This is a genomic window from Kitasatospora sp. NPDC091276 (assembly GCF_040684355.1).
Classification (GTDB): domain Bacteria; phylum Actinomycetota; class Actinomycetes; order Streptomycetales; family Streptomycetaceae; genus Kitasatospora.
Map to the genome: position 1 here is coordinate 115,344 of NZ_JBFBFU010000012.1, position 112,441 is coordinate 227,784.

General features: G+C 72.8%; 107 protein-coding genes and 3 tRNA genes (1 of these 110 running past the window's edge). 63 read left to right on the forward strand and 47 right to left on the reverse strand.

Going from position 1 to position 112,441, the window contains the following annotated elements:
• Both AB0O19_RS17170 and AB0O19_RS17175 read right to left on the reverse strand, forming a co-directional pair.
• On the reverse strand, positions 1-405 hold the beginning of the coding sequence (locus tag AB0O19_RS17170; protein WP_363620422.1) for an ABC transporter ATP-binding protein. It extends 1,494 nt beyond the left edge of the window; only the first 405 of its 1,899 coding nucleotides appear in the window; its start codon is at positions 403-405; its stop codon lies beyond the left edge, outside the window.
• 194 nt (positions 406-599) lie between these two features.
• Positions 600-2,333 carry an ABC transporter ATP-binding protein gene (locus AB0O19_RS17175; protein ID WP_363620273.1) on the reverse strand — a complete coding sequence of 578 codons (1,734 nt, stop codon included), beginning with the start codon at positions 2,331-2,333 and terminating at the stop codon, positions 600-602.
• Between the two features lie 358 nt (positions 2,334-2,691).
• On the opposite strand from AB0O19_RS17175, the gene AB0O19_RS17180 reads away from it, so the two are divergent.
• The 3 genes from AB0O19_RS17180 to AB0O19_RS17190 are packed head-to-tail and all read left to right on the forward strand — an operon-like array spanning position 2,692 to position 6,558.
• The gene (locus tag AB0O19_RS17180) at positions 2,692-4,671 is read left to right on the forward strand and encodes a long-chain fatty acid--CoA ligase (protein WP_363620276.1); all 1,980 of its coding nucleotides are present in this window, start codon (positions 2,692-2,694) and stop codon (positions 4,669-4,671) included.
• A 58-nt stretch (positions 4,672-4,729) separates the two neighbouring features.
• Positions 4,730-5,959: a radical SAM family heme chaperone HemW gene (hemW, locus tag AB0O19_RS17185; RefSeq protein ID WP_363620278.1), complete on the forward strand. Its 1,230-nt coding sequence runs from the start codon at positions 4,730-4,732 to the stop codon at positions 5,957-5,959.
• 41 nt (positions 5,960-6,000) lie between these two features.
• The gene (locus tag AB0O19_RS17190) at positions 6,001-6,558 is read left to right on the forward strand and encodes a Uma2 family endonuclease (protein ID WP_363620280.1); all 558 of its coding nucleotides are present in this window, start codon (positions 6,001-6,003) and stop codon (positions 6,556-6,558) included.
• A 6-nt stretch (positions 6,559-6,564) separates the two neighbouring features.
• On the opposite strand, the gene AB0O19_RS17195 is transcribed toward AB0O19_RS17190, so the two are convergent.
• From AB0O19_RS17195 to htpX, 3 genes are read right to left on the reverse strand one after another with little or no spacing between them, the layout of a single operon-like run.
• On the reverse strand, positions 6,565-7,392 hold the full coding sequence (locus tag AB0O19_RS17195) for a DUF3097 domain-containing protein (protein WP_363620282.1): 828 nt from the start codon (positions 7,390-7,392) through the stop codon (positions 6,565-6,567).
• A 24-nt stretch (positions 7,393-7,416) separates the two neighbouring features.
• Entirely contained in the window at positions 7,417-8,001 is a 585-nt protein-coding gene (locus tag AB0O19_RS17200; protein WP_350878220.1) for a hypothetical protein, read from the reverse strand.
• 50 nt (positions 8,002-8,051) lie between these two features.
• Positions 8,052-8,972 carry a zinc metalloprotease HtpX gene (gene htpX / locus AB0O19_RS17205; RefSeq protein WP_363588254.1) on the reverse strand — a complete coding sequence of 307 codons (921 nt, stop codon included), beginning with the start codon at positions 8,970-8,972 and terminating at the stop codon, positions 8,052-8,054.
• A 263-nt stretch (positions 8,973-9,235) separates the two neighbouring features.
• Here htpX and hrcA point away from each other — a divergent pair, with 263 nt between their 5' ends.
• The 14 genes from hrcA to era all read left to right on the forward strand — a co-directional run bounded on the left by hrcA (position 9,236) and on the right by era (position 22,734).
• On the forward strand, positions 9,236-10,270 hold the full coding sequence (gene hrcA, locus AB0O19_RS17210) for a heat-inducible transcriptional repressor HrcA (protein WP_063347523.1): 1,035 nt from the start codon (positions 9,236-9,238) through the stop codon (positions 10,268-10,270).
• Positions 10,271-10,346: 76 nt separating this feature from the next.
• Entirely contained in the window at positions 10,347-11,486 is a 1,140-nt protein-coding gene (gene dnaJ / locus AB0O19_RS17215) for a molecular chaperone DnaJ (protein ID WP_350878218.1), read from the forward strand.
• A gap of 94 nt (positions 11,487-11,580) precedes the next feature.
• On the forward strand, positions 11,581-12,330 hold the full coding sequence (locus tag AB0O19_RS17220) for a 16S rRNA (uracil(1498)-N(3))-methyltransferase (protein ID WP_363620285.1): 750 nt from the start codon (positions 11,581-11,583) through the stop codon (positions 12,328-12,330).
• A 72-nt stretch (positions 12,331-12,402) separates the two neighbouring features.
• Positions 12,403-15,639 carry a PDZ domain-containing protein gene (locus AB0O19_RS17225; RefSeq protein WP_363620287.1) on the forward strand — a complete coding sequence of 1,079 codons (3,237 nt, stop codon included), beginning with the start codon at positions 12,403-12,405 and terminating at the stop codon, positions 15,637-15,639.
• A gap of 119 nt (positions 15,640-15,758) precedes the next feature.
• Positions 15,759-16,112, forward strand: coding sequence for a histidine triad nucleotide-binding protein (locus tag AB0O19_RS17230; protein WP_363620289.1), 354 nt, complete (start codon positions 15,759-15,761; stop codon positions 16,110-16,112).
• Positions 16,113-16,117: 5 nt separating this feature from the next.
• Positions 16,118-17,041, forward strand: a complete 924-nt coding sequence (locus AB0O19_RS17235) for a ribonuclease Z (protein WP_363620291.1) — start codon at positions 16,118-16,120, stop codon at positions 17,039-17,041.
• A 278-nt stretch (positions 17,042-17,319) separates the two neighbouring features.
• Positions 17,320-18,336: a PhoH family protein gene (locus tag AB0O19_RS17240; protein WP_363588278.1), complete on the forward strand. Its 1,017-nt coding sequence runs from the start codon at positions 17,320-17,322 to the stop codon at positions 18,334-18,336.
• Between the two features lie 14 nt (positions 18,337-18,350).
• Positions 18,351-18,845, forward strand: a complete 495-nt coding sequence (ybeY, locus tag AB0O19_RS17245; RefSeq protein WP_063347517.1) for an rRNA maturation RNase YbeY — start codon at positions 18,351-18,353, stop codon at positions 18,843-18,845.
• 19 nt (positions 18,846-18,864) lie between these two features.
• A complete protein-coding gene (locus tag AB0O19_RS17250) occupies positions 18,865-20,190 on the forward strand; it encodes a hemolysin family protein (RefSeq protein ID WP_063347516.1) in 1,326 nt (441 codons plus the stop codon).
• 33 nt (positions 20,191-20,223) lie between these two features.
• Positions 20,224-20,460, forward strand: coding sequence for a hypothetical protein (locus AB0O19_RS17255; protein ID WP_063351092.1), 237 nt, complete (start codon positions 20,224-20,226; stop codon positions 20,458-20,460).
• A gap of 44 nt (positions 20,461-20,504) precedes the next feature.
• A complete protein-coding gene (locus AB0O19_RS17260) occupies positions 20,505-21,050 on the forward strand; it encodes a DUF4383 domain-containing protein (protein WP_363620293.1) in 546 nt (181 codons plus the stop codon).
• Between the two features lie 31 nt (positions 21,051-21,081).
• Positions 21,082-21,435 (forward strand): hypothetical protein, encoded by a 354-nt coding sequence (locus AB0O19_RS17265; protein ID WP_063351091.1) that lies wholly within the window; start codon positions 21,082-21,084, stop codon positions 21,433-21,435.
• A 151-nt stretch (positions 21,436-21,586) separates the two neighbouring features.
• Positions 21,587-21,745 (forward strand): hypothetical protein, encoded by a 159-nt coding sequence (locus AB0O19_RS17270; protein ID WP_159398424.1) that lies wholly within the window; start codon positions 21,587-21,589, stop codon positions 21,743-21,745.
• A gap of 59 nt (positions 21,746-21,804) precedes the next feature.
• A complete protein-coding gene (era, locus tag AB0O19_RS17275; protein WP_363588241.1) occupies positions 21,805-22,734 on the forward strand; it encodes a GTPase Era in 930 nt (309 codons plus the stop codon).
• Between the two features lie 75 nt (positions 22,735-22,809).
• On the opposite strand, the gene AB0O19_RS17280 is transcribed toward era, so the two are convergent.
• Positions 22,810-23,076, reverse strand: a complete 267-nt coding sequence (locus tag AB0O19_RS17280) for a protealysin inhibitor emfourin (protein ID WP_063351090.1) — start codon at positions 23,074-23,076, stop codon at positions 22,810-22,812.
• 157 nt (positions 23,077-23,233) lie between these two features.
• Positions 23,234-24,256, reverse strand: coding sequence for a M4 family metallopeptidase (locus tag AB0O19_RS17285; protein WP_363620295.1), 1,023 nt, complete (start codon positions 24,254-24,256; stop codon positions 23,234-23,236).
• A gap of 330 nt (positions 24,257-24,586) precedes the next feature.
• On the opposite strand from AB0O19_RS17285, the gene leuA reads away from it, so the two are divergent.
• The 4 genes from leuA to AB0O19_RS17305 all read left to right on the forward strand — a co-directional run bounded on the left by leuA (position 24,587) and on the right by AB0O19_RS17305 (position 29,100).
• On the forward strand, positions 24,587-26,383 hold the full coding sequence (gene leuA, locus AB0O19_RS17290; protein WP_363620297.1) for a 2-isopropylmalate synthase: 1,797 nt from the start codon (positions 24,587-24,589) through the stop codon (positions 26,381-26,383).
• Between the two features lie 360 nt (positions 26,384-26,743).
• Positions 26,744-27,286 carry a TerB family tellurite resistance protein gene (locus tag AB0O19_RS17295; RefSeq protein WP_350878207.1) on the forward strand — a complete coding sequence of 181 codons (543 nt, stop codon included), beginning with the start codon at positions 26,744-26,746 and terminating at the stop codon, positions 27,284-27,286.
• Between the two features lie 223 nt (positions 27,287-27,509).
• Entirely contained in the window at positions 27,510-28,256 is a 747-nt protein-coding gene (gene recO, locus AB0O19_RS17300; RefSeq protein ID WP_063347510.1) for a DNA repair protein RecO, read from the forward strand.
• 4 nt (positions 28,257-28,260) lie between these two features.
• On the forward strand, positions 28,261-29,100 hold the full coding sequence (locus AB0O19_RS17305; RefSeq protein ID WP_363369948.1) for an isoprenyl transferase: 840 nt from the start codon (positions 28,261-28,263) through the stop codon (positions 29,098-29,100).
• 78 nt (positions 29,101-29,178) lie between these two features.
• Here AB0O19_RS17305 and AB0O19_RS17310 read toward each other — a convergent pair whose 3' ends face one another.
• Genes AB0O19_RS17310 through AB0O19_RS17325 form a run of 4 tightly spaced genes read right to left on the reverse strand, consistent with a single transcriptional unit; the run spans position 29,179 to position 32,389 of the window.
• Positions 29,179-29,589 carry a Fur family transcriptional regulator gene (locus AB0O19_RS17310; RefSeq protein ID WP_350878206.1) on the reverse strand — a complete coding sequence of 137 codons (411 nt, stop codon included), beginning with the start codon at positions 29,587-29,589 and terminating at the stop codon, positions 29,179-29,181.
• Positions 29,590-29,624: 35 nt separating this feature from the next.
• Positions 29,625-30,620 (reverse strand): metal ABC transporter permease, encoded by a 996-nt coding sequence (locus tag AB0O19_RS17315; RefSeq protein ID WP_363620299.1) that lies wholly within the window; start codon positions 30,618-30,620, stop codon positions 29,625-29,627.
• The gene (locus AB0O19_RS17320) at positions 30,617-31,381 is read right to left on the reverse strand and encodes a metal ABC transporter ATP-binding protein (protein WP_350878204.1); all 765 of its coding nucleotides are present in this window, start codon (positions 31,379-31,381) and stop codon (positions 30,617-30,619) included. The genes AB0O19_RS17315 and AB0O19_RS17320 overlap by 4 nt, the downstream gene beginning before the upstream one ends.
• Before the next feature lie 15 nt (positions 31,382-31,396).
• Complete coding sequence (locus AB0O19_RS17325; RefSeq protein ID WP_363586345.1) at positions 31,397-32,389, reverse strand: metal ABC transporter substrate-binding protein; 993 nt, start codon at positions 32,387-32,389, stop codon at positions 31,397-31,399.
• Positions 32,390-32,580: 191 nt separating this feature from the next.
• Between AB0O19_RS17325 and AB0O19_RS17330 the strand changes: the two genes are divergently transcribed.
• A complete protein-coding gene (locus AB0O19_RS17330; RefSeq protein ID WP_030233601.1) occupies positions 32,581-33,963 on the forward strand; it encodes a glycine--tRNA ligase in 1,383 nt (460 codons plus the stop codon).
• Between the two features lie 104 nt (positions 33,964-34,067).
• Here AB0O19_RS17330 and AB0O19_RS17335 read toward each other — a convergent pair whose 3' ends face one another.
• From AB0O19_RS17335 to AB0O19_RS17360, 6 genes are all read right to left on the reverse strand, one after another.
• The gene (locus AB0O19_RS17335) at positions 34,068-35,156 is read right to left on the reverse strand and encodes a hypothetical protein (RefSeq protein ID WP_363620301.1); all 1,089 of its coding nucleotides are present in this window, start codon (positions 35,154-35,156) and stop codon (positions 34,068-34,070) included.
• A 172-nt stretch (positions 35,157-35,328) separates the two neighbouring features.
• Complete coding sequence (locus AB0O19_RS17340; RefSeq protein WP_363620424.1) at positions 35,329-35,898, reverse strand: NADAR family protein; 570 nt, start codon at positions 35,896-35,898, stop codon at positions 35,329-35,331.
• A 68-nt stretch (positions 35,899-35,966) separates the two neighbouring features.
• Positions 35,967-36,668 (reverse strand): hypothetical protein, encoded by a 702-nt coding sequence (locus AB0O19_RS17345; RefSeq protein ID WP_363620303.1) that lies wholly within the window; start codon positions 36,666-36,668, stop codon positions 35,967-35,969.
• 107 nt (positions 36,669-36,775) lie between these two features.
• Entirely contained in the window at positions 36,776-37,846 is a 1,071-nt protein-coding gene (locus AB0O19_RS17350) for a methyltransferase (protein WP_363620305.1), read from the reverse strand.
• Positions 37,843-38,076, reverse strand: a complete 234-nt coding sequence (locus tag AB0O19_RS17355; protein ID WP_363620306.1) for a hypothetical protein — start codon at positions 38,074-38,076, stop codon at positions 37,843-37,845. Before AB0O19_RS17355 ends, AB0O19_RS17350 begins: the two co-directional genes overlap by 4 nt.
• Before the next feature lie 172 nt (positions 38,077-38,248).
• Entirely contained in the window at positions 38,249-38,626 is a 378-nt protein-coding gene (locus tag AB0O19_RS17360; RefSeq protein ID WP_363620308.1) for a hypothetical protein, read from the reverse strand.
• Positions 38,627-38,687: 61 nt separating this feature from the next.
• On the opposite strand from AB0O19_RS17360, the gene AB0O19_RS17365 reads away from it, so the two are divergent.
• Complete coding sequence (locus tag AB0O19_RS17365; protein ID WP_363620310.1) at positions 38,688-39,206, forward strand: DUF5919 domain-containing protein; 519 nt, start codon at positions 38,688-38,690, stop codon at positions 39,204-39,206.
• Positions 39,193-39,660, forward strand: coding sequence for an NUDIX domain-containing protein (locus AB0O19_RS17370; protein WP_363620312.1), 468 nt, complete (start codon positions 39,193-39,195; stop codon positions 39,658-39,660). Before AB0O19_RS17365 ends, AB0O19_RS17370 begins: the two co-directional genes overlap by 14 nt.
• A gap of 3 nt (positions 39,661-39,663) precedes the next feature.
• Here AB0O19_RS17370 and AB0O19_RS17375 read toward each other — a convergent pair whose 3' ends face one another.
• Positions 39,664-39,897: a hypothetical protein gene (locus tag AB0O19_RS17375; protein ID WP_363620314.1), complete on the reverse strand. Its 234-nt coding sequence runs from the start codon at positions 39,895-39,897 to the stop codon at positions 39,664-39,666.
• A gap of 206 nt (positions 39,898-40,103) precedes the next feature.
• On the opposite strand from AB0O19_RS17375, the gene AB0O19_RS17380 reads away from it, so the two are divergent.
• Both AB0O19_RS17380 and AB0O19_RS17385 read left to right on the forward strand, forming a co-directional pair.
• Positions 40,104-41,051: a phosphatidylinositol-specific phospholipase C gene (locus AB0O19_RS17380; RefSeq protein WP_363620316.1), complete on the forward strand. Its 948-nt coding sequence runs from the start codon at positions 40,104-40,106 to the stop codon at positions 41,049-41,051.
• Between the two features lie 38 nt (positions 41,052-41,089).
• Entirely contained in the window at positions 41,090-41,680 is a 591-nt protein-coding gene (locus AB0O19_RS17385) for an alpha/beta hydrolase (protein ID WP_363586340.1), read from the forward strand.
• Between the two features lie 220 nt (positions 41,681-41,900).
• Here AB0O19_RS17385 and AB0O19_RS17390 read toward each other — a convergent pair whose 3' ends face one another.
• Positions 41,901-43,259, reverse strand: coding sequence for an MFS transporter (locus AB0O19_RS17390; RefSeq protein WP_363620426.1), 1,359 nt, complete (start codon positions 43,257-43,259; stop codon positions 41,901-41,903).
• A 213-nt stretch (positions 43,260-43,472) separates the two neighbouring features.
• Here AB0O19_RS17390 and AB0O19_RS17395 point away from each other — a divergent pair, with 213 nt between their 5' ends.
• Positions 43,473-44,384, forward strand: coding sequence for a helix-turn-helix transcriptional regulator (locus AB0O19_RS17395; protein WP_363620318.1), 912 nt, complete (start codon positions 43,473-43,475; stop codon positions 44,382-44,384).
• A 16-nt stretch (positions 44,385-44,400) separates the two neighbouring features.
• On the opposite strand, the gene AB0O19_RS17400 is transcribed toward AB0O19_RS17395, so the two are convergent.
• Both AB0O19_RS17400 and AB0O19_RS17405 read right to left on the reverse strand, forming a co-directional pair.
• Positions 44,401-44,787, reverse strand: a complete 387-nt coding sequence (locus AB0O19_RS17400) for a hypothetical protein (RefSeq protein WP_363620320.1) — start codon at positions 44,785-44,787, stop codon at positions 44,401-44,403.
• Entirely contained in the window at positions 44,784-45,428 is a 645-nt protein-coding gene (locus AB0O19_RS17405; RefSeq protein WP_363620322.1) for a hypothetical protein, read from the reverse strand. The genes AB0O19_RS17400 and AB0O19_RS17405 overlap by 4 nt, the downstream gene beginning before the upstream one ends.
• Before the next feature lie 135 nt (positions 45,429-45,563).
• Here AB0O19_RS17405 and AB0O19_RS17410 point away from each other — a divergent pair, with 135 nt between their 5' ends.
• The 6 genes from AB0O19_RS17410 to AB0O19_RS17435 all read left to right on the forward strand — a co-directional run bounded on the left by AB0O19_RS17410 (position 45,564) and on the right by AB0O19_RS17435 (position 53,560).
• A complete protein-coding gene (locus AB0O19_RS17410) occupies positions 45,564-46,790 on the forward strand; it encodes a sensor histidine kinase (RefSeq protein ID WP_363620324.1) in 1,227 nt (408 codons plus the stop codon).
• Positions 46,778-47,422, forward strand: a complete 645-nt coding sequence (locus tag AB0O19_RS17415) for a response regulator transcription factor (RefSeq protein ID WP_363620326.1) — start codon at positions 46,778-46,780, stop codon at positions 47,420-47,422. Before AB0O19_RS17410 ends, AB0O19_RS17415 begins: the two co-directional genes overlap by 13 nt.
• Positions 47,423-47,424: 2 nt before the next feature.
• Positions 47,425-48,213 (forward strand): DUF4097 family beta strand repeat-containing protein, encoded by a 789-nt coding sequence (locus AB0O19_RS17420; RefSeq protein ID WP_363620328.1) that lies wholly within the window; start codon positions 47,425-47,427, stop codon positions 48,211-48,213.
• Positions 48,214-48,330: 117 nt separating this feature from the next.
• Entirely contained in the window at positions 48,331-49,500 is a 1,170-nt protein-coding gene (gene dusB / locus AB0O19_RS17425) for a tRNA dihydrouridine synthase DusB (protein ID WP_363586333.1), read from the forward strand.
• Between the two features lie 564 nt (positions 49,501-50,064).
• Complete coding sequence (ppdK, locus tag AB0O19_RS17430) at positions 50,065-52,773, forward strand: pyruvate, phosphate dikinase (protein WP_363586332.1); 2,709 nt, start codon at positions 50,065-50,067, stop codon at positions 52,771-52,773.
• A 271-nt stretch (positions 52,774-53,044) separates the two neighbouring features.
• The gene (locus AB0O19_RS17435) at positions 53,045-53,560 is read left to right on the forward strand and encodes a ribonuclease (protein WP_363586331.1); all 516 of its coding nucleotides are present in this window, start codon (positions 53,045-53,047) and stop codon (positions 53,558-53,560) included.
• A gap of 30 nt (positions 53,561-53,590) precedes the next feature.
• On the opposite strand, the gene AB0O19_RS17440 is transcribed toward AB0O19_RS17435, so the two are convergent.
• Entirely contained in the window at positions 53,591-54,607 is a 1,017-nt protein-coding gene (locus AB0O19_RS17440) for a hypothetical protein (RefSeq protein WP_363620330.1), read from the reverse strand.
• Positions 54,608-54,697: 90 nt separating this feature from the next.
• Between AB0O19_RS17440 and AB0O19_RS17445 the strand changes: the two genes are divergently transcribed.
• A complete protein-coding gene (locus AB0O19_RS17445; RefSeq protein ID WP_363620332.1) occupies positions 54,698-55,957 on the forward strand; it encodes an ADP-ribosylglycohydrolase family protein in 1,260 nt (419 codons plus the stop codon).
• 16 nt (positions 55,958-55,973) lie between these two features.
• On the opposite strand, the gene AB0O19_RS17450 is transcribed toward AB0O19_RS17445, so the two are convergent.
• The gene (locus AB0O19_RS17450; RefSeq protein ID WP_363586328.1) at positions 55,974-56,702 is read right to left on the reverse strand and encodes a GNAT family protein; all 729 of its coding nucleotides are present in this window, start codon (positions 56,700-56,702) and stop codon (positions 55,974-55,976) included.
• A gap of 645 nt (positions 56,703-57,347) precedes the next feature.
• On the opposite strand from AB0O19_RS17450, the gene AB0O19_RS17455 reads away from it, so the two are divergent.
• From AB0O19_RS17455 to AB0O19_RS17475, 5 genes are all read left to right on the forward strand, one after another.
• Positions 57,348-58,292, forward strand: a complete 945-nt coding sequence (locus AB0O19_RS17455) for a PAC2 family protein (protein WP_363586327.1) — start codon at positions 57,348-57,350, stop codon at positions 58,290-58,292.
• A 207-nt stretch (positions 58,293-58,499) separates the two neighbouring features.
• A complete protein-coding gene (locus AB0O19_RS17460; protein ID WP_363620333.1) occupies positions 58,500-59,465 on the forward strand; it encodes an SGNH/GDSL hydrolase family protein in 966 nt (321 codons plus the stop codon).
• Positions 59,466-59,640: 175 nt separating this feature from the next.
• Positions 59,641-60,954, forward strand: coding sequence for a deoxyguanosinetriphosphate triphosphohydrolase (locus AB0O19_RS17465; RefSeq protein WP_363620334.1), 1,314 nt, complete (start codon positions 59,641-59,643; stop codon positions 60,952-60,954).
• A 131-nt stretch (positions 60,955-61,085) separates the two neighbouring features.
• Positions 61,086-62,990 carry a DNA primase gene (gene dnaG, locus AB0O19_RS17470; RefSeq protein ID WP_350878164.1) on the forward strand — a complete coding sequence of 635 codons (1,905 nt, stop codon included), beginning with the start codon at positions 61,086-61,088 and terminating at the stop codon, positions 62,988-62,990.
• A 142-nt stretch (positions 62,991-63,132) separates the two neighbouring features.
• Positions 63,133-64,305 carry a sigma-70 family RNA polymerase sigma factor gene (locus tag AB0O19_RS17475; RefSeq protein ID WP_363620335.1) on the forward strand — a complete coding sequence of 391 codons (1,173 nt, stop codon included), beginning with the start codon at positions 63,133-63,135 and terminating at the stop codon, positions 64,303-64,305.
• Between the two features lie 18 nt (positions 64,306-64,323).
• On the opposite strand, the gene AB0O19_RS17480 is transcribed toward AB0O19_RS17475, so the two are convergent.
• The 4 genes from AB0O19_RS17480 to AB0O19_RS17495 all read right to left on the reverse strand — a co-directional run bounded on the left by AB0O19_RS17480 (position 64,324) and on the right by AB0O19_RS17495 (position 69,300).
• The gene (locus tag AB0O19_RS17480; protein WP_363620337.1) at positions 64,324-65,484 is read right to left on the reverse strand and encodes a DUF2690 domain-containing protein; all 1,161 of its coding nucleotides are present in this window, start codon (positions 65,482-65,484) and stop codon (positions 64,324-64,326) included.
• A gap of 435 nt (positions 65,485-65,919) precedes the next feature.
• Positions 65,920-67,323 (reverse strand): glutamate decarboxylase, encoded by a 1,404-nt coding sequence (locus AB0O19_RS17485; protein ID WP_363586323.1) that lies wholly within the window; start codon positions 67,321-67,323, stop codon positions 65,920-65,922.
• A 130-nt stretch (positions 67,324-67,453) separates the two neighbouring features.
• Positions 67,454-68,887, reverse strand: coding sequence for an FGGY family carbohydrate kinase (locus AB0O19_RS17490; RefSeq protein ID WP_363586322.1), 1,434 nt, complete (start codon positions 68,885-68,887; stop codon positions 67,454-67,456).
• Positions 68,888-68,994: 107 nt separating this feature from the next.
• A complete protein-coding gene (locus AB0O19_RS17495) occupies positions 68,995-69,300 on the reverse strand; it encodes a hypothetical protein (RefSeq protein WP_350878155.1) in 306 nt (101 codons plus the stop codon).
• A gap of 246 nt (positions 69,301-69,546) precedes the next feature.
• Here AB0O19_RS17495 and AB0O19_RS17500 point away from each other — a divergent pair.
• Both AB0O19_RS17500 and AB0O19_RS17505 read left to right on the forward strand, forming a co-directional pair.
• A tRNA-Asn gene (locus AB0O19_RS17500) sits at positions 69,547-69,619 on the forward strand.
• A 61-nt stretch (positions 69,620-69,680) separates the two neighbouring features.
• Positions 69,681-69,753 (forward strand) — tRNA-Asn (locus AB0O19_RS17505).
• 163 nt (positions 69,754-69,916) lie between these two features.
• Here the strand turns inward: AB0O19_RS17505 and AB0O19_RS17510 are convergent.
• Together AB0O19_RS17510 and AB0O19_RS17515 are read right to left on the reverse strand one after the other, a co-directional pair.
• Entirely contained in the window at positions 69,917-70,669 is a 753-nt protein-coding gene (locus AB0O19_RS17510; protein WP_363620338.1) for a trypsin-like peptidase domain-containing protein, read from the reverse strand.
• 107 nt (positions 70,670-70,776) lie between these two features.
• Complete coding sequence (locus AB0O19_RS17515) at positions 70,777-71,655, reverse strand: hypothetical protein (protein WP_363620340.1); 879 nt, start codon at positions 71,653-71,655, stop codon at positions 70,777-70,779.
• Positions 71,656-71,844: 189 nt separating this feature from the next.
• Between AB0O19_RS17515 and AB0O19_RS17520 the strand changes: the two genes are divergently transcribed.
• The 9 genes from AB0O19_RS17520 to AB0O19_RS17560 all read left to right on the forward strand — a co-directional run bounded on the left by AB0O19_RS17520 (position 71,845) and on the right by AB0O19_RS17560 (position 78,960).
• A tRNA-Ile gene (locus AB0O19_RS17520) sits at positions 71,845-71,918 on the forward strand.
• Positions 71,919-72,200: 282 nt separating this feature from the next.
• Positions 72,201-73,154 (forward strand): SPFH domain-containing protein, encoded by a 954-nt coding sequence (locus tag AB0O19_RS17525; RefSeq protein ID WP_363620342.1) that lies wholly within the window; start codon positions 72,201-72,203, stop codon positions 73,152-73,154.
• A 9-nt stretch (positions 73,155-73,163) separates the two neighbouring features.
• Positions 73,164-73,391, forward strand: a complete 228-nt coding sequence (locus AB0O19_RS17530) for a hypothetical protein (protein ID WP_363586309.1) — start codon at positions 73,164-73,166, stop codon at positions 73,389-73,391.
• Positions 73,392-73,428: 37 nt separating this feature from the next.
• Positions 73,429-74,073, forward strand: a complete 645-nt coding sequence (locus AB0O19_RS17535; protein WP_363620344.1) for a GPP34 family phosphoprotein — start codon at positions 73,429-73,431, stop codon at positions 74,071-74,073.
• 239 nt (positions 74,074-74,312) lie between these two features.
• Positions 74,313-75,215 (forward strand): ABC transporter ATP-binding protein, encoded by a 903-nt coding sequence (locus tag AB0O19_RS17540; protein ID WP_363620346.1) that lies wholly within the window; start codon positions 74,313-74,315, stop codon positions 75,213-75,215.
• A gap of 118 nt (positions 75,216-75,333) precedes the next feature.
• On the forward strand, positions 75,334-76,107 hold the full coding sequence (locus AB0O19_RS17545) for an ABC transporter permease (protein ID WP_363620348.1): 774 nt from the start codon (positions 75,334-75,336) through the stop codon (positions 76,105-76,107).
• A complete protein-coding gene (locus AB0O19_RS17550) occupies positions 76,104-77,387 on the forward strand; it encodes a sensor histidine kinase (protein WP_363620428.1) in 1,284 nt (427 codons plus the stop codon). Before AB0O19_RS17545 ends, AB0O19_RS17550 begins: the two co-directional genes overlap by 4 nt.
• 4 nt (positions 77,388-77,391) lie before the next feature.
• A complete protein-coding gene (locus AB0O19_RS17555; RefSeq protein WP_363586305.1) occupies positions 77,392-78,042 on the forward strand; it encodes a response regulator transcription factor in 651 nt (216 codons plus the stop codon).
• Positions 78,043-78,051: 9 nt separating this feature from the next.
• On the forward strand, positions 78,052-78,960 hold the full coding sequence (locus tag AB0O19_RS17560) for a pyridoxal-phosphate dependent enzyme (RefSeq protein WP_363620350.1): 909 nt from the start codon (positions 78,052-78,054) through the stop codon (positions 78,958-78,960).
• Between the two features lie 51 nt (positions 78,961-79,011).
• Here the strand turns inward: AB0O19_RS17560 and AB0O19_RS17565 are convergent, their stop codons facing one another.
• Entirely contained in the window at positions 79,012-80,553 is a 1,542-nt protein-coding gene (locus AB0O19_RS17565) for an LCP family protein (RefSeq protein WP_363620352.1), read from the reverse strand.
• 120 nt (positions 80,554-80,673) lie between these two features.
• A complete protein-coding gene (locus AB0O19_RS17570) occupies positions 80,674-81,138 on the reverse strand; it encodes a MarR family transcriptional regulator (protein ID WP_363620354.1) in 465 nt (154 codons plus the stop codon).
• A gap of 105 nt (positions 81,139-81,243) precedes the next feature.
• Here AB0O19_RS17570 and AB0O19_RS17575 point away from each other — a divergent pair, with 105 nt between their 5' ends.
• Complete coding sequence (locus tag AB0O19_RS17575) at positions 81,244-82,269, forward strand: NADP-dependent oxidoreductase (RefSeq protein WP_363586301.1); 1,026 nt, start codon at positions 81,244-81,246, stop codon at positions 82,267-82,269.
• A gap of 352 nt (positions 82,270-82,621) precedes the next feature.
• Positions 82,622-83,116: a DUF3145 domain-containing protein gene (locus AB0O19_RS17580; RefSeq protein WP_063347462.1), complete on the forward strand. Its 495-nt coding sequence runs from the start codon at positions 82,622-82,624 to the stop codon at positions 83,114-83,116.
• Between the two features lie 97 nt (positions 83,117-83,213).
• On the opposite strand, the gene fabF is transcribed toward AB0O19_RS17580, so the two are convergent.
• The 5 genes from fabF to AB0O19_RS17605 form a co-directional block, all read right to left on the reverse strand.
• Positions 83,214-84,479 (reverse strand): beta-ketoacyl-ACP synthase II, encoded by a 1,266-nt coding sequence (gene fabF / locus AB0O19_RS17585; RefSeq protein WP_363586300.1) that lies wholly within the window; start codon positions 84,477-84,479, stop codon positions 83,214-83,216.
• 180 nt (positions 84,480-84,659) lie between these two features.
• Positions 84,660-84,911: an acyl carrier protein gene (locus tag AB0O19_RS17590; protein WP_363620356.1), complete on the reverse strand. Its 252-nt coding sequence runs from the start codon at positions 84,909-84,911 to the stop codon at positions 84,660-84,662.
• An 82-nt stretch (positions 84,912-84,993) separates the two neighbouring features.
• Positions 84,994-86,025 carry a beta-ketoacyl-ACP synthase III gene (locus AB0O19_RS17595; protein ID WP_363586298.1) on the reverse strand — a complete coding sequence of 344 codons (1,032 nt, stop codon included), beginning with the start codon at positions 86,023-86,025 and terminating at the stop codon, positions 84,994-84,996.
• Positions 86,022-86,972: an ACP S-malonyltransferase gene (locus tag AB0O19_RS17600; protein ID WP_063347458.1), complete on the reverse strand. Its 951-nt coding sequence runs from the start codon at positions 86,970-86,972 to the stop codon at positions 86,022-86,024. The genes AB0O19_RS17595 and AB0O19_RS17600 overlap by 4 nt, the downstream gene beginning before the upstream one ends.
• Positions 86,973-87,062: 90 nt before the next feature.
• On the reverse strand, positions 87,063-88,193 hold the full coding sequence (locus AB0O19_RS17605; protein WP_363620430.1) for a helix-turn-helix domain-containing protein: 1,131 nt from the start codon (positions 88,191-88,193) through the stop codon (positions 87,063-87,065).
• A gap of 273 nt (positions 88,194-88,466) precedes the next feature.
• Between AB0O19_RS17605 and AB0O19_RS17610 the strand changes: the two genes are divergently transcribed.
• Positions 88,467-89,243: a pirin family protein gene (locus AB0O19_RS17610; RefSeq protein WP_363620358.1), complete on the forward strand. Its 777-nt coding sequence runs from the start codon at positions 88,467-88,469 to the stop codon at positions 89,241-89,243.
• A 27-nt stretch (positions 89,244-89,270) separates the two neighbouring features.
• Here the strand turns inward: AB0O19_RS17610 and AB0O19_RS17615 are convergent, their stop codons facing one another.
• Complete coding sequence (locus AB0O19_RS17615) at positions 89,271-90,104, reverse strand: serine hydrolase domain-containing protein (protein ID WP_363620360.1); 834 nt, start codon at positions 90,102-90,104, stop codon at positions 89,271-89,273.
• A gap of 122 nt (positions 90,105-90,226) precedes the next feature.
• On the opposite strand from AB0O19_RS17615, the gene AB0O19_RS17620 reads away from it, so the two are divergent.
• Both AB0O19_RS17620 and AB0O19_RS17625 read left to right on the forward strand, forming a co-directional pair.
• Positions 90,227-90,703 carry a MerR family transcriptional regulator gene (locus AB0O19_RS17620; protein WP_363620362.1) on the forward strand — a complete coding sequence of 159 codons (477 nt, stop codon included), beginning with the start codon at positions 90,227-90,229 and terminating at the stop codon, positions 90,701-90,703.
• Between the two features lie 71 nt (positions 90,704-90,774).
• Positions 90,775-91,788 (forward strand): aldo/keto reductase, encoded by a 1,014-nt coding sequence (locus tag AB0O19_RS17625; RefSeq protein ID WP_363586294.1) that lies wholly within the window; start codon positions 90,775-90,777, stop codon positions 91,786-91,788.
• Positions 91,789-91,843: 55 nt separating this feature from the next.
• On the opposite strand, the gene AB0O19_RS17630 is transcribed toward AB0O19_RS17625, so the two are convergent.
• Entirely contained in the window at positions 91,844-92,422 is a 579-nt protein-coding gene (locus AB0O19_RS17630) for a TIGR03086 family metal-binding protein (RefSeq protein WP_363620364.1), read from the reverse strand.
• Positions 92,423-92,523: 101 nt separating this feature from the next.
• On the opposite strand from AB0O19_RS17630, the gene AB0O19_RS17635 reads away from it, so the two are divergent.
• Complete coding sequence (locus AB0O19_RS17635) at positions 92,524-93,507, forward strand: WYL domain-containing protein (RefSeq protein WP_363620366.1); 984 nt, start codon at positions 92,524-92,526, stop codon at positions 93,505-93,507.
• A 14-nt stretch (positions 93,508-93,521) separates the two neighbouring features.
• On the opposite strand, the gene AB0O19_RS17640 is transcribed toward AB0O19_RS17635, so the two are convergent.
• The 7 genes from AB0O19_RS17640 to AB0O19_RS17670 form a co-directional block, all read right to left on the reverse strand.
• Positions 93,522-94,736 carry an alpha/beta hydrolase gene (locus tag AB0O19_RS17640; RefSeq protein ID WP_363620367.1) on the reverse strand — a complete coding sequence of 405 codons (1,215 nt, stop codon included), beginning with the start codon at positions 94,734-94,736 and terminating at the stop codon, positions 93,522-93,524.
• 160 nt (positions 94,737-94,896) lie between these two features.
• Positions 94,897-95,244 carry an MmcQ/YjbR family DNA-binding protein gene (locus AB0O19_RS17645; RefSeq protein ID WP_363620369.1) on the reverse strand — a complete coding sequence of 116 codons (348 nt, stop codon included), beginning with the start codon at positions 95,242-95,244 and terminating at the stop codon, positions 94,897-94,899.
• Between the two features lie 110 nt (positions 95,245-95,354).
• Positions 95,355-96,584 carry an acyltransferase gene (locus AB0O19_RS17650; protein WP_363620371.1) on the reverse strand — a complete coding sequence of 410 codons (1,230 nt, stop codon included), beginning with the start codon at positions 96,582-96,584 and terminating at the stop codon, positions 95,355-95,357.
• A 25-nt stretch (positions 96,585-96,609) separates the two neighbouring features.
• Positions 96,610-97,692 (reverse strand): alpha/beta hydrolase, encoded by a 1,083-nt coding sequence (locus AB0O19_RS17655; RefSeq protein ID WP_363620432.1) that lies wholly within the window; start codon positions 97,690-97,692, stop codon positions 96,610-96,612.
• A gap of 230 nt (positions 97,693-97,922) precedes the next feature.
• Positions 97,923-98,597 carry a response regulator transcription factor gene (locus AB0O19_RS17660; RefSeq protein ID WP_063347446.1) on the reverse strand — a complete coding sequence of 225 codons (675 nt, stop codon included), beginning with the start codon at positions 98,595-98,597 and terminating at the stop codon, positions 97,923-97,925.
• A complete protein-coding gene (locus AB0O19_RS17665; RefSeq protein ID WP_363580684.1) occupies positions 98,594-99,898 on the reverse strand; it encodes a sensor histidine kinase in 1,305 nt (434 codons plus the stop codon). The genes AB0O19_RS17660 and AB0O19_RS17665 overlap by 4 nt, the downstream gene beginning before the upstream one ends.
• A 171-nt stretch (positions 99,899-100,069) precedes the next feature.
• Positions 100,070-100,759 (reverse strand): TetR family transcriptional regulator, encoded by a 690-nt coding sequence (locus tag AB0O19_RS17670; RefSeq protein WP_363620373.1) that lies wholly within the window; start codon positions 100,757-100,759, stop codon positions 100,070-100,072.
• A gap of 215 nt (positions 100,760-100,974) precedes the next feature.
• On the opposite strand from AB0O19_RS17670, the gene AB0O19_RS17675 reads away from it, so the two are divergent.
• A complete protein-coding gene (locus tag AB0O19_RS17675; protein WP_363580688.1) occupies positions 100,975-102,579 on the forward strand; it encodes an MFS transporter in 1,605 nt (534 codons plus the stop codon).
• A 184-nt stretch (positions 102,580-102,763) separates the two neighbouring features.
• On the opposite strand, the gene aceE is transcribed toward AB0O19_RS17675, so the two are convergent.
• Positions 102,764-105,514: a pyruvate dehydrogenase (acetyl-transferring), homodimeric type gene (gene aceE, locus AB0O19_RS17680; protein ID WP_363620375.1), complete on the reverse strand. Its 2,751-nt coding sequence runs from the start codon at positions 105,512-105,514 to the stop codon at positions 102,764-102,766.
• 517 nt (positions 105,515-106,031) lie between these two features.
• Here aceE and AB0O19_RS17685 point away from each other — a divergent pair.
• The 5 genes from AB0O19_RS17685 to AB0O19_RS17705 all read left to right on the forward strand — a co-directional run bounded on the left by AB0O19_RS17685 (position 106,032) and on the right by AB0O19_RS17705 (position 110,086).
• Complete coding sequence (locus AB0O19_RS17685; RefSeq protein ID WP_363580692.1) at positions 106,032-106,472, forward strand: DUF3052 domain-containing protein; 441 nt, start codon at positions 106,032-106,034, stop codon at positions 106,470-106,472.
• A 289-nt stretch (positions 106,473-106,761) separates the two neighbouring features.
• The gene (locus tag AB0O19_RS17690) at positions 106,762-107,220 is read left to right on the forward strand and encodes a peroxiredoxin (RefSeq protein ID WP_363580694.1); all 459 of its coding nucleotides are present in this window, start codon (positions 106,762-106,764) and stop codon (positions 107,218-107,220) included.
• 208 nt (positions 107,221-107,428) lie between these two features.
• Complete coding sequence (locus AB0O19_RS17695) at positions 107,429-108,004, forward strand: TerD family protein (RefSeq protein ID WP_363620377.1); 576 nt, start codon at positions 107,429-107,431, stop codon at positions 108,002-108,004.
• Positions 108,005-108,246: 242 nt separating this feature from the next.
• Complete coding sequence (locus AB0O19_RS17700; protein WP_363580697.1) at positions 108,247-108,825, forward strand: TerD family protein; 579 nt, start codon at positions 108,247-108,249, stop codon at positions 108,823-108,825.
• A gap of 157 nt (positions 108,826-108,982) precedes the next feature.
• Complete coding sequence (locus AB0O19_RS17705) at positions 108,983-110,086, forward strand: DUF475 domain-containing protein (protein WP_363620379.1); 1,104 nt, start codon at positions 108,983-108,985, stop codon at positions 110,084-110,086.
• Between the two features lie 70 nt (positions 110,087-110,156).
• Here AB0O19_RS17705 and AB0O19_RS17710 read toward each other — a convergent pair whose 3' ends face one another.
• The gene (locus tag AB0O19_RS17710) at positions 110,157-111,320 is read right to left on the reverse strand and encodes a DUF2637 domain-containing protein (RefSeq protein WP_363620381.1); all 1,164 of its coding nucleotides are present in this window, start codon (positions 111,318-111,320) and stop codon (positions 110,157-110,159) included.
• Between the two features lie 373 nt (positions 111,321-111,693).
• On the opposite strand from AB0O19_RS17710, the gene AB0O19_RS17715 reads away from it, so the two are divergent.
• Positions 111,694-112,440 carry a Tellurium resistance gene (locus AB0O19_RS17715; RefSeq protein ID WP_350878113.1) on the forward strand — a complete coding sequence of 249 codons (747 nt, stop codon included), beginning with the start codon at positions 111,694-111,696 and terminating at the stop codon, positions 112,438-112,440.
• Position 112,441 lies beyond the last annotated feature (1 nt).

Genomic DNA, 112,441 nt, shown 5'->3' on the forward strand with positions numbered 1-112,441 from the left:
CGCGGTGGCCAGCCGGCCCTGGACGATGCCGAACAGGGCGGAGGCGAGGTAGATGACCAGCACCCAGAGCAGCACGGTGCCGATGGCGCCGAAGTCCATGCCCTGGCCGGGGGTGAAGTCCACCGAGGAGAGCAGGCCGGCGACGCCGCCCTCGCCGTGGGCGCGCAGCCCCTCGACGATCTGCGTCTTGGAGGTGCCGGGTTCGAAGCGGGCGCCGACGACGCCGGCGAAGATCAGGTCGGTGGCGTTGCCGAGGACCTTGGGGCCGGTGACGGCGCAGCCGATGCTGAGCACGCCGAGGGCCAGCACGCCGGAGATCAGGTTGCGTTCGGGGCGCAGCAGGGCGAGCAGTCGCTTGCCGGAGCCCTTGAAGTCCATGGACTTCTCGGTGCCCTGGCCGCCCATGAAGCGGCCAGGTCCGGCGGGGCCGCGGCGGGCGGCGGCGGCCTGCGAGTCGCTGGGCAGTTCGTCGGCGGGGTCCGCGGCCTTGGTGTCCGGGTCGGGCTTTGCGGGGTCAGCGGCCTCGGGGTCCACGGTTCTGGTGTCCGTGGTCTCGGTGTCCGCGGTCCTGGTGTCCGCGTCGGGCTTGCCGGGGGTGGTCACGCCGCCTCCTGCTCGGTGAGCTGGGAGAGCACGATCTCCCGGTATGTCGGGTTGTCGGCCATCAGTTCGTGGTGGGTGCCGGTGCCGACGACCGCGCCTTCGTCGAGGACGATGATCCGGTCGGCGTCGCGGATGGTGGAGACGCGCTGGGCGACGATCAGCACGGTGGCGTCGGAGGTCTCGCGGGCGAGGGCCTTGCGCAGCCTGGCGTCGGTGGCGTAGTCGAGCGCCGAGAAGGAGTCGTCGAACAGGTAGACGTCGGGCTGGCGGACCAGGGCCCGGGCGATGGCCAGGCGCTGGCGCTGGCCGCCGGAGACGTTGCCGCCGCCCTGGGCGATCGGGGCGTCCAGGCCTTCGGGCAGTTCCGCGACGAAGTCCTTGGCCTGGGCGATCTCCAGGGCGTGCCAGAGTTCCTCGTCGGTGGCGTCGGGCCGGCCGTAGCGGAGGTTGCTGGCGACGGTGCCGGAGAACAGGTAGGGCTTCTGCGGGACGAGGCCGACGCTCTCGGCGATCGCCTCGGGGGCGAGTTCGCGCACGTCGACGCCGTCGAGCAGGACCTGGCCGGAGGTGGCGTCGAACAGCCGGGGTACGAGCCCGAGCAGGGTGGACTTGCCGCTGCCGGTGGAGCCGATGACGGCGGTGGTCTCGCCGGGGCGGGCGGTGATGGCGATGCCGCGCAGCACCGAGGCCTCGGCGCCGGGGTAGCGGAAGTCGACGTCGCGCAGTTCCAGGTTGCCGCGGCGCAGCACCTCGGTGATCGGCGCGGCGGGCGGGACGACGCTGGAGGAGGTGCCGAGGACCTCCTCGATGCGCTCGGCGCAGACCTCGGCGCGCGGCACCATCATGAACATGAAGGTGGCCATCATGACGCTCATGAGGATCTGCATCAGGTAGGAGAGGAAGGCGGTGAGCGCGCCGATCTGCATGCCGCCGTTGTCGATCCGGTGGGCGCCGAACCAGAGCACGGCGACGCTGGAGACGTTCACGACCAGCATCACGGCCGGGAACATGAACGACATCAGCCGGCCGACCTGGAGGGCGGTGTCGGTGAGGTCCCCGTTGGCCTTGGCGAAGCGGGCCTGCTCGTGGTCGTCCTTGACGAAGGCGCGGATGACCCGGATGCCGGTGATCTGCTCGCGCAGGACCCGGTTCACCGTGTCGATCCGGGTCTGCATGCTGCGGAACTTGGGGCGCAGCGAGCGGACGAGGAGGACGACGACGGCGCCGAGCAGCGGGATGACCGCGAGCAGCAGGCCGGACAGCGGCACGTCCTGGTTGAGGGCCATGATGATGCCGCCGACGCACATGATGGGGGCGGCCACCATGAGCGTGAAGCTCATCAGGGCCAGCATCTGGACCTGTTGGACGTCGTTGGTGGTGCGGGTGATCAGCGAGGGGGCGCCGAACTGGCCGACCTCGCGGGCGGAGAAGCTCTGCACCCGGTCGAAGACGGCGGCGCGGACGTCCCGGCCGAAGGCCATGGCGGTCTTGGAGCCGTAGTAGACGGCGCCGATCGAGCAGAGCGCCTGGACCAGGGTGATGCCGATCATCACCCCGCCCACCTGCAGGATGTAGCCGGTGTCGCCCTTGACCACGCCGTCGTCGATGATGTCGGCGTTGAGCGTCGGCAGGTAGAGCGCCGCCAGGGTGGACACCAGTTGGAGCCCCACGAGCAGCGCGATCGGTCGGGAGTACGGGCGCAGGTACGCCCTGAGAAGTCTGATCAGCACTGGCACACTCTTGTCGTCGACGGGTGGATTCGCATCCCGATTCTCGTTCTTTGGTGGACTCGTACAGGCGATTCACGAGTTGTGGATCGTAGGTTTGCCCAGTCCTTTGCCGAACCGTACGGCGGGCCCGATTGCACGGGTTCACCGGGGCGCGGGCGGAGTCGTCGTCGGGCACCGGCGGCGCGGCGGTGTGCCGGCCGGGCCCCGCCCTCTTACGGAATGACCGGTTTCCCCCTAGGCTGCTGATTGCCCCCTTGTTACTCGCCGGTATCGCCCGGGTTGACGGGGGGCCCGGCGGCCGCCCCCCACGGGCGCCGAAACCATCCCTCAGACGGCCACCCGCCCCCGGAGGTCCTCGTTGAGTTCCGCGCAGTCCCTGATCGACTCCGGCAGTGCCGACTTGGTCGCCGGGCGTCCCGCCTCCGTCGCCCACCTCTTCCTGGAGCGGGTCGCCGCCACCCCGAACGCCGAGGCCTACCGCTACCCGGCCCCGGTCGACGAGCACGCCGCGGACAGCGCCCCCGGCGCCGAGCAGTGGCGCTCGCTCACCTGGGCGCAGACCGCGGCCCGGGTCAAGGCGGTGGCCGCCGGCCTGATGGCGCTCGGCATCCAGCCGGAGGACCGGGTGGCGCTCGCCTCCTCCACCCGGCTCGAATGGATCATCGCCGACCTCGGGAACATGTGCGCGGGTGCCGCCACGACGACCGTCTATCCCAGCACCAACGCCGATGAGACCGCGTTCATCCTCTCCAACTCCGGTTCCAGGGCGCTGTTCGCGGAGAACTCCGCCCAACTCGCCAAGGCCGTCGGACAGCTCGGACAGCTGCCCGAGCTGCGGACCGTCATCCTCTTCGACGCCCCCGAGGTCGACGTCCCCGAGGCCGATACCCCCGAGGCCGACGCCCCACAGGCCAGTACCCCCGGGGCCGACGGCCTGAACGCCCTCACGGTGCTCACCCTCGCCGAGCTGGAGCAGCGCGGCGCCGAGTACCTGGAGCAGCACCCGGACGCGGTCGAGAAGGCCGTCGCCGCGCTCGACAAGGAACAGCTGGCCACCCTCATCTACACCTCCGGCACCACCGGCCGCCCCAAGGGCGTGCGCCTGGTGCACGACTGCTGGGCGTACGAGGCCCGGGCCCAGGAGGCCAGCGGACTGCTGCGCTCCGACGACGTCCAGTTCATGTGGCTGCCGCTGTCGCACGTGTTCGGCAAGACGCTGATCTCCGGCCAGATCGCCACCGGCCACGTGATGGCCGTGGACGGCCGGGTCGACCGGATCATCCACAACCTGCCGGTCATCCGGCCGACCGTGATGGCCTCGGCGCCGCGCATCTTCGAGAAGGTCTACAACGGCATCGCCGGCCGGGCCCGGGCCGAGGGCGGCGCCAAGTACAAGATCTTCCGGTGGGCCGCCAAGGTCGCCCGCGAGCACGCCCGCGCCGTCCAGGAGAGCCGGATCGCCACCGGCGCCGGCACCGCCCCGCTGGGCCTCAGGCTCCAGCACGGCCTGGCCGACAAGCTGGTCTACGCCAAGATCCGCGCGGCCTTCGGCGGCCGGCTGCGCGGCGCCGTCTCCGGCAGCGCCGCGCTCGCGCCCGAGATCGGCTACTTCTTCCTCGGCGCAGGCGTGCCGATCCTGGAGGGCTACGGCCTCAGCGAGACCAGCGCCGGCTCCTGCGTCAACCGTGAGGAGGACGTCCGGATCGGCACCGTGGGCCGCCCGCTGCCCGGCACCGAGGTCCGGATCGCCGAGGACGGCGAGATCCTGCTGCGCGGCCCCGGCGTCATGCGCGGCTACCACGACCTGCCCGAGAAGACCGCCGAGGTGCTGGAGGCCGACGGCTGGTTCCACACCGAGGACATCGGCGAGCTCGGCCCCGACGGCTTCCTGCGGATCACCGACCGCAAGAAGGACCTGTTCAAGACCTCCGGCGGCAAGTACGTCGCGCCCAGCGAGGTCGAGGGCAGGTTCAAGGCGGTCTGCCCGTTCGTCAGCAACATCCTCGTGATCGGCAACGGCCGCAACTTCTGCACCGCGCTGATCGGCCTGGACGAGGCGGTCATCATGCCGTGGGCCGCCGAGCACGGGCTGAAGGACAAGTCCTACGCCGAGGTGGTCGCCGACCCGCAGGTGCACCAGCTGATCGAGGGCTTCGTCAAGCGGCTCAACGCCGACCTCCAGCGCTGGCAGACGATCAAGAAGTTCCACCTGCTGCCGCGCGACCTCGACATCGAGCACGGCGAGCTCACCCCGAGCCTGAAGATCAAGCGCCCGGTGGTCGAGCGGACCTACGCGGACGCCGTCACCGCGATGTACGCGGGCGCCAACGAGGCCTGATCGGCCCGGACCCCGTACGGCTCGCCGGTTCGGGTGAGCCGTACGGGACAATGGGGTCATGCCCTCCGCACTCCCCGACGGCGAACCGGTGCCGTCCGACGGTTCCCTGCCCGCATCCGCCCGCACCGGTCTCGGGCAGCGGCCGTTCGGCTTCTACCTGCACGTGCCCTACTGCGCCAGCCGCTGCGGCTACTGCGACTTCAACACCTACACCGCCACCGAGCTGCGCTCCTCCGGGGCGGTCGCCTCCCAGGAGACCTACGCGGACAACGTGGTCGCCGAGATCCGGCTGGCCCGCCGGGTCCTCGGCCCGGTCGACCTGCCGGTGCAGACCGTCTTCCTCGGCGGCGGCACCCCCACCCTGCTGCCCGCCCGCGACCTGGTGAAGATGCTCGCCGCGCTGCGCGAGGAGTTCGGGCTCGCCGAGGGTGCCGAGGTCACCACCGAGGCCAACCCGGAGTCCGTCGACCCGGCCTACCTGGCCGAACTGCGCGAGGGCGGCTACAACCGGGTCTCCTTCGGCATGCAGAGCGCCCGCCCGCACGTCCTGAAGCTGCTCGACCGCCACCACACCCCGGGCCGCCCCGAGGCCTGCGTCGCCGAGGCCCGCGCCGCCGGCTTCGACCACGTCAACCTGGACCTCATCTACGGCACCCCCGGCGAGTCCGACGACGACTGGCGCGCCTCCCTGGACGCCGCCATCGGCGCCGGGCCCGACCACGTCTCGGCGTACTCCCTGATCGTCGAGGACGGCACCAAGCTCGCCGCCCGGGTCAAGCGCGGCGAACTGCCGATGATCGACGACGACGTGCACGCCGACCGCTACCTCATCGCCGAACAGGCCCTCAGCGCCGCCGGCTACACCTGGTACGAGGTCTCCAACTGGGCCACCACCCCGGAGGGCCGCTGCCGCCACAACGAGCTGTACTGGACCGGCGCCGACTGGTGGGGCGCAGGCCCGGGCGCGCACAGCCACGTCGGCGGCGTCCGCTGGTGGAACGCCAAGCACCCCGCCGCCTACGCCCAGGCCCTCGCCGAGGGCCGCACCCCGGCCCTGGGCCGCGAGGTGCTCGCCGAGGAGGACCGCCGGGTCGAGCGCATCCTGCTGGAACTGCGCCTCGCCGAGGGCATCCCGCTCACCCTCCTCACCGACACCGGCCGCCACGCCGCCGCCCGCCACCTCGCCGACGGCCTCCTCGCCGCCGAGCCGTACGCCCAGGGCCGCGCGGTCCTCACCCTCCAGGGCCGGCTGCTCGCCGACGCGGTCGTACGTGACCTGGTGGACTGACATTCGTTAGCGTGGGTCTCAGCCGTCGGAGGGAGCGTGCGATGACCGCCAGCGATGATCGGATGACCGGGATCTTCGAGAACCTGGAGGTGCCGGAGGGCATCAAGGCCGAACTCATCAGGGGGGAAATCGTGATGACGGCGGGGCCTGACATGGTCCACGATCTCATCGTCCTGGCGATTCAGCACCAGCTTCCGTACGGTCGGTGGCGTCCACTCACGACCCAGGACCTGGGGATCCCCGGCCAGGCGAGCGAACCCCAGCCCGACCTGGTCGTCTTCGAACGCGGGGCGGTCCAGGAGCACGGACGACTGCTGCCGTCGCCCGCCGTCACCCTGGTGGTCGAGGTGGTGTCGAAGACCAGTGTCGATCGTGATTACCGGACCAAGCGGGAGCTCTACGCCGAGGGCTCCGTCCCCGCGTACCTGATCGTGGACCCGATCAAGGGGGTCTGCGTGCTGCTGACCGGGTTGGGTAGGGATCCCGGGTCCGGCCTCCCGAGGTACATGTCCGAGCGGACCAGCAAGTTCGGCGAGCCCGCCCCCGTCAGCCTGCTTGAGATCGATCTGGACACCACGGACTTTCAGCAGTACGTCTGATCGGCCTCACTCCGGAACCGTCACGAAGTCGATCAACTCCTCGACCTTGCCCAGCAGTTCCGGCTCCAGGTCCTTGTAGCTGTCCACCGTGGAGAGGATCCGCTTCCAGGCGGCGGGGGTGTTCACCGGCCAGCCGAGGCGGCGGCAGACGCCCTCCTTCCACTCCTCGCCGCGCGGGACGGCGGGCCAGCCGGCGATGCCGACGGAGGCGGGCTTCACGGCCTGCCAGATGTCGATGTAGGGGTGGCCGACGACCAGGACGGCGTCGCCGGTGACCTGGGCGGCGATGCGGTGCTCCTTGGTGCCGGGGAGCAGGTGGTCGACCAGGACGCCGAGGCGCCGCCCCGGGCCGGGGGCGAAGTCGGCGACGATCGCGGGCAGGTCGTCCACGCCCTCCAGGTACTCGACGACCACGCCCTCGAACCGCAGGTCGTCGCCCCAGACCCGCTCGACCAGTTCGGCGTCGTGCCGGCCCTCGACGTAGATCCGAGACTCGCGGGCGACCCGGGCCCGGGCGCCGGGAACGGCGACCGAGCCGGAGGCGGTGCGGCCCGGCGTACGGGAGGGGGCGGGGCCGGCCGGGCGCACCAGGGTGACCGTCCGGCCCTCCAGCAGGAAGCCGCGCGGCACCAGCGGGAACACCCGGAGCTTGCCGAATCGGTCCTCCAGGGTGACGGTGAAGCCCTCGGCGGTCTTCTCGCAGCGCACCACCGCGCCGCAGAAGCCGGTGGCGGCCTCCTCCACCACCAGGTCCCGTTCGGCGGTCACCTCCGGGGCGGGCTGCTGCTTCTTCCACGGCGGGGTCAGGTCGGGTCCGTACTGGCGGCTGCGCATGAAAGCGACTATACGGACGGACCGTCAGAGGCCCGGCGCGCCCCAGACCGGGAACCAGCGGCTGAGGTCCTTCTCCAGCCGCAGGTCGTTCCCGAGCATCGCGTTGACCTGGAGCTCCAGCGGGCTGTTGCGCCGCTCCCCGCCGCCGGGCATCGGGGCGAAGGGGTAGAAGGTGCCGCGCTTGTAGAGGTAGACCAGGGCCAGCGACTGCCCGTCCGGGTTGCGGAAGCCGACCAGCGAGCAGAGCAGCTGCGGTCCGAAGCCGTTCGCCTCCAGCTCGCTGTTGACCGCGTGCAGGTCGTTGACCAGGTCCGGCAGTTCCTCGGGGGTGTGCCGGGCGAGCAGCCAGGAGTAGCCGTAGCCGTCCTTGGAGGCCTCCACCGGGACGCCGCCGCGCTCGGTGTCGGCGTCGAGCAGTGCCCGCACCTGCTGTTCGACCTGGCCGAAGGCCGCGCCCTCGACGGCGGCGAAGCAGACCGAGCCGAGCCCGGTGGGGGTGAACCCGGCCGCGGCCTCCAGGGTGAGGGCGGCGGACGGGACGCCGAACAGCTGGTCGAGGTCGGGCTTGACGGGCTTGGTGCGCCCGAACAGGGTGTCCAGGATTCCCACGGCGGTCCTTTCGGAGGAGGGAGTCGGGAGGGCGGCAGGGGGGCGGGGCCTCAGCGGCCGAGCTGTTCGGAGATCTTCGCCAGCTGCTCCAGGCGCTTCTCCAGCGTCGGGTGGGTGGAGAACAGCTGCGAGGCGGTCTCCCGGGCGCTCAGCGCGGGGGCGAAGTAGAAGGCGTTGTAGGGCTGCGCCTGGCGCAGGTCCTTGCTGGGGATGGCGGCGATCTGGCCGGTGACCTTGGTGAGCGCGGAGGCGAGGGCGCTGGGCCGGCCGGTGAGCTGGGCGGCGGCGCGGTCGGCGGCGAGTTCCCGGTAGCGGGACAGGAGCCGGGTGAGCAGGAAGCTGATGGCGTAGACGACCATCGACACCAGCGGGATGATCAGGGCGACGATGGCCGCGTTCTGGTCGTTGTTGTTGCGGTTGCCGCCCATGAACCCGCCGTACATGGCGATCCGGGTCATGGCCCCGGCGAGGACGCCGAGGAAGCCGGCGATGGTCATCACCGCGACGTCCCGGTGGGCGACGTGGGACAGCTCGTGGGCGAGGACGCCCTCCAGTTCCTCGGGCTCCAGCCGGCGCAGCAGGCCGGTGGTGACGCACACCACGGCGTTCTGCGGGTTGCGGCCGGTGGCGAAGGCGTTCGGCATGTCGTTGTCGGCGACCGCCACCCGGGGTTTGGGCATGTCGGCCAGCGCGCAGAGCCGGTCGATGGTGCCGTGCAGTTGCGGGTACTGCTCAGGGGTCACCTGGTGGGCGCCCATCGCCCGTTCGGTGATCTTGTCGCTGAACCAGAACTGGGCCACGAACAGCCCGCCGGAGATCAGGACGATCAGTGGCCAGGCGCCGCGCAGCAGCACGATCAGCAGACCGGTGAAACCGACGTACAGCAGCCCGATCACGAACATCGTCACGACCATGCGGCCGGTCAGACCGCGGTCGGGCGCGAAACGGGTGTGCTGGCCCGAGCTCGACATTGCTTGCTCCTCCATTCGCCGTCGTCTTCGATGCTGCCACCCGGACGGCCCCGCGGCACCACCCCCGCGCCGGGAACTGCGGGCAGGATCACTCCGGCCGGGCCGTTCCTGCCGTTGGGCCCGGGCCTTACACTGGCAGGTACGGTTTTGGCACTCGCAGGTTCAGAGTGCCAAAGCGGGTGCCGGAGCCGGGATCCTCCCGGAGCGGGCAGCAGCATGCGTGACACGAACGGACAACGTGCGAAGACGGAGGTGTGTGCCCCATGGCCGGTGAGGTTCGCCAGCTGGACGACCGCAAGCTCGCCGTGCTCCGCGCGATCGTCCAGGACTACGTGGGCACCGAGGAGCCGGTCGGCTCCAAGGCCCTGGTGGAGCGGCACAACCTCGGAGTCTCCCCGGCGACCGTCCGCAACGACATGGCGGCGCTGGAGGAGGAGGGCTACATCCACCAGCCGCACACCAGCGCCGGGCGCATCCCCACCGACAAGGGGTACCGCCTGTTCGTCGACAAGCTCGCCGAGGTCAAGCCGATGAGCGCCCCCGAGCGCCGGGCGATCCGGCACTTCCTGGACGGCGCCGTCGACCTGGACGACGTGGTCATGCGGACGGTGCGGCTGCTCGCCCAGCTCACCCGGCAGGTCGCGGTGGTGCAGTACCCCTCGCTGTCGCGGTCCACCGTCCGGCACATCGAGCTGGTGGCGCTGGCCCCGACCAAGGTGATGCTGGTCCTGATCACCAACACCGGCCGGGTCGAGCAGCGGATGGTCGACTGCCCGGGCCCGGTCGGCGAGACGGTCCTGGCGGACCTGCGGGCCCGGATCAACGCGCGGGCCGTCGGCCAGCGGCTGCCGGACGTGCCGGGGTTCCTGGAGGAGCTCCCGGCGGGTTTCGAGCCGCCGGACCGCCCGACCGTCAGCACGGTCCTGGCGACGCTGTTCGAAGCGCTCGCCGAGCAGAACGAGGAGCGGATCATGCTGGCCGGCACGGCCAACCTGACCCGCTTCGGGCACGACTTCCCCCTGACCATCCAGCCGGTGCTGGAAGCCCTGGAGGAGCAGGTCGTCCTGCTCCGCCTCCTGGGTGAGACGGCGGACGCCGCGATGACGGTCCGGATCGGGCGGGAGATCGCCTACGAGGGGCTGAATTCCACCTCGGTGGTGTCGGTCGGCTACGGTTCGGGCGACGAGAGCGTGGCCAAACTGGGTGTGATCGGTCCGACCCGGATGGACTATCCGGGCACAATGGGGGCGGTGCGTGCGGTGGCGCGGTACGTGGGCCAGATCCTGGCCGAGTCGTAGCACAGGCCGCCGTCGGAACCTCTGACGGCGGTGTCCAGTCGCAGCACTACTACAGGCGGAACAAGCGGAGCATTTGGTGGCCACGGACTACTACGCGGTACTCGGCGTCCGACGGGATGCGGGGCAGGACGAGATCAAGAAGGCCTTCCGGCGCCTGGCACGCGAACTGCACCCGGACGTCAACCCGGACCCGAAGACGCAGGAGCGGTTCAAGGAGATCAACGCCGCTTACGAGGTGCTCTCCGACCCGCAGAAGCGCCAGGTCTACGACCTCGGAGGTGACCCGCTCTCGCCGGGCGGCGGGGGCGCGGGCGGCTTCGGCGCGGGGGCGGCCGGCTTCGGCTTCTCCGACATCATGGACGCCTTCTTCGGCGCCGCGGCCGGCCAGCGCGGCCCGCGCTCGCGCACCCGCCGCGGCCAGGACGCCATGATCCGGCTGGAGATCACCCTGGAGGAGGCCGCCTTCGGCACCACCAAGGAACTCCAGGTCGACACCGCCGTCACCTGCACCACGTGCAGCGGCGAGGGCGCGGCCCCCGGCACCTCCGCGCAGACCTGCGACATGTGTCGCGGCAGGGGCGAGGTCTCCCAGGTCACCCGGTCGTTCCTGGGCCAGGTCATGACCTCCCGTCCCTGCCCGCAGTGCCAGGGCTTCGGCACCGTCGTGCCGACCCCGTGCCCGGAGTGCGCCGGCGACGGCAGGGTCCGCGCCCGGCGCACCCTGACCGTCAAGATCCCGGCCGGTGTCGACAACGGCACCCGGATCCAGCTGGCCGGCGAGGGCGAGGTCGGCCCCGGCGGCGGCCCGGCCGGCGACCTGTACGTCGAGATCGCCGAGACCACCCACACCGTCTTCCAGCGGCGCGGGGACGACCTGCACTGCACCGTCACCATCCCGATGACGGCCGCGTCCCTCGGCACCCAGGTGCCGCTGCAGACCCTGGACGGGCTGGAGGAGGTCGACATCCGGCCCGGCACCCAGTCCGGCCAGTCGATCCCGCTGCACGGCCGCGGCATCACGCACCTGCGCGGCGGCGGCCGGGGCGACCTGATAGTGCACGTCGAGGTGCAGACGCCCACCAAGCTCGACCCCGAGCAGGAGGAGCTGCTGCGCCGGCTCGCGGTGCTGCGCGGCGAGGAGCGGCCGTCCGGCCAGTTCGCGCCGGGCCAGCAGGGCCTGTTCTCGCGCCTCAAGGACGCGTTCAACGGCCGCTAGGCCCTAGGGCCCTGGCCGTCCGCGCGGGGGTGCCGGGTTCTGCCCGGCGCCCCTTTCGCGTTCCCGATCCGCCCCACCCCCGGAGGTTCCCCGCATGACCGCCCCCGTCTTCGTCGTCGAGACCGAGCGGATCGCCGCCGCCGCGCCCGGCTCCGTGGTGCGCCTCGACGGGCCGGAGGGGCGGCACGCGGCCGCGGTGAAGCGGCTGGCGGCGGGCGAGGCGGTGACCCTCGCCGACGGGCTGGGCCTCGGGGTGGACGGGACGGTCGCCGCGGTGCTCGGCAAGGACGCGATCGACGTCACGGTGGCCGCCGTCCGCCGGGAGCCCGAGCCGGCGCCGCGGATCGTCGTCGTCCAGGCGCTGCCCAAGGGCGACCGCGGCGAGCTCGCGGTGGAGACCATGACCGAGGTCGGCGTGGACGTGATCGTCCCGTGGGCCGCCTCGCGCTGCATCACGCAGTGGAAGGGCGACCGGGGCGCCAAGGCGCTCGCCAAGTGGCGGGCCACCGCCCGGGAGGCCGGCAAGCAGTCCCGCCGGCTGCGCTTCCCCGAGGTGCGCGAGCCGGCGACCACCCGGCAGCTGGCGCCGCTGCTGGCCGGGGCCGCGTTCGCCGCCGTGCTGCACGAGGAGGGCGCCGAGCCGCTGGCGCTGGCCGCGCTGCCCGCGGCCGGGGACGTGGTGCTGGTGGTCGGCCCGGAGGGCGGGGTCTCCCCGGAGGAGCTGGCCGCGTTCGCCGAGGCGGGCGCCGGGCCGTACCGGCTGGGCCCCTCGGTGCTGCGCACCTCCACCGCCGGGGTGGCCGCCGGCGCCCTGCTGCTGGGGCGCACCGGCCGCTGGTCGTAGCCGGCCCGCCCGTGCGGTCGGAGTCTGCCCGAACCGGCCCGCGCCGTGCGCGCACGTGCCTACGCTGACCGCGTGACGGAACCCCTGAGCACCTCCGCGGGCGCCTACCTGCGCCACCCCCATCTGCACGGTGACCTGGTCACCTTCGTCGCCGAGGACGACGTCTGGCTGGCCCCGCTGGACGGTGGCCGGGCCTGGCGGCTGACGGCCGATCACGTGCCCGTCCGGCACCCCCGGTTCGCCCCCGACGGGCGGCACATCGCCTTCACCTCCACCCGGGACGGCGCGCCCGAGGTGCACGTGGTGCCGGTGGACGGCGGGCCGTCCCGGCGGCTCACCCACTGGGGCAGCGAGCAGACCGAGGTGCGGGGCTGGACGGCCGACGGGCGCCCGATCGCCCTGACCACCGCCGGCGAGGCGACCCTGCGCCGCAGCTGGGCGCACGCCGTGCCGCTGGACGGCGGCGAGTCGGTGCGGCTGCCGTACGGGCCGGTCGGCGGGCTCGCCTTCGAGCCGGGCGGCGACCGCGTGCTGCTGGGCACCGTCAACAACCGCGAGCCGGCCTGGTGGAAGCGCTACCGGGGCGGCCGGGCGGGCAAGTTGTGGATCGGGCGGGACGAATTCGTCCGCGTCCACGAGGAGTTGGACGGCCAGCTCGACTCGCCGCTGTGGGTGGGGGACCGGATCGCCTTCCTCTCCGACCACGAGGGCGTCGGCGAGCTCTACTCCAGCCTCCCGGACGGCTCCGACCTGCGCCGCCACACCACCGACCCGGACGGCTTCTACGCCCGCAACGCCGGCACCGACGGCACCCGGACGGTGTTCCATCGGGCCGGCGACGTCTGGCTGCTGGACGACCTGGCGGGAGCCGCGCCCCGCCGCCTCGACATCCGGCTGGCCGGCCCGCGTAGAGGCCGCCGCCCCCGCCCGGTGCACGCCGCGCACTGGCTGGAGTCCGCCGCCCCCGACCGCACCGGCCGGGCCGGCGCCGTGGTGGTGCGCGGCGACGTGCACTGGCTGACCCACCGCGAGGGCCCGGCCCGGGTGCTGGACGAGACCCCGGGGGTGCGCGGGCGGCTGGCCCGGGTGGTGCCGGGCGAGGACGGCGCCCAGGGCGTGCTGTGGGTGTCCGACGCCGAGGGCGAGGACGCCCTGGAGTTCGCCCCCGACGCGCAGGGCGCCGAGCGCCGCCGGTTGGCCGCCGGGCGGATCGGCCGGGTCAACTCCCTGGCGGTGTCCCCGGACGGCAAGCAGGCCGCGCTCGGCGTGCACGACGGCCGGGTCCTGCTGGTCGCGCTCGCCGACGGCGCCGTGCACGAGCTGGACCGCAGCGCCGACGGCGAGGTCAGCGGGCTGGCCTTCAGCCCGGACTCGGCCTGGCTGGCCTGGTCGCGGCCGGTGCACCGGCTGGGCCCGTACTCGCTGCGCCAGATCGTGCTGGCCGACCTGGTGGCCCGGACGGTCGGCGAGGTCACCCAGGAGCGCTTCATCGACACCTCGCCGGCCTTCACCGCGGACGGCCGCTACCTGGCGTTCCTGTCGGTGCGCAACCTCGACCCGGTCTACGACTCGCACGTCTTCGACCTGTCGTTCCCCAACGGCTGCCGCCCGTACCTGATCACGCTGGCCGCCGACACGCCGTCCCCGTTCGGGCCGCAGCGGGCCGGGCGCCCGCTCGGCGGGGAGGAGGACGAGCCGCGCGGCAGGAGGGCGGACGGCGAGGAGGCCGCCGGCGACGCCGCGCCGGTGACCAGGGTCGACCTGGACGGCATCGCGGACCGGATCGTCCCGTTCCCGGTCGAGGGCGGCCGGTTCGACGCGCTCAGGGCCGCCAAGGACGGCGTGCTGTGGACCCGCGCCCCGCTGCTCGGCGAACTCGGCGACGAGGCGGCCTCGCCCGAGGACGAGCGGCCCCGGCCGGTGCTGGAGCGCTTCGACCTGAAGAAGCGCCGCGTCGAGCAACTGGTGCACGGCGTGGACGGCTTCGCGGTCAGCGGGGACGGCACCCGGGTGGCCGTGCTGGACGGGGGCGAACTGCGGATCGTCCCGGCCGAGCACAAGGCGGGCGGCGAGGACGACGAGGTGGGCGTCGACCTGGCCCGGCTGCGGGTCACCGTCGACCCGGCCGCCGAGTGGCGGCAGATGTACGCCGAGAACGGCCGCCTGATGCGCGACAACTTCTGGCGCCCCGACCTCGGCGGCGTCGACTGGGCCGGCGTGCTGGACCGCTACCGGCCGCTCGTGGAACGCCTCGGTTCGCACGACGACCTGGTCGACCTGCTCTGGGAGGTGCACGGCGAACTCGGCACCTCGCACGCCTACGTCATCCCGTACGGCCGGTACACCGAGCCGGCCCGGCGCCAGGGCCTGCTCGGCGCGGACCTCGCCAAGGACGGCGACCGGTGGCGGATCGCCCGCATCCTGCCCGGAGAGTCCTCCGACCCCCGGGCCCGCTCGCCGCTGGCCGCGCCCGGCGCCGCGATCCGCCCGGGCGACGCGGTCCTCGCCGTCAACGGCCGCCCGGTGGACCCGGTCACCGGCCCGGCCCCGCTGCTGGCCGGCACCGCCGGGCAGCCGGTCGAGCTGACCGTGGCCGGCAAGGACGGCACCGACCGGCGCCACCCGGTGGTCGTCCCGATCGCCGACGAGGAACCGCTGCGCTACCACGACTGGGTGGCCGGGCGGCGGGCCGCGGTGCGCGAGCTGTCCGGCGGCCGGCTCGGCTACCTGCACATCCCCGACATGCAGTCGGCCGGCTGGGCCCAGATCCACCGCGACCTGGCCGTGGAACTGGCCAGGGACGGCGTGATCGTCGACGTCCGGGAGAACCGCGGCGGCCACACCTCGCAGCTGGTGATCGAGAAGCTCGCCCGCCGGATCGTCGGCTGGAACGCCATCCGGGACACCGACCACCCGGTGCCCTACCCCCTCGACGCCCCGCGCGGGCCGGTCGTCGCGCTCGCCAACGAGTTCTCCGGCTCGGACGGCGACGTCGTCAACGCCGTCATCCAGACGCTCGGCATCGGCCCGGTGGTCGGCACCCGCACCTGGGGCGGGGTGATCGGCATCGACAGCCGCTACCACCTGGTCGACGGCACCCTGGTCACCCAGCCCAAGTACGCGTACTGGCTGGAGAACTACGGCTGGGGCGTGGAGAACCACGGCGTCGACCCGGACGTCGAGGTGCCGATGGCCCCGCACCAGTGGGCCGCCGGCGAGGACCCGCAGCTGGCCGAGGGCGTCCGGATCGCCCTCGCCGCACTCGCCGCGGCCCCGCCCCGCACGGCCCCGCCGATGCCCTGGGCGTAGGGCGCGCCCCCGCCGCCCCGGCGGGCGGGAGAGCAGCCGAACGGGAGGTCGGCCGGGCCGACTTCCCGCTAGGCTGCGCCCGTACGGCCCCAGACCAGACACGAACCGAGGAGAAGCCGATGGCCGGCGAGCCGCAGCCCGACTGCCTGTTCTGCAAGATCGTCGCGGGCGAGATCCCGGCGACCGTGGTGCGCAAGACCGAGCGCGTCCTCGCCTTCCGCGACATCGCCCCCAAGGCGCCGCTGCACGTCCTGGTCATCCCGCACGTCCACTACCCGAACGCCGCCGCGCTGGCCGCCGCCGAGCCGGAGATCGCCGGTGAACTCCTCGCCGAGGCGGGCGCGGTGGCCACGGACGAGGGCGTCGAGGACTACCGGCTGATCTTCAACACCGGTGCCGGCGCCGGCCAGACGATCTTCCACGCCCACGTCCACGTGCTCGGCGGCAAGCCGATGACCGAGAACATGGTCTGACCTACGTGTCACAGCGCGAACTCGTCGTCCTCGGCACCGCCAGCCAGGTGCCCACCCGGCACCGCAACCACAACGGCTACCTGCTCCGCTGGGACGGCGAGGGCCTGCTGTTCGACCCCGGCGAGGGCACCCAGCGGCAGATGCTGCTGGCCGGCGTCTCGGCCACCCAGGTCACCCGGATCGCCGTGACGCACTTCCACGGCGACCACTGCCTGGGTCTCGCCGGGGTGATCCAGCGGATCAACCTGGACCGCGTCCCCCACCCGGTGGACGTCTACTTCCCGGCCTCCGGCGAGGTCTACTTCGAGCGGCTGCGGCACGCCACCGCCTACCACGAGACGGCCGTCCTGCGGCCCCGGCCGATCGACGAGCCGGGCCCGCTGCCCGCGCCCGGTGCCCGCTTCGCGCTGGACGCCGTGCGGCTGTCCCACCCCGTGGAGTCCTTCGGCTACCGGCTGTCCGAGCCGGACGGCCGCCGCCTGGTGCCCGAACGCCTCGCCGCGCTGGGCGTCTTCGGCCCCGCGGTCGGGCGCCTCCAGCACGAGGGGGCGATCGAGGCGGACGGCCGGCGGGTCACCCTGGAGGAGGTCAGCGACCCCCGGCCGGGCCAGCGCTTCGCCTTCGTGATGGACACCCGGCTCTGCGACGGCGTGTACGAACTCGCCGAGGGCGCCGACCTGTTGGTCGCCGAGTCGACCTTCACCGACGCCGACACCCGGCTCGCCGAGGAGCACGGCCACCTCACCGCCGGGCAGGCCGCCAAGGCCGCCGCCGAGGCCGGTGTGCGCACCCTGGTGCTGACCCACTTCTCCCAGCGCTACCCGGACCTCGGCCAGCACCTGGCCGACGCCCGCAAGCACTTCGACGGCGAGCTGGTGATCGCCGCCGACCTCACCCGGGTGCCCGTCCCCGTCCGGCGCCAGCCGTGAACCCGGCCCGCACCCCGTGAAAAGCGCTCGCGCCGCCCCCCGATCTGCCGCAGCATCGTCGGGTGCGGCCCCGCCGCCCGCCGCGGCGACCACGTGCGCGGCGTACCCTGGTGCCCCGGAGAGACCGATCGGCACACGACACCACGGATGGGATGAGGCAGGCCCAGCGCCGACCTATGAGTGACACATCGCAGACCCGTACGAACGGACAGTCGCGCCCCGAACCGGCCGGCGACGGTCGCGTCAGCGCCCGGATCGTCATCCCCGAGAAGCACCCGATGGTCACCCTGCTCGGCACGGCGGACTCGCTGCTGCGCGTGATCGAGCAGGGCTTCCCCGCCGCCGACATCCACGTCCGCGGCAACGAGGTGACCGCCACCGGAGCGCGCGCCGAGGTCGCCCTCGTGCAGCGGCTCTTCACCGAGATGATGCTGGTGCTGCGCACCGGCCAGCCCTTGACGGAGGATTCCGTGGAGCGCTCCATCGCCATGCTCCGCGGTGCCGCGGAGGACCCGGACAGCCCGGCGCCGTCCCAGGTGTTCACCGCGAACATCCTGTCCAACCGGGGCCGCACGATCCGCCCCAAGACCCTCAACCAGCAGCGCTACGTCGACGCGATCGACAAGCACACGATCGTCTTCGGCCTCGGCCCGGCCGGCACCGGCAAGACCTACCTCGCGATGGCCAAGGCCGTCCAGGCCCTCCAGGCCAAGGAGGTCAACCGGATCATCCTGACCCGCCCGGCCGTCGAGGCGGGGGAGCGGCTGGGCTTCCTGCCCGGCACCCTCTACGAGAAGATCGACCCGTACCTGCGCCCGCTGTACGACGCGCTGCACGACATGATGGACCCGGACTCCATCCCGCGCCTGATGGCGGCCGGCACCATCGAGGTCGCGCCGCTGGCGTACATGCGCGGCCGCACCCTCAACGACGCCTTCATCATCCTGGACGAGGCCCAGAACACCTCGCCCGAGCAGATGAAGATGTTCCTCACCCGCCTCGGTTTCAACTCCCGGGTGGTGGTCACCGGCGACACCAGCCAGATCGACCTCCCGGGCGGCACCCGCAGCGGCCTCAAGGTCGTCCAGGACATCCTGGCCGACGTGCCCGACATCCACTTCTCCGTCCTCACCAGCACCGACGTGGTCCGCCACAAGCTGGTCGGCCGGATCGTGGACGCCTACGAACGCTGGGACGCCAAGCAGGAGGCCGAGGAGAACTCCTCGCCCGCCCGCAAGCCGGCCCAGCGGCGCGGCTCCCGCGCACCCCGTCAGTCCCATCGCACCGAAAGCTGAGTACGCAGCCCGTCATGTCGATCGACATCGCCAACGAGTCCGGTTGGGACGCCGATGAGGAAGCCATCCTCGACGTCGCCCGCTTCGCCCTGGACAAGATGCGGATCCACCCGCAGTCCGAACTGTCCGTGATCCTGGTGGACGGAGCGGCGATGGAGGAGCTGCACATCCAGTGGATGGACCTCCCCGGCCCCACCGACGTGATGTCCTTCCCGATGGACGAGCTGCGCCCCGGCAAGGAGGGCGAGGAGCTGCCGCAGGGCCTGCTCGGCGACATCGTGCTCTGCCCGGAGGTCGCCGAGCAGCAGGGCAAGGCGGCCCCCTCCAAGCACTCGATGGACGAGGAGCTCCAACTGCTCACCGTCCACGGGGTGCTGCACGTCCTCGGGTACGACCACGAGGAGCCCGAGGAGGAGGAGGAGATGTTCGCCCTCCAGAAGCGCATCCTGGACGACTGGCGGGCGGGCCGGGGCCTCGGTGGTCTCTCCCCGGCCCCCACCACCCACTGAGCGCGGAGCCCGAACCCCTGTGAGTGGTGAAAGTACGAGCTTCATCCTCGGTGCCGTGCTCCTCGTCGTCCTCGGCTGGCTGGCCGCGTGCGCCGAGGCGGGCATCTCCCGGGTCTCCCGGTTCCGCGCGGAGGAGGCCGTGCGGGCCGGGCGGCGCGGCTCGGCCCGGCTGCTGACCGTCGCCTCCGACCCGATCCGCTACCTCAACCTGGCGACCCTGATCCGGGTGGCCAGCGAGATGGCGGCGGCCGTCCTGGTCACCGTGGTGTGCGTGCGCAACGTGGAGCCGATCTGGCAGGCCGTGCTGCTGGCGTTCGGCGTGATGGTGCTGGTGTCCTTCGTCGCGGTGGGGGTCTCGCCGCGCACGATCGGGCGCCAGCACCCGCTCACCACCGCGACCGCCGCCTCCTTCGTGCTGCTGCCGCTGGCCGCGGTGCTCGGCCCGATCCCGCGGCTGCTGATCCTGCTCGGCAACGCGCTGACCCCGGGCAAGGGCTACCGGGAGGGGCCGTTCGCCTCCGAGGCCGAGCTGCGGGCGCTGGTCGACCTCGCCGAGAAGGACGACCTGATCGAGGACGAGGAGCGCCGGATGGTGCACTCCGTCTTCGAGCTGGGCGACACCATCGTCCGCGAGGTGATGGTGCCGCGCACCGACCTGGTGATGATCGAGCGGCACAAGACCGTCCGGCAGGCGCTCACCCTGGCGCTGCGCTCGGGCTTCTCGCGGATCCCCGTGGTCGGGGACAGCGAGGACGACGTGGTCGGCATCGTCTACCTGAAGGACCTGGTCCGGCGCACCCACATCAACCGGGAGGCGGAGTCCGAGGAGGTCGGCGCGGTGATGCGCCCGGCCGTCTTCGTCCCGGACTCCAAGCCGGCCGGCGACCTGCTGCGCGAGATGCAGCAGCGCCGCTCGCACGTGGCGATCGTGATCGACGAGTACGGCGGCACGGCCGGCCTGGTCACCATCGAGGACGTCCTGGAGGAGATCGTCGGCGAGATCACCGACGAGTACGACCGGGAGATCGCGCCGGTGGAGGACCTCGGCGACGGCTCGTACCGGATCACCGCCCGGCTGCTGGTGGAGGACCTGGGCGAGCTCTTCGGCATCGAGCTGGAGGACGAGGACGTCGAGACCGTCGGCGGCCTGCTGGCCAAGCACCTCGGCCGGGTGCCGATCCCCGGCTCGGCCTGCGAGATCCCGCTGCCCGAGCCCGCCGGCACCGGGCTGACCGGCATCCTGCTGACCGCCGAGTCCTCGGCCGGGCGCCGCAACCGGATCGGCTCGATGGTCGCGACGCCGGTCCGCAAGGCCGCGGAGGCCGGGGCGGAGCCCGGCGAGTAGCGGTCGCGCCCCGGCGGAGCGACCATGGACAGCATGACGCATCAACTTCGCGCGGAGTACGGCCCGCAGGGTGCGACCGGCGGGGTCAAGGTCTGGCACGTGGTGCGCGACGGCGACCCCGCGACGGCGCTCTGCGGCCGCAGCCTGGCCGACGACGCCGAGACGCGGCCCGAGCAGGAGTGGGGCACCGGGCTGCGCTGCTGCCAGCAGTGCGGTTCGCTCTACATGCACGAGGTGCCGCACATGCAGGGGAGCCATCCCTACAGCTAGGCCGGCGTGGCCGGCAGGCCGGCCAGGCCATGGTGGAGGTCACCATGAAGCTGCAAGACGAACTGCCCGTGAACAGCCGGCTCGCCACGGTGTGGCGGATCGGGGCGGGGCTCGGGGGGATCTTCCTGATCGTGTTCGGGTGCCTGGGGCTGGCCGATCACCCCGGCTTCCTCGCCACCCACGGCGACCGGATCGCCGGGCTGTCGACCAACGGGGCGCTGAGCATCCTGTCCATCGTGGCGGGCGCGATCCTGGTGGCGGGGGCGGTGGTCGGCGGCAACTTCGCGTCCAACCTGAACATGGCGGTCGGCGTGCTGTTCGTCCTGTCCGGCTTCTACGGCCTGGCGGTGCTCGGGCGGCCGGACGCCAACATCCTGAACTTCCGGATGTCGAACGTGCTGTTCGCCTTCATCTTCGGGGTGATCCTGACGACCTTCGGGATGTACGGCCGGGTGAGCAGCCACCTGCCGCACGACAACCCGTTCTGGCGCGAGCGCGCGGAGCACGAGACGGCGAGGCCGTCCGGGCCGAAGACCTTCGTCAAGGTCCTCAATCCGAACCCCGGTCCGACCCACCCGGTCGGCCACTGAGCGGCCGCGGGGGCCGCCTATGCTCGGCGGCATGAGTGACATCGTCGAGCTTGACCCCGAAGACAAGAAGATCATCACCCTGGCCCGCTCGGCCCGCGCCCGCAACGGCGTCGCCGAGGGGGCCGCGGTGCGTGACGAGACCGGCCGGACGTACGTGGCCGGGACGGTCGCGCTGGAGTCGCTCCGGCTGAGCGCGCTGCAGACGGCGGTGGCGATGGCGGTGGCCAGCGGTGCGAAGTCGCTGGAGGCGGCGGCCGTGGTGAGCGAGGCGGAGCAGCCGGCCGAGGCCGACCTGGCGGCCGTCCGGGACCTCGGCGGGGCCGGGACGCCCGTGCTGCTGGCCGGCGTGGACGGGACGCTGCGGGTGGCGGCCGAGGCCCGCTGAGGCCTGCTGGGGCCCGCCGGCCTGGTGCCGCGGCCCGCTGAGGGCTGCTGGGGCCCGCTGCGGCGGGCGATGGCGGCGGCCTGGCGAACACCTGCCCGAACCGAGCCGATAGTCTCACCGGGGGAGTGAACTCGGTGAGGGGGCTGGGCACATGGGGGCGGTGGCGTTCTTCGCCGGGCTGCTGCTGTTCGTGATGGGGATGGGCAAGTGGCAGGAGACCGGCTCGCCGTACTGGCTCTGGGGTTCGGTCGCCTTCCTGGTGCTGCTGGTGGTGATGTCGGTGGTCTCGCGGGGTGGCCGCAAGGGCTGATCGGGCGGTGCGGGCGGGCCCGGACAGCGCGACTCCGGTGATCAGGGAGAATGGAGCACATGAGTGCCCCTTCCTCCTCGTACCGCTCCGGCTTCGCGTGCTTCGTCGGCCGACCCAACGCGGGCAAGTCGACCCTGACCAACGCTCTGGTGGGGACGAAGGTCGCGATCACCTCCGACCGCCCGCAGACCACCCGGCACACCGTGCGCGGCATCGTGCACCGCCCGGACTCCCAGCTCGTCCTGGTCGACACCCCCGGCCTGCACAAGCCGCGCACCCTGCTCGGCGAGCGCCTCAACGACCTGGTCCGCAGCACCTGGGCCGAGGTCGACGTGATCGGCTTCTGCCTGCCCGCCGACCAGAAGCTCGGCCCCGGCGACAAGTTCATCGCCAAGGAACTCGCCGAGGTCAAGAAGACCCCCAAGGTCGCCATCGTCACCAAGACCGACCTGGTCGACTCCAAGCGGCTCGCCGAGCAGCTGATCGCCATCCACCAGCTCGGTGAGGAACTGGGCATCGAGTGGGCCGAGATCATCCCGGTCTCGGCCGTCGGCGACAAGCAGGTGGAACTGGTCGGCGACCTGATCACCAAGCTGCTGCCGGAGGGCATGCCGCTCTACCCGGACGGCGACCTCACCGACGAGCCCGAGCAGATCATGGTCGCGGAGCTGATCCGCGAGGCCGCCCTGGAGGGCGTCCGGGACGAGCTGCCGCACTCGCTGGCCGTCGTGGTCGAGGAGATGCTCCCGCGCGAGGGCCGCCCGGCGGACCGCCCGCTGCTGGACATCCACGCCAACGTCTACATCGAGCGGCAGAGCCAGAAGGCGATCGTCATCGGCGCCAAGGGCGCGCGGCTCAAGCACGTCGGCACCACCGCCCGCAAGCACATCGAGGCGCTGCTCGGCACGCCGGTCTACCTGGACCTGCACGTCAAGGTGGCCAAGGACTGGCAGCGCGACCCGAAGCAGCTGCGCAAGCTCGGCTTCTGAGCCCCGGTTCCCGCCGAAGGCCCGCCCGGATCCGTCGATCGGGCGGGCCTTCGGCGGGTCCGGGGGCCGGTGGGGCTACGCGCCCTCGCGCAGGACCAGCGACACCAGCTCGCGCTGCGAGTCGGTGAGCTTCGGGTCGGCGCAGTAGACCGTCCGGCCGTCGACGGTGATCTCGTAGTGGAAGCCGTCCGGCACCCCGTACGAGGGCGCCCGCAGCCCGCCCGCGACGGCCTCGCGGGCGAGCGCGTGGACGTGCGGGGCGTCCGTGCGGTCGACGGTGTCGAGTTCCGCATGGCGGACGATCCCCGCGAAGCCGCCGGTCCGGGTCACCTGGATACGCATGGTGTCCATGGTGCTACCAGGGGAGGGAGTTTGCCGGTCTTTTCCCGGACCGTGACCTTAAGCGCGGCTCAACCCGGCCTCAACCGGTCCTCGGTCGGCGCCGTCGTCGGGACCGCCGCCGAGGCCTGAGGGGTTCGGCCGGGGCCGCCGGAGGGGTTCAGCCGGGGCTGACGCCCACCTGCGCCCAGGAGGCCGTCACGGTGTCCGCCACCGAGGACTGGCCGGGGTAGCGGGCCTTGGCGGCGGCCACGGTGGCCCGGGCGAAGGCGGTGAAGTCGGCGTCGGCGGCCAACTGGCCGCCGGTCAGGGCGTCGTACCAGATCCGCCCGGCGCGGTCCCAGGCCTGGCCGCCGAGGGCGGTGGCCAGCAGGTAGAACGCGTGGTTGGGGATGCCGGAGTTGATGTGCACGCCGCTGTTGTCGTCGGTGGTGTCCACGTAGTCCCGCATGTGCGCGGGCTGCGGGTCCTTGCCGAGCCGGGGGTCGTCGTAGGCGGTGCCGGGGGCCTTCATCGAGCGCAGCGCCACGCCCTGGATGCCGGGGGCGAGCAGGCCGGCGCCGATCAGCCAGTCGGCGTGGGCGGCGTCCTGGCCCAGCGAGTACTGCTTGACCAGCGAGCCGAAGACGTCGGAGACCGACTCGTTGAGCGCGCCGGGCTGGTCCTGGTACTGCAGGCCGGCGGTGAACTGGGTGACGCCGTGGGTGAGTTCGTGGCCGATGACGTCGACGCAGGCGGTGAAGTCGCCGAAGATCTCGCCGTCGCCGTCGCCGAAGACCATCTGGTGGCCGTTCCAGAAGGCGTTGTCGTAGTCCTGGCCGTAGTGCACGGTGGCGTCCAGGCGCAGCCCCCGGTCGTCGATCGAGCGGCGGCCGAAGACGGTGGCGTACAGGGCGAAGGTGTCGCCGAGGCCGTCGTAGGCGTGGTTGACGGACTGGTCGGCGACCGGGGCCTGGCCCTCGGTGCGGACGGTCCGGCCGGGCAGCCGCTGGCTGTGGGAGGTGTCGGCGATCAGCCGGCTGGGGGTCGGGCCGGTGCTGACGGGCGGGGGAGGGGCGAGGCGGGCCGCGCGGTGCGCGGTGTCGAGCAGGAGGGAGCGGACGGCGGGCTCGTGACCGGCCTCGGCGAGGCGGTCCAGGACGTACGGCGGGACGATCGCGCAGATCGGAACTGCTGCAGTCATGTGGCCCAGGGTGAGGCCTCGATGACCGGTTGTCACCACTCTTGGCGTGACCGGTCGGCGTCTCAAGGGGTGGAACGGTGGCCCGGATCACTTCGGGGGCGCGCGGCCCTGGGTTACGCTGGGGCCATCATGCGCAACGGGCTGCTTCTTCTTAGCTGCCGCGTCGAGGGCCTGTAGTCCACAGGGCCGGCTCCCTCGCCGCGGGGATCGAGCTGTGCGCGTCATCCGGCGATCCAACGGAGGGTCGCGAGCGGCAGCTGCCGGCCAGTCGGTGTCGACCACCCCGACCCGCCCCCGCACCACGCATCACAGGAAGCCGAGAGTCATTCCATGACCGAGCAGAGCTCCGCCGCGCCCATCCCCGCCGGTCGCGCCTTCGTCGACCGCCCCACCCCGATCACCGCCGCGTCCGTGCGCCAGCTGTCCTCCGGCATGCGGTACGGGCGCTACCTGCCGTTCGACACCGTCGACCTGCCGGACCGCACCTGGCCGAGCAAGGTGATCACCAAGGCGCCGCGCTGGCTCTCCACCGACCTGCGGGACGGCAACCAGGCGCTGATCGACCCGATGTCCCCGGCCCGCAAGCGCAAGATGTTCGACCTGCTGGTCGCGATGGGCTACAAGGAGATCGAGGTCGGCTTCCCGTCCTCCGGCGCCACCGACCACGCCTTCGTGCGGTCGCTGATCGAGGAGGGGGCGATCCCCGAGGACGTCACCATCTCGGTGCTGACGCAGGCCCGCGAGGAGCTGATCGAGAAGACCGTCGAGTCGCTGGTCGGCGCCCCGCGCGCGACGGTCCACCTGTACAACGCGACGGCGCCGCTGTTCCGCCGGGTGGTGTTCCGCAACGACCGGGCCGCGACCAAGGCGATCGCCACCGACGGCACCCGGCTGGTGATGGAGTACGCCGAGAAGCTGCTGGGCGAGGAGACCGTCTTCGGCTACCAGTACTCGCCGGAGATCTTCGTGGACACCGAGCTGGACTTCGCGCTGGAGGTCTGCGAGGCGGTCATGGACGTCTGGCAGCCGGGCGAGGGCCGCGAGATCATCCTGAACCTGCCGGCCACCATCGAGCGGGCCACCCCGAACGTGCAGGCCGACCAGTTCGAGTGGATGTCGCGCAACCTGTCGCGCCGCGAGTTCGTCTGCCTGTCGGTGCACCCGCACAACGACCGCGGCACCGCCGTCGCCTCCGCCGAGCTGGCCTACATGGCGGGCGCGGACCGCATCGAGGGCTGCCTGTTCGGCCAGGGCGAGCGGACGGGCAACGTCGACCTGGTGACCCTGGGCATGAACCTGTTCTCGCAGGGCATCGACCCGCAGATCGACTTCTCCGACATCGACGAGGTGCGCCGCACCGCCGAGTACTGCAACCAGATGGAGGTGCACCCGCGCCACCCGTACGCCGGCGACCTGGTGTACACCTCCTTCTCCGGCTCGCACCAGGACGCCATCAAGAAGGGCTTCGACGCCCTGGAGGCGGACGCCGCGGCGGCGGGCGTCCCGGTGGGGGAGCACACCTGGGGCGTGCCGTACCTGCCGATCGACCCGAAGGACGTCGGCCGCACCTACGAGGCGGTCATCCGGGTCAACAGCCAGTCCGGCAAGGGCGGTGTGGCGTACGTCCTGAAGAACGACCACAAGCTGGACCTGCCGCGCCGGATGCAGATCGAGTTCTCCCGGATCATCCAGGCCAAGACCGACGCCGAGGGCGGCGAGGTCACCCCGGCCGAGATCTGGCGGGTCTTCGAGGACGAGTACCTGCCGACCCCGGACAACCCGTGGGGCCGGATCTCGCTGAGCGGTTCGCGCACCCTGACCACCGAGGACGGCCGGGACGCGCTGATCGCCGGCGCGCTGGTGGACTCGGTACCGGTGACCCTGACCGGTGTCGGCAACGGCCCGGTCTCCGCCTTCACGGACGCGCTGGCCCGGATCGGTCTGGACGTCCGCGTCCTGGACTACGCCGAGCACGCGCTGAGCGAGGGCGGCGACGCCCAGGCCGCCGCGTACGTCGAGTGCGCGGTGGACGGCAAGGTGCTGTGGGGCGTCGGCATCGACGGCAACACCGTGCTGGCCTCGCTGAAGGCGATCATCAGCGCCGTCAACCGGGCACAGCGCGGGTAGTTCGTACGAGTGAGATGTGGCGGGGCCGTCCTCCGGGGCGGCCCTTCGCCGCGCCTGGGGCCAGTTGTGTCCTGCGCCACATTTTTTCGGGTCGGAAGCCGTTCGAGGTACTGACACGTGCCGGTAACCATGGCAACATCGATCCACCGGAAAGCCGGGTCGGTGGGACGGCCTCGGTGTCCGGTCGCGTGACCTGCCCATTGTTGTGCAGGCCGTCTGCCATGTCTGGGGAGTGGCGCCGTGACCAGGTTGTGGGGTGTTCGCCCGCGGTGGCGGACTGACGTTCTCGGTGACTTCTTCTGTCCGGGCTGTGGCGGGGACCGCAACTACCGCCGGCAGCACGGTCGGCGGTGGCTGCGGTTGCTGGGGACCCCGGTGGCCCCGCTCGGCCCGGTGATCGGCAGCGTGCAGTGCACCAGCTGCCACGGTCGCTACGGCGTCGAGAGCCTGGAACAGCCCACCTCCGTACGGCTCGGCGCGATGCTGCGGGACGCGCAGTACACCATCGCGCTCGCCCTGCTCGCGGCCGGCGGCACCGCGCACCGCGCGGCCCGCGAGGCGGCCTGCACGGCGGTGCGCGAGGCCGGGTTCGAGGACTGCGGCGAGGCCCAGGTGCTGGCCGCGCTCGCCGCGCTGTCCGGGCTCGGCGGCGAACTCTACGACGCCCACGGGATGGCCGGCGGCCTGGCCGTGGAACTGCACGCGGTGCTCGAACCGCTCGCCCCGCACCTGGCCCACCAGGGCCGGGAGCGGCTGCTGCTGCAGGGCGCGGCGATCGCCCTGTCCGACGGGCGCTACCTGCCGCAGGAGCGCGAGGCGCTGGCCGCGGTCGGGCGCTGTCTGGATCTACCGCAGTCGCGGGTCGGGGCGCTGCTGGAGGCGGCGACCCGGGCTCCGTACTAGACCTTCTCCGCAGTAACCCAGACGTCCTCCGCAGTACCGGGCCCGCTCCGCAGTACCGGGCCCGCCGCGCAACCCCCGAGCCATCTCCGATCCCCCACAAAACGGGCCCGAAATCCCCCTCCGGGCCCGCCGTGACCCGCACCGATCGGTCCTCCCCCACGGACTCGGTGCGGGCAACACGGCTGTCGGCGGCCGGGGCGTGCCGTGGGGGAGAATGGCTCCCATGAGTCTTTTCCGGGACGACGGCGTCGTGCTGCGGGCGCAGAAGCTCGGCGAGGCCGATCGGATCATCACCCTGCTGACCCGGCACCACGGCAAGGTGCGGGCGGTGGCGCGCGGGGTGCGCAAGACCAAGTCCAAGTTCGGCGCCCGTCTGGAGCCGTTCTCGCACGTGGACGTGCAGTTCTTCAGCCGGGGGAGTGAGCTGATCGGCCGTGGGTTGCCGCTGTGCACCCAGGTGGAGACGATCGCGCCGTACGGCGGCTCGATCGTCACCGACTACGGCCGCTACACCGCCGGGACGGCGATGCTGGAGACGGCCGAGCGGTTCGCCGAGAACGAGGGCGAACCGGCCGTCCAGCAGTACCTGCTGCTGGTGGGCGCCCTGCGAACGCTGGCGGCCGGGCTGCACGAGTCGCACCTGGTGATGGACGCCTTCCTGCTGCGCTCGCTCGCGGTGAACGGGTACGGCGCGAGCTTCACGGACTGCGCCAAATGCGGGCTGGAGGGGCCGAACCGTTTCTTCTCCCTTCCCGCGGGCGGGGTCCTCTGCCCGGACTGCCGAGTGCCCGGATGTGCCGTACCCTCCCCTGAGACACTGGTACTGCTCGGGGCGCTGCTGTCAGGGGACTGGCAGACGGCCGATTCCTGCGAGCCGAGGTACTGGCGGGAGGGCAGCGGCCTGGTCGCGGCCTATCTGCAGTGGCATTTGGAGCGGGGCATCCGCTCGATGAGATACGTGGAGAAGTGAGCACATGGCAGCGCGACGGCTCTTCGGCGGCGGCAAACAGAGGGAGTACCTCCCCCCGACCCCGCACCCCAGTGGCGCACAGCCCCCGAAGATTCCCGGCGAGCTGGTCCCCGGCCACGTCGCCATCGTGATGGACGGCAACGGCCGCTGGGCCAAGGAGCGCGGACTGCCCCGCACCGAGGGCCACAAGGTCGGCGAGTCGGTCGTGCTGGACGTCCTCAAGGGCGCGATCGAGCTCGGCGTGAAGAACATCTCGCTGTACGCGTTCTCCACCGAGAACTGGAAGCGCTCGCCCGACGAGGTGAAGTTCCTGATGAACTTCAACCGGGACGTCATCCACCGCCGCCGCGACGAGATGGACGCGATGGGCGTGCGGGTCCGCTGGGCGGGCCGGATGCCGAAGCTGTGGAAGAGCGTCGTCCAGGAGCTCCAGGTCGCCGAGGAGCAGACCAAGGACAACGACGCCGTCACGCTCTACATGTGCGTCAACTACGGTGGCCGGGCCGAGCTCGCGGACGCCGCGGCGGCCCTCGCGGCCGACGTCGCCGCCGGGAAGCTGGACCCGAAGAAGGTCAACGAGAAGACCCTCGCCAAGTACATGTACCACCCGGACATGCCGGACGTGGACCTGTTCCTGCGCCCCAGCGGCGAGCAGCGCACCTCCAACTTCCTGCTCTGGCAGTCCGCGTACGCCGAGTTCGTGTTCCAGGACGTGCTCTGGCCGGACTTCGACCGCCGCGACCTGTGGCGTGCCTGCGAGCAGTACGCGAGGCGCGACCGTCGCTTCGGCGGGGCGATCCCGAACGAGGTGCCCGAGCCGCTGGACCTGCCCACCCAGCGCTGACGCGGTACGGCGGCGGTACGGCGAAGGGCCCGTGGGAATCGCTCCCACGGGCCCTTCGCCGTACCGCCGCTCCGCTGCTCAGGCCTTCTTGGCGCACTCCGCGCAGGTGCCGAAGATCTCCAGGGTGTGCGCGATGTCGCTGAACCCGTGCTCCGCGGCGACCGCGTTGGCCCAGCGCTCCACCGCCGGGCCCTCCACCTCGACGGTGGCGCCGCAGTGCCGGCACACCAGGTGGTGGTGGTGCCCGCTGCTGCACCGGCGGTAGACGGCCTCGCCGTCGGCGGTGCGCAGCACGTCCACCTCGCCGGCGTCGGCGAGCGACTGGAGGGTGCGGTAGACCGTGGTCAGACCGACGGAGTCCCCGCGGTGCTTGAGCATGTCGTGGAGCTCCTGCGCGCTGCGGAAGTCCTCGATCTCGTCCAGGGCCGCCGAGACGGCGGCACGTTGCCGGGTCGAGCGGGCGCGCGGCGACGGGCCTGCGGTGGTCACCGTGGGTCCTCCTGGGGTGGTGGGCGTCTCGCACCTCATTGTGCCAGCCCCGCCCCCCGCTCCGGAGTGATCGCGTCGGAGGAACCGCGGCCCGGGAGTTGCCCCGGGATCTGTCCCGGGGACTGCCCCGGGAATTCTTCCGGGAGTCGACCCGGGAACTGCTCCGGCAGGGCGACGTCGCAGACCTTCGGTCCGGGGTCCGCGACGCCCCTGCGGTGGCGCCGCCGGGCGAGCGGCGCGGCGAGCAGGCTGAACACCGCGAAGACCGCGATGGCGAGCAGCACGATGGCCGGGCCGGAGGGCACGTTGAGGTGGTAGGAGCCGGTGACGCCGGCCAGCGAGACCACCACGCCGAGCGCGATCGACGCCGCCTGGGTGGCGGCGAACGACCGGGTGAGCTGCTGGGCGGCGACCACCGGGACCACCATCAGGGCACTGACCAGCAGCAGCCCGACCACCCGCATCGCGACGGTGACGGTGACGGCGGCCATCACCGCGAGCAGCAGGTTGAGCGTGCGCACCGGCAGGCCGGTGACCCGGGCGAAGTCCTCGTCCTGGCAGATCGCGAAGAGCTGTCGGCGCAGGCCGACGGTGACCGCGACGACCACCGCGCCGAGCACCGCGATGGTGATCAGGTCGGTCGGGGCGACGGTGAGGATGGAGCCCCACAGGTAGCTCTCCAGCGAGCCGGCGCCGGCCTGGGCGGAGAGCGAGACGAGCAGCTTGCCGCAGGCCATGCCGCCGTAGAAGAGCATCGCCAGGGCGATGTCGCCGCGCTGGTTGCCGCGCGAGCGGACGAGTTCCATCGTGACGGCGCCGAGCACGCAGACCAGCACGGCCATCCAGACCGGGCTGGTCTGGAAGATGAAGCCGAGGCCGACGCCGGTCATCGCGACGTGTCCCATGCCGTCGCCCATCAGGGCCTGCCGGCGCTGCACCAGGTAGATGCCGACGGCCGGGGCGGTGATCCCGACCAGGACGGCGGCGAGCAGGGCGCGCTGCATGAAGTCGTAGGAGAGCATCTCGGTCATGCCAGCAGCCTCGGCGGGGTGTGGTCGGCGTGCGGGTGGACGTGGTCGTGGCCGGGCAGCGCGTGCAGGCCGGTGTTGGGCACGGGCGGGCCGTCGTGCGCGACGCAGCCGTCCCGCAGCACCACGGCGCGGTCGATCAGCGGTTCCAGCGGCCCGAGTTCGTGCAGCACGAGGAGGACGGCGGCGCCGCGGGCGACCTCGGCGCGCAGGGTGTCGGCGAGCACCTGCTGGCTGGCGGCGTCCACGCCGGCCATCGGCTCGTCCATGATCAGTAGGTCGGGGGTGCCGACCAGGGCGCGGGCGATCAGCACCCGCTGCTGCTGGCCGCCGGACAGGTCGGCGACGCCGTCCCCGGCCCGCTCCAGCATGCCGACGGCGGCGAGCGCGCGGTCCACCGCCGCGCGGTCCCGGCGGCGGAACGGCAGCAGCCGGTGCTGCGGCAGCCGCCCGGTGGAGACCACTTCGCGCACGGTGGCCGGCACGCCGGAGGCGGCGGTGGTGCGCTGCGGGACGTACCCGATCCGGTGCCAGGCGCGGAAGCCGGCGTACGGGATGCCGAACAGCTCCAGCGTGCCCTGTCCCAGCGGGACGGAGCCGATCACGGCCTTGACGGTGGTGGACTTGCCGGAGCCGTTGGCGCCGAGCAGGGCGACCACCTCGCCGGGCTGGACGGTGAGGTCGACGCCGCGCAGCACCGGCCGACCGCCGCGCGAGGCGACGGCGTCGCGGAGGCGGACGGCCGGGGGTATCGGGTGGGTCATGGTGCTGTCGTCCCGTCAGCTGGTGGGGGTGCCGGTCGTGGTGGGGGTGCTGCCGGTCGCGGCGGGGGTGGCGCCGAGGGCGGCCTGGAGGTTGGCCAGGTTCTGCTTCATGACCGAGAGGTAGTCCTCCTTGCCCGGGTCCTTGACGCCCTCCAGCGGGTCCAGCACGGCGGTCTTGAGGCCGAGGTCCTTGGCGACGGTGTCGGCGAGCTTGGGGCTGACCAGGGTCTCGAAGAAGATCGTGGTGACGCCGTTGTCCTTGGCGGCCTTCTGCACCTCGGCGAGGCGGGCCGGGGTGGGCTCGGACTCGGGGTCGACGCCGTTGATGGCGACCTGGGTGAGGCCGTAGTGGTCGGCGAGGTAGCCGAAGGCGGCGTGGCTGGTGACGAAGGTCTTGGACTTGGCGTCCTTCAGGCCGTCCCGGAACTCCTGGTCCAGCGCGGTCAGCCGGCCGACCAGGTCGTCGGTGTTCTTGCGGTAGTCGTCGGCGTGGGCCGGGTCGGCCTTGGCGAACCCGTCGCCGACGCTCTTGGCGATCGCCGCGTAGCGGGTCGGGTCGAGCCAGATGTGCGGGTCGCCGGCCGGGCCGTCGTGCTGGTGGCCGTCGGCCTCGGTGCCCTCGTCGAGGTGGTGGTCGACCAGCGGGCTGGCGGCGGTGGCGTCGATCTTGTACTTGGCCGAGGACTGGCCGACGGCCTGGTCGACGGTGGGCTGCAGGCCCTTGAGGTAGATGATCGCGTCGGACTTCTGGACGGTGGCGACCTGCTTGGCGGTGAGCTCCAGGTCGTGCGGCTCGACGCCGGCCGCGGTGAGGTCGGTGACCGCGACGTGCTCCTTGCCGATCTGCTGGGCCAGGTACTCCATCGGGTAGAAGGAGGCGACGACCTTCAGCTTGCCGTCGGCGCTCTGGGCGCTGCTGCTGCCACCGCAGGCGGTCAGGACGAGGGAGGCGGTGAGGGCGGTGGCGGCGATGGCTATGGAGCTGCGGGTACGTCGTCCGATCATCATGACAATCATTCTCATCTTATCTGGAAATGATTGTCAACTCACTCGGACGGGTGAACGGCAGGTGGCCGTGGCTGGGAGGGGCCGGACGATACCGATTTGAACCCCGTACCCATATGGCCGGTAACCTGAGGTATTCGGGTACGCGCAACCAGCCGTGCCCTGACCGTGCCGTACGTACTGAAGAGAGCACTGTGGCCGCCGACAAGATCGACACGATCGTCAGCCTGAGCAAGCGCCGTGGCTTCGTCTACCCCTGCAGCGAGATCTACGGCGGCACGCGTGCCGCCTGGGACTACGGGCCGCTGGGCGTCGAACTCAAGGAGAACATCAAGCGCCAGTGGTGGCGCGCGATGGTCCAGGCCCGTGAGGACGTCGTGGGACTCGACTCGTCGGTGATCCTCGCGCGCGAGGTGTGGGAGGCCTCCGGCCACGTCGCCACCTTCAACGACCCGCTGACCGAGTGCCTCTCCTGCCACAAGCGCCACCGGGCCGACCACCTGGAGGAGAAGTACGAGGCCAAGCACGGCTTCCCGCCGCCGAACGGCCTCAAGGACGTCAACTGCCCCGACTGCGGCACCAAGGGCCAGTTCACCGAGCCCAAGGACTTCTCGGGCATGCTGAAGACCCACCTCGGCGTCACCGAGGAGGCCAGCGGCCTGGCCTTCCTGCGGCCCGAGACCGCCCAGGGCATCTTCACCAACTTCAAGGCCGTCCAGACCACGTCGCGCAAGAAGCCGCCGTTCGGCATCGCCCAGACCGGCAAGAGCTTCCGCAACGAGATCACCCCCGGCAACTTCATCTTCCGCACCCGCGAGTTCGAGCAGATGGAGATGGAGTTCTTCGTCAAGCCGGGCGAGGACGAGCAGTGGCACGAGTACTGGCTCCAGCAGCGCTGGGACTGGTACGTCGGCCTGGGCCTGCGCACCGAGAACATGCGCTTCTTCGAGCACCCGAAGGAGAAGCTCTCCCACTACGCCAAGCGCACGGTGGACATCGAGTACCGCTTCAACTTCGGTGGTAGCGAGTTCTCCGAGCTGGAGGGCGTCGCCAACCGCACCGACTACGACCTGCGGGTGCACAGCGAGGCGTCCGGCCAGGACCTCAAGTACTTCGACCAGGAGAGCGGCGAGCGGTACTTCCCGTACGTCATCGAGCCGGCGGCCGGCCTCAACCGCGCCATGCTGGCCTTCCTGATCGACGCCTACTTCGAGGACGAGGCGCCCAACGCCAAGGGCGTCATGGAGAAGCGCGTCGGTATGCGGCTCGACCCGCGCCTGGCCCCGGTCAAGGTCGCCGTCCTGCCGCTGTCGCGCAACGCCGACCTCTCCCCGAAGGCCCGTGGCCTCGCCGCCGACCTGCGCACCGCGTGGAACGTCGAGTTCGACGACGCCGGCGCCATCGGCAAGCGCTACCGCCGCCAGGACGAGATCGGCACGCCGTTCTGCGTCACCGTCGACTTCGACACCCTCGAGGACAACGCGGTGACCGTCCGCGACCGCGACACCATGTCGCAGGAGCGCGTCTCGCTCGACCAGGTCAAGGCGTACCTGGGTGCGCGGCTGATCGGCTGCTGAGCCTGCTCCGCCCGTCTGGAGCCCTCGTTCGCCCCGGTCCGTCCGGGGCGGGCGGGGGCTCCCGCGTGTTCCCGTCGTTCCCGCCCTCTGCTCACCGTCTGCGCTTACCGTCTGCCCCAGCGGGAACGGGGGGCCGCGGCCGGTTCGGTCGGCAGGCCGGCGCTGCGCAGGGCGGCCAGCGTCGTCCGGTGCCGGGCACCGTCGGCGAGCAGCGCGGCGAGCAACCGCCCGTACAGCTCCGGGCTGGTGTCCAACGCGGCCGCCAGCTTGACCAGCTCCACCGGCGGGCGCAGCGCCGCCAGCTCGTACAGCAGGACGGTCGCGAGCTCGGCCGGCAGCTCCGTCGCCAGCGCGGCCAGCTCCGCCGTCGGCCGGCCGGCCGCCTGGCGCAGCAGCGTCCGCACGTCGGCGTGCCGGCCCGTGCGGCGCAGGCCGGTCGCCAGCGCCGTCAGCTCCGGCGTCGGTGCCGAACCCCACTCCCACAGCAGCGTCGCGCCGTCCGCGCCCTGCCCGGCCCGCTCCAGCGCGGCCAGCAGGGCGGGCAGGGCCGACGCCGGATAGCCCCAGAACGCGTGGAACAGTTCCGCCGCCTCCTCCGCCAGCCCCAGCTCGCGCAACTCCGCCAGCATCGCCACCGCCTGCTCGGGGGCACACTGCGCGGCGCTCCTGGCCAGGTGCAGGGACGCGCCCGTCGGGCCGCGTCGGGAGAGCATGCCGGCCAGCAGCGCGGCGTCCGCCGGATCGAGGCCGGTGGCCGCCCGGGACAGCAGCTCCGTCGCCTCGGCGAAGGCGCCGGCGCGGTGCAGGGCCGCCACCCGCTCGGCGAGGGCGCCGATGTCGGGTCGGGCGGGTCGGGCGGGTCGGTCCTGGGGCGGCGGGGCCTGGGCCGGTTGCGGCTCCGGCTGTCGGTTCCGCAGTCGGTTCTCCAACGCCTCCAGTCGATCGCTCAGTTGGAGGCAGCGGGCGCCCAGGCCCTCGCGCAGGGCGCGCGCCTGCGCCAGCTGCCGCGGCAGGTCCCCGTCCGGCCGCTGGCGGCCCGGCGCCGCCCGGATCGCCTCGTTCAACCGCCGCTCCCGCTGGCTCGCGTAGCGGCTCGCGCGCAGTAACTCGTCCAGCTCCGACCGGAGTTCGTACGCCTGTTGCTCGCCCTCCGGGTCCTGGCCCGCGGATTGTGCCGTCGGCCGCATGCGCATGATCGCCCCACCCCGTCCATCTCTCCCCTGACTGCGGGACATCCTGGCGTCGCTATATGGCGGGGGAGTTAAGGGAGCGCGTCCAGTCGTGCGCGGCTGGTGTCAAGGAGCGCGCAGACGGCGGTCGTTGCGGGAAGTGCGCCGGTCGCGCTCCGCAGCGGGCCGACCGCCCTCATGCGGCCAGCCGTGCCCGCGCCTCCATCAGGGCGAAGCCGAGCAGGTTCAACCCCTGCCACTCGTCGGGCCGTTCCGCGCGGATGTCGTCGGCCGCGAGCCCGATGCCCCAGATCCGGTCCACCGGGCTGGCCTCGACCAGGACGCGGTCGCCGGTGCCCAGCAGGTAGGCGCGCAGCGCCTCGTCCTGGCCGAACTTCGCGACGTTCCCCTCGACGACCAGCTCGAACCGGCCGGCCGTCCAGGCCGCGTCGTCGAACCCCTTGACCAGCCGCCCCAGCTTCTTCGCCTCGGCCGGCGTGCGGGCCGCCAGCACCTGCTGCTCGATGGCCTCGTCCCCGAACATCCGGGCCTTCCCCGCCATCATCCAGTGCTCGGCGGACGCGTACGCCACCCCGCCGACGGTGAACTCCCCGGGCCACCACTGGCTCAGGCACTCCTGCCGCGTCCCCCCGCCCTTCCGCTCGGTGTGCCCCCAGAACATCAGCCACTTCGGCCGCACCCCGGTGGCCGTCAGTGCCGCCAGCTCCACCCGGCTACGGACGTCGGCAGGGCTCCCCACGCGCATCTCGCTCATATCGTCATTCTGACGCAAAGGGAGCCGTCGGGCCAGCGGGTTCTCGGTGGCCGGCCGGGTCAGTTGGCGGGCAGGGCGTTCGCCATGTCCCGGAAGCGGGGCGACACGCGCATCAAGCCGTCCGAGCCGACGTTGAGGTTCTCTATCCAGCCGTCCCGGTACCAGAAGAGCGACGGGGTCAGCGGGGCCGGATCGCCGGCCGCGAGCTCCTTCGACAGGTCGATCAGGAAGCGGATGGCGTTCAGCGACAGGCTGGTGCGGATCGGCACGGCGCAGAGCGCGTTGTTCGTCGGCAGGGCGACCAGGGCCCCGTTGGGCAGCTCGACGCCCCCTCCCAGGGCGTTCTCCAGGCGCAGCGCGTGGGCGGCTCCGGGCCAGGCCCCCATGCCGTTGACGGTGTGGATGGTGTCGCCGTTGGACGCGTCGAAGACCTGCCGGTTGAGCTGCTCGGTGGCCAGGTTCGCGAAGGCCCGCTCCCACAGCTCGGCCCGGCTGATGCTCCACTGGTCGGCGGCGTGTTCGGCTATCGACAGGGCTTCGGTCTTGCCGGCCCGCTTGCCGGCGTCCACGCAGAGGACGACCGACAGCTCGTCGTCGATCTGCCGCGCCATCGGATCGGGCCCCAGGCCGCGGCTCCTGGTGATCAGGAGCCGCAGCCGGTCCCGGACCTCGAAGACCGAGATCGTCGCCAGCGCCTGGCACGGGCCGTGCTCGTCGCACAGCGGCCTCGGAAGGTTCTTGCGGCTGCCGAACAGTGGCATGGGTGACTCCCCGGGTGGTTGCGGTGGTCGGACCGAGCCACAGCATTCCATCGGTTGGCCCTGCCGTCCCGAGATCACCCGATTCCCGGAGGTGTTCTGTCGGTGGGTCAGACGGTGGCGTGATCCCAGCGGAGGGCGGGGTGGCCGTCGACCCAGTAGTGGGTCGCCCGGTCGGTGATCCGCAGGCGGACGGCGGTGAGGTCGGGGCGCCCGGCCTCCTGCCAGGCGGTGAGGACCCGCTCGACCTCGTCCCACAGGGCGACCGGGCCGCTCTGGTGGACCGTCCAGCCGTAGGTGTCGTCGGCGACCTCGGCGACGGACCCGGGGGTGGACAGGCAGTAGATCGACTCCAGATCCTCCCCGATTGAGACGGTGAACTTTGCGTCTGGGAAGGAGAGTTGGGTGAGGAGGGCCGGCGTCGGTTCGTTGAGGAGGGTGGGGGAGGCGTGCGCCAGTCGCTTCGGCTCGGCGGCTGCCGCCCAGGCCGTGAGGTTGCCGACCGGGGGCGCCGGGCGATCGGGCCGGACGGGAGGAAGGGCGGAACGGCCGATGATCCGGCCGTCGGCGGTGCCGTCCGCGTGGACGGTGACCCTGGCCAGGCCGGCGCCCTCGGGCCAGGTGCCGACCGTGGCCAGGATCGCGCCGCCGGGCCTGGTCCGTCGGACCCAGGCGTGGGGGATACGGCGCACCGCGTGGGTGGCGATCACCCGGTCGTGCGTGACCTCGGGGTCGCCCTCGGCGGTGGTGACGTTGCGCTCGCCGACGAGGTGGTGGAGCAGGGCGGTCGAGTAGCCCGCGCCGGCGCCGATCTCCAGCACGGTGTGCCCGTCCTCGGCGCCCAGGGCGTCGATCATGCGGACGGTGGCGGCCGGGGCGGTGGTGGAGGCGGTGGGGAAGCCCCGGACGGGTGCGGAGACCTGGTCGGCGGCCAGCTGCCCGTTGAGCTGGGTGACCAACGACCGGTTGCAGTGAGCGAGTTCGACCCACTCCGCCGGGTCCGCGCCGCGCTCGGTCACCGGCCGCCAACGGCGCCCGGCGGGCACGAACACCCCGGGCCGCAGGAACGGCTCCCGGGGCACGGCCTCCACGGCGGCGCGCAGTGCCGGGCTGGTCAGGGCGCCGTCCGCCTCAAGCCGGTCGGCGAGTGTTCGGCGCGCGGCGGCGGTGTCCGGGGTCACGGTTCTCCCTCCTGGGGCAGGTGTGTACGTCTGTGCTGGATCGCCTTGCTGAGTGCGGAGTTGACCAGCACGGTGACAACGCAGAGTACGAGGAGGAAGAAGAGGTTCGCCATGCCGGGGTCGCTGTGGCGAAGCGGGCGGGAGGCGAGTGCCCCTGCGCCCGCCCCGGTCGCGATGGAGAACGCTGCGGCGGCGACCAGGGCGGGGTGGGGGCGGGTCGGTAGCGCCACGAGTTCTGCGGGGGCGGCGGGCCGATGTCCTCGGGTCGGGCCGTCCACTCGACGCCGCCATGGGGAGGGCGGAGGTGGAGGAGGCCGGCGACGAGGTCCATGACGACGCCGAGTCGCCCGGTGCGGCTGTCGTGGACGAGAGCGGCGTCGGGGGCGGTGGGGGTGGCGGCCGTCACGGGGTGAGCCAGCTGTCGAGCCGCACGGTGACCAACTTCCCGTTCGCACCCACGACTTTGGCGGCGAGGGGCACGCCGCCCGGCGCGTTGAGCGTGACGGTCGCACCGACGGAGGGGTGCCACGGCTGCTGGTCGGCCTGCTCGCGACGGGCGCGGACGCCGGCGCGGAGCACGTCGACGATCTGGACGACTACGGAGGTCGGGGCGGCGCCGAGGTCGATCAGGACGATGCCGGTGACGGAGGCGCACGCCCAGTCGATTCCGGGGGAGGGGAGTTGGGTACCGGCGCAGGCGAGGGTCGCCTTGAGGTCGTCGAGGGCGTCGGCGGCCTCGCGGCGGTCCTCGGCGGTGATTTTTCTGAGCATGGAAGCCATGGCGTTCGGATTTCCTTGCGTGACGAGACTGTCCGGAAATATGGCAATCGACTGACCGGCAATGATCGCGCTGTGTCATCGCTCGATCACGATCCGATGGCTGATTACCAAGGCCGAGCGTGAGTTGACGTTCGCCGGCTACACCAACTACTTCCTGTGGCTTGAGCAGGCGAACCTTGCCGGTGTGTTGCGGCGGAAGGCTCAGGGGGGCTGTCGTGTGAGATTCCTCATCGGTGATCCTGACAGTCCAGTGACGAGAGCCCGTGAGTTTGAGGAGGGCGTTCCCCTCACGCTGGCTACACGGATCGCTGTGACCATCAGCGAGTTGGAGCGATTGCGAGATGTCTCGAACGTCGAGGGTCGGTTCGAGACCGGGCATGTGAACCTGTCTGTCTTCCGGTTCGATGACGAGATGCTGGTGACTCCGATCCTTGCCCGCAGGGTCGGCCACGACTCGCCCATGTTCCATCTTCGACGCACCCAGTCGGATGGCATGTTCGACCGATTCGCGGATCATGTCGAAGAGTTGTGGAGCCGAGGTCGAAGCATCTGGGAGGTGGCTGCGCATGGCCAGGCGTGATTTCGAGAACGACCCGCATGCGCCGAAGGCAAACAGCCTGGTGCCGGCGGCCTCTGTCGTCGTGGTCGACGGCGATGGCCGCGTACTCCTTCAGCGTCGTACCGACAACGGCATGTGGGCCTTGCCCGGCGGAAAGATGGAGCTCGGGGAGTCCCTCGCGGACTGCGGCGTCCGCGAAACCCGTGAGGAGACCGGTATCGACGTCGTCATCACCGGCATTGTGGGCACCTACACCGACCCTGGCCATGTTTTCGCCTATGACGACGGCGAGGTGCGGCAGGAGTTCTCCATTTGCTTGCTCGGTGAGCCGCTGGGTGGCGAACTCCGAGTCTCCGGCGAGTCGTTCGAGGTCGGCTGGTTCTCCCCAGCCGATGCCGACGGCCTGCCCATGGTGCCGAGCATCCGCAAGCGCCTCGCCGACTGGCGCAGCGGCCGCACCCCCGTCGTGCGCTGAGGCCTAGGAGTAGTGCTTGTGCAGGTCGTCGCTGATCAGTCCGGTGCCGTGGTGGACGGCCTGGCTGGAGTAGGTCCCGCGCAGTTGGGCGGCGTGCGCGGTTCGCTGGTGTTCGATCAGCAGCCCCTCGGTGTCGTCCGAGTGGCCGCTGCGGGCCCGCTCTCGGCGGCCCAGGAGGACGGTCGTGCCGATGATGGCGGCCACGAGTGAGACCAGGAACGCGATGACGAAGGTCATGAGGTCTCACCTTTCCCCCGGTCCTGGATCGTCCCATGACGAACCATCTCCACGGAAGGGTCAGTTCCACCTGACCCGCCGCACGAGAAGTCGACCAGACCGACTTCTCGTGCCGCGCGCCACGGGTTTCGGGGCCCGTCCCATCGAGCAGATCGGGGAGGGGGCATGACAACTCCCCCTTCCAGATGTCGATGTGAGGAGTCCGTATGAGCCCCACCCGTCGTGACGTCCTGCGCTGGGGAGCCGGTGCCGGCGGCGCCCTCCTGGCCGCCGCCGCGTTCAGCCCGGACGCGGCAGCAGCAGCGGCGGCACCCGCCGCAGCCGTCAGCCCGTCCGCCTGGATGAGCGCCCTGGGCGACGCCACGCCGCTGACCGCCCTGACGATCCCCGGCACCCACGACTCCTGCTGCACCGACCCGATGCACGGCACCGAGTGGTCCCACACCCAGAACTGGGGCCTGCCCGAGCAACTCCAGCGCGGCATCCGCTTCCTCGACATCCGCTGCAACGGACTCGCGGGGACGGCTGACGAACTCGGCATCTACCACAGCGACAACTACCAGTACGTCCGGCTCCAGGACGTCCTCGACCAGTGCCGCTCCTTCCTCGCCACCAACCCGCGCGAGGCCCTGGTCATGCGGGTCAGGAACGAGTACGCGGGCGGGAACCGGCTCGACGACACCGAGTTCCAGCGCCGGATCAACCACTACCTGGACGGCCTCGGCTACCGGGGCCTGTTCTGGACCGACCCCTCGTGGCCCACCCTCGGCCAGGCCCGCGGCCGCGTCGTCCTCGCCGCCGACTTCGCCAACCCGTGGTCCGTCATCCAGTGGTCCAGTGGCACCAACACCTGGTTCGCGACCCAGGACACCTTCCAGGGCATCAGCCTCGCCGCCAAGTCCCAGGCCGTCGTCGACTGGTTCGACCATGCCTTCCTCGACCAGGGCTCCCCGCGGATGTACGTGAACTTCACGAGCTACGCCAACGGCGGCTGGCCCAAGGTCAACGCGGCCGCCATCATGCCCCCCGTCCGCGACTACCTGAACGCCCGCCGCCAACAGGCCGCCCACTTCGGCATCGTCCCGATGGACTTCCCCGACTTCCACACCGACGTCCTGCAACTGCTCATCGACAAGAACTTCATCGGCCGCTGACCGGGGCCGCCGACCCGACCGCTGGGTAGCCTGCCGGCATGCCTGATCCCTCACCCTTCGCGGTCCCGAATCGTTTCGACGGTGACCCTGCCCGTGTCGCACTCGTCATTCCCGGAGTCGGTTACTCGCCCGCCAGGCCGTTGCTCCACTTCGCCCGCGCCGTGCTCCTCCAACACGGCTGGACGGTGCAGGAGTTGTGGTGGCAGGTCCCGGGCGACTTCTCCCGGTTCACCGTGGACGACCGGATCGCATGGGTCGAGCGGCAGGTCGGCCGGGCCGTCGCCGCGGAGGAGGGGGCCTGCGGTCTCCTGGTCGGCAAGTCCTTGGGCTCGCTCGCCTGTGGCATCGCAGCCGATCGGGGGATGGCGGCGGCCTGGCTGACGCCCGTCCTGACCCTCGACCAGGTGGCCCGCTCGCTGCGCCGATCCGAAGCGCCGACGCTCCTGGTCGGCGGGAGCGCCGACCAGCTGTGGGATCGACAGGTCGCCGGGTCGGTGGGGCACGAGGTCCTGGAAGTGCCCTCGGCGGATCACTCCCTTGAGCTGGCGGATGATCCCGTGGGGTCGGCCGGGGTGCTGCGGCAGGTCGTCTCGCGGCTGGACCGCTTCGTCGGCTCGCTCGACGTCTAGAGAGCGCCCGGAGCCGGTCGGCGGACGCCGAACCGGGGTGGGCGGCCCAGGCGGCGGGTTGCTCTTCGGTGTCGGTGGTGCTGGCCGGGGTGTCGCAGGTGAGGGCGGGTCCGCCGGTGTCCGGGCGGTGCAGGACCTTGGCGCGACGTGGCGGCGGCCCCGCGATCGGGTGTCGATCGCGGGGCCGTTGCCGTCGCCGTGGCCCGTGGGGCCGGTCGGCTCAGCCGATGGAGCGGGGGAGGCGGGTGGTCAGGTACAGGATGACGAAGGAGCCGATGAGCTGGAGGCCCAGGCAGAGGGCGAGGGCGCGGTCCATGCCGAGGCTGGGGGAGAGCGACAGGTAGAGGGTGCCGAGGGTGGCGACGCCGAGGGCGAGGCTGGACTGCTGGCCGGTGGCCAGGACGCCGCTGCCGACGCCGGCCCGGGCGGCGGGCACCTTGGCGAGGACGACGCGGAACAGCGGGGTGCCGATCAGGCCCTGTCCGATGCCGGCGAGGGCGACGCCGGGCGCCATCCGCAGCGGGGAGAAGTGCGACCAGTCGGCGAGGACGGTGACGGCGAGGGTGGCCAGGCCGGCGGCCTGGATGACGGCGCCCGCGCTCAGTACCCGGCTGCCGTAGCGGCCGATCAGGCGGGGGCCGGAGAGCGAGGCGGTGAAGTAGCCGACGGCCATCGGGACGAGCGCCCAGCCGGCCGCGACCGGACCGAGGTGCAGGCCCTGCTGGAGGGCGACGGCGATGACGAACATGAAGCCGCCGAAGCCGGCGAAGTAGGGCAGGGCGATGCCGAGGCCGCGCCGCATCTCGGGGATGCGCAGCAGGGACGGCGGCACCAGCGGGGTGGCGCCGCGCCGCTCCGCCCGGCGTTCGACCAGGACGAAGGCGGCGGCGAGGACGGGGAACAGCCCGAGCAGCACCCAGGACCAGAGCGGCCAGCCGGCGGCGCGGCCCTCCATCAGCGGGACGAGCAGGGCGAGCAGCGAGGCGGTGAGCAGGACGGTGCCGGGCACGTCGACCCGGGCGGCCCGGGTGGCCCGGCTCTCCGGGACGTAGCGGACGGCGAGGACCAGGGCGAGCAGCGCGAACGGCACGTTGAGCAGGAAGACGGAGCGCCAGCCGGTGCCGAACAGGTCGGCGGCGACGAGCATGCCGCCGAGCACCTGCCCGATCACCACGGAGATGCCGCCGACGGCGCCGTAGATGCTGAGGGCGCGGCCGCGCCGGGCGCCGTCGGTGGCGGCGGTGATGGTGCCGAGGACCTGCGGGATCAGCAGCGCGGCGGAGGCGCCCTGGGCGGCGCGGGCGGCGACCAGCGTCCAGGCGCCGGGGGCGAGGCCGCAGGCGAGCGAGGTGAGGGCGAAGGTGGCGGCGCCGACGACGAAGAGCCGGCGGCGGCCGAAGATGTCGCCGAGGCGCCCGCCGAGGACGAGCAGGACGGCGAAGGCGATGCCGTAGCCGGCGGCGACGAGTTCGAGGACGGCGGGCCCGGCGGCCAGGTCGTGGTCGATGGTGGGGAGCGCGACGTTGACGATGAAGAAGTCGAGCATCGGCAGGAAGGCCCCGAGCAGGACGGTGACCAGCCCGGCGGTGCCGAGGGAGGGGGCAGCGGTGCGGGCGGCGGTCGCGGTCGCGGCGCCGGGGGTGGTGGCGGTGCGGACCGGGTCGGGGGCGACGGCGAGTTGTTGGGTCACGGGTCCTACGATCCGCCTGGCCGTACCCTGGTACCAGAGTGTGGTTATCCAGGTATAAGAAGTACCTGGCAACAGGCTCCGGGCTGGCGCATGCTAGGAACCATGAGCCTCACCACCCCGGCCGCGCAAGCCCGGTCCGCCTCGGTCGCGCAAGCCCGGACCACCTCGGCGACGCAAGCCCGGACCACCCCCGACGACGCCCGCCGGCACGACCTGGCGGCCTTCCTGCGCAGCCGCCGCGAGCGGATCGCGCCCGACCAGGTGGGCCTGCCCCCGACCGGCCGCCGCCGCACGCCGGGGCTGCGCCGCGAGGAGGTCGCGCAGCTCGCCGCCGTCGGGGTGACCTGGTACACGTGGTTGGAGCAGGGGCGCGACATCCAGGTGTCCACCCAGGTGCTGGACGCGGTCTCCCGCGCCCTGCTGCTGGACCCGAGCGAGCGCGCGCACCTGTTCACCCTGGCCGGCGCGGAGGATCCGGCGCCGGTGAAGGAGTGCCCCTCGGTCACCCAGAGCGTGCGGCTGGTGCTGGAGCAGATGGCGCCGTACCCGGCCGTGGCCGTCAACCCCCGCTACGACGTGCTCGCGTACAACGCCCAGTACACCGCGATCGTCGGCGATCTCAACGAACTTCCGCCCGAGGACCGCAACTTGATGTGGATGGCGTTCACCCCCTCGCGGTTCCGCGAGGTGCTGATCGACTACCGGACCGAACGCCTCGGCATGGTGGCCCGGTTCCGTGCCGCGATGGCCGACCACAGCGCGGAGCCCGCCTGGAAGGCACTGCTGGCCCGGCTGCTCAAGACCTCGCCGGACTTCGCGGAGGTCTGGCAGCGGCACGAGGTGATGGGGCCGAGCAACGGGATCAAGCGGTTCCAGGTGCCGGGCGTCGGGCTGCTGCGCTGCGAGTACACCAGCTTCTGGCTCGGCCCCCGACTCGGGACGCGGATGATCACGTACACCCCGCTGGACGAGGAGACCCGCGCGCTGATGAACCGGTTGCCCAGCAGCTTCTAGCCCTGCCCGACGGCTTCTAGCGGGGGGTGAGGACGGCACGCCCGAGCAGCACGCACACCACCGCGAGCGGCAGTTCTACGCCGAGCGCCATCACCAGGGCGGCGAGCACCGCGTGGCCCGGGCCGGCGCAGGCGATGTCGACCAGTGCGTCCCCCGCGAGCAGCAGGGCCACCGCTCCGCCGGCCCAGCCGGCGGCGGCGCTGCGCCGGCGCAGCAGGGCGTCGAGCGAGAGCAGCGCGGAGAACTCCAGCAGGTCGAGCACCACCCACGGGGTCTCGTGGCAGGCGGCGAGGACCGCGAGCCAGGGCAGCAGCGCGACGGCGGCCACGACCGGCACCCGCTCGAAGCGGGCGGGCAGGACGAGGGCGGCGGCCGGGCGGCCGGCGAGGACGGCGGTGCTCATGCGGCCCCTCCGACGACCGCGGCCTCGCCCCGGCGCCGCACCCGCTCCAGCGGCTGCCGCTCGGTGGTGTCCCCGCCGGGGTGCCGGACCAGCACCCCGGCGTACGGGCCCTCGGCCCAGGCGAGCCAGAACCGCCCGGCGACCGTGACCACCTCGGCGCCGACGGCCGGTCGCTCGAACCGGAACGGCCCGGCCGACCAGAGCGACCGCACGGACCCGAGCGACCGCACGGACGGGAACGACCGCACGGACCCGAGCGACCGCACGGACCGGAGCGGCCCGGCCAGCCGCCCGGCGGTGAACGCCACCGCGGGCGCACCCCCGTCGGCCGCCAGCCGGCCCCAGGCGAGCACGTGGTGCGCCCGCCCGCCCGCCGGGCTGCGCCGAGCACCGCGCAGCAGCTGCGGGGTGAGCCGGGCGGCGACCAGGACATCGGCCAACTCGCCGTCCTGGTACACCTCCAGCGCGGCCCGGCCGCGGCGGCCGACCAGGCTGCGGACCGACCAGGGCCCGGCCCCGACCGGCAGCGTCCCCTCCGGCCCCGCCGTCCGGCGGAGCGCGTCCCCGGGAACACCCCCGTGGCTCCCGGGGACGGGCCGCCGGGGCGGCGGGGTGGCGGAGTGCGATGCGGTGCTCGTCATGCCGTCCAGCTTCCCGTCGATCATGGGCCGCTGTCGGTGGTGCCGTGCTCCGAATCCGGGGTGTACCTAGATACACCCCGACCGTGAGCCCCCCTTCATGGTGGCCGTTGATCATCGCGCCCTACGCTGTCGGTCATGCCCTCCACCACGTTGCGCCGAGCGCTCGTCAGGAGCCTTCGGCGCCCCCCGTGGTCGCCCGAGGCCTGGCGGGACACCCGCTTCATAGCCGCCGGCCTCCCGATGGCCCTGCCGGTCTGGCTGGCCGTCACCGAGTCCAAGCTGCTCTTCCCGATGACGGCCCTGGTCCTCATCTGCACGCGCCCGCTCACCGCCGCCCAGCGCGGCCGGCTGCGCGCCCTGCGCGGGGTGGAGGTGTCGCCGCCGCGCCCGGGCGAGCCGTGGGCCTGGCTGCCGGGCCGGCTGCTGCTGGGGCTGACCTGGCGCCAGAGCGTCCACCACCTGCTGGCCGGCCCGCTGCTGGCGGCGGGCGCGCTGGTGGTGCTGTACGCCTGGGGCGCCGGCGTGGTGATGGCCAGCGTGTACGGCTGGGTCTGGCTGATGCCCGTCGGCAGCCCGCTGCGCTCGGAGCTGGCCGGGCTGGACGTGGTGATCACGGTCGCCGGGGTGCTGCTGCTGGCCGTGATGCCCTGGCTGGCGGCGCTGGCGGCCTGGCTGGAGGTGCGCACGGCCCAGTTGCTGCTCGGCCCCAACCGGGCGGAGGCGCTGGAGCGGCGGGTCGAGGAGATCGCCGAGAGCCGGGCCGGGCTGGTCGACGTGGTGGACGCCGAGCGCCGCCGGATCGAGCGGGACCTGCACGACGGTGCCCAGCAGCGCCTGACCTCCCTCGCGATGAACCTGGGCCTGGCCCGGCGCACCCTCAAGGACGTCCCGCCCGAGGTCATGCAGGTGATCGTGGACGCGCACGAGGAGGCGCAGGCGGCCATCGACGAGCTGCGCGACCTGGTCCGCGGCCTGCACCCGGCGGTCCTGGAGGACCGCGGCCTGGACGCGGCGCTGTCCGGCATCGCGGCCCGCGCCCCGCTGCCGGTGCGCCTGGACGTCCACCTCGCCGAGCCGGTCGCCCCGACCGTCGAGGCGGTCGCCTACTTCACCGTCTCCGAGGCCCTGACCAACGTGGCCAAGCACGCCCGCGCCCAGCGGGTCGACCTCTCGGTGCGGACGGTCGGCGGCCGGCTGCGCCTGGTCATCAGCGACGACGGCGTGGGCGGCGCGGACGCCTCGCGCGGCACCGGGCTGACCGGCCTGCGCAAGCGCGCCGCCTCGGTCGACGGCACACTGTCCGTTCTCAGCCCCCTCGGGGGCCCCACCACCATCACCGTGGAGTTGCCGTGCGCGCTGTGATCGCCGAGGACTCGGTCCTGCTGAGGGTCGGCCTGGTCAAGGTCCTGGAGGCGGTGGGCTTCGAGGTCGCCGCCGCCGTCGGGGACGCCACCGAGTTGCTGGCGGCCGTCGAGGAGCACCGCCCGAAGGTGGTGGTGGCGGACGTCCGGATGCCTCCGGGCTTCACCGACGAGGGTGTGAAGGCCGCGCTGATGATCCGCCGGCAGTGGCCGGAGGTCGCCGTGCTGCTGCTCTCCCAGTACGTGGAGGAGCGCTACGCCGCCGACCTGCTGGCCACCAACACCAGCGGCGTCGGCTACCTGCTCAAGCAGCGGGTGGCCAACGTGGACGACTTCGTGGAGGCGCTGCAGCGGGTCGCCGCGGGCGGCACCGCGCTGGACCCGGAGGTGGTGGCCCAGCTGCTGGTGCGCCGCCACCGGGACCCGCTGGAGAAGTTGACCCCGCGCGAGCGGGACGTGCTCGGCCTGATGGCGGAGGGCCGCTCCAACGCCGCGATCGCGGCCGCCCTGGTGGTCAGCGACAGCGCGGTGGCCAAGCACATCAACTCGATCTTCACCAAGCTCGACCTGCCGCCGGCCGACGACAGCCACCGCCGGGTGCTGGCGGTGCTGCGGTTCCTGGAGGTCGGGTAGTCGTGGGCGGACCGACGAAGGCGTGGGGGCGGAAGGCCTGGCGGACCACCGGCACGCTCGCGATCGCGGTCGTCATGATCGGCGCCGGGATGCAGACCTGGGCGATGGTGGTGCAGCAGCAGACGACCTCGACGCAGCCGTACAACGTCGTCATCCACAAGCTCCGGCTGGACACCGGCAGCGCCTCGGTGCGGATCAGGGCGGGCCGCGACGGCCGGGTGGTGGTCCGGCAGAACCTGGACTGGATGGTGCGCAAGCCGTCGGTGTCGACCACCTTCGACGGCGACGTGCTCACGGTCGGCATGGAGTGCCGGAAGTTCCTGCCGTTCGCCGACTTCGGCTGCGGTGCCCAGATCGAGCTGGAGGTGCCGGCCGGTACCGACGTGTCGGGGCAGGTGAGCTCGGGCAGCGTCGAGGTGGACGGCCTGAGCGGCGGCGTCCGGATGGACCTCACCTCGGGCGAGCTGAAACTGACCGGCACGTCCGGGCAGGTGTACGCGCACGCCACCTCCGGGATGGTGCAGGGCACCGGCCTGAGCTCGGAGCAGGTGTACGCGGAGACCACCTCGGGGGCGGTCGACCTGGCCTTCTCCAGGGCGCCGCGGTCGGTGGACACCAGGAGCGGGTCGGGCTCGGTGAAGCTGGCTCTGCCGCAGGACTCCCACTACGCCTTCAGCGGCGAGGTCGGCAGCGGCAGCCGCCACATCGACCCGAGCCTGGCGGACCCGGCCAGTCCGAACCGGATCCACGGCTCGGTCACCTCGGGCTCGATCACGATCGACCCGGCCTAGAGAGGCCCGGAGGGCCCTGGGGAGGCCCGGAGCGGCCCGGAGCGGCCCGGAAACAGGGGCTGACCCGAGTGGGGGACAATGGAGAGTCCCGTTCCCCTGCCCCGAGGTCAGCCGCGCATGACTGCCACGCCCGCACCCACCGCGCCCGACGCCGAGTTCGCGCCGCTGGACATCGGCCCGATCCGGGTGTGGCCGCCCGTCGTGCTGGCGCCGATGGCCGGCATCACCAACGCGCCGTTCCGCACGCTCTGCCGCGAGCAGAGCGGCGGCAAGGGCCTGTACGTCTCCGAGATGATCACCACCCGGGCCCTGGTCGAGCGCAATGCCAAGACCATGCAGCTGATCAAGTTCGACGCCAGCGAGAAGCCGCGCTCGATCCAGCTGTACGGCGTGGACCCGGTGACGGTCGGCAAGGCCGCCCGGATGATCGCGGACGAGGGCCTGGCCGACCACATCGACCTCAACTTCGGCTGCCCCGTCCCCAAGGTGACCCGCAAGGGCGGCGGCTCGGCGCTGCCGTACAAGCGCAACCTGCTGCGCGAGATCCTGCGCGAGGCCGTGGCCAACGCGGGCGACCTGCCGGTCACCATGAAGATGCGCAAGGGCATCGACGACGACCACCTCACCTACCTGGACGCCGGCCGGATCGGCGCCGAGGAGGGCGTGGCCGCGATCGCCCTGCACGGGCGCACCGCCGCCCAGCACTACGGCGGGACGGCCGACTGGTCGGCGATCGCCCGGCTGCGCGAGTCCGTTCCGGCGCACGTCCCGGTGCTGGGCAACGGGGACATCTGGTCGGCGGACGACGCGCTGCGGATGATGCGGGAGACCGGCTGCGACGGCGTCGTGGTGGGCCGCGGCTGCCTGGGCCGGCCGTGGCTGTTCAGGGACCTGGTCTCGATCTTCGAGGGCGAGGTCGACTACGCCCGTCCGGACTTCGGCTACGTGGCGCGGGCCATGGTGCGGCACGCGCAGCTGCTCGGCGAGTGGATCGGCGACGAGGCGCGCGGCGTGATCGACTTCCGCAAGCACGTCGCCTGGTACACCAAGGGCTTCTCGGTCGGCTCGGAGCTGCGGGTGAAGCTCGCCAACTCCTCCTCCCTGGTCGAGCTGGCCGGAACCCTCGCCCTGGTGGAGCAGTCCCAGGCCTGGCCGGCGGGTGCGGACGGGCCGCGCGGGCGCACCGCCGGCAACAACCGGGTGGTGCTGCCCGAGGGGTGGTTGGACGATCCGTACGACTGCGCCCGACCGGGGGCTGATGCCGAATCGGACACCTCTGGCGGATGACCTGTCCATAATGGCGAAATTGGCCCCCAGGGGCCGATCGCCACTCGGTCCCAGCCCTCTTGTCCAATCTGGACAGGAGGGCTCCTTTTCGGCGATCCGATGTCACGGAACGGGCACGTTTCTGGACGGAGTGCGACGATCGGCGGAGGTGGACTACGTTCGACCGGTGAGATGCGCTGGTGACGCTTGCCACATGCGGTGGCGCCTGACGGCGGGTCAGTGGACGAAATGGACAGGTCGACTGTGAATCGCTTCCCGAAGCCGGTGGGCCGGTGATCGGCCGATCCGAGTGCAGGAAATCAAGCCGGGGCAACGCGGGCGACCCGCGACCGCTACCCAGCGTCCGAATCATGCGATCTTCGTGTTTCTATTCGTTCAAGACTTGAAGGTTGGCTAGCGTCATCCGGACGATTTCACCAACAGAGGTGAACGCCTTTATGTGCATTCGATCTATCGGGTTACCCCCGGGTACCGGCCTCGTACGGCCCATTCGGGGCAGAGAAGAACCTTCGAAATGGGTATGTTCTCCGGCGTCAGGGCAACCGCGTACGAGGAGACCGACCCGTGCCGTCCCAGCAGAAGTTTGTTTACTCCTTCACTGAAGGAAACAAGGACCTCAAGGACCTTCTCGGCGGCAAGGGCGCGAACCTGGCCGAGATGACCAACCTTGGCCTCCCCGTCCCTCCGGGGTTCACCATCACCACCGAGGCCTGCAAGGTCTTCCTGGAGACCGGCAGCGAGCCGGCCTCGCTGCACCAGGAGATCAGCGCCCACCTGGACGCGCTCGAGCAGGAGATGGGCAAGAAGCTCGGCCAGCCCGACAACCCGCTGCTGGTGTCGGTGCGCTCGGGCGCGAAGTTCTCCATGCCCGGCATGATGGACACCGTCCTGAACATCGGCCTCTCGGACGCCTCGGTGGTCGGTCTCGTCGCCCAGTCCGGCAACGAGCGCTTCGCCTGGGACTCCTACCGCCGCCTGGTCCAGATGTTCGGCAAGACCGTGCTGGGCGTCGACGGTGAGCTGTTCGAGGAGGCCCTGGACGAGGCCAAGCACGCCAAGGGCACCGCCAACGACCTGGACCTGGACGCTTCCGACCTCCGGGCGCTCGTCGAGGTGTTCAAGGGCATCGTCGAGCGCGAGACCGGCCGGGCCTTCCCGCAGGACCCGCGCGCGCAGATGGACCTCGCCATCCACGCCGTCTTCCACTCCTGGAACGGCGACCGCGCCCGCCTGTACCGCCGGCAGGAGCGCATCCCGAACGACCTCGGCACCGCGGTCAACGTCTGCAGCATGGTCTTCGGCAACCTCGGCGAGGACTCCGGCACCGGTGTCGCCTTCACCCGCGACCCCTCCACCGGTGCCCAGGGCGTCTACGGCGACTACCTGTCCAACGCCCAGGGCGAGGACGTCGTCGCCGGCATCCGCAACACCCTGCCGCTGGCCGAGCTGGAGAAGCTCGACAAGAAGTCGTACGACGAGCTGATGACGATCATGCAGACGCTCGAGAACCACTACCGCGACCTCTGCGACATCGAGTTCACCATCGAGCGCGGCAAGCTCTGGATGCTGCAGACCCGCGTCGGCAAGCGCACCGCCGCCGCGGCCTTCCGGATCGCCGTCCAGCTGGTCGACCAGGGCCTGATCGACCTGGACGAGGCCCTCATGCGGGTCACCGGCGGCCAGCTCTCGCAGCTGATGTTCCCGCGCTTCGCCCCGAACGCCGAGTCCCAGCAGATCGCCTGGGGCCTCGCCGCCTCGCCCGGTGCCGCCATCGGCAAGATCGTGTTCGACTCCTACACCGCCGTCAAGTGGTCCCGTTCCGGCGAGAAGGTCATCCTGGTCCGCCGCGAGACCAACCCGGACGACCTGGACGGCATGATCGCCGCCGAGGGCATCCTCACCTCGCGCGGCGGCAAGACCTCGCACGCCGCCGTCGTCGCCCGCGGCATGGGCAAGACCTGCGTCTGCGGCGCCGAGGAGCTGGAGGTCGACACCAAGCGCCGCCGGATGACCACCGCCGGCGGCCTGGTGCTGGAGGAGGGCGACGTCGTCTCCATCGACGGCGCCACCGGCAAGGTCTACCTCGGCGAGGTCCCCGTCCTGCCGTCCCCCGTCGTCGAGTACTTCGAGGGCACCCTGCACGCCGGCGCCGACGTCCAGGGCGGGCTCGTCCAGGCCGTCCACCGGCTGATGGCGCACGCCGACGTCCGCCGCCGGCTCGCCGTGCGCGCCAACGCCGACAACGCCGAGGACGGCGGGCGCGCCCGCCGCTACGGGGCCCAGGGCATCGGCCTGTGCCGCACCGAGCACATGTTCCTCGGCGAGGAGCGCCGCAAGGAGGTCGAGCACCTGATCCTGGCGGACAACGACAAGGACCGCGAGCTCGCCCTCTCCACCCTGCTGCCGTTGCAGAAGGGCGACTTCCTGGAGCTCTTCCAGGCCATGGACGGCCTGCCCGTCACCGTCCGGCTGCTCGACCCGCCGCTGCACGAGTTCCTGCCGGACATCACCGAGCTGTCGGTGCGCGTCGCCCTCGCCGAGGCCCGCAAGGACCCGAACGAGAACGATCTGCGCCTGCTCCAGGCGGTGCACAAGCTGCACGAGCAGAACCCGATGCTGGGCCTGCGCGGCGTCCGCCTCGGCCTGGTCATCCCCGGCCTGTTCGGCATGCAGGTCCGTGCCATCGCCGAGGCCGCCGCCGAGCGCCGGCTGGCCGGCGGGGACCCGCGCCCCGAGGTGATGATCCCGCTGGTCGGCACCGTCCAGGAGCTGGAGCTGGTCCGCGACGAGTGCGAGCGCGTGCTCGCCGAGGTCGCCCAGTCCACCGGCGTGCAGCTGGACATCAAGCTCGGCACCATGATCGAGCTGCCGCGCGCCGCGGTCACCGCCGGTCAGATCGCCGAGGCCGCCGAGTTCTTCTCCTTCGGCACCAACGACCTCACCCAGACCGTGTGGGGCTTCTCCCGGGACGACGTGGAGGCCTCGTTCTTCACCGCGTACCTGGAGAAGGGCATCTTCGGGGTCTCCCCGTTCGAGACCATCGACCGCGACGGCGTCGGCGCGCTCGTCAAGCACGCCGTCGAGGCCGGCCGGGCCACCCGCCCCGACCTCAAGCTCGGCGTCTGCGGCGAGCACGGCGGCGACCCGGACTCGGTCCACTTCTTCCACGAGGTGGGGCTGGACTACGTCTCCTGCTCCCCCTTCCGGATCCCGGTGGCGCGCCTGGAGGCAGGCCGCGCCGCCATCGAGACGGCGGGCAGCGACCCGCGCTGAGAGAGGGTAGGCATCCCCTCCTCGGCCGCGGGCCGGACTGACCGCTTCCCTCCCCGTCGGGAGGGCGTACACCGGAGCTCGGCGCAGGAGAACCGGCGTACGTAACGACGGCCGGGCGGGAACGGACAATGGCGTCCGTCCCCGCCCGGCCGTCCGTCTGTGCCCGGCTGCCCGTCTGTGCCCGGCCGTCCGTCCCCGGTCGGCCGGATGTGGCGGCGGCCACGTGTGTAGCTGGCCGGGCGGCGCCCGCGGGCCTGCCAAGCTGGGGCGCATGACCAGACGTAAAAGCCCGCTCGTCGTCGTGGCCGTCCTGATCCTGGCCCTCGTCGCCGGCATCGGGTACCTGCTCGCCGGCAAGGGCGGCAGCAGCCACCCCAAGGCCGCCGCGAGCTCCACCGCCACCTCGGCGGGCGCCTCGGCCCCCAAGTCCTCGGCCCCCAAGCCGTCCCCGCCCGCCGGCGGCACCCCTGCCCCGAGCGGCACCTGGGTGCCCGCCGACCCGGCGCTCGCCGACGTCTGCCGCAGCAAGCTCCCCAGCCAGGCCCAGGACACCCTCGGCCTGATCGCCAAGAACGGCCCGTACCCGTACAACCGCGACGGCATCGTCTTCGAGAACCGCGAGAGCCGCCTGCCGAAGAAGTCCGGCGGCTACTACCACGAGTTCACCGTGGTCACCCCGGGCTCCAACGACCGCGGCACCCGCCGCGTGGTCACCGGCGGCTCCGGCGAGCAGTACTGGTCGCCGGACCACTACGGGACCTTCCAGGAGATCGATCCGCGCTGCTGACACCCCGAGCCGCGTGACACCCCGCACCCCTCACCGGGCCCGGCGCCAGCTGATCCGGCGGTGGGGGCCGTGCGGGCCGGTGGTGAGGAGGGCGGTCAGCTCGTGGAACACCGGGACGGGGTCGCGCCGGAGCCGGACCGGGGTGGTGCGGACCACGGGGAGCCCGACGGCGGTCAGCCGGTTGGCGCGGGCCGGGCCGCGTTCGTGGTCGGCGGGGCGCAGGTGCCAGGCGCGGGAGTCGATCTCCAACGCCACGCAGGCGTGCGGCCAGTAGGCGTCCGGGACGGCGAGGAAGCGGCCGTCCAGGAAGAGCACCGGGTTCCACAGCGGCTCGGGCAGGCCCGCGTGCGCGAGGAGTTCGCGGGCCTCGCCCTCCACCACCGACCGCACTCCGGCGGTGAGGTCCTCCACCACCCGGGCCACCTGCGGCAGTCCGAGCGCGCCCGGCCGGGCCAGCAAGTGGTCCAGCAGCTCGCCGAGTTCGCAGTGCCGCCGCTGGACGGCCTCCGCGCACAGCGCCCGGAACCGGCGCTGCCCGGTCTCGCCCGGCGCGAGGTCGGCCAGCGCCCGGGCGACGGTGGTGCTCCACAGCCCGTCGTCCCGCTCGAAGCCGCCCGGCAGCGGCCCGGCCGACCGGTGGATCCGGACGAACTCGCGGTCGCGGACCCGGCGTTGGGCGGGAATCAGGACGTCGATCCGGGCCAGGTCGGCCGGGTGTCCGGCGCTCGGCAGCCCCGCGTCGGCCAGCACCGCGTCCCCGGTCAGCAGCACCTCCCCGGCCTGCGGCGCCCGCCCCTTGGGGCTCGCGTACGCCAGCGCGGCGCGCAGCCGTTGATGCGCCGTCAATCGGCCGGACCGCAGGCAGATCACCCGGGGCAGCACCTGTTGCCAGGGCCCGTCGGGGCGCAGCCGGTGGGCGATGGTGCCGGACGGCACGCCGAGCCGGCGCAGTTGCGCCCGGGTGACGATGTGCTGCTGGTCGGCGCCGAGCAGCACGACGGGGTCGAGCGGGTTCACGCGGGTCATGCCCCGGGTGCTGCCCACCATGATCGGATGTATGCGAAACATCGCTCGTCGGGGGAGCCCACGAGAATGAGGTTGACGGAGCGCCGGTCGAACCACTGAGCTGAGGGCCATATGACGACTCCACCCACCGGCCCCGCGCTCGACGCGCTCAACGGCCTTTCGGTAGGCGATGCCTACGGTGCACAGCTCTTCGTCCCGGCCACCGCCGCCGCCCATTTCGCCGCCCGCACCGACCCGCCCGGCCCCTGGCCGTGGACCGACGACACCGAGATGGCGTGCTCGGTGTACGCCGCGCACACCGAACGCGGCACGATCGACACCTTCGACCTCACCCACGCCTTCGCCCGGCGCCACGACTTCGACCGCGGGTACGGTCCGGCCGCCAACCGGATGCTGCGGCTGGTCCGGGAGGGCGGTGACGCGAAGGCCCTGGCGGCCGAACTCTTCGACGGCCAGGGCTCGTACGGCAACGGTGCCGCGATGCGGGTCGCCCCGCTGGGGGCGGCGTACGCCGAGGACCCGGCCGCCGCGGTCCGGCCCGCCGCCGACACCGCCGTGATCACCCACACCCACCCGCAGGCGGTGGACGGCGCCATCGCGGTCGCGGTGGCCGCCGCGTACGCGGTGCGGGCGCGCACCGAGGCGATGACGCCGGAGTCCTTCCTGGAGGCGGTGATCTCCCTCACCCCTTACGGCGCCGTCCGTGACGGCCTCACCGAGGCGGTCCAGCTGCTCGCCGAACCGGACCCGAGGGCCGCCGCCGAGATCCTGGGCAACGGCAGCCGGACGTCCGCCGTCGACACCGTCCCGTACGCCCTGTGGTGCGCCGCCCGGCACCTGAGCGACTATCCGGCCGCCGTCCGGGAGGCGGTCGCGGCCGGCGGCGACATGGACACGGTGGCCGCGATCACCGGGGGAGTGGTCGCCGCACACACCGGGACCGAGGGCATTCCGGCCGCCTGGCTGGGCGCCCGCGAACCGCTGCCCGGGTGGGCGTTCCCCGAGCCGGGCGGCGTCCGGCCCGCCCCGGAGAGGGAGGGCCGCCTGAAGCCCATGCTGCTGCCCCGCGCCTGCCCGGTGCCTGACGTGGTCTGGACGGACGAGGAGTGGCAGCGGATCCGGGCCGGGCTGCGCCCCCGGGAGATGGAGGACAAGTGGGTGTCCCACACTGCCGAGGGCGTGCTGCGCCTGCACCGCAGCTGGACCGGCTTCGAGATCTGGAGCGTCCGGGTCACCCCGGTGCGCGGCGGCTGGCGACCCGGGTCGGCGCTGGCCGAGGCGCACCCCGACCGCTTCCGGGGAGCTGCCGATCCGGAGCTCCTCGCACGGGTCCTCGGCCTGGCCGCCAGGGGCTACGGGTGGCGGCCGTAGCCCCCTTCGGACCGTTTCAGGCCGTGATCAGGTGCCCGGGACCGCCGCCGTGTCTAAGGCACTCCTGGTTGATCGCCGGATCCGGGGCGCTGGGCGAGGTGGCGGCGGCGATCCGCAGCTCGATGATGTCCCGCACCGCGGGCCACTCGTCGTCGAGGATCGAGTAGAACGCGGTCGAGCGCACCACCCCGTCGAGCCCGCGCGAGTGGGCCCGGCGGACGCCCTCGGAGGTGGCGCCGAGCCGCTCGATGGCGGTGCGCGAGCGCTGGTTGCGGGCGTCGGCGCGCAGCGAGATCCGCTGCACCCCCCAGGTCTCGAAGGCGTGGCGCAGCATCAGCAGCTTGGCCTCGGTGTTGATGCCGGTGCCCTGGGCGCGCGGCGAGAGCCAGGTGTTGCCGATCTCGGCGGCGTCCGGGACGGCCGTGGCCGGGTCGCCGAACGGCACCCCGGGCACCGGTGGCCAGACCATCGGCCCCCGCCAGTAGTCGAGTTCCAGGAATCGGGTGGAGCCGACGACCCGGCCGTCCGCCACGTTCACCGTCGCGAACGGCAGCGACCGGCCCGCGGCCTGGTCGGCGAGGGCGCGCGCGATGTAGTCGCGGGCCGCTTCGAGGCCGTGCGGGACGGGCGTGAAGGCGTAGGTCGTACGGTCCTCGGCGCCGGCCTCGGCGATGGCCGAGGCATGGTGCGCGGCGAGGGGCTCCAGCCGCACGGTGCGGCCGGTGAGGATGACAGGTACGGGCACGGAACCTTCGGTCCTTCATCGGTCGGAGGGTGCCTACCGTGCCGGGGTACGGCTCGGGAGGCAGGGACAGTCGCCCCGGCCCCGGAGCACGCCCGCCGGTACCCGCGCACGCCGGAGAGCCGGTCGGGCGGGGCGGGGGCGGCGGCCCGGAGGCGGGCAGCGCGGTGCCGGAACGGACTCGGGTCCACGGACCGGTCCGGCGGGGATGAGCGAGGGGACAGTGTGCGTCCGCGAGATGGCCGATGAGGAAACGGGAGCGCGAAGGAAACAGGCGGCCAGATGAAGGCAAGATGCGTCGTGTGGGCTGGCCGAGCACCGGTCCGGGACGTGGCCGACGGCGTTACGGGACGACGTGACGACGACGCGACGATGCGAGGCAGCGAGAGGACGATACCCGCCAGAAGGCGGTGCGTCACTTCCCGGCACGCGAATGGCGGTGCGGGCCGCTGCGACCCGCCCCCGGACGGGCCGTTGAACACCCGTGACCAGGGGCTTTCCACCCGGGTGCGATCATGGTCCGGAGCGGTCCGGAGAGGCCGCCGGACCCGCCGCCGGGCGGGTCGGGAATTCCGGCGGCGCCCGGCACGCTGGAGAGGACGAGAAGCCGGTACGTCGTGACGAGTAGAGAACGGGGTTGGGTGCGCGGTGCGTGACTTCCAGGCGCTGTACGAGCTGGATCAGCAGGGCGTGGCCGCGGTGGCCGCGGCCACCGCGGAGCTGCGCGACACCGGTGCGGGCCTCGTGCTGCTCCAGCACTTCGAGGGCTTCATGGACGCCGGCGAGGCCGGCGGCCAGGTGGTGGCCCACCTGCTGGAGACGGGCTCGCCGCAGGTGGTGGCCCGTTTCGACCACGACCGCCTGGTCGACTACCGGGCGCGCCGCCCGGCGATGGTCTTCGACCGGGACCAGTGGGCGTCCTACGAGCCGCCGGAGATCCTGCTCCAGCTCGTCCGCGACGGCGCCGGCGCGCCGTTCCTGCTGCTCACCGGCCCCGAGCCGGACGTCGAGTGGGAGCGCTTCGCCGGCGCCGTCCGCGAGCTGGTGGAGCGCTTCGAGGTCCGGCTGGCGGTGGACTTCCACGGCATCCCGATGGGCGTGCCGCACACCCGCCCGGTCGGCCTGACCCCGCACGGCAACCGGCTCGACCTGGCGGCCGGCTACCCGCAGTGGTTCGAGCAGGCGCAGGTCCCGGGCAGCGCCCAGGCGCTGCTGGAGTACCGCCTGGCCGAGGCCGGGCACGACGTGCTGGGCTTCGCCGTGCACGTCCCGCACTACGTGGCACGCTCGGAGTACCCGGCGGCCGCCGTGCTGATCCTGGAGGCGGTGCAGTCCGCGACCGGCCTGGTGTTGCCGGGCACCCGGCTGCGCGAGCGGGTCGGCGAGGTGTACGCCGACATCGAGGAGCAGCTGGCGCACGGGGACGGCGAGTTGCGCTCGGCGATCCGCGGCATGGAGGGCCAGTACGACGCGGTGGCGGGGGCGGAGGGTCGGGAGAGCCTGCTGGCCGAGCCGGTGGACCTGCCGTCGGCGGACGAGCTGGGGCGGCGCTTCGAGCAGTTCCTGGCCGAGCACGAGCGCGGCGCGGAGTAGGCCCGGCGCGGAACAGGTCCGGGCCGGGAGTCGGTCCGGCGCGGAATCGGCCCCGTAGGGGCGGGAACCGGCCGGGTCTGCGGCAGCCGGGAGCCACGGGAGTCATTCGCGGGCCCCGTTCGTTGGTGGTGGCGGCGTCGGGGGACGCGCCGCCGTACGGAGCTGCCCGTGACGCCTATCCCCCGGGGGGATGCCATGCCCACGACCATGTCCAGGACCATCCGCCCGGCCGTCGCCCTGACGGCCGGGCTCGCCGCGCTGCTGCTCGCCGGGTGCACCGCCCCGGACGGCGGGACGGAGGGCTTCGCGGGCGCGCTGCCCGCCAAGAACGCCAAGTCCACGCCGCCGCCGAACGGCCCGTACGTGGCCCTCGGCGACTCGTACACCGCCGGCCTGAAGATCGCCCCGCAGGTGGGCGAGCCGAAGGGCTGCTCCCGCTCGGGGGTCAACTACCCGTCCCTGGTGGCGAAGGGGCTCGGGCTGCCGGCCGGCCAGTTCCAGGACGTCAGTTGCAGCGGCGCCCGCACCGGGGATCTGACCGGCGCCCAGGAGACCGACCACGGCACCAACCCGCCCCAGCTGGACGCGCTGACCTCGGCCACCCGCCTGGTGACGGTCGGCATCGGCGGCAACGACGCGGGCTTCATGGAGGTCGTCAAGGAGTGCGCCAAGGAGAACCTGGTGGACGCGGTGAAGGGCATCGTCGGCGCCACCCGCGCCTCCTCGCCCTGCCGCGAGCACTACGCCTCCGGCGGGACGGACGAGGTGCAGCGCAAGGTCGACGCGGCCGGTGAGCAACTCGGCAGGATCCTGCAGGACATCAAGCACCGCTCCCCGCAGGCCCGGGTCTACGTGATCGGGTACCCGACGCTGCTCCCGGCCGACCCGGCGAGCTGCCGGTCGGTGCTGGGCAAGGCGGTCGCGGCCGGGGACCTGGGCTTCCTCTCGGAGAAGGAGCAGCAGCTCAACAGCATGCTCAAGCGGCGGGCGGCGGGCGCGGGCGCGGTGTTCGTGGACGCGGCCGCCCCCTCGGCCGGGCACGACATGTGCGCGGGCGAGGCCACCCGCTGGGTCGAACCGCCCTTCCCGGCCCCGGGCCTGGCGGCGATCCACCCCAACGCCAAGGGGCAGGAGGCGGTGGCCGCCGTCGTCCTCAAGGCCGTCCGCGGCTGAGGCCGGAGGCCGGGGTCGGACCGCAGGCGGCGCCCGGCGGGCCGGCGCGGCCACCGGCGCGTCACCGGGGCCGGGGCGGACATCAGCGCGTACCGCAGGATTCACGCTCCGGCCCACGCCCCTTCGTGCGCGGCACACCCCGGCTGTCGGGGGCGCGGCGTACCGTGAGGGGCATATGGATGACACCGCGCACCGCCTCGCCGCCGCCCCGCTCCCGTACGACCACGCCGCCGAGGCCCGCTGGGTCCCCGAACCGGACAAGCGCCCCGGCCGCACGGCGTTCCAGCGCGACCGCGCCCGGGTGCTGCACTCGGCGGCGCTGCGGCGGCTGGCCGGCACCACCCAGGTGGTCGCCCCGATGCGCAGCGACTTCCCCCGCACCCGGCTCACCCACTCCCTCGAATGCGCCCAGGTGGGGCGGGAGTTGGGCGCCGCCCTGGGCTGCGACCCGGACCTCGTGGAGGCCGGCTGCCTGGCCCACGACATCGGCCACCCGCCGTTCGGCCACACCGGCGAGGAAGCGCTCGACCAGGCCGCCGAGGCCTGCGGCGGCTTCGAGGGCAACGCGCAGTCGCTGCGCATCCTCACCCGGCTCGAACCCAAGCGCTTCGCCCCGGAGGGTGAGCACCCCGCCGCTCGGCTCGCCCCCTGGCCCGGCCGCAGCGTCGGCCTCAACCTGACCCGCGCCGCCCTCGACGCCGCCACCAAGTACCCGTGGACGCGCGGCGCCCACCCCACCGACCCGGCCTCGCCCAAGTACGGCGTCTACGCCGACGACCTGCCGGTGTTCCGCTGGCTGCGGGCCGGCTCCCCGGCCGGGCGCAAGTGCTTCGAGGCCACCGTCATGGACTGGTCCGACGACGTCGCGTACTCGACCCACGACGTCGAGGACGGCCTCCAGGCCGGCCACATCGACCCGGCCGCGCTGCGGGCGCCGAGCGAGCGGGCCGAACTCTTCAAGGTCGCCGAGCGCTACGCCCCGGACGCCGAGCCGGAGGAGCTGGCCGCCGCCCTCGACCGGCTGCTCGCCCAGGACCGGTGGCCCCAGGAGTACGACGGCACGGCCCGCGCCCGGGCCGGGCTGAAGGACCTCACCAGCCAGCTGATCGGCCGCTTCTGCCTGGCTGCCGAGCAGGCCACCCGGGCCCGCTACGGCCCCGGCCGGCTCACCCGGTACACGGCCGAGCTGGTGGTGCCGCGGGGCGTCCGGCTGGAGGTCGCGGTGCTCAAGGCGGTCGCCGTCCGCTTCGTGATGCAGCGCGACGAGCAGGCCCAGCTGCGGGCCCGCCAGCGGATCGTGATCGCCGAGCTGGCGTACGTGCTCACCCAGCGCGCCCCCGAGGGCCTGGACCCGGTGTTCGGCGCGCTCTACCGCGAGGCCGAGGACGACCGGGCCGCCCTGCGCGCGGTCATCGACCAGATCGCCACCCTCACCGACGCCTCCGCCCTCGCCCTGCACGCCAGGCTCGTCGGCGCCGCCTGGGCCTGACCGCCCGCGGCCCCGGCGCCCGGCGTCCGACCGCCCAGGCGCAACCGCCCGGCGCCCGACCGCGCGCGGCGGGCCGGTCCCGGCGCGACCGGACCGCCGGGAAACCCCGGCCACCCCAGTAGACTTCCGGGGTGGCCGGGCGGATCAGGGACGAAGACGTACAAGCGGTGCGCAGCGCACTGCCGATCGACGCCGTGGTCGGCGACTACGTTCAGCTCACCAACGGTGGCGGCGGCGAGTACAAGGGCGTCTGCCCCTTCCACGACGAGAAGTCCGCCTCGTTCTACGTGAACCCGGCCAAGGGCGTCTTCCACTGCTTCGGCTGCCAGGAGAACGGCGACACCATCGCCTTCCTGATGAAGATCGAGCACTTCACCTTCGCCGAGGCCGTCGAGCGGATGGCCGCCCAGGCCGGCATCACCCTGCGCTACGAGGAGGGCGGCTACAGCCCCCGCCACCAGCAGGGCGAGCGGACCCGCCTGGTCGAGGCGCACAAGGTGGCCGCCGCCTACTACCGGGAGCAGTTGGCCTCGGCGGAGGCGGAGATCGGCCGCCGCTTCCTGGCCGAGCGCGGCTTCGACGAGGAGGCCGCGAAGACCTTCGGCGTCGGCTACGCCCCGGTGGGCTGGGAGCACCTGGTCCGCTACCTGCGCGGCAAGGGCTTCACCGACAAGGAGATCCTGCTCGGCGGCCTGGCCTCGCAGGGCCAGCGCGGCGGCCTGATCGACCGCTTCCGGGGCCGGCTGGTCTGGCCGATCCGGGACATCGCGGGCGAGGTGGTCGGCTTCGGCGCCCGCCGCCTGCGCGAGGACGACAACGGCCCGAAGTACCTGAACACCCCCGAGACGCCGATCTACAAGAAGTCGCACGTGCTGTACGGCATCGACCTGGCGAAGAAGGAGATCGCCAAGTCGGGCCGCGCGGTCGTGGTCGAGGGCTACACCGACGTGATGGCCTGCCACCTGGCGGGGGTCACCTCGGCGGTGGCCACCTGCGGTACGGCCTTCGCCGAGGACCACATCAAGATCATCCGTCGGCTGCTGATGGACACCTCGCAGTACCGCGGCGAGACGGTCTTCACCTTCGACGGCGACGCGGCCGGTCAGAAGGCCGCCCTGCGGGCCTTCGAGGACGACCAGAAGTTCGCCGCCAAGACCTCCATCGCGGTCAGCCCGGGCGGCATGGACCCGTGCGAGCTGCGCCTGGCCCAGGGCGACGAGGCGGTCAAGCAGCTGATCGACAACCCCGTCCCGCTGTTCGAGTTCGCGCTGGTCTCGGCGGTGTCCAAGCACCGGGTGGAGACGCCGGAGGGGCGGTCGGCGGCCCTGGAGGAGGCGGCCCCGATCGTCGCCAAGATCAAGGACCGCTCGATCCAGCACGAGTACGCCGTCCGCCTGGCCGGCATGCTCGGCATCCTGGACGAGCCCTTCGTCGTCCGCCGGGTCTCCCAGCTGGCCCGCTGGGACCGCGAGCGCCAGCAGAACCCCCGGGGCGCCGACCGCGGACGCCGCGTCGAGCCCGCGCCGGTGCGCCCGGCGCAGCCCGCCTTCCGGCTCAACCCGCGCGACCCGGCCCAGTTCGTCGAGCGGGAGCTGCTCAAGCTGGCGCTCCAGCACCCGGACCTGGTCAGCCCGGCCTTCGACCACTACGGCGAGGACGAGTTCCCCACCCTGCCGTACACCGCCGTCCGGCAGGCCATCGCCAAGGCCGGCGGCGCCGCGTACGGGGCGACGCTGCCCGACTTCACCAGCGCGGTGCGCGAGGCGGCCCCGGACGACCAGGTGCGCTCGCTGGTCACCGAGCTGACCGTCGAGCCGGTGCGCTCCCGCCGGAAGGTGGACGCGGTCTACGCCGGGGAGTTCCTGGTCAAGCTGCGCCTGCTGGCGGTGGACCGGCGGATCGCCGAGGTCCGCGGCTACCTCCAGCGGCTCGGCCACCGGGCCGACGCCGAGCAGCAGCACGCGGTGCAGACCGAGCTGTGGCAGCTCCAGCAGTACGGTCAGCAGCTCCGCAGCCAGGGCGCGGCGGGGCTGTAGGAGTGCGGCGGGGCCGTGGGAGCGGCCCAGAAAGTCGGCGCACGAGTCTCGGCCACGGAGTGTGGCGTACCGCACACTGGAGGGCGTCCCACCTCCGTTCAGCGCGGGTCCGCCAGAGTCGCGCCCGCCCCGAGGGATGCCCGTGGACCGAGGCTTCGCCGCGACCGCCAGCCCGACCGCCGCACCGCCCGGCGCGCTGAGTGCCGCACCGCCCGGGGAACGGGAGACGGACCACGGCCGGGCCGGGGCCGCGTCCCCGGACGGCGCCCGAGGCGTGCCGGAGGGTCACCCCGAGGCCCCGGAGACGGAGCCCGACGCAGAGGGTCCGGAGCCCGACGCAGAGGACCCGGAGCCCGACGACGGGGACGAGGAGGAGCCCCGCCCGCCGGCCGAGGGCGACGTCGGCCCGGCGCCGGACCTGCTCCGCCAGTACCTGCGCGAGATCGGCCGGGTCCGCCTGCTCACCGCCGCCGAGGAGGTGGAGCTGGCCCGCCGGGTCGAGGTCGGCCTGTTCGCCGAGGAACGGCTGAACGGTGACCCCCCGCCGCCCGACCCGCTGGCCCGCGAACTGGACACCCTGGTGGTGCGCGGCCGGATCGCCAAACGCCGGCTGATCGAGGCGAACCTGCGGCTGGTGGTGTCCGTCGCCAAACGCTACGTCGGCCGCGGACTGACCCTGCTGGACCTGATCCAGGAGGGCAACCTGGGCCTGATCCGGGCGGTGGAGAAGTTCGACTACGCCCGCGGCTACAAGTTCTCCACGTACGCGACCTGGTGGATCCGGCAGGCGATGAGCCGGGCGCTGGCCGACCAGGCCCGGACGATCCGGGTGCCGGTGCACGTGGTCGAGCTGATCAACCGGGTGATCCGGGTGCAGCGCGCCCTGCTGCAGGAGCGCGGGCTGGAACCGACTCCGGCCGGGATCGCCGCCGCCCTGGAGCTGACCGAGGAACGGGTGCGCGAACTGCTCCGGCTGGCCCAGGAGCCGATCTCGCTGCACACCCCGGTCGGCGAGGAGGACGACGTCGCGCTCGGCGACCTGATCGAGGACGCCGACGCCGCCTCACCCGCGGAGTCCGCCACCTTCCTGCTGCTGCGCCAGCACCTGGACGCGGTCCTGGCCACCCTGGGCGAGCGGGAGCGCCAGGTCGTCCAGCTCCGCTACGGGCTGGACGACGGCCGCCCGCGCACGCTGGAGGAGATCGGCGCGGTGTTCGGCGTGACCAGGGAGCGGATCCGCCAGATCGAGTCGAAGACGCTGATCAAGCTCCGCGACCACGCCTTCGCGGCGCAGCTGCGCGGGTATCTCGACTGAGCGGCCCACCGGGATCGGCTAGGACCGGCCCGGGGAGGGCTGTGCGCCGGCGGGCTGCGCCGCGGTCGGCTCTGCGGCGGTCGGCTGCGCCGGGGACGGCGTGTCGGCGACCGCCGCGTCCGGGCTGGTGCCCGGGGGCGGCGAGGCGGGGCCGATCGGGATCGGGGTGGAGGCCACCACGGCGGCCAGGCCGGAGACGGGCGAGGTGCAGACGTGCCCGGCCGGCTGGTACCCGCAGACCTGGAAGGTGACGGCCGGGTCGGCCGCGTCCAGCATCGACGAGTAGTTGTCGTAGCCCCAGTGGATGAGCGCCGTCTCGCTCTGGCCGGAGCCGTCGGTGATGGTCGCGTAGTCGTTCGGCTCGCCCTCGGTGATCGCCGCCCAGGCCGCCTGGCAGGTCTGGCTGTACCGGAGGTAGACGACGACCTTGCCGATGACGTCGGTCTGCAGGGTCCGGGCGTCCTTGCCGCAGCCGGTGGCCTTGGGGTCCTTGTGCGCGCAGCCGACGGCCTGGCAGACGGGAGCGCCCGGGACGGGCTTGGCCGCGGTGGCGGTCGGGACGGGCTCGGCGACGGTCTGCGGCTGCTCCTGGTGCCGGGTGGCCCGCAGGCCGACCAGCACCAGCAGGGCCACCAGCAGGGCGGCGCCGGTCAGCAGCGTCGCCGGGCGCCGCCACCACGCCACGGGTGCCGGCACGGTGCCGCCGGGCTCGCCGGGCTCGCCGGGCTCGCCGGGTGCGCCGGGTGCGGCGGTCAGGTCGAGCACGTCGGTCACGTCGGTCACGTCGGAGGCGGCAGGTGCGTCGGAGGCGGCGGGCCCGCCGGTCCGGTCCGTCGGGGGCTGTGCCGCCGGGGCCTGCTCGGGGGCCGCCTGCGCGGCGGGTTCCTCCGGAGCGGCGGGCCCGCCGTCCTCCTCGGGCCCCGCCACGGCCCGCTCCCACAGCGCCCGCAGGGCCGGCCCGTCGCAGTCCACCGCCCCGGTCAGCGCCTCCAGCGCCTGCCCGGTGATGACCCGCTTGCCGTTCAGCCAGCGCTCCCAGGAGGCCCGGCTGTAGTGCGTCCGGGCGGCCAGCTCGGACAGCGAGAGTCCGGCGGCGTCCTTGATGGCCCGGAGCTCCTCGGCCAGGAGCCGGGCGGGTCCGGACAGCTCTTCGGGCAGGTTCTTCCAGGCGGAACCCATGGGGCCTTCCAACGGTGCGAGACGGGAACGGGGGACGGGGAGCGCGGAACGGGCTCCGGCCGGGGCCGTCCGGGTGTCTCCGCTTCTCCAAACCCATCGGTCCGGCGTCCCAAACCCCAGGTCATGGCGCTGAGACGGACGGAAGTGTCTCACAACCCCCGGGAACGCTCGCATGTGCACGTGTCCGTCGTGCACAGTTCTCTGGTCGGCGCGGTTCGCCGCCCGACGGCGTCGTTCGGACGCGGACCGGTCACCGGTCCCCGCTCCGGCAGCACGTCCCGATTCCCCCACCGGCCGGGGCAGCCTCGCGGGGGGAGGCTGCCCCGGTTCGTCCGGGACGCACGGTGGGGAGGGCGCTTCGCCGCGCCCTCCCCACCGTGATCACGCCCTACCGCGTTCACGTCCCACCGCGTTCACGCCCCGGTGGACGCACGCCTAGTGGTGGAAGCCCGACCGGGCCGGCACCCCCAGCTCCTTGAGCGGGCCGGGCTGGCGCCGCAGCTCCGGCAGCAGCCGGGAGAGGTCGGCCAGCAGCAGGTCGGCGAGGTCCAGCGAGAAGCCGTTGCGGCAGACCACCCGGAGCACCGACAGGTCCGTCCGGTTCGCGGGGAAGGTGTACGCGGGCACCTGCCAGCCGCGTTCGCGCAGCCGCCGCGAGACGTCGAACACGTCGAACGGCTCGTCGTCGGCGGTGGTGAGGGCGAAGACCGGCAACTGGTCGCCGCGGGTCAGCAGCCGGAAGCCGCCCAACTGCCCGATCGCTTCGGACAGGTGGATGGCGACCTCGCGGCAGGCGCCCTGGACGGCCCGGAAGCCGTCCCGGCCGAGCCGCAGGAAGACGTAGTACTGCGCGACGACCTCGGCGCCGGGGCGGGAGAAGTTGAGCGCGAAGGTCGGCATCTCGCCGCCGAGGTAGTTGACCCGGAAGACCAGTTCCTCCGGCAGAGCCTCCTGGTCGCGCCACAGGGCCCAGCCGACTCCGGGGTAGACCAGGCCGTACTTGTGCCCGGAGCTGTTGATCGAGGCGACCCGGGGGAGCCGGAAGTCCCAGACCACCTGGGGGTCGAGGAAGGGCGCCACCATGCCGCCGGAGGCGCCGTCCACGTGCACCGGGACGTCGAGGCCGGTGCGTTGCTGGAGGTCGTCCAGGGCCGCGCAGATCTCCGCGATCGGCTCGTAGGAGCCGTCGAAGGTGGAACCGAGGATGCCGACCACGCCGATGGTGTCCTCGTCGCACAGCGCGACCGCGTGCTCGGCGTCGAGGTGGAAGCGCTCGCCCTCCATGGGCGCGGTGCGGGCCTCGACCTCCCAGAAGGTGCAGAACTTCTCCCAGCACACCTGCACGTTGACGCCCATCACCAGGTTGGGCCGGGCCCCGGCCGCGTAGCGCTCGGCGTTGCGGCGCATCCAGCGGCGCTTGAGCGCCATGCCGGCCAGCATGCAGGCCTCGCTGGAGCCGGTGGTGGAGCAGCCGACCGCGGCGTCCGGGTCGGGGGCGTGCCAGAGGTCGGCGAGGATCGCCACGCAGCGCCGCTCCAGTTCGGCGGTCTGCGGGTACTCGTCCTTGTCGATCATGTTCTTGTCCAGGCACTCGGTCATCAGCCGGGTGGCCTGCGTCTCCATCGAGGTGGTGACGAAGGTCGCCAGGTTGAGCCGGGCGTTGCCGTCCAGCATCAGCTCGTCGTGGATCAGCTGGTACGCGGTGTCGGCTGCGATGGGCCCCTCGCCGAGCCGGTGCAGCGGCGGTGCCAGCTTCATCGAGCCCAGCGGGTCGGCGGCGCCCACGAGCGGACCGATGCTCAGCCGGCGGTCGTTGCCGGCCCCCTTGTGCAGCGCCATGGAGTCCTGCCGCCCTTCGAGCCGGTGGCCGTGTCCCGTCCCACGCTGCCACCGGCCGCCGGGTGACGCATCTTCACCGGCCGGGGCCGGGCGCCGCCGTCCCCGGCCGGCGAGGCCGCCGCAGCCGGGGTCAGGCCGCCGTCTCCGGGTGGATCTGTTCGCGGGCGGCGCGGTACTGCTGGCGCACCGCCGAGCCGATCGCCAGGTCCTGCTCCCCGTCCGGCTCGACGGTCTCGGCGTCCGGCAGCTCCCACTCCGGCGGCTCCGGGGTGCCGGCCAGTGCCCAGGCGGCCTGCCGGGCGGCCCCGCGGGCGGCGTGGGCGCCCGGCGGCGGCACCACGACCGGGACGCCGAACAGCGGCGGGGCGATGTGCCGGACGGCGGGCAGCCGCCCGGCCGCGCCGAGCAGGAACACCCGCCGCACCGCGACGCCCTGGGCGCGCAGCACGTCGAGGGCGTCCGCGATGTTGCACAGCATGCCCTCGACGGCGGCCCGGGCCAGGTGCTGCGGTGTCATCGACTCGGCCCGCAGGCCGGTCAGGGTGCCGGCCGCGTGCGGGAGGGCAGGCGTCCGCTCGCCGTCCAGGTAGGGGAGGAGCACCAGCCCGTACGCGCCGGGGGAGGAGTGCAGGGCGAGGTCGCTCAGGCCGTCCAGGTCCCGGCCGAGCATGGCGGCGGTGGCGCGGAGCACCTGTGCGGCGTTGAGGGTGGCGACCATCGGGAGGTGGCGGCCGGCGGCGTCGGCGAAGGAGGAGATCAGCCCGGTGGCGTCCACCACGGCCTGGTCGTGCACGGCGAAGATCGTTCCGGCGCTGCCGAGCGAGACCACCGCGTCGCCGGGGCGCAGCCCGAGGCCGAGCGCGGCGGCCATGTTGTCGCCGGTGCCGGCCGAGATCAGCAGGCCCTCGGGGGTGTGCCCGGCGGGTTCGGCGGGGTCGAGCACCTCGGGCAGCCGCAGCTCGTGGCCGAGCGCCAGCTCGACCAGGTCCTGCCGGTACTCGCCGGTGATCGGGGACCAGTAGCCGGTGCCGGAGGCGTCGCCCCGGTCGGTGGTGCGGCGCCTGGGGTGGCCGAGGAGCTGCCAGACCAGCCAGTCGTGCGGGAGCAGCACCTCGGCCACCCGGCGGGCGTTGGCCGGCTCGAACTCGGCCAGCCAGCGCAGCTTGGCGATGGTGTAGGTCGGGCTGGGGACGGCGCCGATCGCGGCGGTCCAGGCGGCCGGGCCGCCGAGCGCGTCCAGCAGCTTGGCGGCGGCGCCGCCGGAGCGCGGGTCGTTCCAGAGGATCGCCGGCCGGACCAGCACGCCGCCCGCGTCCAGGCCGATCATGCCGTGCTGCTGCGCGCTGACGCCGATGGCCCGGACGCCCTCCAGCAGGCCGCCGGCGGCGGCGTCGCCGAGCGAGTGCAGCCACAGCTGCGGGTCGGCCTCGCCGGGGCGGGTGTCCGGGTCCTCGGGGACGGGGTGCGGCGCCTTGCCGGAGCGCAGGACGGCGCCGGTGTCGGCGTCGCACGCGACGATCCGGGTGCGGTTGGTCGAGCTGTCTATCCCCGCGACGATGGCCATGCCGAGATCATGCCTCAGCCCGGCCCTGGACGCGTCCGGGCCGGGTGAGGTGTTGCCCGTTCGGGACTCGACGCAGGGCCCTGGTACACCCTGGCGTCACCGTCCCGTCACGGGCGGAAGGTACCCCAGCCGTCGTCCTCGGCCCGGGAGCGGTTGAAGTACGGCACCCGGTCGGTGACGGCGTTCGGCAGCCGGTCGCCGACCTTGTCCGCGACGGCGCCGGCGGCCTTCCCGGCGACCGCGCCGGCCTGCTGCCTGGCTCGGTCGGCGGCGCCCTGCACCGTGGGGTTCTGGGCGATCTGCCGGGTGACCTTCGTGATCTGGTCGTAGCGCCGGCGCCCGGCCCGGGAGCCCAGGACGTAGCCGGCCGCGAACCCCGCGGCCAACGACAGCTTCCACATGATCGGATCCACCCTCTCCTGGCGGCCTTCTGCCGCATTGCCCTACCCGTCCGTCGGGACGGCGAACCGTCCGTGCCCCCCAGCATCCCCGGGGGCCGTGCGGGGCGCGCGCCGGGCACGCCGGGTGGGAGGCCGCGCGGGAGCCCCGGGGGCGGTCCGGCGAAAGCGATTGGCGGACCACCCCCCCGAGTGCGCTAATGTATGTCCCGCAGCGAGCGCCGAGGAGCCCGGGGAACCGGGGGCCGAGGCGGAAGCCGATCCCCCATAGCTCAATTGGCAGAGCAGCCGACTGTTAATCGGCAGGTTATTGGTTCGAGTCCAATTGGGGGAGCTCGGGAGAGGTCTTGCAAGAGCCCTCCTCCCGTCCGTGGTACAGCAGTTCGGTACCGCGATCCCGCATAGCTCAATTGGCAGAGCAGCCGGCTGTTAACCGGCAGGTTTTTGGTTCGAGTCCAAATGCGGGAGCTTCATCGGGTCCGCCCGGTGACTGCTCAGAGCGAAGGCCCCTCGGATGACCGGGGGGCCTTCGTGTTGCCTTCGTCACCTCGCGACGGCCGGGCGGCTCGGGCGGCCGCCTCCGGAGCTCGGACGGCCGCCTCCCGGGCCCGGGTGGCCGCCGCGCCCGGGTTCAGGCGGTCGCCTCCCGGTAGAGCGCGGAGACCCGCTGGTCGAAGGTGACGCTGTAGGAGGTGCCGGCCGTCTCGCCGCCCTCCTGGTAGCCACCGATCACGCCCACGACCGCGCCGCTGTCCGTCACCCACGGGCTGCCGCTGGTGCCGTCGGTGTAGCCGTCGCAGTCGAAGCGCTCCTGGGTCGGGCTCTGCGAGCGGGTCCTGGCCGCGCAGGTGATCGGCTCGTCGCGTTCGTTCGGGTAGCCGGTCACCGAGACGGCGAGCCCGAAGCCCTGGCCGGTGGCGATCGGGTTGCCGCCGACGGCGTCCTCGACCTGCTTGCCGCCGACCGTGCCCACGGTGACGAAGGCCACGTCGTACTCGGGGTCGTCGTCGTCCGCCCAGCGCGGGTCGACGGTGATCGACTTCACCGGCCAACTGCCGTACGGGATGAAGCCGTTGCGGTAGCCGGGGGTGAACACCAGGCCGTCCAGCAGGCCGATCCGGCGGTTCTGCACGCAGTGCGCGGCGGTGACCAGCAGGTTGTGCCTGGGGCTGCGGACGACGCTCGCCGTGCAGGCCCGGGGGCCCTGCGCGGTGCGGACCGAGAGGGTGCCGATCCGGTCGCGGGTGCTGCTCTGCTGCGCGACCTCGGCGGCGGGTGCCTGGTCCTGCTCGCCCCCGTCGCACGCGGTTCCGGCGGCGAGCAGCAGGGCCGCCAGCGCGACCGTCCGTGCGGCGCGCGGGGGCCGTGCCGGGCGGGGGGCCATCGGGGCTCCGTCTCGTTCTTCGGGGCGGGCACCGGGTCCGTGCGTTCCGCCGTTCGAGAGGAAGATCTATCAGGCCGTGCCCGGCGGCGCCACCGCCGCCCCTCCGGTCAGCCGGTGGCCCGGTCGTAGAGCGCCTGGACGCGGTCGCCGAAGTAGCTGCTGTACGAGGTGTCCGGGCTGTCGCCGCCCTGCTGGTAGCCGCCGATCACGCCGACCACGGTGCCGGTCCTGGTGCTCGGGTCGAAGTCGGTCACCCAGGGGCTGCCGCTGGTGCCGCCGGTGTAGTCGGGGCAGTCGATCCGCAGCTGGGTGGAGCTCTGCTCGGTGGTGTTGTTGGCGCAGGTGATCGGGACGTCGCTGGTGCCGGGGTAGCCGGTGATCCGCACGGGCAGCTGGTAGCCGAGGCCGACGCCCAGCTTGTTGGCGCCGAGCACCTGCTGCACCTGCTGCCCGTTCTGGGCCTGGACGACGGCGAAGGCGACGTCCACGTCCGGGTCGGCGTGGTCCTTCCAGCCGTCGTCGACGGTGACGGCGATCAGCGGCCAGACACCGCTGGGGGTGTCGCCGTTACGGTAGCCGGGGACGAAGACGAGGTCGCTGCGCTGGCCGAGTTGGGGGTCCCAGACGCAGTGCGCGGCGGTGACGATGAGGTTGAGCCCGGCGCTGTCGACGACGCTGGCGGTGCAGAAGTGGTCGCCGTCCGCGTTGCGGGTGAAGACGGCGCCGACCAGGCCGTTGAGCACGGTGGGCCTGGCGGTGCGGGTGACTCCGGTGTGCCTGGAGACGGCGCCCCTGAGCCGTTGTCGGCTCCAGCCGTGGCCGCCGCCGGAGGCCGAGGCGGATCCGGAGGGAGGGGCGGAGCGGGTGGCCGGAGCCGAGCTGACCGTCGGCGCGCCCCCGCCGGGCCCGGCGGAGGTGGTGCAGCCCGCCGCGGTCAGCAGCACCGCGAGCGCCCCGGCCGCGGCTCCCGTCCCACGTGTCGTCATCCGTCCAGGCTGCCCGTGCGGCCGTCCGGGCGCCACCCGAACTGCGCAATCAGGACAGGCGCACGCCTGTGCGCACCCGTGCGCGCCCCCGGCGCGCACCACGGGTGATCGACCGGCTATGCTGCGCGGGACGTCCTTTCGGGGCCGTCTGCTGCTGCCGTGGTCGACGACCGGCGCACGCGGCGAACCGGGGCGGTAGCTCAGCCGGTTAGAGCAGGGGACTCATAATCCCTTGGTCGTGGGTTCGAGTCCCACCCGCCCCACCTCAGCCACTGATCGATCGTTGGATCGATCATCAGACAAAACAGTGGCTTGATCTGGCAGAACGGCTCCAGTTCCGGTCGGAACTGTAGAGCATCGACCAGCCGCTCAGGGCCTGGCGCGCCGAGATTCACCCACCAGTGGACATTGAGTGGACATGGCCCGGGATGGGCCGGCTTGCCCCACCCCCAGACGCATGCGGTCAGACCTCTGGCGTCGTCGGCGAAAAAAGTGATATCACTTTGACAGCTGGATCGGAAACACTCGCTGGAGGAGCTGGTCTCATGGCCACACCGCGTTCTGCCGTCGACGTCGAAGGCGGCCCCGTCCTCGACCTTCCGGCCCCCAAGATCACCGAGCGGGTCATCACCGGTGCCGCGGGGCTGCCGGTGCTCGGAGGGACGCTGCTCGGCCTGCTCGCGGGGATCGGGGCGACCATCGCCGGCGGTCTCCAACTGGCCGGCGGGTCCAAGGCGCTGGGGATCACCCTGCTGACCGTCGGGCCGCTGGCCGTCCTGGGCGCGCTGCTGCTGCTGTGCGGGCTGACCGTGGTCTCGCCCGGCCAGGCGCGGGTGGTCCAGCTGCTCGGCCGCTACCGCGGCACCATCCGCGCCGAGGGCCTGACCTGGCTGAACCCGTTCACCAGCCGCCGCCGGATCTCCACCCGGATCCGCAACCACGAGACCGAGACCAACAAGGTCAACGACGCGGACGGCAACCCGATCGAGATGGCCGCCGTGGTGGTCTGGCAGGTCGAGGACACCGCCAAGGCCGTGTTCGAGGTGGACGACTACAGCGACTTCGTCGCCATCCAGACCGAGACCGCCGTCCGGCACATCGCCAGCAGCTACCCGTACGACGCCCACCGCGAGGGCCAGTTGTCGCTGCGCGACGGCGCGGAGGAGATCAGCCGGATGCTCTCCGCCGAGATCGCGGCCCGGGTCGTCTCGGCCGGGGTGCGGGTCGTCGAGTCCCGGATCACCCGGCTCGCCTACGCGCCCGAGGTCGCCCAGGTGATGCTCCAGCGCCAGCAGGCCGGGGCCGTGGTCGCGGCACGGCGGCTGATCGTCGAGGGCGCCGTCGGTATGGTCGAGGAGGCGTTGGACCGGCTCGCCGAGCGCGACGTCGTCGAACTGGACGAGGAGCGCAAGGCCGCCATGGTGAGCAACCTCCTGGTGGTGCTCTGCGGCGACCGGGGCACCCAGCCCGTCGTGAACACGGGCTCCCTCTACCAGTAAGGCGCGGCGTTGGCGACGGAGCGGAAGAAGATCCTGCTGCGACTGGACCCGGCGGTCCACGACGCACTGGCCCGGTGGGCCGCGGACGAGCTGCGCAGCGCCAACGCGCAGATCGAGTTCCTCCTTCGCCGTGCCCTCAGCGACGCGGGCCGGATGCCCGGCGACGCGGCCCGTCTTCCCCGGCGCGGCCGACCGCCCAAGGAGAACCCGGAGGCCGGCGGTTCCGACGCCGGATGAACGGGCCCATCCACCGTCCATCTGCTTGGAGTCCATCGTGGACCTGCCCATCACCCTGCCGGAGAAGCTCTACCTGCTCGCCTACAACCCCGAGCGCGAGCGGCTCACCGCCACCGCCAGGCTCGACCTGGTGCTGCGGGCCGCCGCGCTCGCCGAACTCCTGCGGCGCGCGCTGATCCGCGACGACGGCCGGCATCCGGCCGCCGTCGACGGAGCGTCGGCCGACGGCCTCGACCCGCTCTCCGCCGCGATGCTGGAGCAGATCCGGCAGGGCCGGCGGCGCACCTGGCAGAGCTGGATCGGCCGTCGCCAGGGCCCGGCGTCCCGCGCCGCGCGGGTGGTCCGGGACGGGCTGGCGGCGTCCGGGCGGATCCGGCTCGAACAGCGCCGCGCGCTCGGACTGTTCCCGTGCACCCGGGTCGTCCTGCCGGAGCAGCGGCTGCGCAAGTCGCTCGTGGCGTCGGTGGGTTCGGCGCTGAAGGCGCCGCTCAGCCGGGTCGATCCGGCGGACGCCGCGCTGGTCGCGCTGGTCGACGCCGCCCGGCTCGGAGCCGTCCTGCCGTGGCGCCAGAGCCGCGAGTTCCGCACCCGGATCGACAAGCTGGCCCCCGCCGCGGGCCCCGTCCCGCGCGCCCTGCGCCGGGCCATCAGCACCCGCAACGCCGACGCCGCGGTGGTCTGACCCAGCCGGTGTGATCCGAACGAGAGGCCCGGTCGCCGACACGGCGGCCGGGCTTCCCGCGTTCCGCGCCCGCGCCCGCGCTCGTGCCCCATCCACCGATCGGTTGATCCGCCCTCCACCGCGCCCGCCCGCAGCTCTGACCGTCCGGTCGATCCGCGGCCGGGGCCCCGCGCGGGAAGCTCGTCGCAGGCCGGAAGAACCGGCCGGACCAGCGGGGACGAGCGGGAGGGAACGGCGCGATGGCCGTGATCGAGGTGGCGGGGCTGCGCAAGGCCTACGGGCGGCGCCAGGTGCTGGAGGGGGTCTCCTTCGGCGTGGAGCGCGGCGAGGTGTTCGGCCTGCTGGGGCCGAACGGCGCGGGCAAGACGACCGCCGTGGAGTGCTGCGAGGGCCTGCGCCGGGCCGACGCGGGGACGGTCCGCGTCCTCGGCCTGGACCCGGTGAAGGACGCCCACCGGCTGCGGCCGAGGATCGGCATCCAGCTCCAGCAGGCCCAGTTGCAGGGCGCGCTGCGGGTCGGCGAGGCGCTGGAACTGTACGCCGCGCTCTACCCGAACCCCAGGGACTGGCGCGAGCTGCTCGACGAGTGGGGGCTCGCCGACCAGCGCCGGACCCCGTTCGACAAGCTCTCCGGCGGCCAGCGCCAGCGGCTGCTCGTCGCCCTCGCCCTGATCGGCAACCCCGAGGTGGCCTTCCTGGACGAGCTGACCACCGCGCTCGACCCGCAGGGCCGCCGGGACACCTGGGAGCTGGTCCGGCGGATCCGCGACGAGGGCGTGACGGTGGTCCTGGTCTCGCACTTCATGGACGAGGTCGAGGCGCTCTGCGACCGGGCCGCCGTCCTCGACGGCGGACGGATCGTCGCCACCGGCACCCCCGCGGAGCTGATCGCCCGCTCCGGCACCGGCGGCACGCTCGGCTTCCGCCCCAGCGGGCCGCTGGACACCGCCCGGCTGGCGGCCCTGCCGGGGGTCACCGGGGTCGAGGAGCGGGACGGCCGGGTCGAGGTCTCCGGCGTCGGGGACTTCGCCGACGAGGTCACCGGCCTGCTCGCCCGCGAGGGGATCGTCGTCACCGGGCTGCGGATCCGCGAGCACAGCCTGGACGACGCCTACCTCGCCCTGACCCGCCACGACTCCTGAGCCGTCACACTTCCTGACTCACCGCGACACCTGAGCCGTCACGCCCCCTGAGCCGTCACGCCCTCTGACCCGCCACGACTCCTGAGCCGCCATCACCACGCCCGAGGGGACCACCACCGTGAACCGCACCGCCCACCACACCGCCCACCACACCGCCCACGCCGTCCGCCGCCTGGCCGTCGCCGAGGCCCGCCTGTTCCTCCGCGACCCGCTGACCGCCTTGTTCAGCCTCGCCTTCCCCGTCGTGCTGTTCCTCGTCCTCGGCTCCGTCCCGGCCCTGCGCAAGACCTCGCCCGACATGCACGGCATGAGCACCATCCAGCTGTACGCGCCGATCCTGGCCGTCTTCACCCTGCTGCTGCTCGGCCTCAACGGCCTGCCCTCGCTGCTCGCCACCTACCGCGAACGCGGCGTGCTGCGCCGGATGTCCGCCAGCCCCGTCCGCCCGGCGCTGCTGTTCGGCGCGCTGCTGCCGCTGTACCTGGGCGTCGCCGTCGTCTCGGTGCTGCTGGTGGTGGCGGCCGGGCCGTTGCTCGGGGTGTCGCTGCCGCGCCGGCCGCTGGGGTTCCTGCTGGCCTTCCTGCTGGCCGCCGCCGCGCTGCTGTCGGTCGGCCTGCTGCTCGCCGCGGTCGTCCCGTCCGCCAAGGCCGGCAACGCGGTCGGCGCGCTGGCCTTCTTCCCGATGATGTTCTTCTCCGGGATCTGGCTGCCGCGCGAGTTCTCGCCGGCCCTGCTCAACCGGATCGGCGACTTCACCCCCAGCGGCGCCGCCGTCCAGACCCTGCAGGACGCTTGGTCCGGGCGCTTCCCGCACGCCGTGGGCCTGCTCACACTCGCGGCGTACGCGGTGCTCGCGGGGGCCGCGGCTGCCAGGCTGTTCCGGTGGGAATGATCATGCGGCCACCGGCCGACGAGAGCGCGCTCGGCGACTGGTTGGACCGGTTGGACCGGCTGATCGGCCCGTTCTGCTTCGTCGCCCTGCTGCTCGCCACCGCTCTGGCCCTGCTGGTCCCCGTCCCGACCGCGCGCTCCGCGGCCGCCACCCTCCCGGTGGCGGCCGCCGCCTTCCTGTGGCTGGTCCTGCGCTCGGTGCTCGACCGCACGCCGGGGCCGGACGGCCGCGCCCGGTACGCCGGCGCCCACTTCGCCGTCCTGCTGGCGCTGACCACCGTGCTGGTGCTGGACAACCCGATCTTCGGCTTCTTCGCCTTCACCGGCTACCTGCACGCCGCCCAGTACCTGTGGGGCCGGGGCCGGATGGCGGGCGCGGCCGCGGCCACCGTTCCCACCTCGCTCTCCCAGGTCGGCGGGGCCCTGCCCGACAGCCCGGCGGAGTTCGGCGGACTGCTGACCGTCGTCGCCTTCAACCTGATGGTGGTCGGGTTGCTGTTCGCGCTCCGCGAGGTCGCCGACCGGCTGAGCGCCCGCCGCAAGGCCGCCAACGCCGAACTCGCCGAGGCCAACCGGCTGCTCACCGAGACCCTCGCCGAGAACGCCGGACTGCATGCCCAACTCCTCGTCCAGGCCCGGGAGGCCGGGGCCGCGGACGAGCGCCGCCGGCTCGCCCGGGAGATCCACGACACCGTCGCCCAGGGCCTGGCCGGGATCGTCACCCAGCTCCAGGCCGCCGACCAGACCCGCGCCCAGGACGCCGCGGCCGCCGAGCGGCACCGGGCGAACGCGGCGGCCCTCGCCCGGGAGAGCCTGACCCAGGCCCGCCGGGCCGTCCACGCGCTGCGCCCGATCGAGCTGGAGCGGGCCGCGCTGCCGGAGGCGCTGGCGGAGCTGGTCGAGCAGTGGCGGGAGCGCAACGGCGCCGCCGCCGGGCTGACCGTCACCGGCGAGGCCCGCCCGCTGCACCCCGAGGTAGAGGTGACCCTGCTGCGGATCGCCCAGGAGTCGCTGGCCAACGCCGCCAAGTACGCGCGGGCCTCCCGGGTCGGCGTCACCCTCTCGTACATGCCCGACCTGGTCACCCTGGACGTCCGGGACGACGGCGTCGGCTTCGACCCGGCCGCCGAGCCCGCCTCCCGGGCCACCGGCGGCGGCTACGGCCTGGACGTGATGCGCCGCCGCGTGCAGCGCCTGGCCGGGCGGCTCGACCTGGAGACCGAACCGGGCGCCGGCACGACCGTGTCCGCGACCCTGCCGGCGATCAGCATGGAGGAGTAGAACCGTGAGCGACGCGACGACGATCAGACTGCTGTTGGTGGACGACCACCCGGTGGTCCGGGACGGGCTGCGCGGGATGTTCACCGCCGCCCCCGGCTTCGAGGTGGTCGGCGAGGCCGGGGACGGCGCCGAGGCGCTGGTCCTGGTCGCCGCGCTGCGCCCGGACGTGGTGCTGATGGACCTGCGGATGCCGCGGATGGACGGCGTCACCGCGATCCGCGAGATGGCCGAACGCGGCCTGCCCGGGCGGGTCCTGGTGCTCACCACCTACGACACCGACGCCGACGTGCTGCCCGCCGTCCGGGCCGGCGCCACCGGCTACCTGCTCAAGGACGCGGCCCGGGAGGAGCTGTTCCACGCCGTCCGGGAGGCCGCCCGCGGCGCCTCGGTGATCGCGCCGACCGTCGCCGCCAAGCTGCTCGGCCAGGTCCGCGCGCCCGTGCGGGAGCCGCTCAGCCCGCGCGAGCTGGAGGTGCTGGAACTGGTCGCCTCCGGGGCCACCAACCGGGAGGCCGCGGCCCGGCTGTTCATCAGCGAGGCCACCGTGAAGACCCACCTGATCCACGTCTACGCCAAGCTCGACGTCAAGGACCGCGCCTCCGCCGTCGCCGCCGCCTACAACCTGGGGCTGCTCACCCCGACCGGCCGGTCGTAAGCTGGCCGGATGCTCGAACCCGCCCTGCTGCCGACCCCGCTGGTGGACTGCACCGACGAGGTGTTCGCGCGGGCCGGGGTGGAGCTGCGGCTCAAACGGGACGACCTGCTGCACCCGAGCGTCCCGGGCAACAAGTGGCGCAAGCTCGCGCCCAACCTGGCGGCCGCCGTCGCCCAGGGCCACACCCGGCTGCTGACCTTCGGCGGGGCGTACTCCACCCACCTGCGGGCGGTCGCGGCCGCCGCCGGGGCACTCGGCCTGGAGAGCGTCGGGCTGGTCCGCGGCGAGGAACTGGCCGACCGGCCGCGCAACTGGTCGCTGCGGGCGGCCGAACGGGCCGGGATGCGGCTGGAGTTCCTGACCCGCGCCGAGTACCGGGAGGCCACCGGCCGCGCCGACGGCGGCCCCACGGCCGGTCCGCAGGGGCGCTGGGGCCCCTGCCTGGTGCTCCCGGAGGGCGGTTCCAACGCGCTGGCGGTGACCGGCGCGGCGGCGATCCCGGCCGAACTGCCCGACCTGGGCGGGCACGACGTGGTCTGCTGCCCGGTCGGCACCGGCGGCACCCTGGCGGGCATCGCGGCCGGCCTGCCACCGGGCGCGCGGGCGCTCGGCGTGGCCGTGCTGCGCGGCGGCGAGGGCTATCTGGAGGGCGAGGTCGCCCGGCTCCACCGGGCCGCCCACGGCCGGGAGTTCGACAACTGGCGGATCGACCACGCGCACCACGGCGGCGGCTACGGCAAGGTCCCGGCCGAACTGGCCGCCTTCGCCGAGCGGTTCGAAGCCCGCCACGGCATCCCGCTGGAACGCCGCTACGTGGCCAAACTGCTGGCCGCGCTGACCGGCCTGGCCGCCGCCGGAGCCTTCCCCCGCGGCACCCGGCTCACCGCCGTCGTCACCGGCCTGCCCGACCCGGAGTAGACCCGGCGCCCGAGTGGGCCCGGAGCCGGAGCGGGGAGGCCCCGGACGGGCTCATCCGAAGGTCAGGTCGGCGCACGGGTCGGTGTCGGCGCCGCGGGTGTTCTCCGCTATGCCGGTGGGCACCCCGCTGGGCACGCCGCTCGGGTCGGCGGTGGCGGGGGCGGAGGGCTTCGCGCCGGGGCCGCTGCCGACCGCGTCCAGCTTGGTGGCGGGGCTTGGGCGGTAGTCGCGGCCCAGGGTGACGGTGATGCCCTCGGAGCCCGGCTCCTCGACCGCGCGCGACCCCGGGAAGAGCGCGGCCACCTGGTCGGCGGCGGCCTTCAGGGCCGGGTCGTAGCTGATCTCGGTCTGCAGCCGTCCGCCGGCGGGCTTGCCGAGCGTGACGTTCTGGAAGCCCCGGGCCCGCAGCGCCTCCCCGCCGGAGGTGGACAGGCCGGGGGTGCCGACGCCGTTGACCACCAGCACGGGCGCCGCGGCCTGCTCGGGCGTGAGCGGCGCGGACGGGCCGGCCGCGGCTCCCGGGGTCGCGCCGTCGGGGCCGGGGGCGGTGGGGGAGGGCGCCGGGGTGTCGGTGCCGGAGGTGCTCTGGCCGTCCAGGGTGCGGTCCTCGCGCAGCAGCCGCCACAGCGTGTCGGCGTCCGGCTGGACGAGCTGGACGCGCTCGCCGGCGAAGCGCCAGGGCGCGGTCACGAAGGTGATGTCGGACAGCTTGATGTCCTGGAGCGAGCGGGCGAAGTCCACCAGCTTCATCGCGGTGCCCAGCCCCTCGTCCACGGTGAGCGAGCGGGTGGCCGCGTCGGCGAGCGGGAGCAGCGTGGGCAGGGAGAAGCCCTGGCCCTGCACCTTCTTGATCATCGAGGAGACGAAGGCCTGCTGGCGCTTCATCCGCCCGATGTCGGAGTTGTCGCCGAAGCCGTAGCGGGCCCGCAGGTAGTCCACCGCGGGCTGGCCGGAGAGCTTCTGCATGCCCTTCCGGAGGTGTATGCCGTGCGAGTCGACGTTGTTGGGGACACAGACGTCCACGCCGTTGATGGCGTCGGCCATCGCGGCGGCGCCCTTGAAGTCGACCACGATGGTGTGGTCGATCCGCAGCCCGGTGAGCGTCTCGACGGTGTTCTGCGTGCAGGCGGGGTTGCCCTTGGGGAACTCGCCTATGGTGAAGGCCGAGTTGAACATCTGGTTGTTCCGGGGCGTGGTCCAGGTGCCGCTCGGCAGCTTGCAGGACGGGATGGTGACCAGGGTGTCCCGGGGTATGGAGACGCCGACGGCGTGCTTGTGGTCGGCGTAGACGTGCACCAGCATCGCGGTGTCGGAGTGGCCGACGCCCTCGTCGCCGCCGCCGATCGCGCTGTTGCCGTCGTCGCGGGTGTCCGAGCCGAGCACCAGGATGTTCACCGGCAGTTGGGCGCCGGGGGTGACCGGGGCGGGCGCGGGCGGGCGCTCGGTGGCGATGCCGCCCGGGTCGAAGGTGGTGATGTTGTTGTCCAGCCGGTGGTAGAACCAGGCCCCGGCGCCCACGACGGACAGCACCAGCACGGCGGCCAGGCCGATGGCTGTCCGCAGGTAGCGGCGCCTGCGCGTGCTGCTGCCCATCCTCCGTGTCCCCCCGTCTTTCCGTCTCTCGTGTTCGATGTTCGAACATTAGACGTTTCGACGGGCGGTTCGGTTACCTCCGGCGGTGGCCCGGATTTGGCTCCGGGGCTGTGATGCTGATCACGCCCCGGTGCCGGCGGCGCCGGTGACCATCCGGCGGAGCAGGTCGCGCAGGACGGCCCGCTCGTCCTGGCCGAGGGCGGCCAGCGGCTCGCGGGCGAAGTTCAGTGATTCGCGCAGTTCCTCGGAGGCGGTGGCGCCGGTGCCGGTGGCGGCGACCAGCTTGACCCGGCGGTCCTGCCGGTCGGCCTCCCGGGTGACGAAGCCGCGGGCTTCGAGCCGGTCGACGATGCCAGTGATGTTGGACGGCTCGCAGCTGAGCGTCTGGGCGATCTGGCGCATCGGCATGGGGCCGCGGCGCAGCAGGGCGAGCACCTTGGCCTGGGCGCCGGTGAGCGAGCGGGCGGCGGCCGCCTCCTCGTACTCGCGATGGAACAGCGCGACCAGGTTGGCCATCAGGTCGACGACCTCGCGGGTGATCTCGTCGGACTGCGGCGTGGCGGCCTGGGTCGACTGGGTGTCCATGTCCGAGAGTCTACCTGAAAAGTTGACAACATGAACCTTTCATGCCCATCGTTACTTCAGTAGCTCAACCTTTCATGCATCGGAACCACCTAAGGAGCTCCTCCCATGGCAGAGCAGGCCGCACCCGCGACCGCCCGTGAATGGCACCTCGCCGCCCGCCCCCAGGGCTGGCCGGTGCCGACCGACTTCGCCCTGGTCGAGGCCCCGGTCCGGACCCCGGGCCCGGGCGAGATCCTGGTCCGCAACGCCTTCCTCTCGGTGGACCCGTACATGCGGGGCCGGATGAACGACGTGAAGTCCTACGCCCCGCCGTTCCGGCTCGGCGAGGCCATGGAGGGCGGCGCGGTCGGCCACGTGGTCGCCTCCGGGGCCGAGGGCTTCGCCCCGGGTGACGCCGTCCTGCACGGCCTCGGCTGGCGCGAGTACGCCACCCTGGACGCCCGCCACGCGGTCAAGGTCGACCCGGCCGCCGCCCCGCTCTCCGCCTACCTCGGCGTGCTCGGCATGCCAGGCCTGACCGCCTACGCCGGGCTGCTCGCCGTCGGCGGCCTCAAGAAGGGCGACAAGGTCTTCGTCTCCGGCGCGGCCGGCGCGGTCGGCAGCATGGTCGGCCAGATCGCCAAGCTCAAGGGCGCCTCGCTGGTGGTCGGTTCGGCCGGCTCGGCGGAGAAGGTCGCCAAGCTGGTGGACGTCTACGGCTACGACGCCGCCTTCAACTACAAGGACGCCCCGGTCCACGAGCAGCTGGCGCAGGCTGCCCCCGACGGCATCGACCTCTACTTCGACAACGTCGGCGGGGACCACCTGGAGGCCGCGATCGGCGCGCTCACCGTGCACGGCCGCGCCGTGCTCTGTGGCGCGATCGCCCAGTACAACGACACCACCGCCCCCGCCGCCCCGCGCAACCTGGCGCTCGCGATCGGCAAGCGGCTGCGCCTGGAGGGCATGCTGGTCAGCGACCACGCGGCGCTGCAGTCGCAGTTCGTCGCGGACGTGGCCGGCTGGCTGACGTCCGGCGAACTGCGCCACGAGGAGACCGTGGTGGACGGTTTCGAGCGCACCGCGGACGCCTTCCTCGACCTGCTGCGCGGCGTCAACACCGGCAAGATGGTGGTCCGCCTGGATGGCTGACCCTCCGTCAGCTCGCCGACCGCCCCGCCGCCCCCCACCGGGCGTGCGGGGCGGTTTGCGTACGGGCGCGGGGGAATCGGCCGCACTACCGCATTCCGGCCGGATCCGAAAGTGCGTCATCCACGGTGCGGGGCGGCGCGGTACGGTGGGTCCCGCCTGGCGATGGGGCCGTTCGGGGGAGAGATCCGGCCGAGGGGTAGACCTCGTTGAGGATTCGACTAGCATTGAGCGAAAGCCTGTCCGTTTTGCTCAATTTAGTAGCTTAATGTCGGCTAACGTGGGTAACTGTGGATCAACTGCAGGCACGAGGCAGCTGGGGAAGGCGACCCTCGTCCACAGCCTGGAGGTCCCGGTGACGACACGTGGAGTTCTCTACATCCACTCCGCGCCCCGCGCGCTGTGCCCGCACGTCGAGTGGGCCGTCGCGGGGGTGCTGGGTGTGCGGGTGAGCCTGGACTGGATTCGCCAGCCGGCCTCGCCCGGACACTGGCGTGCCGAGCTTTCCTGGCAAGGGGAGCCCGGTACGGCCTCGAAGGTCGCCTCCGCGCTGCGCGGCTGGCAGCTGATGCGGTACGAGGTCACCAGTGAGCCCTGCGCCACGGCGGAGGGGGAGCGGTACAGCAGCACGCCCTCGCTCGGCATCTTCCACGCCGTCACGGGCATCCACGGCGACATCCTGATCCCCGAGGACCGGCTGCGCGCCGTCCTGCTGCGGGCCCGCAGCGAGGGGGCCGACCTGGAGGCCGAGATCTCCCGGCTGCTGGGCAAGCCCTGGGACGACGAGCTGGAGCCGTTCCGCTACGCGGGCGAGGGCGCACCGGTGCGCTGGCTGCACCAGGTGGTCTGAGCCGGCGGGCCCACGACGCGGCGCATGAAGAGGGGCCGGCGAGCGCCGGCCCCTCTCGGTGCGTTCGGACCCGGTGCGTACCGGGTCGGAGTGCGGACTACCGGGAGCGGAAGGCCAGCACCACGTTGTGGCCGCCGAAGCCGAACGAGTTGTTCAGCGCCGCGATCCGGCCCTCGGGCAGCGGGCGGGCCTCGCCGCGCACGATGTCCGCGTCCACGTCGTCGTCCAGCTCGTCGACGTTGATGGTCGGCGGGGCGATCCGGTGGTACAGGGCCAGCACGGTGGCGACGGTCTCGATGCCGCCGGCGCCGCCCAGCAGGTGGCCGGTCATCGACTTGGTGGCCGAGATGGCGATGTGGTCGAGGTCGTCGCCGAGCTCCTTGCGCAGCGCCTTCAGCTCGGCGGTGTCACCCTGCGGGGTCGAGGTGGCGTGCGCGTTGACGTGCACGATCTCGGCCTTGTCCAGGGTGTTGCGCTCGAACAGGTCGGCCAGCGCGCGGGCCACGCCGGCGCCGGTCGGCTCGGGCTGGGCGATGTGGTGGGCGTCCGAGGACAGGCCCTGGCCCACGGCCTCGCAGTAGATCCGGGCGCCGCGCGCCTCGGCGTGCTCGACCGACTCCAGCACGACCACGCCGGCGCCCTCGCCCAGCACGAAGCCGTCCCGGCCCTTGTCGTACGGGCGGGAGGCGCGCTCGGGGTCGTCGTTGTTCTTGGACATCGCCATCATGTTGGCGAACGCGGCGATCGGCAGCGGGTGGATCGCCGCCTCGGTGCCGCCGGCCACCACGACGTCGGCGCGGCCGGTGCGGATCATCTCGATCGCGTAGCCGATCGCCTCGGCGCCGGAGGCGCAGGCGGAGACGGGGGTGTGCACACCCGCGCGGGCGCCGACCTCCAGACCGACGTTGGCCGCCGGGGAGTTGGGCATCAGCATCGGGACGGTGTGCGGGGAGACCTTGCGGGCGCCCTTCTCCTTCAGCACGTCGTACTGGTCGAGCAGGGTGGTCACGCCGCCGATGCCGGAGGCGATGACGGTGCCGAGGCGCTCGGGGGCGAGCTTGGAGGAGTCGTCGGTGGCCGGCGTCTCGTAGCCGGCGTCGGCCCAGGCCTCACGGGCGGCGATCAGCGCGAACTGGGCCGAGCGGTCCAGCTTGCGGGCCAGCGGCCGGGGGAGGATCTCGCCCGGCTCGACGGCCGTGCGGGCGGCGATCTTGACGGGCAGCTCGGCGGCCCACTCCTCGGTCAGGGCCGCCACTCCGGAGCGCCCTGCGACCAGGTTCTCCCAGGTGGTGGCGGCGTCGCCGCCCAGCGGCGTGAAGGCGCCGATACCCGTGACGACCACGGTACGGTTTTCAGCGGTCACTGGTTCTTCTTCTCTCACGATCGTGGGGTCGGCGGCGAGCCGAGGAAGGGCCCGGCCGGGCGCCCGGTGGGGCGTCCCGGCCGGCGGGTCGGCCGGGCTCGGGGGAGCCGGGCCGACGATTCAGCCGTCCGAGGCGTCGAGAACGCCGGACGTGCTGGACGGATCGAACGGGTCGATCGGTCAGGCGGTGGCGTTGGTGAGGATGTAGTTCACCGCGTCGCCGACGGTCTTCAGGTTCTTGACCTCGTCGTCCGGGATCTTGACGTCGAAGCGCTCCTCGGCGGCCACGACGACCTCGACCATGGACAGCGAGTCGACGTCCAGGTCGTCCGTGAAGGACTTGTCCTCCTGGACGTCCTCGGTCGGGATACCGGCGATCTCGTTGACGATCTCGGCGAGACCTTCCAGGACCTCGGCCTTGTCCTTAGCCATACTGGCTGCTCCTCTTCGGTGTTGAACGCGTCCGACCGGCGGCCGGACGCAGGCTTTGCGGAATGAGTGGGGCGAAACGCGCCTAGGGGAGCGTAACGACTGCCGCGGCGTACACGAGACCCGCCCCGAAGCCGATGATCAGCGCGAGGTCGCCGCTGCGGGCCTCGCCGCTCTCCAGCATGCGCTCCATCGCCAGCGGGATGGAGGCCGCGGAGGTGTTGCCGGTCTCGGCGATGTCGCGGGCGACCGGCACCGAGTCGGGCAGCTTGAGCGCCTTGATCATGGCGTCGGTGATGCGCATGTTGGCCTGGTGCGGGATGAACGCGCCGAGCTGGTCGGCGGTGACCCCGGCGGCGTCCAGCGCCTGCTGGGCCACCTTGGCCATCTCCCACACCGCCCAGCGGAAGACCGGCTGGCCGTCCATCCGCAGGGCCGGCCACTTGGCCTCCTCGCCCACGCCGTTGACGGCGTCGGGCTTGGCGAAGGCGGTGTCCCAGGCCTGGGTCTGCGAGATGACGTCGGACTGCGAGCCGTCCGAGCCCCAGATCAGCTTGCCGATACCGGGCGTGTCGGACGGGCCGACGACCGCGGCGCCGGCGCCGTCGCCGAAGATGAACGCGGTCGAGCGGTCCGACTGGTCGGTCAGGTCGCTCAGCCGCTCGACGCCGATCACCAGCACGTACTCGGCGTTGCCGCCGCGGATCATGCCGTCGGCCAGGCCCAGGCCGTAGCCGAAGCCCGCGCAGGCGGCCGAGATGTCGAAGGCCGGGGCGGTGCCGCAGCCGAGCCGCTCGGCGATCTCGGTGGCGATCGCCGGGGTCTGCTTGAGGTGCGAGACGGTCGCAACGATCACGCCGCCGATCTGGTCCGGGGTGATCCCGGCCTGGGCGATGGCCTTGCCGGAGGCCTGCACCGACATCTCGGCGACGCTCTCCTCCGGGCCGGCCCAGCGGCGCTCGGCGATCCCGCTGCGGGTGCGGATCCACTCGTCCGAGGAGTCGATCCACTCCAGCACCTCGGCGTTGGGGATCACCCGGACCGGGCGGTAGCCGCCCACGCCGAGGATGCGCGCGTACTGCGCGCCCTCGGACGGGCGGATCTGCGGGTTCGTCATGCCTGGGTCTCCTGATCCTGACCGCCGTGCTCCGCGACGAGCGCGCGGGCCTTGTCCAGGTCGGCGGGGGTCTTGAGGGCAAGCGTCGCCACACCCTTGAGGTTGCGCTTGACCAGTCCGGTGAGGGTGCCCGCGGGGGACAGCTCGATGACGGCGGTCGCGCCCAGCTGCCCGAGGGTCTCCATGCAGAGGTCCCAGCGGACCGGGTTGGAGACCTGCGACACCAGGCGGGTGAGCACCTCGGCGCCGGAGGCCACGACCTCGCCGTCCTTGTTGGAGACGTAGCGGACCTGCGGGTCGGCCACGGTCAGCGTCGGGGCCAGCGCGGCCAGCCGCTCGACACCCGGGGCCATGTGCTCGGTGTGGAAGGCGCCGGCCACCTTCAGGGCGACCAGCTTGGCACCGGCCGGCGGGTCCGCCTTCAGCGTCTCCAGCTGGGCCAGCGTGCCGGCGGCGACGATCTGGCCGCCGCCGTTGTTGTTGGCCGCGGTCAGGCCGTGCTCGGCCAGCTTCGCCGCGACGACCTCCGGGTCGCCGCCGAGCACGGCGATCATGCCGGTCTCGGTGACGGCGGCGGCCGCGGCCATCGCCCGGCCGCGCTCGCGGACGAAGGTCAGCGCGTCGTGCGCGCTCAGCACTCCGGCGCCGGCGGCGGCGGTGATCTCGCCGACGCTGTGGCCGGCCACGGCGCCGACCAGCTTGCGGGCGACGTCCTCGTCCGGGAACAGCTCACGGGCGGTCATCAGACCGGCCGCGACCAGCAGCGGCTGGGCGACGGCGGTGTCCTTGATCTCCTCTGCGGAGGCCTCGGTCCCGGCGTGCACCAGGTCGAGCCCGGCGACCTCCGACCAGCCGCGGAGGCGGTCGGCGACACCGTCCAGCTCCAGCCAGGGGCTGAGGAAACCGGGGGACTGGGCACCCTGTCCAGGGGCGACGATTACGAGCACGGTTCAACCCTCTCTCGCCAGGCGCCCAGGGGCGGGTAGGCGACGGTAACGAAGAAAACCATCCGGGATTGTAAGGTCCCTACAGGCGGTTCAGCTCGGCTCCCCGGCCGCGGTGAGTCGGCCGAGGGCGAGTGCGATCCGCAGCGTGAACGCCGAACGCACGTCGGACGGGGCGTACCCCGTGACGTCGGTCACACGTCGTAGCCGGTAGCGCACCGTGTTGGGGTGGACGAAGAGCATCCGGGCGGCGCCCTCCAGCGAGGAGGCCTGCTCCAGGTAGACGCTCAGCGTCTCCAGCAGCGCCGAGCCGGCTTCGTCCAGCGGTGTGTAGATCTCCTCCACCAGCTGGCGGCGGGCGGCCTGGTCGCCGGCCAGCGCGCGCTCGGGCAACAGGTCGTCGGCCAGCACCGGGCGGGGCGCGTCCGGCCAGGCGGCGCAGGCACGCAGGCCGGCCGCGGCGGCGTGCGCCGAGCGGGTCGCCGAGAGCAGGTCCGGCACGGTCGGGCCGACCACCACCGGGCCCGGCGCGAACTGGCCGATCAGCGCCCGGGCCGCGTGCACCGGCTCCTTGTCTCCGCCGACCACGACCACCAGGCGCTTGCCCAGCACCCCGGTCAGCACGTGCAGCTTGGCGTACCGGGCGGCCCGGCGGATCGCCTCGACCACCAGCTCGCTGTCGCCGTCCGGCGCGCTGCCCATCACCACCCGGACCTGGCTGGGCTGGCCCCAGCCGAGCGCCGCGGCCCGCGACAGCACGCCCTCGTCCGCGTCGCCGGACAGCAGTGAGTTGACCACCAGCGCCTCCAGCCGGGCGTCCCAGGCGCCGCGCGCCTCGGCCGCCTGGGCGTACACCTGGGCGGTCGCGAAGGCGATCTCCCGGGCGTAGACCAGCACCGACTCGCGCATGTCCGCCTCGTCGCCGGGGGCGGCCACCTCCTCGATGGCCTCCTCCATCACCTCGATCGTGGTGCGGATCAGCTCGACGGTCTGGCGCAGGGTGATCGCCCTGGTCAGCTCGCGCGGGGCGGTGCCGAAGACGTCCGTGGAGATCGCCTGGGCGGCGTCCGGGTGGCGGTACCACTCGGTGAAGGCGGCGATGCCGGCCTGGGCGACCAGGCCGATCCAGGAGCGGTGCTCCGGCGGCATCCGCCGGTACCAGCCGAGCTGGTCGTCCATCCGGGAGATCGCGGCGGTGGCCAGCTTGCCCGAGGACTTCTCCAGCCGCTTGAGCGTCGCGGCCCGGCGCTCGGCCCGCTCGGCGGCGACTCTGCGCTCCTGCGCGGTGAGGCGGGGCGCCGCCCGGCCGGGGCGGTCGCGGCCGGCCCTGGGGGCCGGGCTCTTCCCGGTCGGCTCGGCCGTGGGACTGGGTTCGCTCTTGGAGTTCGCGGAAGCGGCTGGCACAAGGACAAGACTGCCTCACGTGAGTGACTGCTCGTGCACACCCCCCGGTGCAGCGGCACGGTGGTGCCGGTCACACCCACTACCGTGGGGCCCGTGACAGACGACGCCGCCCGCCCCCGCGCCGACCTGCGCCGCACCGCCGAGCGCTACCTCTCCACCCCGGCCGAGGGCGTCGAGACCCGACACGCGTTCTCCTTCTCCGGCCACTACGACCCGAAGAACACGCACTTCGGCGCGCTGCTCGCGTGCAACGAGGAGCTCCTCGCCCCCGGCGCCGGGTACGAGGAGCACAAGCACCGGGACACCGAGATCCTCACCTGGGTGCTGGAGGGCGCGCTGGCGCACCGGGACTCCCGGGGGCACGGCGGGGTGGTCCGCCCGGGGATGGTCCAGCACCTCGGCGCGGGCTCCGGCGTCACCCACACCGAGCGCAACGTCGGCGGGGCCGCCGGCCCGGTCCGCTTCGTCCAGATGTGGCTCCAGCCGGACGTGTTCGACGCGCCCCCGGCGTACGGGCTGCGCAAGGTGGAACCGGCCGACGGCGGGTTGACGCTGCTCGCCTCCGGGCTGGAGCGCGACGCCGGGACGGACGCCCTGCGGCTGCGCCGCGGCGACGCCGCGCTCTGGCTGGCGACGGCGGGGCCGTGGCAGCCGCTGCCCGCACTGCCCGAGGCCGCCTGGCGGTACGCGCACCTGACGGCCGGCTCGCTCGGCTACCGGACGATCCCGGGGCCCAAGGGCGGCGGCCGCTCGATGGCCCCGGGCGACAGCGTGCGGATCACCGGCGACGCCTTCGCCGACCCGACGGCCGGCGAGACCGGCGCCGAACTCCTGCTCTGGGAGATGCACTCGCCGGTCTCGTACGGCTAGGGGCTGTCCTTTCAGCCTTCGAGTCGTTCAGCTGTCCAGTTCGGCCAGGACCGCGTCCGAGCAGACCGGCCAGACCTCGGCGGCCCACGGGCCGAAGTCCCGGTCGGTGAGCGCGACGCAGGCCACGCCGGCCTCCGGGTCGACCCACAGGAAGGTGCCGGACTGGCCGAAGTGGCCGAAGGTGGCGGGCGAGTTGGCGGTGCCCGTCCAGTGCGGGGCCTTGCCGTCGCGGATCTCGAAGCCGAGACCCCAGTCGTTCGGCCGGCGGTGGCCGTAGCCGGGCAGCACGCCGCTGGTGCCGGGGAAGGCGACCTCGCGGGTGGCCTGCCGGACGGTGGACGGGTCCAGCAGCTTCGGGGACTGGAGCTCGGCGGCGAACCGGACCAGGTCCGCGACGGTGGACAGGCCGCCGGCGCCGGCCGGGGACCTGTGCGCGGTGTTCAGCAGGGTGTCGTGCATGCCCAGCGGCTCGAACACCGCCTCGGCGGCGTACCGGGAGAACTCGATCCCGGCGGCGTCGGACAGTGCCCGCGCCAGCGCGTCGAAGCCCGCGTTGGAGTACAGCCGGCGGTTGCCGGGCTCGGCGAACACCCGGTCCTCGTCGAAGCCCAGGCCGGAGGTGTGCGCGAGCAGGTGGCGGACGGTCGAGCCGGCCGGCCCGGCCGGGTCGTCCAGCTCGAAGACGCCCTCCTCGACCGCGACCAGCACCGCGTACGAGGTGAGCAGCTTGGTCACCGACGCCAGCGGGAACAGGTGCTGCTGCGGCCCGTACGTGCCCAGCACCGCGCCGTCCGCCCCCCGGACCACCGCCGCCGCGGCGTGGGGCACCGGCCAGTTCTCGATCATCCGCAAGCTCTCCATGCGCCCGACTCTAACGAAGGCCCGAAAACGGGTGGCGGGAGCACCCGGGTGCGAGGCTTGCTTGGAGTGCACTCCAACTCGATAGCGTCGTCGTCACCGCTCACCACAGGGGGTAACCGCTCATGGCCACGCTCGCACCCGTCCAGCTCGACCTGCGGACCTGCGCCGACGTGTACCAGCGCCCGATCGGCGATCCGGACCGGACCCCGCGGCACACCATCAGCGAGGTCGCCGTGGCCAGCGGGCTCACCGCCCACACCCTGCGCTGGTACGAGCGGATCGGCCTGCTCGACCCGGTCGACCGCTCCGCCAGCGGCCAGCGCCGCTACTGCGACGCCGACCTGCACCGGCTGGCCTTCCTGGGCCGGCTGCGGCTGACCGGCATGCCGATCGCCGACATGCTCCGCTACGTGGAGCTGGCCCGCGAGGGTGAGCGGACCTACGAGGCGCGGCGCCAACTGCTGGTCGACCAGCGCGAGGAGGTCCGCCAGCGGGTCGCCGACCTCCAGACCACCCTCGCCGTCCTCGACTACAAGATCGACCTGTACTCCGGCCGGATCGCCGCGTCCGACGAACCGGCCGTCTGCCGCCACGAGTAGCCACCATCAGCACGCCGCACGCGGAGTACACCGCAGCGGAGTGCACCGCACGCAGAGGAAGAAGCAGAGCGATGACCGTCTCCGTCCTCCCCACCGTCCAACTCGGCACCGACGGCCCGTTCGTGGGCGTCCAGGGCCTCGGCTGCATGGGCATGAGCGACTTCTACGGCCCGACCGACCGGCCCGAGGCGCTCGCCACCCTGGACGCCGCCCTGGAGGCCGGCGTCACCCTGTTCGACACCGCCGACGCCTACGGCTTCGGCCGCAACGAGGAGCTGATCGGCCCCTTCGTCCGCGCCAACCGCGACCGGGTGGTGCTCGCCACCAAGTTCGCCCTCGAGCGCACGGAGGACGACCCGGGCCGCCGCAGCATCCGCAACGACCCGGCGTACATCCGGGCCGCCGTGGACGCCTCGCTGCGCCGCCTCGGCGTGGACGAGATCGACCTCTACTACATGCACCGCCGCGACCCGGCCGTGCCGCTGGCCGACTCGGTCGGCACCATGGCCGAGCTGGTCCGGGCCGGCAAGGTGCGCCGGCTGGGACTGTCCGAGGTGACGGGAGCCGAACTGCGGGAGGCGTACGCGATCCACCCGATCGCCGCGCTGCAGTCCGAGTGGTCGGTGTTCGCCCGGGACGTCGAGCGCACGGCGGTGCCGGCCGCGGCCGAACTGGGCGTCGCCTTCGTGCCGTACTCGCCGCTCGGCCGGGGCTTCCTGACCGGGGCGTTCCAGGCCGCCGAGCAGCTCGCGGCGGACGACGTCCGGCGCACCCAGCCGCGCTTCACCGGCGCCAACGCGGCGGCCAACGCCGAACTCCTGGCGCCGCTGCGGGAGATCGCGACGGCCCGCGGGGTGACCCTCGCGCAGGTCGCGCTGGCCTGGGTGCACCAGCGGGCCGAGGTGCACGGGCTCACCGTCGTGCCGATCCCCGGCACCCGCAAGCGCAGCCGGCTCGCCGAGAACACCGCGGCCGCCACGCTGCGGCTCACCGCCGAGGAGCTGGCCCGGCTGGAGCCGGTGGCGGGCGAGGTCGCCGGGGACCGCTACCCGGACATGCGCCTCACCCAGGTCGGCCGGGAGTAGCGGCGGCCGGGGAGCGGCCGCCCGGGCCGCTCCCCCTCCCGTCCCGGGTGCCTTCTCAGACCTCCCGGCCGAGCCAGGCGGCCAGCCGGGTGTGCACGTCGGCGTCCGGGGCGACCGGCCGCACCTCGCCGAACGGGACCGGGCCGCCGCGGTGCTCGGCCGACAGGACGGCCTGGGCGACGGCCAACGCGGCGTGCGCCAGGGCGTCGTCCAGCGGCTGCCGGGAGCCGAGCGCCCGGGCGATGTCCCAGGTGTGCGCGACCGTCTCCATCAGGTAGCCGCCGACCGCGACCCGGCCGGGCACCACGCCCCAGGGCGCGTGGGTCGGGCGGTCCAGCGCGGCGTCGTCCGACCAGGCCGCGACGGCCCGGGCGCGGGCCCGGTCCAGCGCGCCCGGCCAGGCGTCGTCCGCCAGGTCCCCGGTGGCGGCGGCGACGTCCTCGGCCCGGCCGCCCTCGCCCAGGTAGGCGAACCGGTGGATGCCGCCGACCACGTGGCTCAGCAGCTCCCGCAGGGTGAACGCGCTGCACGGGGTGGGCCGGTCGAGGGCGTCCGGGGTGATCTCGGCGAACAGCTTCTCCAACTGGCCGAGGGCGAGCAGGTACTGCGGGCGGGCGTCCTGGACGGAGTTCACGTGGAATCAGCTCCCTGGGGTGGTACGGGCTTTCGGGCTCGAACGGCAATCTCCCAGTAAAACCTGACAACCGCCGTCAGGATTGCTGGGATTCTGCTGCCATGAAGGCCGACCGCCTGCTCTCCATCCTGCTCCTGCTCCAGACCCGCGGCAGGGTGCCCGCCACCGAACTGGCCGGGCGCCTGGAGGTGTCCGTCCGCACCATCTACCGCGACGTGGAGTCGCTCTCCGTCGCCGGCGTGCCGGTGTTCACCGAACGCGGCCGGCACGGGGGCATCAGCCTGCTGCCCGGCTACCGCACCGACGTCACCGGACTGACCGCGGACGAGGCCCGGGCGCTGTTCGTGCTCTCCGCCCAGGGCGCGCACAGCGACCTCGGGCTGGACGGCGCGCTCGGCTCGGCGCTGCGCAAGGTGATGGCCGCGCTGCCGGCCCCGCACCGCCCGGCCGCCGAGCGCATCACCGAACGGATCCTGGTCGACCCGGCCCGCTGGCTGCAGAGCGGCCCGGCGGCCGGCGCCTCGACCGGCCCCGAACTGGGCGAGCTGCAGTACGCGGTGTTCGCCGACCGGCGGCTGCGGCTGCGCTACCGGCACAGCGGCACGCCCGCGCCGGTGGAGTACACCGTGGACCCGTACGGGCTGGTGAGCAAGGCCGCGGTCTGGTACCTGGTGGCCGATCTGCACGGCGAGCCCCGGCTGTTCCGGGCCGACCGGGTGCTGGCCGCCGAGACCACCGAGGAGGCGGTGCGCCGCCGCCCCGGAGTGGGGCTCGGGGATGCCTGGGCGGTGCTGCGCGAGCAGGTGGAGCGGCTTCCGAAGGAGCTGCCGGTGCGGGTGCGGGTGCGGCGCGGGCGGCTGGACATGTTCGTCCGCATCCACGGCGGCCGGGTCACCGCGCCGCCGCCGGAGGCGGGCGCCGGGCCGGCCGAGGAGTGGGTCGAGGTGGCGATGGTCTTCCCGGCGCCGGCGGCCGTCCGTGCGCTGCTCGCCTTCGGCGCGGACGCCGAGGTGCTGGCCCCGCCCGCGGCCCGCCGCGAGCTGGCCCGGGCGGCGGCGGACGCGCTGCGCCTGTACCAGGACTAGGAGTAGGTGGGGCTCTAGGAGTTCGGGGCGGGCCGGACGACGTCCTGGTAGTGGCCGAGCGAGATCGCCGCGAAGTTGTGCAGGCTGTCGGTGCCCTCGGTGAAGTAGCCGTTGTGGCCGGCTGCGCGGGCCGAGGAGATCTGCTCGGCGCCGAAGCCGCCGGCGGTCGGGTCGGCGCCGTGGCCGAGGCCGCCGACCTCCAGGTACGGGACGTTGCCGATCCAGTCGGTGGGGTTGCGGGTGGCCCAGACGTGCACGCCGGTGCCCAGCTCGCTGGTGCTCTGCACGCCCATGCCGGGGCTGCCGAACACCATCAGGTCGGTGATCCCGGAGGTGTCGGAGGGGGAGGCGGCCGCGCGCGGGATCTCGGGGGCGGCGTTGCCGCAGACCACGGAGCCGTACGAGTGGCAGAGCAGGGCCGGGGGCGCGTCCGGCCGGGTGGTCTCCTTGAGCCCGGCGAGCAGCCGCTGCAGCCGGGGCGCGCCGACGTCGGCGAGCCGGGAGGTGACGGCGTCCGGGCCGAGGCCGGACGGGGTGACGTAGCCGGTCCAGGCGATCACCGCGGTGCGGGTGTTCGGCGCCTGCCGCTGCTCCTCGGTGTAGAGGGCGCGGGCCATGCCGGCCGGGGAGCGCAGCGGTTCGGCGGCCTGGTCGAAGTGGCCGAGGTCGGCGTCCGAGCCGGGGACGACGACGGAGATCCGCTCGGCGTCGGCGAGGTCGCCCCACACCTCGGTGATCAGGCCGCGGCCGCGCGGGTCGAAGGCGAGGATCTGCCGGTCGGGGCCGAGCAGGTGCTCGACGTCGTTGGCGCGGGAGACGGCCAGCTCGCGGGTGTCGGCGTCGAGCTTGTGGTCGGCGGCGCGGGCCCGGGCGCTGTCGCGTTCGGCGGCCAGCGCGATCCTGTTGGCGCGGTAGCGCAGGTCCAGCGGGGCGCCGTCGAAGTTGCCGACGACCAGCGGGTAGTCCCGGATCAGCCGGTCCAGCTCGGTGGGGGCGAGTGAGGCGAAGAACGCGGCGGCGGCGGCCGGGGTGGTGGTGGCCGGGTCGGGCAGGGTGCGGTCGAAGCTGTGGTCCTGGACCCAGGCGGCGCTGCCGGCCGGGGGTGTGGAGATCGCCAGCTGCTCGGTGGAGGCGGCCGCCTGGGCCGCCGCGGCGCCGGCGTCGGCGAGCACGGCACAGCCCGCGAACGCCCCGATCAGTACCCGCTTCCAGCGCCGACGGTTGCGCACCGCACCAACTCCCTTAGGGCCCGTCACCGTTTCTCGGGCGGTGCCCGGAGGGTGCGACAAGACTGCCTGCTTCCCTGCGCAAGCGTAGGGCGCCCGGAGAGGCGACGCGCCCGCCCAAACTGTGGGATGGCTCACATGAACCGGCGGTGTCGTTTCAGCGTCACAGAGCGGCCCGCACGTCGAATGCGCGCACCATCCGCGTGGGCGCCGTGCGCCGCCAGGCCTCGACGACGAGGTCGCGCAGCTCCTCCGGATCGACCAGGTCCAGCCGGACGCTCACCCAGCCGTGCCGCCCGACGTACGGCGCGCTGGAGAACACCTCGGGCTCGGCGGCGAGCAGTTCGGCCTGGTCCTCGGGGGAGGCCTTGACGGTGACGGACCGGCCCCCGGGCGCGCCCATCGCGAAGATCCGGCCGCGGATCCGCAGGGTCTCGATGTCCCAGGTCGGCTCCTGTGCGGCCTCCGGCAGGGCGAGCGCCATCGCGCGGAACTCCTCGAACGTCACCATGCCCGCAGCGTAGGGCAGGGGACCGACAGCGCGCGGGCCCGGGCAGGGGGCTCGGAGGGGCGCGGACCGATCGGTCCGCGCCCCCTCAGTGCCTCACTCTCCGGCGCAGGTCACACCATGCCCAGCGCGTACGCGGCGAACAGCGCCGCACCCGCCGCGGCCAGCGCCTTCCCGGCCCGGGAGAAGGCCGTCCACGGCCCGTCGAACCGCCGGGTGAACCACCCGATCGCCACCAGCACGGCCGCGAACAGCGGAAGCAGCGCCACCCGGGCGGCCACCCAGCCGATCGAGTCCGGCGCGGTGGTCAGCCCCGGTACGGCGCCCAGGCCGGCCGCGCCGGGCACCGCCACCGCGAGCATCGCGCTCTGGTGCCAGCAGAAGATCGTCATCGCCGAGAGGTTGACCACCACCACCGGCAGCCACAGCAGCGGGCGGCGGGTCAGCAGCCGGCCCAGCCGCTCCCGCAGCAGCACCGCGGCGCCGCACTGCGTCGCCGCCAGGGCCAGCACCAGCAGGGACGGCGGGTGCGAGTTGGTCCGCTCCATCCCGGGCACCCCGACCATGCTGGCCGGGTAGTGGAACGCCAGCAGCAGCGTGGCGAACAGCGCGCCGCCGCCGACCAGCAGCACCCGGGCCACCGGGCGGCCGAGCCGGCCCTGCGCCCACAGCACGCCCAGCTGGTAGCCGAACAGCCAGCCCGGCAGGATGTTCAACAGTCCGACCCAGGACGGCACCGCCTCCGCCCACGGCCCGTACCGCAGCAGGTCGACCGCGGCGACGGCGGCCACCAGGACGCCCGCCGACCAGCCGCCCAGCCGGCGCCCGGCCGCCACGCACAGCGGGGTGAGCGCGGTCAGCCCCAGGTAGACCGCGATGTACCAGAGCGGCTGCACCACCAGCGTCGCGCCGGTCCGCACGGTGTCGCCGGGGACACCGAGCGCGGGCAGCAGCGCGATCAGCAGCGCCCAGACGGCCGTCACCCCCAGCACCGGGCGCAGCAGCCGCACCGACCGGCCGCGCAGCCAGCCCAGGTACGTCACGCCCTTGGCCCGGGCCCGCTCCAGCGACTGGACCGAGGAGTGGCCGCCGACCAGGAAGAACACCCCGAGCATCTGGAGCACCCAGCTGATCGGGGCGAGGCCGCCGAGCGAGGAGAGCGGGCTCGCGTTGTGCAGGGCGTCGTCGGCGGAGAGCGTGAAGCCGCCGAGCAGCCAGTGCCCGACCGGCACGGCGAGCAGGGCGAGGGCGCGCAGCCCGTCCAGGGCGCGGTCGCGGGTCTCGGGGGTGCGGGCGTCGACCTGGTGGGCGGCGCGGCGCAGGGCGGTCAGCGGGTGGGCCATGGCGGTGCTCCTTTCGGTGAGGCGGTCAGCGGTCGAGGCCGAGGGCGATGGCGGCGAAGGCGGTGAGCGAGGCGGTGCCGGGGGCGAAGTAGCCGGCGTGGCCCTCGGATCCGGTGGCGGGCAGCGGGTGGGCGCCGAAGCCGGGGGCGGTGGGGTCGGCGCCGTGGCCGAGGCCGAGCACCGAGACGTAGGGGACCCGGCCGATCCAGTCGGAGTCGTTGCGGGCGGTGGCCCAGAGCGGGACGCGCGGGTCGAGGGCGGCGGCCGAGCCGACGCCCATCCCGGGAGAGCCGAGGACGACCACGCCGGAGGCCTGGTCGGGCCCGGGGCGGGCCAGCCCGCAGACCACCGAGCCGTAGCTGTGGCAGAACACCGTGGCCGGGGCCTGCGGACGGGTGCTGACGGCGAGTCCGTCGAGCAGTCGGGTGAGCCGCGCGGCCCCGGCCCGGGCCAGGTCCTCGGTGGCGGCGCCCAGGCCGATCCCGACCGGGGTGGTGTAGCCGGTCCAGGCGATGACGGCGGTCTGCCGGTCGGTGGCCTGGTAGAGCGAGCGGGCCATGCCGGCGGGGGTGCCGTACGAGCCGGGGGAGCGGTCGAAGTTCTCCAGGTCGTTGTCCGAGCCGGGGACGACGACGGCGGTGCGGGGGGCGGCGGCGAGGTCGCCGAAGACCTCGGCGACCTCGCCGCGGCCGCGCGGGTCGAAGACGAGGATCCGGCGGTCGCCGTCCAGCAGGGCGCGGTAGCGCTCGGCGCGGGTGCGGGCCTGCTCGTGGTCCTGCGGGGTGAGCGCCGGGTTGGTGGCCCGGGCGAGTTCGCGGCCGAGCTCCGCGGTGAGGGCCAGCGTGTTGGCCCGGTACCGGAGTTGGACCGGGGCGCCGTCCAGGTTGCCGACCACCAGCGGGTGCCGGACGGCCAGCGCGTCCTGCTGGGCGGGCGTCAACTCGGCGAAGAACGCGGCGACTTCGGCCGGGGTGGCGGTGGCCGGGTCGGGCGGGTGGACGCCGAGCGCGGTGTCGGCCACCCAGGCGGCGCTGCCCGGCGGCGGGCCGGTGACGGCCTGTTGGGCATCCGTGGAGAAGCCGCCGAGACCGAGCACCGCGGCCAGCATCACCGTACTGGCCGCGATGGCTCTCTTGACCCGAAACTTCCCCATGTCCGGCCCCTCCCTCGTCCGTTCGACTTCGACGGAAAGGAAGGTAGAAATGCGACGGCCCCGCGGACGTCACACCGCGGGGCCAACTCCCGGGTGCTACCGGGGTACTACTCGGGGTATCGCTCGGGGTACCACGGGGGGTGCCGCCCGGGTGGGGGCGGCCGGGACCACCGGGCCGGCGGGCGTCACTGGCCCGGCGTCACGAGGCCGGACTCGTAGGCGAGGACGACGGCCTGGGCGCGGTCGCGCAGGTCGAGCTTGGCGAGGATGCGCCCGATGTGGGTCTTGACGGTCTGCTCGGCCAGGACCAGCCGGCCGGCTATCTCCTGGTTGGACAGGCCGCGGGCGATCAGCTCCAGCACCTCGGTCTCACGCGGGGTGAGGCCGTTGAGCCGCAGTTTGGGGTCCCGCCGCCGGGCCGGCCGGTTGCGGGCGAAGTCCTCGATCAGCCGGCGGGTCACCGAGGGGGCGAGCAGCGCCTCGCCGGCCGAGACCACCCGGACCGCGGAGATCAGGTCGGCCGGCGGGGCGTCCTTGAGCAGGAAGCCGCTGGCCCCGGCGCGCAGCGCCTCGTACACGTAGTCGTCCACGTCGAAGGTGGTCAGCATCATCACCTTGGGCCGGTGCGCGCCGGGGACGGCGGGGTCGAGCAGTCGGCGGGCGGCCTCCAGACCGTCCATGACGGGCATGCGGACGTCCATCAGCACCAGGTCCGGGTGGGTGCGGCCGCTCACCTCCAGGGCCTGCGCGCCGTCCGCCGCGTCCCCCACCACGTCGATGTCGCTCTGGGCGTTGAGCAGGGCGGCGAAGCCGGCCCGCACCATGGCCTGGTCGTCGACGATGATCACGCGGATGGTCATGCGGGCTTCTCCCGGGGGGTTTCGAGGGGCAGGACGGCGGCGACCTTGTAGCCGCCGTCCGGCATCGGGCCGGTCTCCAGCCTGCCACCGACCAGCCGGGCGCGTTCCCGCATTCCGATCAGTCCCTGTCCGGTGCCCTCCATGGAGGCCTCCAGCGACTCGGTGTGCTGGGGCGGGGGCGTGTTCACCACGGTCAGCAGCAGGGTGGCGCCCTCGTCGACCAGGGATATCCGGGCCCGCGAACCGGGCGCGTGGCGTACCACGTTGGCCAGCGCCTCCTGCACGATCCGGTACGCGGACAGGCCGACGGCCTTCGGCACCGCCTCGGCCAGCCCCGGATCCACCGTCAGCTCGGCCGGGACCCCGGCCCGCCCCACCGTCTCGATCAGCTGAGGCAGCTGCTCGATCCCGGGCTGCGGCACCTTCTCGGCGGCGGACTCCTCGCTGCGCAGCACGCCCAGTAGCCGGCGCATCTCGGTCAGCGACTCGCGGGCGGTGCCGGCGATGGCGGTGAACTCCTCGGTGGCCGCGGCCGGTACGCCGGTGATCCGGTACGGCGCGCTGGCCGCCTGCACGGCGATCACCGACATGTGGTGGGCGACCACGTCGTGCAGTTCCCTCGCGATCCGGGCGCGCTCCTCCAGCAGGGTGCGCCGCTCGCGTTCGGCCTCGCTGATGTGCTCCTGTTCGGCGAGCAACCGGCGGGCCTCGGTGCGGTCCTGGACGGCCCAGCCGAGCAGCAGGGCGGCGCCGCCGAGGGCGACCAGCAGCATGGTGGTGCCGTCGTCGGCGTGCGGGAAGCCGAGCGTGGTGGTGAGGAGGGTGAGCAGGATCGTGGCGATCCAGACCGCGATCAGGGTGGCCCGGCTCTCCCGCAGCGCGAGCGCGATCAGCAGGAAGACGTACGCCAGGACCATCGGCGCCGTCCACGGCCAGGTGCCGCCGAACTGGTGGTGCCGGGCGGTGATGGAGGCCGTGGTGACGAGGGTGGCCGCACTGATCCACCAGGCGGCCAGCGGCCGGGTGATGGCGAGCAGCAGCGGCGCGGTCTGGGCGACGGTGAGCGCACCGGCGATGGGCACGGCGACGCCGTAGAAGTCGACCAGCGCGACGATCCCGGTGGGGATCAGCGAGGCCTGCATGATCAGCGCGACGACGTACGGAAGCCGGCGCAGCCAGGCGCGGGGCGAGTCCCCGAGCAGCGGGGCGTACCCGCCGGTCGGGGTGGTGAGGTGGTGCCGGAGCGAGCGGAGCAGCCGGAGGGCCTGCGCGCGGACTTCGGTCGTGGTGATCGTCTTCATCGCGGGCCAGCCTAAGAGGGTGCCGTCCGCCCGTCGTCGCACTGGGGTCGAACATCGGAGTGCTACCGGAGTAGGGGGTGCTACCCGGGTACTACTGCTCCCGGCACGGTTCCGGGGCCGGGAGTGGTGCCCGCGGTACTACCGCGGGCCGGTACTACCGCGTGGCCGGTACTACTGCGGGCCGGTGCGCCAGTGGCCGGCCAGGGCCGGGCCGAGCTGGTCGAAGTGGCGCTCGATGACGGTGACCATGCCCTCGGGCCCGGCGGGCTCCTGGTCGGGGGTCCAGGACAGGTGGGCGGCGCGCAGCACGCTGCCGAAGACGGCGGCGAGCACGGTGGGGCGCAGGTCCTCGGCCGGGTCGAGGCCCTCGCGCTCGGCGAGCACCCGGACGACCACCCGTTCCTGCTCGGTGACCCGGCGCAGGTGGGTGGCGAGCAGGGTGGGGGTCTCCTCGATCATCCGCATCAGTTCGAGGGCGGTGGTGATCGAGCGGGGGCCGCTGCGGTGTTCGGCGCCGAGTTCGCGCCAGGACTGGACGATCGCGGCGCGCAGGGCCTGGAGCGGGGACTCGTGGGCCGGGCGGCGGCACAGGCACTCGATGAAGTAGTCCTCGGCGTCGGCCATCACGGCGAGCGCGACCTCGTCCTTGTTGGCGAAGTAGCGGAAGAAGGTGCGCTGGGAGACCTCGACGGCGGAGGCGATCTCGTCGACGGTGGTGCGGGCGAAGCCCTGGCCGAGGAAGAGCACGTGGGCGGCTTGGACGAGGGCGTCCCTGGTCTGCTGCTTCTTGCGCTCGCGCAGCCCTGGCAGCCGTTCGGGGGTGCCCGGGGCGGCGGTGGGGGTGGGGGTGCGAGCGGCCATGGCGGGGCCTTCCGAGCGCGTGCGGGCGGGGTGAGGAGCACAACCTTAGCGCTCTGACAAATGTCAGCCAGAGTCAGAAGTCAGTGTTTGCCGAATGTCAGTGGCTGACATAATCTGCCGGAAGTGGCGCTCGCCGACCGGGCACTCGTGGGGACGGGTGGGTCGCGGCGCCACGCCCACGTTCCGTTCTCTGCCACGCCCCCGGAGGGCCCCAGATGAGCCAGTCCGTCGTCAAGAACGCCAAGGCGGACGTCCCGCCGCAGCGCACGCCACCGGGCGGGGGAGGGCTCAAGGGGCACCCCTGGCTGACCCTGCTGACCGTCGCGGTCGGCGTGATGATGGTCGCCCTGGACGGCACGATCGTCGCCATCGCCAACCCCGTCATCCAGGCAGACCTGAAGGCCGCGCCCTCCGAGATCCAGTGGGTGACCAGCGGCTACCTGCTGGCCCTGGCGGTCTTCCTGATCACGGCCGGCAAGATCGGTGACCGGTTCGGCCACAAGAACACCTTCCTGGTCGGCGCCGTCGGCTTCGCCGCCACCTCGGCCGCGATCGGCTTCGCCGGCAACATCCAGACCGTGATCGCCTTCCGGGTGCTCCAGGGCCTGTTCGGCGCGTTGCTCCAGCCGGCCGCGCTCGGCCTGCTGCGCGGCGCCTTCCCGGCCGAGAAGCTCAACATGGCGATCGGCATCTGGGGCGGTGTGATCGGCGCCTCGACCGCGGCCGGCCCGATCGTCGGCGGCCTGCTGGTCGAGCACGTCAACTGGGAGTCGGTCTTCTTCATCAACATCCCGGTCGGCCTGATCGCGCTCGGCCTCGGCCTGTGGATCCTCAAGGACGTGCGGGCCGAGAAGGCCGCCAAGTCCTTCGACCTGCCCGGGATCGCGCTGCTCTCGGTGGCGATGTTCGCGCTGGTCTTCGGCATCATCAAGGCCCCCGAGTGGGGCTGGGGCGACGCCCGCACGCTGCTGTTCCTGGGCGGCGCGGTGGTCCTGATGGTGCTCTTCGCGTTCTGGCAGGCCCGGGCGAAGGAGCCGCTGATCCCGCTCAGCCTGTTCCGTTCGGTGCCGCTGTCGGCGGGCACCCTGCTGATGGTGCTGATGGCCTTCGCGTTCTTCGGCGCGATCTTCTTCGTGACCTTCTACCTGCAGAACGTGCACGGGATGTCGCCGGTGTCGGCCGGTGTCCACCTGCTGCCGATGACCGGCATGATGATCATCGGTTCGCCGGTGGCGGGCATCGCGATCGGCAAGCTCGGCCCGCGGATCCCGATCGTGGCCGGCATGCTGATCACCACCACCGCGATGTTCGGCATGTCCACCCTGGACGCGGGCTCCGGTACCGGCGTGATGTCGCTCTGGTTCGTCCTGATGGGCCTCGGCATCAGCCCGGTCATGGTCGGCGCCACCGAGGTGATCGTCGGCAACGCCCCGCTGGAGCTGTCCGGTGTGGCCGGCGGCCTCCAGCAGGCCGCGATGCAGGTCGGCGGCAGCCTCGGCACCGCGGTGCTCGGCGCGCTGATGGCCGCCAAGGTCACCGACGTGCTGCCGGGCAACTGGGCCCGGGCCGGCCTGCCGCCGGTCCAGGGCGCCGAGGCCGAGGGCCTCAAGCAGGCCGCGCAGCTCGGCATCGCCCCGCCGGCCCCGGCCGGCACCCCGCAGCAGGCGGTGGACGCGATGGCCGGCGCCGTGCACGACTCCTTCGTCAGCGGCATGTCGCTCGCCTTCGCGGTCGCCGCCGTGGTGGCCTTCGGCGCCGCCGTGCTCGGCCTGCTCACCCGCCGGGGCACCGTCGACGCGGGCCCGGCCGTCCACATCTGATCCCGCGCGGCCGACGGCCGACGACCAGCGGCCCCGGACTCGACGGAGTCCGGGGCCGCTGCGTGCCGTCATCCGCCGCCGCGGGCCGGGTGGGACCAGCGGGACCCGCTCGGGTGCACCCGGGAACGCCGAAGGGCCGGACCTCCGTGCTTGGAGGCCCGGCCCTTCAGGGTCTAGCGGGTGATCAGGCGTCGCCGCCGGCGGCGCCCGGGTCGGCCGCGGCCACGTCGAGCAGCTGGTAGCGGTCGATCGCGTCCTTCAGCGCACTGCGGTCGATCTTGCCCTGCTTGGCGAGCTCGGTGAGCACCCCCAGGACGACCGACTGCGCGTCGATGTGGAAGAAGCGACGCGCCGCACCGCGGGTGTCGGCGAAGCCGAACCCGTCGGCACCCAGCGACTGGTACTGACCGGGCACCCAGCGGGAGATCTGGTCCGGCACCGCGCGCATCCAGTCGGACACGGCGACGACCGGGCCCTCGGCACCCTGGAGCTTCTGGGTGACGTACGGCACGCGCTGCTGCTCCTCGGGGTGCAGCAGGTTGAACTCCTCGGCCTCCACCGCGTCGCGGCGCAGCTCGTTCCAGGAGGTCGCGGACCAGACGTCGGCCTTGACGTTCCACTCCTCGGCGAGGATGCGCTGGGCCTCCAGGGCCCACGGCACGGCCACGCCGGAGGCGAGGATCTGGGCCGGGATCTGGCCGGCGGTGCCCGGCGCGTACTTGTGCAGACCCTTGAGGATGCCCTCGACGTCCACGTTCTCGGGCTCGGCCGGCATCTTGATCGGCTCGTTGTAGACGGTCATGTAGTAGAACACGTCCTCGCCGTGCGGGTGCTCGGCACTGGTGCCGTACATCCGCCGCAGACCGTCCTGGACGATGTGCGCGATCTCGAAGCCGTACGCCGGGTCGTACGCGACGACGCCGGGGTTGGTCGAGGCCAGCAGCTGCGAGTGGCCGTCGGCGTGCTGGAGGCCCTCGCCGGTCAGCGTGGTGCGGCCGGCGGTGGCGCCGATCACGAAGCCGCGGGCCAGCTGGTCGGCCATCTGCCAGAACTGGTCGCCGGTGCGCTGGAACCCGAACATCGAGTAGAAGACGTACACCGGGATCAGCGGCTCGCCGTGGGTGGCGTAGGAGGAGCCGGCGGCGATCAGCGAGGCGGTGCAGCCGGCCTCGGAGATGCCGTCGTGCAGCATCTGGCCGGTCGGCGACTCCTTGTAGGCCAGCAGCAGGTCGCGGTCGACCGACTCGTAGGTCTGGCCGAGCGGGTTGTAGATCTTCGCCGACGGGAAGAGCGAGTCCATGCCGAAGGTGCGGTACTCGTCGGGCGCGATCGGCACGAAGCGGTTGCCGATGCCCTTGTCCCGCATGAGGTCCTTGAGCACCCGGACGAACGCCATGGTGGTGGCGATGGTCTGGTTGCCGGAGCCCTTCTTGACCGCCTTGTACGCGTCGTCGCCGGGCAGTTCCAGCTGACGCGGGCGCACCTTGCGGGTCGGCACGTAGCCGCCCAGCTCGCTGCGGCGGTCGTGCATGTACTGGATCTCTTCCGAGTCGCGGCCCGGGTGGTAGTAGGGCGGGTAGCCCTCGTCCAGCTGCTTGTCGGTGATCGGCAGGTGCAGCCGGTCGCGGAAGCGCTTCAGGTCCTCGACCGTCAGCTTCTTCATCTGGTGGGTGGCGTTGCGGCCCTCGAAGTTGGGGCCGAGCGTCCAGCCCTTGACCGTCTGGGCGAGGATGACCGTCGGCTGGCCCTTGTGCTCGCGGGCCGCCTTGAACGCCGCGTAGATCTTCTTGTGGTCGTGGCCGCCGCGACCCAGGTGCTGGACCTGCTGGTCGGTCATGCTCTCGACCATCTTGCGCAGGCGCAGATCGCTGCCGAAGAAGTGCTCGCGGATGTACTGACCGGTCTCGGTGGCGTAGGTCTGGAACTGGCCGTCCACCGTGGTGTTCAGCTTGTTGACCAGGACGCCGTCGCGGTCCTGCGCGAGCAGCGGGTCCCAGCTGCGGTCCCAGACCAGCTTGATCACGTTCCAGCCGGCGCCCCGGAACTGGGACTCCAGCTCCTGGATGATCTTGCCGTTGCCGCGGACCGGGCCGTCCAGGCGCTGCAGGTTGCAGTTGACCACGAAGGTCAGGTTGTCGAGGCCCTCGCGCGAGGCCAGCGACAGCTGGCCCAGCGACTCCGGCTCGTCCATCTCGCCGTCTCCGAGGAAGGCGTAGACGTGCGAGTCGGAGGTGTCCTTGATCCCGCGGTGCTCCAGGTAGCGGTTCATCCGGGCCTGGTAGATCGCGCCGAGCGGGCCGAGGCCCATGGACACGGTCGGGAACTCCCAGAAGTCCGGCATCAGCCGCGGGTGCGGGTAGCTGGAGAGGCCGTACGGGGCCTTCGACTTCTCCTGGCGGAACGCGTCGAGCTGCTGCTCGGACAGTCGGTCCAGCAGGAACGCGCGGGCGTAGATGCCGGGGGAGGCGTGGCCCTGGAAGAAGATCTGGTCGCCGGACTCGCCCTCGGCGTCCTTGCCGCGGAAGAAGTAGTTGAAGCCGACGTCGTACAGCGACGCGGAGGAGGCGAAGGTGGCGATGTGCCCGCCCACGCCGATGCCCGGGCGCTGTGCCCGGGAGACCATCACGGCCGCGTTCCAGCGGGTCGCGTTGAGGATCTTTCGCTCGATCTCCTCGTTGCCGGGGAAGAACGGCTCGTCCTTGGTCGCGATGGTGTTGACGTAGTCCGTGCTGCGCATCTCGGGCACGGCGACACGCTTCTCGCGGGCGCGCTCGATCAGGCGGAGCATCAGGTAGCGGGCGCGCTCGCGCCCCCGCTCGTCGATGGCCGCGTCAAGCGACTCCAGCCATTCCGCGGTCTCCTCGGGATCGAAGTCCGGGACCTGACTCGGAAGGCCGCCAATGATGATCGGGTTGCGATCGGATCCGGAAGCCACGCTGTTCCTTCACTGTCGGTCGAAACTGAGGTGTGTCGCGCCGCCTCCATCGTGCTACCGCGCTCGGAGATCCGTCATCTCTACCGATCGGTAACCGTTCCGCCTGGTGGGCGGGACGGTCTGGCGGTGCGCGGTCCGGGCGACTTCGCCCGCCCCGCACACCCCCGGGTGCTACGTACAGAGGTGGTCCGACCTGGTGTCCCGTCCGCCCGATGGCGGGCGGCCGGGGTGAGGGCCAACAGGAGACTCTACGCCCGCGCACGCGCGGACCCGAATGCCGTTCGTATCTCGGGCATCCGTACGCCCTGTGGGCCGGGACCACCCGAAGCATCCTTGTCTCATGCAGAGAAGGGCAAATCGGTGTGATTCCCGACACATCGAACGGCGTGTCCCCGCTGTGGCACGTCAACCTTTGGGGGGGATCGGGGGGCGGGTACTTGCGCGAACCGCCGCGCCCGTGTGGACTACGGCCACAGCCTCGGCATGGACGCCGGGCCGAATACTGGAGGTTATTCCCGTGAGCGCGACCGCGGACCCCGCGGACAAGTCCAACCCGGCGACCCGTCTCGGCTTCGAAGAGGGCCAGATCATCCAGGAGCTGGGGTACGACGACGACACTGACCAGGATCTCCGCGAAGGCATCGAGGAGCTCACCGGGACGGATCTCGTCGACGAGGACTACGACGACGTCGCCGACGCCGTCCTGCTGTGGCACCGCGACGACGACGGGGACCTCACCGACTCCCTCGTCGACGCCCTGGAGTACCTGGCCGAAGGCGGTCTGATCTGGCTGCTGACGCCCAAGACCGGGCGCGACGGCCACATCGAGGCGTCCGACATCGCGGACGCGGCCCGCACCGCCGGTCTCTCCCAGACCAGCTCGATCGCGGTCGCCAAGGACTGGGCGGCCACCCGGCTCGCCACCAAGTCCACGGCCAAGCCGGCCGGCAAGCGCTGAGCGGGCTCTGAGGCCCCGCACCGGGCCCCGCCGGAGGATCCCTCCGGCGGGGCCCGATCGTTTTCCGGGTCCGGCACCGGGGGTGGCGTCGCCCTCGTCGTCACGGAGCGTGGCTGCCCGGGGTCGCGTCCGCCCCGGGGCCGACCCGGAAACGCGTTCGCCCAGGGCGAAAGCGGTGGAGCGCGCGGGTGCCGCCCTCATCCATTCGGCGGAACGTGCCCGAACGGATGCGAGGATGGCGCTGGCCGCGCCGCCCGCGCGGCGCGGGCGCGTCAGAAAGGTCACGTTCATGGCCATCGAGGTCGGTACCGAGGCTCCGGACTTCGAGCTCAACAACCAGCACGGCGAAGCGGTCCGCCTCTCCGACTTCCGGGGCGAGCGGAACGTCGTCCTGGTCTTCTACCCGTTCTCCTTCACCGGCGTCTGCACCGGCGAGCTCGGTGCCATCCAGCGGGAGCTGGCGCAGCTGCAGAACGACCGGGTCCAGGTGCTCGGCGTCTCCTGCGACTCGCAGTTCACCCAGCGCGTCTTCGCCGAGCGGGAGGGCCTGGAGTTCCCGCTGCTGGCCGACTTCTGGCCGCACGGCGAGGTCGCCCGCGCCTACGGCGTCCTCGACGAGCGGAAGGGTTGCCCCGTGCGCGGCACCTTCGTGATCGACACGGCGGGCACGGTGCGCTGGAGCGTCGTCAACGACCTCCCGGACGCCCGGGACGAGCAGGAGTACCTGAAGGCCCTCGGCGCCCTCTGAGGCCCCGCGTGGAGGCCCGTGGCGGTGGCCGTGGGCCCGCCCCCGCGAACTTCGAACGGCCGCGCCGGGCCCGTTCGCACGTCCGGACGGGAACCGCGCACTACGCTCGGTCCGTTGGCCGGGTGGGGCACGCGAGCCGCTCGCCGGCCGGCGCCTCGAACCGCACCACGGGGGCACCAGGGCGTGCCTCCCGATTCTTGGAGGACAAGTGGGTGTCAGCCTGAGCAAGGGCGGCAATGTCTCGCTCACCAAGGAGGCCCCGGGGCTTTCGGCCGTGGTCGTCGGCCTGGGCTGGGACGTCCGGACCACCACCGGGACGGACTTCGACCTGGACGCCAGCGCGCTGCTCTGCAACGAGCAGGGCAAGGTCGCCTCGGACGGGAACTTCGTCTTCTTCAACAACCTGAAGAGCGCGGACGGCTCCGTCGAGCACACCGGTGACAACCGCACCGGCGAGGGCGAGGGCGACGACGAGGCGATCAAGGTCAACCTGGCCGGCGTCCCGGCGGACGTGCAGAAGATCGTCTTCCCGGTCTCGATCTACGACGCCGAGAGCCGCGGGCAGAACTTCGGCCAGGTCCGCAACGCGTTCATCCGCGTGGTGAACCAGGCCGACAACACGGAGCTGGCCCGCTACGACCTCTCCGAGGACGCCTCCACCGAGACCGCGATGGTCTTCGGCGAGCTGTACCGCAACGGCGCGGAGTGGAAGTTCCGGGCCATCGGCCAGGGCTACGCCTCCGGCCTGCGCGGCATCGCCCAGGACTTCGGCGTCAACGTCTGACCGGACGACACCGGACGACACGGGGCGGCGGCGGACGACGGCCGGTCGCCCGGCGCGGGAGCCTTCTACGGGGCGGCCCCGGACCTCCAGAGGTCCGGGGCCGCCCCGGCTTCGTGTCGGCTCCGTGCGCTGCGAGGATGTGAGTTCAGGAAGTTCAGCCGGCCAAACGGGGCCGGCCCGGGCCGTGGGGGACTACACCTTGTAGGCGCGCCCCGGGAGAAGGCAAGGGAGGAAGAACAGTCATGGTGGTCACGCTCGCCAAGGGCGGGAACGTCTCGCTCACCAAGGCCGCGCCGAACCTGACGCAGGTCCAGATCGGCCTCGGCTGGTCCGCCCGTTCGACCACGGGCGCACCGTTCGACCTCGATGCGAGCGCCCTGATCTGTGGTGGCGGCCGGGTGCTCGGTGACGAGTACTTCGTCTTCTACAACAACCTCAAGAGCCCCGAGGGCTCGGTCGAGCACACCGGTGACAACCTCACCGGCGGCGAGGACGACGGCGACGACGAGGTGGTCCTGGTCAACCTGGAGCTGGTTCCGGCGCAGGCGGACAAGGTGGTGTTCGCGGTGTCGATCTACGACGCCGAGGCGCGGCTGCAGAACTTCGGGCAGGTCCGCAACGCCTACATCCGGGTCGCCAACTCCCTCGACGGCGAGGAGATCGCCCGTTACGACCTGTCCGAGGACGCGTCCAGCGAGACCGCGATGATCTTCGGCGAGCTGTACCGCTACGCGGGCGAGTGGAAGTTCCGCGCGGTGGGCCAGGGCTACGCCTCCGGCCTGCGCGGCATCGCCCTCGATTTCGGCGTAAACGTACAGTAAGGGCGAAAAGGCGAAAATCAGAACAATCGCACCCAACCTACGATCATGAGAACAGAAGGCAGTGCGGGGGTGACCTGACCGGGCCCGGCCCGGTCAGGGCGTCTCGGGACGAGGCCGCCCCCGGCACGGCCCGAAACCCGAAAGGTAACCAAGTCCCGTGTTCCTCCGCACTTTCGGCTGGTCGTTCGCGATCACCGTCCTAGGCCTGATCGCGGCCGGACTGCTCTGGGGGGCCCAAGGATTCGGCATCGTGCTGATCCTCTCCATCCTGGAGATCTCCCTGTCGTTCGACAACGCGGTGGTCAACGCCACGGTGTTGAAGCGGATGAACCCGTACTGGCAGAAGATCTTCCTGACCGTCGGCGTGCTCATCGCCGTCTTCGGCATGCGGCTGGTCTTCCCGCTGCTGGTGGTCGGCCTCACCGCGAAGCTCAACCCCGCGACGGTCATCGACCTCGCGCTGCACTCCGACAAGACGCACGCCGGCCTGACCTACGGTCAGTACCTGGAGGCGGCCAACCCCGCCATCGCGGCCTTCGGCGGCGTCTTCCTGCTCATGATCTTCCTCGACTTCGTGTTCGACGACGAGAAGGAGCACAACTGGCTGGGCTGGATCGAGCGCCCGCTGGAGAAGGTCGGCAAGCTGGACGCCTTCTCCAGCGTCGTCGCGCTGGTCGTGCTGGTGCTGGCCTCCAACTTCTTCGCCGGGGAGCACGCTGAAACCGTTCTGCTCGCCGGTGTCCTCGGCCTGATCACCTATCTCGTGGTCGGCGGCCTCTCCTCGATCTTCGAATCGGGTCTGGAGGAGGACGCCGAGCGCGAGGAGGAGGCCGAGAAGTCCGGCAAGTCGATCCTCCAGGTCGGCGGCAAGGCCGCGTTCTTCCTCTTCCTCTACCTGGAGGTCCTGGACGCCTCGTTCTCCTTCGACGGCGTGGTCGGCGCGTTCGCCATCTCCAGCGACATCTTCCAGATCACCCTGGGCCTGGGCATCGGCGCGATGTACATCCGCTCGCTGACCGTCTTCCTGGTCCGCAAGGGCACCCTGGACGACTACGTCTACCTGGAGCACGGCGCGCACTACGCGATCGGTGCGCTCTCGGTGATCCTGCTGGTCGGGATCAAGTACCACATCCCGGAGATCGTCACCGGCCTGATCGGCGTCGCCTTCATCGGGCTGGCGCTCGGCTCGTCGATCCTGCGCAACCGGCGCGAGGCCGCGCGGGACGAACCGGAACTGGTGAGTACGGGTACCGGCGAATAGCCCGCCGGGTACGCGAAACGGCCGCCTCCGGGAATCCGGGGGCGGCCGTTTCACGTCGCGGTGCGCCCGCTCAGCCGAGCTGCTGCTCGATCGCGCGCAGCTTGCGCTCCAGCGAGTCCAGCTTGGGCATCGACAGGGTGTCGTCGTCGGCCGTCAGGTCGATGGTCGAGCTGCGGTAGGACGAGCCCGAGGCCGATCCGCCGGACGAGGACGAGGAGTAGGACGACGAGTAGGACGAGGAGGACGCCGAGGAGGACGGCGCGTACGACGAGCCGACGGCGGCACGCGGGCGGCGGCCGGCGTCCAGCGCGGCCGGCTCCAGCGGGCCCGAGGCGGCCTGGTGCGAGGAGGCGGTGTCCGACTCGGCGGCTAGGGCAGGCTCCGTAGCGGTCTGGCCGTCGCCGGCAGCCGTGAGCGCGGGCACCTGGCGGCCGCCGCGGGCCCGGGCGAGCATGCCGCCCTGGCGGGAGATGGCCTTCAGCTCGGCCCGCTCGCGGCGGTCGGCCGTGCGGGCCCGCACCTTGGCGTCCAGCTTGGCCTGGCGCTCCTCGCGCACCTCCTCGACCGCCTCGTCCAGGCTGCGGACGTTCTCCAGCAGCATCAGCGACCAGGCCGCGTAGGTCTCGCGCGGGGCGCGCAGCCAGCGGACGATCCGGATCTGCGGCAGCGGGCGCGGCACGAGCCCCTGCTCGCGCAGCGCGGCCTTGCGGGTCTGCTTCAGCGCGCGGTCGAACAGGATCGCCGCCGAGATCGACATGCCGGAGAAGAACTGCGGGGCGCCGTCGTGCGACACGCCGCGCGGCGCGTGCACCCAGTTGAACCAGGCCGAGGCGATCGCGAACACCCAGACCAGCAGGCGGGAGCCGAGCGCGGCGTCACCGTGGCTGGCCTCGCGGACGGCGAGCACCGAGCAGAACATCGCGGCGCCGTCGAGGCCGAACGGGACGAGGTACTCCCAGCCGCCGGACAGCCCCAGGTTCTCCTTGCCGAAGCCCACCAGGCCGTGGAAGGACAGCGCGGCCGCGACACCGGCGCAGCAGAACAGCAGCGTGTAGGAGGAGATGCCGTAGATCATCTCCTTGCGCCGCCGACGCTCCTCGCTGCGCTCCCAGGAGTCGCCGGCCTCTTCCTTCTTCGTGTTCTTGAAACGCAGCGTCGCCAGCAGGACGGCGACGAACAGCAGGGCTGCGCCGCCGACGACGGTCCAGACCAGCTGTATGGAGGTCAGGTTCATTGCGGGTCGGGCCTCGGGTTTCCGCAGGGGACGGGTTCACAGAGCGACACAGGCGGTCAGCTCCCGGTACTCGGGTCGCGCCTGACGGTTCGTTCGTCGCCGCACGGCGTACCCGCCGCACCCGCGCAGGGGCGGACGGGACACCTGTGCGGCTAGACGATATCGCGTCCGAAGGGGCGGCATGTTACGGGAGGGGGGCTTCCTCTCGCCAATCGACCCGCCGGCCGCTCCACTCGTCGACCCGGCGGTGAGCGCCGGGGGGCCCGACGGGGTAGGGGAGGGGAAGGTTTGGGTATCCGAGGGCCGGGCTGATGCCCGATCATGGAGCGGCGGACCGTCAGATCGCCTGACGGGAGCAGGGGGAGAGGGCGGGATGGTCTCGATCTGGGAGTACCTGCGCGGGGAGCGGAACTACACCTTCGACAACCCGGGCGGTCAGCACAAGGTCATACTCACCAAGTCGACCCCGCAGCACGCGATCACCGGGTCCGCGGCCACCACCGGCTACCTCTACGTCAACCTGCACTGGACCACCCGCTCCGGGGCCGTCCGGCCGAGTGCCCGGGAACGCGCCAAGCGCCTCTTCAGCCCCCGCATCCTGCGCCCGCTGGAGCCGGACTCGGTGCAGAACGAGCAGGTCAACGTCGACCTCGACCTGGCGTGCATGTACGAACTGTCCGACGGGAGCAGCGGCGTGGTGCAGCCGCTCGGCGGCTACTTCGGCGACCTCCGGCAACCGCCGTACATCAAGCTCAGCGGCGACGACCAGTACGGGGCGCCGTCCGGCGAGACGATGTACGTCAACCTGGAGAAGAAGGACAAGTTCAAACGGCTGCTGATCTTCGTCTACATCTACGACGGCACGCCGGCCTTCGAGCAGTCCCACGCGGTGGTGACGATCGTGCCGCAGACCGGGCCGCGGATCGAGATCAAGCTGGACGAACGGGCCCGGGCGGCGCGCTCGTGCGCGGTGGTGCTGATCGAGAACGCGGGGGACAACCAGCTGACGGTGCGCCGTGAGGTGCGGTACGTCAACGGGTTCCAGGCGGACATCGACCGGCTGTACGGGTTCGGGATGCAGTGGCAGCGCGGGTACAAGAGCCAGGGCGGTTCCGACTAGG

Coding starts and splice junctions, on each gene's coding strand:
- AB0O19_RS17650 (WP_363620371.1), bottom strand. CDS start 96,584: ATGGCCCACCCGCTGACCGCCCTGCGCCGCGCCGCCCACCAGGTCGAC.
- htpX (WP_363588254.1), bottom strand. CDS start 8,972: ATGTCGAGCTCGGGCCAGCACACCCGTTTCGCGCCCGACCGCGGTCTG.
- AB0O19_RS17230 (WP_363620289.1), top strand. CDS start 15,759: ATGGCCGGCGAGCCGCAGCCCGACTGCCTGTTCTGCAAGATCGTCGCG.
- AB0O19_RS17665 (WP_363580684.1), bottom strand. CDS start 99,898: ATGAAGACGATCACCACGACCGAAGTCCGCGCGCAGGCCCTCCGGCTG.
- AB0O19_RS17240 (WP_363588278.1), top strand. CDS start 17,320: ATGGTCACCCTGCTCGGCACGGCGGACTCGCTGCTGCGCGTGATCGAG.
- AB0O19_RS17195 (WP_363620282.1), bottom strand. CDS start 7,392: ATGCGCAGCCGCCAGTACGGACCCGACCTGACCCCGCCGTGGAAGAAG.
- AB0O19_RS17515 (WP_363620340.1), bottom strand. CDS start 71,655: ATGACGACACGTGGGACGGGAGCCGCGGCCGGGGCGCTCGCGGTGCTG.
- AB0O19_RS17340 (WP_363620424.1), bottom strand. CDS start 35,898: ATGCGCGTGGGGAGCCCTGCCGACGTCCGTAGCCGGGTGGAGCTGGCG.
- AB0O19_RS17675 (WP_363580688.1), top strand. CDS start 100,975: ATGAGCCAGTCCGTCGTCAAGAACGCCAAGGCGGACGTCCCGCCGCAG.
- AB0O19_RS17465 (WP_363620334.1), top strand. CDS start 59,641: ATGGATGACACCGCGCACCGCCTCGCCGCCGCCCCGCTCCCGTACGAC.
- AB0O19_RS17320 (WP_350878204.1), bottom strand. CDS start 31,381: ATGACCCACCCGATACCCCCGGCCGTCCGCCTCCGCGACGCCGTCGCC.
- AB0O19_RS17345 (WP_363620303.1), bottom strand. CDS start 36,668: ATGCCACTGTTCGGCAGCCGCAAGAACCTTCCGAGGCCGCTGTGCGAC.
- AB0O19_RS17570 (WP_363620354.1), bottom strand. CDS start 81,138: ATGGACACCCAGTCGACCCAGGCCGCCACGCCGCAGTCCGACGAGATC.
- AB0O19_RS17270 (WP_159398424.1), top strand. CDS start 21,587: ATGGGGGCGGTGGCGTTCTTCGCCGGGCTGCTGCTGTTCGTGATGGGG.
- recO (WP_063347510.1), top strand. CDS start 27,510: ATGAGTCTTTTCCGGGACGACGGCGTCGTGCTGCGGGCGCAGAAGCTC.
- AB0O19_RS17490 (WP_363586322.1), bottom strand. CDS start 68,887: ATGGCCATCGTCGCGGGGATAGACAGCTCGACCAACCGCACCCGGATC.
- AB0O19_RS17445 (WP_363620332.1), top strand. CDS start 54,698: ATGACGACTCCACCCACCGGCCCCGCGCTCGACGCGCTCAACGGCCTT.
- AB0O19_RS17645 (WP_363620369.1), bottom strand. CDS start 95,244: ATGGTGACGTTCGAGGAGTTCCGCGCGATGGCGCTCGCCCTGCCGGAG.
- AB0O19_RS17440 (WP_363620330.1), bottom strand. CDS start 54,607: ATGGTGGGCAGCACCCGGGGCATGACCCGCGTGAACCCGCTCGACCCC.
- AB0O19_RS17315 (WP_363620299.1), bottom strand. CDS start 30,620: ATGACCGAGATGCTCTCCTACGACTTCATGCAGCGCGCCCTGCTCGCC.
- AB0O19_RS17625 (WP_363586294.1), top strand. CDS start 90,775: ATGACCGTCTCCGTCCTCCCCACCGTCCAACTCGGCACCGACGGCCCG.
- AB0O19_RS17410 (WP_363620324.1), top strand. CDS start 45,564: ATGCCCTCCACCACGTTGCGCCGAGCGCTCGTCAGGAGCCTTCGGCGC.
- AB0O19_RS17220 (WP_363620285.1), top strand. CDS start 11,581: ATGACCGCCCCCGTCTTCGTCGTCGAGACCGAGCGGATCGCCGCCGCC.
- hemW (WP_363620278.1), top strand. CDS start 4,730: ATGCCCTCCGCACTCCCCGACGGCGAACCGGTGCCGTCCGACGGTTCC.
- hrcA (WP_063347523.1), top strand. CDS start 9,236: ATGGCCGGTGAGGTTCGCCAGCTGGACGACCGCAAGCTCGCCGTGCTC.
- AB0O19_RS17460 (WP_363620333.1), top strand. CDS start 58,500: ATGTCCAGGACCATCCGCCCGGCCGTCGCCCTGACGGCCGGGCTCGCC.
- AB0O19_RS17280 (WP_063351090.1), bottom strand. CDS start 23,076: ATGCGTATCCAGGTGACCCGGACCGGCGGCTTCGCGGGGATCGTCCGC.
- AB0O19_RS17510 (WP_363620338.1), bottom strand. CDS start 70,669: ATGGCCCCCCGCCCGGCACGGCCCCCGCGCGCCGCACGGACGGTCGCG.
- AB0O19_RS17595 (WP_363586298.1), bottom strand. CDS start 86,025: ATGACGAACCCGCAGATCCGCCCGTCCGAGGGCGCGCAGTACGCGCGC.
- AB0O19_RS17635 (WP_363620366.1), top strand. CDS start 92,524: ATGAAGGCCGACCGCCTGCTCTCCATCCTGCTCCTGCTCCAGACCCGC.
- AB0O19_RS17405 (WP_363620322.1), bottom strand. CDS start 45,428: ATGACGAGCACCGCATCGCACTCCGCCACCCCGCCGCCCCGGCGGCCC.
- AB0O19_RS17525 (WP_363620342.1), top strand. CDS start 72,201: ATGGCCACACCGCGTTCTGCCGTCGACGTCGAAGGCGGCCCCGTCCTC.
- AB0O19_RS17370 (WP_363620312.1), top strand. CDS start 39,193: ATGGCCAGGCGTGATTTCGAGAACGACCCGCATGCGCCGAAGGCAAAC.
- AB0O19_RS17255 (WP_063351092.1), top strand. CDS start 20,224: ATGACGCATCAACTTCGCGCGGAGTACGGCCCGCAGGGTGCGACCGGC.
- AB0O19_RS17435 (WP_363586331.1), top strand. CDS start 53,045: ATGACCAGACGTAAAAGCCCGCTCGTCGTCGTGGCCGTCCTGATCCTG.
- AB0O19_RS17480 (WP_363620337.1), bottom strand. CDS start 65,484: ATGGGTTCCGCCTGGAAGAACCTGCCCGAAGAGCTGTCCGGACCCGCC.
- dusB (WP_363586333.1), top strand. CDS start 48,331: ATGACTGCCACGCCCGCACCCACCGCGCCCGACGCCGAGTTCGCGCCG.
- leuA (WP_363620297.1), top strand. CDS start 24,587: ATGACCGAGCAGAGCTCCGCCGCGCCCATCCCCGCCGGTCGCGCCTTC.
- AB0O19_RS17325 (WP_363586345.1), bottom strand. CDS start 32,389: ATGATGATCGGACGACGTACCCGCAGCTCCATAGCCATCGCCGCCACC.
- AB0O19_RS17360 (WP_363620308.1), bottom strand. CDS start 38,626: ATGGCTTCCATGCTCAGAAAAATCACCGCCGAGGACCGCCGCGAGGCC.
- AB0O19_RS17190 (WP_363620280.1), top strand. CDS start 6,001: ATGACCGCCAGCGATGATCGGATGACCGGGATCTTCGAGAACCTGGAG.
- AB0O19_RS17670 (WP_363620373.1), bottom strand. CDS start 100,759: ATGGCCGCTCGCACCCCCACCCCCACCGCCGCCCCGGGCACCCCCGAA.
- AB0O19_RS17700 (WP_363580697.1), top strand. CDS start 108,247: ATGGTGGTCACGCTCGCCAAGGGCGGGAACGTCTCGCTCACCAAGGCC.
- AB0O19_RS17485 (WP_363586323.1), bottom strand. CDS start 67,323: ATGGCGCTGCACAAGGGGGCCGGCAACGACCGCCGGCTGAGCATCGGT.
- AB0O19_RS17540 (WP_363620346.1), top strand. CDS start 74,313: ATGGCCGTGATCGAGGTGGCGGGGCTGCGCAAGGCCTACGGGCGGCGC.
- AB0O19_RS17550 (WP_363620428.1), top strand. CDS start 76,104: ATGATCATGCGGCCACCGGCCGACGAGAGCGCGCTCGGCGACTGGTTG.
- era (WP_363588241.1), top strand. CDS start 21,805: ATGAGTGCCCCTTCCTCCTCGTACCGCTCCGGCTTCGCGTGCTTCGTC.
- AB0O19_RS17375 (WP_363620314.1), bottom strand. CDS start 39,897: ATGACCTTCGTCATCGCGTTCCTGGTCTCACTCGTGGCCGCCATCATC.
- AB0O19_RS17620 (WP_363620362.1), top strand. CDS start 90,227: ATGGCCACGCTCGCACCCGTCCAGCTCGACCTGCGGACCTGCGCCGAC.
- AB0O19_RS17400 (WP_363620320.1), bottom strand. CDS start 44,787: ATGAGCACCGCCGTCCTCGCCGGCCGCCCGGCCGCCGCCCTCGTCCTG.
- AB0O19_RS17260 (WP_363620293.1), top strand. CDS start 20,505: ATGAAGCTGCAAGACGAACTGCCCGTGAACAGCCGGCTCGCCACGGTG.
- AB0O19_RS17710 (WP_363620381.1), bottom strand. CDS start 111,320: ATGAACCTGACCTCCATACAGCTGGTCTGGACCGTCGTCGGCGGCGCA.
- AB0O19_RS17380 (WP_363620316.1), top strand. CDS start 40,104: ATGAGCCCCACCCGTCGTGACGTCCTGCGCTGGGGAGCCGGTGCCGGC.
- AB0O19_RS17365 (WP_363620310.1), top strand. CDS start 38,688: ATGATCGCGCTGTGTCATCGCTCGATCACGATCCGATGGCTGATTACC.
- AB0O19_RS17590 (WP_363620356.1), bottom strand. CDS start 84,911: ATGGCTAAGGACAAGGCCGAGGTCCTGGAAGGTCTCGCCGAGATCGTC.
- AB0O19_RS17560 (WP_363620350.1), top strand. CDS start 78,052: ATGCTCGAACCCGCCCTGCTGCCGACCCCGCTGGTGGACTGCACCGAC.
- AB0O19_RS17660 (WP_063347446.1), bottom strand. CDS start 98,597: ATGACCATCCGCGTGATCATCGTCGACGACCAGGCCATGGTGCGGGCC.
- AB0O19_RS17690 (WP_363580694.1), top strand. CDS start 106,762: ATGGCCATCGAGGTCGGTACCGAGGCTCCGGACTTCGAGCTCAACAAC.
- ybeY (WP_063347517.1), top strand. CDS start 18,351: ATGTCGATCGACATCGCCAACGAGTCCGGTTGGGACGCCGATGAGGAA.
- AB0O19_RS17565 (WP_363620352.1), bottom strand. CDS start 80,553: ATGGGCAGCAGCACGCGCAGGCGCCGCTACCTGCGGACAGCCATCGGC.
- AB0O19_RS17385 (WP_363586340.1), top strand. CDS start 41,090: ATGCCTGATCCCTCACCCTTCGCGGTCCCGAATCGTTTCGACGGTGAC.
- AB0O19_RS17265 (WP_063351091.1), top strand. CDS start 21,082: ATGAGTGACATCGTCGAGCTTGACCCCGAAGACAAGAAGATCATCACC.
- AB0O19_RS17715 (WP_350878113.1), top strand. CDS start 111,694: ATGGTCTCGATCTGGGAGTACCTGCGCGGGGAGCGGAACTACACCTTC.
- AB0O19_RS17395 (WP_363620318.1), top strand. CDS start 43,473: ATGAGCCTCACCACCCCGGCCGCGCAAGCCCGGTCCGCCTCGGTCGCG.
- AB0O19_RS17305 (WP_363369948.1), top strand. CDS start 28,261: ATGGCAGCGCGACGGCTCTTCGGCGGCGGCAAACAGAGGGAGTACCTC.
- AB0O19_RS17335 (WP_363620301.1), bottom strand. CDS start 35,156: ATGCGCATGCGGCCGACGGCACAATCCGCGGGCCAGGACCCGGAGGGC.
- AB0O19_RS17285 (WP_363620295.1), bottom strand. CDS start 24,256: ATGACTGCAGCAGTTCCGATCTGCGCGATCGTCCCGCCGTACGTCCTG.
- AB0O19_RS17575 (WP_363586301.1), top strand. CDS start 81,244: ATGGCAGAGCAGGCCGCACCCGCGACCGCCCGTGAATGGCACCTCGCC.
- AB0O19_RS17615 (WP_363620360.1), bottom strand. CDS start 90,104: ATGGAGAGCTTGCGGATGATCGAGAACTGGCCGGTGCCCCACGCCGCG.
- AB0O19_RS17655 (WP_363620432.1), bottom strand. CDS start 97,692: ATGCTGGCCGCGGTGCTCGGTCTCGGCGGCTTCTCCACGGATGCCCAA.